The 86,380-nt window shown below is 65.4% G+C and carries 96 protein-coding genes, 1 tRNA gene and 1 pseudogene (1 of these 98 only partly in view); 25 read left to right on the forward strand and 73 right to left on the reverse strand.

Annotation, left to right across the window (positions count from 1 at the left end; translation table 11 throughout):
- From fliD to AC5RWX_RS04935, 3 genes are all read right to left on the reverse strand, one after another.
- Positions 1-250, reverse strand: the 5' portion of a protein-coding gene (gene fliD, locus AC5RWX_RS04925) for a flagellar filament capping protein FliD (protein WP_494097043.1). The gene continues 1,097 nt to the left of window position 1, outside the view; only the first 250 of its 1,347 coding nucleotides appear in the window; the start codon lies at positions 248-250; its stop codon lies off the left edge, out of view.
- A gap of 120 nt (positions 251-370) precedes the next feature.
- Positions 371-1,240 (reverse strand): flagellin N-terminal helical domain-containing protein, encoded by an 870-nt coding sequence (locus tag AC5RWX_RS04930; RefSeq protein ID WP_493942158.1) that lies wholly within the window; start codon positions 1,238-1,240, stop codon positions 371-373.
- Positions 1,241-1,396: 156 nt separating this feature from the next.
- On the reverse strand, positions 1,397-2,209 hold the full coding sequence (locus tag AC5RWX_RS04935; RefSeq protein WP_493942160.1) for a sigma-70 family RNA polymerase sigma factor: 813 nt from the start codon (positions 2,207-2,209) through the stop codon (positions 1,397-1,399).
- 246 nt (positions 2,210-2,455) lie between these two features.
- On the opposite strand from AC5RWX_RS04935, the gene AC5RWX_RS04940 reads away from it, so the two are divergent.
- From AC5RWX_RS04940 to fliW, 4 genes are read left to right on the forward strand one after another with little or no spacing between them, the layout of a single operon-like run.
- Positions 2,456-2,941: a flagellar protein FlgN gene (locus tag AC5RWX_RS04940; protein WP_493942157.1), complete on the forward strand. Its 486-nt coding sequence runs from the start codon at positions 2,456-2,458 to the stop codon at positions 2,939-2,941.
- A gap of 10 nt (positions 2,942-2,951) precedes the next feature.
- Positions 2,952-4,385: a flagellar hook-associated protein FlgK gene (gene flgK, locus AC5RWX_RS04945; protein ID WP_494097044.1), complete on the forward strand. Its 1,434-nt coding sequence runs from the start codon at positions 2,952-2,954 to the stop codon at positions 4,383-4,385.
- Between the two features lie 3 nt (positions 4,386-4,388).
- Positions 4,389-5,309, forward strand: a complete 921-nt coding sequence (locus AC5RWX_RS04950; RefSeq protein WP_493942155.1) for a flagellin N-terminal helical domain-containing protein — start codon at positions 4,389-4,391, stop codon at positions 5,307-5,309.
- Positions 5,306-5,689: a flagellar assembly protein FliW gene (fliW, locus tag AC5RWX_RS04955; RefSeq protein WP_493942154.1), complete on the forward strand. Its 384-nt coding sequence runs from the start codon at positions 5,306-5,308 to the stop codon at positions 5,687-5,689. Before AC5RWX_RS04950 ends, fliW begins: the two co-directional genes overlap by 4 nt.
- A gap of 191 nt (positions 5,690-5,880) precedes the next feature.
- Here the strand turns inward: fliW and AC5RWX_RS04960 are convergent, their stop codons facing one another.
- Complete coding sequence (locus tag AC5RWX_RS04960; protein WP_493942562.1) at positions 5,881-6,813, reverse strand: tRNA pseudouridine synthase A; 933 nt, start codon at positions 6,811-6,813, stop codon at positions 5,881-5,883.
- A 173-nt stretch (positions 6,814-6,986) separates the two neighbouring features.
- Between AC5RWX_RS04960 and AC5RWX_RS04965 the strand changes: the two genes are divergently transcribed.
- Both AC5RWX_RS04965 and AC5RWX_RS04970 read left to right on the forward strand, forming a co-directional pair.
- Positions 6,987-7,589 (forward strand): DUF2243 domain-containing protein, encoded by a 603-nt coding sequence (locus tag AC5RWX_RS04965; RefSeq protein WP_494097045.1) that lies wholly within the window; start codon positions 6,987-6,989, stop codon positions 7,587-7,589.
- Entirely contained in the window at positions 7,586-8,401 is an 816-nt protein-coding gene (locus tag AC5RWX_RS04970) for a cytochrome c oxidase assembly protein (protein WP_494097046.1), read from the forward strand. The genes AC5RWX_RS04965 and AC5RWX_RS04970 overlap by 4 nt, the downstream gene beginning before the upstream one ends.
- Positions 8,402-8,470: 69 nt before the next feature.
- Here the strand turns inward: AC5RWX_RS04970 and rplQ are convergent, their stop codons facing one another.
- From rplQ to rpsJ, 32 genes are all read right to left on the reverse strand, one after another.
- Positions 8,471-9,034: a 50S ribosomal protein L17 gene (rplQ, locus tag AC5RWX_RS04975; RefSeq protein WP_493941539.1), complete on the reverse strand. Its 564-nt coding sequence runs from the start codon at positions 9,032-9,034 to the stop codon at positions 8,471-8,473.
- A 65-nt stretch (positions 9,035-9,099) separates the two neighbouring features.
- On the reverse strand, positions 9,100-10,104 hold the full coding sequence (locus AC5RWX_RS04980) for a DNA-directed RNA polymerase subunit alpha (RefSeq protein ID WP_127511086.1): 1,005 nt from the start codon (positions 10,102-10,104) through the stop codon (positions 9,100-9,102).
- Positions 10,105-10,261: 157 nt separating this feature from the next.
- On the reverse strand, positions 10,262-10,663 hold the full coding sequence (rpsK, locus tag AC5RWX_RS04985; protein WP_005267760.1) for a 30S ribosomal protein S11: 402 nt from the start codon (positions 10,661-10,663) through the stop codon (positions 10,262-10,264).
- Between the two features lie 46 nt (positions 10,664-10,709).
- Positions 10,710-11,084, reverse strand: a complete 375-nt coding sequence (gene rpsM / locus AC5RWX_RS04990; RefSeq protein WP_127511084.1) for a 30S ribosomal protein S13 — start codon at positions 11,082-11,084, stop codon at positions 10,710-10,712.
- A 157-nt stretch (positions 11,085-11,241) separates the two neighbouring features.
- Positions 11,242-11,355: a 50S ribosomal protein L36 gene (gene rpmJ / locus AC5RWX_RS04995; RefSeq protein ID WP_005267758.1), complete on the reverse strand. Its 114-nt coding sequence runs from the start codon at positions 11,353-11,355 to the stop codon at positions 11,242-11,244.
- Between the two features lie 74 nt (positions 11,356-11,429).
- Positions 11,430-11,651: a translation initiation factor IF-1 gene (gene infA / locus AC5RWX_RS05000; RefSeq protein WP_005267757.1), complete on the reverse strand. Its 222-nt coding sequence runs from the start codon at positions 11,649-11,651 to the stop codon at positions 11,430-11,432.
- 276 nt (positions 11,652-11,927) lie between these two features.
- Positions 11,928-12,938: a P1 family peptidase gene (locus AC5RWX_RS05005; RefSeq protein WP_493941540.1), complete on the reverse strand. Its 1,011-nt coding sequence runs from the start codon at positions 12,936-12,938 to the stop codon at positions 11,928-11,930.
- A gap of 94 nt (positions 12,939-13,032) precedes the next feature.
- Positions 13,033-13,272 carry a hypothetical protein gene (locus AC5RWX_RS05010; RefSeq protein WP_493941541.1) on the reverse strand — a complete coding sequence of 80 codons (240 nt, stop codon included), beginning with the start codon at positions 13,270-13,272 and terminating at the stop codon, positions 13,033-13,035.
- Positions 13,273-13,332: 60 nt separating this feature from the next.
- Positions 13,333-14,178, reverse strand: a complete 846-nt coding sequence (locus tag AC5RWX_RS05015) for a metal-dependent hydrolase (protein ID WP_493941542.1) — start codon at positions 14,176-14,178, stop codon at positions 13,333-13,335.
- A 109-nt stretch (positions 14,179-14,287) separates the two neighbouring features.
- Positions 14,288-15,115 carry a type I methionyl aminopeptidase gene (gene map, locus AC5RWX_RS05020; protein WP_493941543.1) on the reverse strand — a complete coding sequence of 276 codons (828 nt, stop codon included), beginning with the start codon at positions 15,113-15,115 and terminating at the stop codon, positions 14,288-14,290.
- Between the two features lie 24 nt (positions 15,116-15,139).
- On the reverse strand, positions 15,140-15,715 hold the full coding sequence (locus tag AC5RWX_RS05025) for an adenylate kinase (RefSeq protein ID WP_493941544.1): 576 nt from the start codon (positions 15,713-15,715) through the stop codon (positions 15,140-15,142).
- Positions 15,712-17,025 (reverse strand): preprotein translocase subunit SecY, encoded by a 1,314-nt coding sequence (gene secY / locus AC5RWX_RS05030; RefSeq protein WP_493941545.1) that lies wholly within the window; start codon positions 17,023-17,025, stop codon positions 15,712-15,714. The genes AC5RWX_RS05025 and secY overlap by 4 nt, the downstream gene beginning before the upstream one ends.
- A gap of 196 nt (positions 17,026-17,221) precedes the next feature.
- A complete protein-coding gene (gene rplO / locus AC5RWX_RS05035) occupies positions 17,222-17,677 on the reverse strand; it encodes a 50S ribosomal protein L15 (protein WP_493941546.1) in 456 nt (151 codons plus the stop codon).
- Positions 17,678-17,679: 2 nt separating this feature from the next.
- Complete coding sequence (gene rpmD, locus AC5RWX_RS05040; protein ID WP_493941547.1) at positions 17,680-17,892, reverse strand: 50S ribosomal protein L30; 213 nt, start codon at positions 17,890-17,892, stop codon at positions 17,680-17,682.
- Positions 17,892-18,602: a 30S ribosomal protein S5 gene (gene rpsE / locus AC5RWX_RS05045; RefSeq protein WP_493941548.1), complete on the reverse strand. Its 711-nt coding sequence runs from the start codon at positions 18,600-18,602 to the stop codon at positions 17,892-17,894. The genes rpmD and rpsE overlap by 1 nt, the downstream gene beginning before the upstream one ends.
- Entirely contained in the window at positions 18,599-18,982 is a 384-nt protein-coding gene (rplR, locus tag AC5RWX_RS05050; protein WP_493941549.1) for a 50S ribosomal protein L18, read from the reverse strand. Before rplR ends, rpsE begins: the two co-directional genes overlap by 4 nt.
- A gap of 3 nt (positions 18,983-18,985) precedes the next feature.
- Positions 18,986-19,522, reverse strand: a complete 537-nt coding sequence (gene rplF, locus AC5RWX_RS05055) for a 50S ribosomal protein L6 (RefSeq protein WP_493941550.1) — start codon at positions 19,520-19,522, stop codon at positions 18,986-18,988.
- Positions 19,523-19,540: 18 nt separating this feature from the next.
- Positions 19,541-19,939, reverse strand: a complete 399-nt coding sequence (rpsH, locus tag AC5RWX_RS05060; RefSeq protein ID WP_364644270.1) for a 30S ribosomal protein S8 — start codon at positions 19,937-19,939, stop codon at positions 19,541-19,543.
- A gap of 83 nt (positions 19,940-20,022) precedes the next feature.
- Positions 20,023-20,592, reverse strand: a complete 570-nt coding sequence (gene rplE / locus AC5RWX_RS05065) for a 50S ribosomal protein L5 (RefSeq protein ID WP_493941551.1) — start codon at positions 20,590-20,592, stop codon at positions 20,023-20,025.
- Positions 20,592-20,957: a 50S ribosomal protein L24 gene (rplX, locus tag AC5RWX_RS05070; protein WP_136784915.1), complete on the reverse strand. Its 366-nt coding sequence runs from the start codon at positions 20,955-20,957 to the stop codon at positions 20,592-20,594. The genes rplE and rplX overlap by 1 nt, the downstream gene beginning before the upstream one ends.
- 3 nt (positions 20,958-20,960) lie before the next feature.
- Positions 20,961-21,329 (reverse strand): 50S ribosomal protein L14, encoded by a 369-nt coding sequence (rplN, locus tag AC5RWX_RS05075; protein ID WP_127511069.1) that lies wholly within the window; start codon positions 21,327-21,329, stop codon positions 20,961-20,963.
- 388 nt (positions 21,330-21,717) lie between these two features.
- Entirely contained in the window at positions 21,718-22,017 is a 300-nt protein-coding gene (rpsQ, locus tag AC5RWX_RS05080; RefSeq protein ID WP_127511068.1) for a 30S ribosomal protein S17, read from the reverse strand.
- A complete protein-coding gene (rpmC, locus tag AC5RWX_RS05085) occupies positions 22,014-22,361 on the reverse strand; it encodes a 50S ribosomal protein L29 (protein ID WP_493941552.1) in 348 nt (115 codons plus the stop codon). The genes rpsQ and rpmC overlap by 4 nt, the downstream gene beginning before the upstream one ends.
- 2 nt (positions 22,362-22,363) lie before the next feature.
- Entirely contained in the window at positions 22,364-22,780 is a 417-nt protein-coding gene (gene rplP / locus AC5RWX_RS05090; RefSeq protein WP_127511066.1) for a 50S ribosomal protein L16, read from the reverse strand.
- A complete protein-coding gene (gene rpsC / locus AC5RWX_RS05095; protein WP_136784917.1) occupies positions 22,781-23,611 on the reverse strand; it encodes a 30S ribosomal protein S3 in 831 nt (276 codons plus the stop codon).
- Complete coding sequence (rplV, locus tag AC5RWX_RS05100) at positions 23,612-23,977, reverse strand: 50S ribosomal protein L22 (protein ID WP_493941553.1); 366 nt, start codon at positions 23,975-23,977, stop codon at positions 23,612-23,614. It abuts the gene before it with no gap.
- A 38-nt stretch (positions 23,978-24,015) separates the two neighbouring features.
- Positions 24,016-24,297: a 30S ribosomal protein S19 gene (gene rpsS / locus AC5RWX_RS05105; protein WP_074701289.1), complete on the reverse strand. Its 282-nt coding sequence runs from the start codon at positions 24,295-24,297 to the stop codon at positions 24,016-24,018.
- Between the two features lie 12 nt (positions 24,298-24,309).
- Positions 24,310-25,149: a 50S ribosomal protein L2 gene (rplB, locus tag AC5RWX_RS05110; protein WP_493941554.1), complete on the reverse strand. Its 840-nt coding sequence runs from the start codon at positions 25,147-25,149 to the stop codon at positions 24,310-24,312.
- A gap of 30 nt (positions 25,150-25,179) precedes the next feature.
- On the reverse strand, positions 25,180-25,485 hold the full coding sequence (gene rplW, locus AC5RWX_RS05115; RefSeq protein WP_493941555.1) for a 50S ribosomal protein L23: 306 nt from the start codon (positions 25,483-25,485) through the stop codon (positions 25,180-25,182).
- Complete coding sequence (gene rplD, locus AC5RWX_RS05120) at positions 25,482-26,099, reverse strand: 50S ribosomal protein L4 (protein ID WP_493941556.1); 618 nt, start codon at positions 26,097-26,099, stop codon at positions 25,482-25,484. The genes rplW and rplD overlap by 4 nt, the downstream gene beginning before the upstream one ends.
- Before the next feature lie 4 nt (positions 26,100-26,103).
- On the reverse strand, positions 26,104-26,757 hold the full coding sequence (gene rplC / locus AC5RWX_RS05125; protein WP_493941557.1) for a 50S ribosomal protein L3: 654 nt from the start codon (positions 26,755-26,757) through the stop codon (positions 26,104-26,106).
- 16 nt (positions 26,758-26,773) lie between these two features.
- The gene (gene rpsJ / locus AC5RWX_RS05130) at positions 26,774-27,082 is read right to left on the reverse strand and encodes a 30S ribosomal protein S10 (RefSeq protein ID WP_003803825.1); all 309 of its coding nucleotides are present in this window, start codon (positions 27,080-27,082) and stop codon (positions 26,774-26,776) included.
- 522 nt (positions 27,083-27,604) lie between these two features.
- On the opposite strand from rpsJ, the gene AC5RWX_RS05135 reads away from it, so the two are divergent.
- Positions 27,605-29,134 carry a glycoside hydrolase family 1 protein gene (locus AC5RWX_RS05135; RefSeq protein ID WP_494097047.1) on the forward strand — a complete coding sequence of 510 codons (1,530 nt, stop codon included), beginning with the start codon at positions 27,605-27,607 and terminating at the stop codon, positions 29,132-29,134.
- 26 nt (positions 29,135-29,160) lie between these two features.
- Here AC5RWX_RS05135 and AC5RWX_RS05140 read toward each other — a convergent pair whose 3' ends face one another.
- Positions 29,161-29,295, reverse strand: a complete 135-nt coding sequence (locus AC5RWX_RS05140) for a hypothetical protein (RefSeq protein WP_493940537.1) — start codon at positions 29,293-29,295, stop codon at positions 29,161-29,163.
- Positions 29,296-29,413: 118 nt separating this feature from the next.
- Between AC5RWX_RS05140 and AC5RWX_RS05145 the strand changes: the two genes are divergently transcribed.
- Positions 29,414-29,794, forward strand: coding sequence for a VOC family protein (locus tag AC5RWX_RS05145; protein ID WP_493940538.1), 381 nt, complete (start codon positions 29,414-29,416; stop codon positions 29,792-29,794).
- A 143-nt stretch (positions 29,795-29,937) separates the two neighbouring features.
- Here AC5RWX_RS05145 and tuf read toward each other — a convergent pair whose 3' ends face one another.
- The 21 genes from tuf to rpoB form a co-directional block, all read right to left on the reverse strand.
- Positions 29,938-31,128, reverse strand: a complete 1,191-nt coding sequence (gene tuf / locus AC5RWX_RS05150; protein WP_493940539.1) for an elongation factor Tu — start codon at positions 31,126-31,128, stop codon at positions 29,938-29,940.
- A gap of 239 nt (positions 31,129-31,367) precedes the next feature.
- Positions 31,368-33,482, reverse strand: a complete 2,115-nt coding sequence (gene fusA / locus AC5RWX_RS05155; protein WP_493940540.1) for an elongation factor G — start codon at positions 33,480-33,482, stop codon at positions 31,368-31,370.
- Between the two features lie 64 nt (positions 33,483-33,546).
- On the reverse strand, positions 33,547-34,017 hold the full coding sequence (gene rpsG / locus AC5RWX_RS05160; protein WP_127511056.1) for a 30S ribosomal protein S7: 471 nt from the start codon (positions 34,015-34,017) through the stop codon (positions 33,547-33,549).
- 1 nt (position 34,018) lies between these two features.
- Positions 34,019-34,393 (reverse strand): 30S ribosomal protein S12, encoded by a 375-nt coding sequence (gene rpsL, locus AC5RWX_RS05165; RefSeq protein ID WP_127511055.1) that lies wholly within the window; start codon positions 34,391-34,393, stop codon positions 34,019-34,021.
- Between the two features lie 276 nt (positions 34,394-34,669).
- Positions 34,670-34,933 carry an SGNH hydrolase domain-containing protein gene (locus AC5RWX_RS05170; protein WP_493940541.1) on the reverse strand — a complete coding sequence of 88 codons (264 nt, stop codon included), beginning with the start codon at positions 34,931-34,933 and terminating at the stop codon, positions 34,670-34,672.
- Positions 34,934-35,042: 109 nt separating this feature from the next.
- Positions 35,043-36,161 carry an LPXTG cell wall anchor domain-containing protein gene (locus tag AC5RWX_RS05175; RefSeq protein WP_493940542.1) on the reverse strand — a complete coding sequence of 373 codons (1,119 nt, stop codon included), beginning with the start codon at positions 36,159-36,161 and terminating at the stop codon, positions 35,043-35,045.
- A 197-nt stretch (positions 36,162-36,358) separates the two neighbouring features.
- Positions 36,359-36,529: a hypothetical protein gene (locus AC5RWX_RS05180; protein WP_493940543.1), complete on the reverse strand. Its 171-nt coding sequence runs from the start codon at positions 36,527-36,529 to the stop codon at positions 36,359-36,361.
- Between the two features lies 1 nt (position 36,530).
- Positions 36,531-37,262 (reverse strand): class E sortase, encoded by a 732-nt coding sequence (locus AC5RWX_RS05185; protein ID WP_493940544.1) that lies wholly within the window; start codon positions 37,260-37,262, stop codon positions 36,531-36,533.
- Positions 37,263-37,346: 84 nt separating this feature from the next.
- A complete protein-coding gene (locus AC5RWX_RS05190; protein WP_493940545.1) occupies positions 37,347-38,138 on the reverse strand; it encodes an IclR family transcriptional regulator domain-containing protein in 792 nt (263 codons plus the stop codon).
- Positions 38,139-38,163: 25 nt separating this feature from the next.
- A complete protein-coding gene (locus AC5RWX_RS05195) occupies positions 38,164-38,808 on the reverse strand; it encodes a 3-oxoacid CoA-transferase subunit B (RefSeq protein WP_493940546.1) in 645 nt (214 codons plus the stop codon).
- Positions 38,808-39,494, reverse strand: a complete 687-nt coding sequence (locus tag AC5RWX_RS05200; RefSeq protein WP_127511051.1) for a 3-oxoacid CoA-transferase subunit A — start codon at positions 39,492-39,494, stop codon at positions 38,808-38,810. The genes AC5RWX_RS05195 and AC5RWX_RS05200 overlap by 1 nt, the downstream gene beginning before the upstream one ends.
- Before the next feature lie 15 nt (positions 39,495-39,509).
- Positions 39,510-40,721, reverse strand: coding sequence for a thiolase family protein (locus AC5RWX_RS05205; RefSeq protein ID WP_494097048.1), 1,212 nt, complete (start codon positions 40,719-40,721; stop codon positions 39,510-39,512).
- A gap of 215 nt (positions 40,722-40,936) precedes the next feature.
- Complete coding sequence (gene pcaC, locus AC5RWX_RS05210; protein ID WP_493940548.1) at positions 40,937-41,395, reverse strand: 4-carboxymuconolactone decarboxylase; 459 nt, start codon at positions 41,393-41,395, stop codon at positions 40,937-40,939.
- A gap of 14 nt (positions 41,396-41,409) precedes the next feature.
- Entirely contained in the window at positions 41,410-42,204 is a 795-nt protein-coding gene (locus AC5RWX_RS05215; RefSeq protein WP_493940549.1) for an alpha/beta fold hydrolase, read from the reverse strand.
- Positions 42,201-43,679 (reverse strand): lyase family protein, encoded by a 1,479-nt coding sequence (locus tag AC5RWX_RS05220; protein ID WP_493940550.1) that lies wholly within the window; start codon positions 43,677-43,679, stop codon positions 42,201-42,203. The genes AC5RWX_RS05215 and AC5RWX_RS05220 overlap by 4 nt, the downstream gene beginning before the upstream one ends.
- Before the next feature lie 6 nt (positions 43,680-43,685).
- Complete coding sequence (gene pcaG, locus AC5RWX_RS05225) at positions 43,686-44,258, reverse strand: protocatechuate 3,4-dioxygenase subunit alpha (protein ID WP_493940551.1); 573 nt, start codon at positions 44,256-44,258, stop codon at positions 43,686-43,688.
- Positions 44,258-45,103 carry a protocatechuate 3,4-dioxygenase subunit beta gene (gene pcaH, locus AC5RWX_RS05230; protein ID WP_493940552.1) on the reverse strand — a complete coding sequence of 282 codons (846 nt, stop codon included), beginning with the start codon at positions 45,101-45,103 and terminating at the stop codon, positions 44,258-44,260. The genes pcaG and pcaH overlap by 1 nt, the downstream gene beginning before the upstream one ends.
- Before the next feature lie 79 nt (positions 45,104-45,182).
- Entirely contained in the window at positions 45,183-46,370 is a 1,188-nt protein-coding gene (locus AC5RWX_RS05235) for a 4-hydroxybenzoate 3-monooxygenase (protein WP_493940553.1), read from the reverse strand.
- 177 nt (positions 46,371-46,547) lie between these two features.
- Positions 46,548-47,303 (reverse strand): IclR family transcriptional regulator, encoded by a 756-nt coding sequence (locus AC5RWX_RS05240; RefSeq protein WP_493940554.1) that lies wholly within the window; start codon positions 47,301-47,303, stop codon positions 46,548-46,550.
- A gap of 167 nt (positions 47,304-47,470) precedes the next feature.
- Positions 47,471-51,361 (reverse strand): DNA-directed RNA polymerase subunit beta', encoded by a 3,891-nt coding sequence (locus tag AC5RWX_RS05245; protein WP_493940555.1) that lies wholly within the window; start codon positions 51,359-51,361, stop codon positions 47,471-47,473.
- A 118-nt stretch (positions 51,362-51,479) separates the two neighbouring features.
- Entirely contained in the window at positions 51,480-54,998 is a 3,519-nt protein-coding gene (gene rpoB, locus AC5RWX_RS05250; protein WP_493940556.1) for a DNA-directed RNA polymerase subunit beta, read from the reverse strand.
- A 549-nt stretch (positions 54,999-55,547) separates the two neighbouring features.
- Here rpoB and AC5RWX_RS05255 point away from each other — a divergent pair.
- Positions 55,548-56,750 carry an acetyl-CoA C-acetyltransferase gene (locus AC5RWX_RS05255; protein ID WP_493940557.1) on the forward strand — a complete coding sequence of 401 codons (1,203 nt, stop codon included), beginning with the start codon at positions 55,548-55,550 and terminating at the stop codon, positions 56,748-56,750.
- A 65-nt stretch (positions 56,751-56,815) separates the two neighbouring features.
- Complete coding sequence (locus AC5RWX_RS05260; protein WP_493940558.1) at positions 56,816-57,313, forward strand: aminoacyl-tRNA deacylase; 498 nt, start codon at positions 56,816-56,818, stop codon at positions 57,311-57,313.
- Between the two features lie 81 nt (positions 57,314-57,394).
- Here AC5RWX_RS05260 and rplL read toward each other — a convergent pair whose 3' ends face one another.
- The 4 genes from rplL to AC5RWX_RS05280 all read right to left on the reverse strand — a co-directional run bounded on the left by rplL (position 57,395) and on the right by AC5RWX_RS05280 (position 60,779).
- A complete protein-coding gene (gene rplL / locus AC5RWX_RS05265; protein WP_493940559.1) occupies positions 57,395-57,775 on the reverse strand; it encodes a 50S ribosomal protein L7/L12 in 381 nt (126 codons plus the stop codon).
- Between the two features lie 69 nt (positions 57,776-57,844).
- Positions 57,845-58,429, reverse strand: a complete 585-nt coding sequence (gene rplJ / locus AC5RWX_RS05270) for a 50S ribosomal protein L10 (RefSeq protein ID WP_493940560.1) — start codon at positions 58,427-58,429, stop codon at positions 57,845-57,847.
- A 360-nt stretch (positions 58,430-58,789) separates the two neighbouring features.
- Positions 58,790-59,548 (reverse strand): FadR/GntR family transcriptional regulator, encoded by a 759-nt coding sequence (locus AC5RWX_RS05275; RefSeq protein WP_493940561.1) that lies wholly within the window; start codon positions 59,546-59,548, stop codon positions 58,790-58,792.
- A gap of 127 nt (positions 59,549-59,675) precedes the next feature.
- Entirely contained in the window at positions 59,676-60,779 is a 1,104-nt protein-coding gene (locus AC5RWX_RS05280) for a GNAT family N-acetyltransferase (RefSeq protein ID WP_493940562.1), read from the reverse strand.
- Positions 60,780-61,029: 250 nt separating this feature from the next.
- On the opposite strand from AC5RWX_RS05280, the gene AC5RWX_RS05285 reads away from it, so the two are divergent.
- The gene (locus AC5RWX_RS05285; RefSeq protein WP_493940563.1) at positions 61,030-61,476 is read left to right on the forward strand and encodes a universal stress protein; all 447 of its coding nucleotides are present in this window, start codon (positions 61,030-61,032) and stop codon (positions 61,474-61,476) included.
- Between the two features lie 113 nt (positions 61,477-61,589).
- On the opposite strand, the gene rplA is transcribed toward AC5RWX_RS05285, so the two are convergent.
- The 5 genes from rplA to AC5RWX_RS05310 all read right to left on the reverse strand — a co-directional run bounded on the left by rplA (position 61,590) and on the right by AC5RWX_RS05310 (position 64,453).
- The gene (rplA, locus tag AC5RWX_RS05290; RefSeq protein WP_493940564.1) at positions 61,590-62,297 is read right to left on the reverse strand and encodes a 50S ribosomal protein L1; all 708 of its coding nucleotides are present in this window, start codon (positions 62,295-62,297) and stop codon (positions 61,590-61,592) included.
- Between the two features lie 165 nt (positions 62,298-62,462).
- Positions 62,463-62,894 carry a 50S ribosomal protein L11 gene (gene rplK, locus AC5RWX_RS05295; RefSeq protein WP_493940565.1) on the reverse strand — a complete coding sequence of 144 codons (432 nt, stop codon included), beginning with the start codon at positions 62,892-62,894 and terminating at the stop codon, positions 62,463-62,465.
- Between the two features lie 127 nt (positions 62,895-63,021).
- Positions 63,022-63,903, reverse strand: coding sequence for a transcription termination/antitermination protein NusG (nusG, locus tag AC5RWX_RS05300; protein ID WP_493940566.1), 882 nt, complete (start codon positions 63,901-63,903; stop codon positions 63,022-63,024).
- Between the two features lie 93 nt (positions 63,904-63,996).
- Entirely contained in the window at positions 63,997-64,281 is a 285-nt protein-coding gene (gene secE, locus AC5RWX_RS05305) for a preprotein translocase subunit SecE (RefSeq protein WP_493940585.1), read from the reverse strand.
- 99 nt (positions 64,282-64,380) lie between these two features.
- A tRNA-Trp gene (locus AC5RWX_RS05310) sits at positions 64,381-64,453 on the reverse strand.
- Positions 64,454-64,830: 377 nt separating this feature from the next.
- Here AC5RWX_RS05310 and AC5RWX_RS05315 point away from each other — a divergent pair.
- A complete protein-coding gene (locus AC5RWX_RS05315) occupies positions 64,831-66,051 on the forward strand; it encodes a pyridoxal phosphate-dependent aminotransferase (RefSeq protein WP_493940567.1) in 1,221 nt (406 codons plus the stop codon).
- A gap of 88 nt (positions 66,052-66,139) precedes the next feature.
- On the opposite strand, the gene AC5RWX_RS05320 is transcribed toward AC5RWX_RS05315, so the two are convergent.
- The 3 genes from AC5RWX_RS05320 to AC5RWX_RS05330 all read right to left on the reverse strand — a co-directional run bounded on the left by AC5RWX_RS05320 (position 66,140) and on the right by AC5RWX_RS05330 (position 69,452).
- On the reverse strand, positions 66,140-66,562 hold the full coding sequence (locus tag AC5RWX_RS05320; protein ID WP_493940568.1) for a putative endonuclease domain-containing protein: 423 nt from the start codon (positions 66,560-66,562) through the stop codon (positions 66,140-66,142).
- Positions 66,563-67,440: 878 nt separating this feature from the next.
- A complete protein-coding gene (locus tag AC5RWX_RS05325; RefSeq protein WP_493940569.1) occupies positions 67,441-68,091 on the reverse strand; it encodes a LuxR C-terminal-related transcriptional regulator in 651 nt (216 codons plus the stop codon).
- Entirely contained in the window at positions 68,088-69,452 is a 1,365-nt protein-coding gene (locus tag AC5RWX_RS05330; RefSeq protein ID WP_493940570.1) for an ATP-binding protein, read from the reverse strand. The genes AC5RWX_RS05325 and AC5RWX_RS05330 overlap by 4 nt, the downstream gene beginning before the upstream one ends.
- A gap of 137 nt (positions 69,453-69,589) precedes the next feature.
- Between AC5RWX_RS05330 and AC5RWX_RS05335 the strand changes: the two genes are divergently transcribed.
- The 5 genes from AC5RWX_RS05335 to AC5RWX_RS05355 all read left to right on the forward strand — a co-directional run bounded on the left by AC5RWX_RS05335 (position 69,590) and on the right by AC5RWX_RS05355 (position 74,056).
- Positions 69,590-71,578: a PspC domain-containing protein gene (locus AC5RWX_RS05335; RefSeq protein ID WP_493940571.1), complete on the forward strand. Its 1,989-nt coding sequence runs from the start codon at positions 69,590-69,592 to the stop codon at positions 71,576-71,578.
- Complete coding sequence (locus tag AC5RWX_RS05340) at positions 71,575-71,793, forward strand: hypothetical protein (protein ID WP_493940572.1); 219 nt, start codon at positions 71,575-71,577, stop codon at positions 71,791-71,793. Before AC5RWX_RS05335 ends, AC5RWX_RS05340 begins: the two co-directional genes overlap by 4 nt.
- A 105-nt stretch (positions 71,794-71,898) precedes the next feature.
- Complete coding sequence (locus AC5RWX_RS05345; RefSeq protein WP_493940573.1) at positions 71,899-72,141, forward strand: PspC domain-containing protein; 243 nt, start codon at positions 71,899-71,901, stop codon at positions 72,139-72,141.
- A gap of 163 nt (positions 72,142-72,304) precedes the next feature.
- On the forward strand, positions 72,305-73,333 hold the full coding sequence (locus tag AC5RWX_RS05350) for a 6-phosphofructokinase (protein WP_493940574.1): 1,029 nt from the start codon (positions 72,305-72,307) through the stop codon (positions 73,331-73,333).
- 21 nt (positions 73,334-73,354) lie between these two features.
- Positions 73,355-74,056 (forward strand): GNAT family N-acetyltransferase, encoded by a 702-nt coding sequence (locus AC5RWX_RS05355; RefSeq protein WP_493940575.1) that lies wholly within the window; start codon positions 73,355-73,357, stop codon positions 74,054-74,056.
- A gap of 26 nt (positions 74,057-74,082) precedes the next feature.
- On the opposite strand, the gene ygfZ is transcribed toward AC5RWX_RS05355, so the two are convergent.
- The 3 genes from ygfZ to AC5RWX_RS05370 form a co-directional block, all read right to left on the reverse strand.
- The gene (gene ygfZ, locus AC5RWX_RS05360) at positions 74,083-75,165 is read right to left on the reverse strand and encodes a CAF17-like 4Fe-4S cluster assembly/insertion protein YgfZ (protein WP_493940576.1); all 1,083 of its coding nucleotides are present in this window, start codon (positions 75,163-75,165) and stop codon (positions 74,083-74,085) included.
- 101 nt (positions 75,166-75,266) lie between these two features.
- Positions 75,267-75,869, reverse strand: coding sequence for a nitrobindin family protein (locus AC5RWX_RS05365; protein WP_493940577.1), 603 nt, complete (start codon positions 75,867-75,869; stop codon positions 75,267-75,269).
- Between the two features lie 255 nt (positions 75,870-76,124).
- On the reverse strand, positions 76,125-76,868 hold the full coding sequence (locus AC5RWX_RS05370; RefSeq protein WP_493956535.1) for a hypothetical protein: 744 nt from the start codon (positions 76,866-76,868) through the stop codon (positions 76,125-76,127).
- Between the two features lie 161 nt (positions 76,869-77,029).
- On the opposite strand from AC5RWX_RS05370, the gene AC5RWX_RS05375 reads away from it, so the two are divergent.
- From AC5RWX_RS05375 to AC5RWX_RS05410, 8 genes and pseudogenes are all read left to right on the forward strand, one after another.
- Positions 77,030-77,734 (forward strand): winged helix-turn-helix transcriptional regulator, encoded by a 705-nt coding sequence (locus AC5RWX_RS05375; RefSeq protein ID WP_493940579.1) that lies wholly within the window; start codon positions 77,030-77,032, stop codon positions 77,732-77,734.
- A 76-nt stretch (positions 77,735-77,810) separates the two neighbouring features.
- Positions 77,811-78,791: a mycothiol synthase gene (gene mshD / locus AC5RWX_RS05380; RefSeq protein ID WP_493940580.1), complete on the forward strand. Its 981-nt coding sequence runs from the start codon at positions 77,811-77,813 to the stop codon at positions 78,789-78,791.
- 72 nt (positions 78,792-78,863) lie between these two features.
- The gene (locus AC5RWX_RS05385; RefSeq protein ID WP_493940581.1) at positions 78,864-81,086 is read left to right on the forward strand and encodes an RNA degradosome polyphosphate kinase; all 2,223 of its coding nucleotides are present in this window, start codon (positions 78,864-78,866) and stop codon (positions 81,084-81,086) included.
- Positions 81,086-82,045 (forward strand): NUDIX hydrolase, encoded by a 960-nt coding sequence (locus AC5RWX_RS05390; RefSeq protein ID WP_493940582.1) that lies wholly within the window; start codon positions 81,086-81,088, stop codon positions 82,043-82,045. The genes AC5RWX_RS05385 and AC5RWX_RS05390 overlap by 1 nt, the downstream gene beginning before the upstream one ends.
- Before the next feature lie 169 nt (positions 82,046-82,214).
- Complete coding sequence (locus AC5RWX_RS05395) at positions 82,215-82,976, forward strand: thymidylate synthase (RefSeq protein ID WP_241915276.1); 762 nt, start codon at positions 82,215-82,217, stop codon at positions 82,974-82,976.
- Positions 82,973-83,740 (forward strand): dihydrofolate reductase, encoded by a 768-nt coding sequence (locus AC5RWX_RS05400; RefSeq protein WP_493940583.1) that lies wholly within the window; start codon positions 82,973-82,975, stop codon positions 83,738-83,740. The genes AC5RWX_RS05395 and AC5RWX_RS05400 overlap by 4 nt, the downstream gene beginning before the upstream one ends.
- Positions 83,741-83,965: 225 nt before the next feature.
- On the forward strand, positions 83,966-85,111 hold the full coding sequence (asd, locus tag AC5RWX_RS05405; protein ID WP_493940584.1) for an aspartate-semialdehyde dehydrogenase: 1,146 nt from the start codon (positions 83,966-83,968) through the stop codon (positions 85,109-85,111).
- Positions 85,112-85,764: 653 nt separating this feature from the next.
- Positions 85,765-86,380 (forward strand): annotated as a pseudogene (locus AC5RWX_RS05410) (hypothetical protein); the annotation flags it as partial.

Genomic DNA, 86,380 nt, shown 5'->3' on the forward strand with positions numbered 1-86,380 from the left:
TCACGGAGATCTTGTCCGAGCTACTGGTCGCCGCGTAGATGTCGAGCGACTTGGGCCTAGCAGTCTCTCCGGCGACCTTGCCCAGATCGGCGATGCGCGTGTTGAGCGACTGGAGCGCGCTAACCAGCGTTTGGGTGCTGGAGACCTTGTTCTTGAGGAGGGACTGCGGACGCGCTTCCAGCTGCATGAGCTGGTTGATCATGGTCGCGGTATCCAAACCGCTGATCATTCCGCCAATCGAAAACGCCACGCCAGTTCCTCCCGAAGAGTTTGTTTACTAGAGCAAATGCTGACGCCCGGCAGCGAAGAGTGTGAGGTCCAATTCGTTCGCCTCGCTGCCGGGCCGCATTCAGCCGTTAGCTACCCGGTTTTAGCCGAGGAGCTGCAGCACACCCTGGTTGATCTGGTTGGCCTGCGCCAGCATCGCGGTGCCGGCCTGGGACATGATCTGGTTCTTGGTGAACTTAGCCATTTCCGAAGCCATGTCAGTGTCGCGGATACGCGACTCAGCAGCAGAGAGGTTCTCTGCTGCAATGTTGATGCTCTTGATCGCGGTCTCAAAACGGTTCTGGTTTGCACCCAGCTCCGAACGGCCCTTCGAAACCGCGGCGATCGCGGTGTCGATGTTCTCGATCGTGGTCTTCGCGTCAGCCGCAGTGGTCACCACGAAGCCGGCGGCAGCGGTGCCAACAGTGCCGTCCGCGAGGGTGGCAACACTGGTGAGGGCTGCGCCCAGGTCAACCATGTTCACGGAGATGCTGGAAGCAGCATCGCCTTCGGCACCGACCTGGAAGCTCATCGCAGCCGGAGCGGTGGCGCTGGCCTGGAACAGGTTGATGCCGCTGAAGTTGGTGGACTCAGAGATGCGGGACAGTTCCGCACCCAGCTGGTCGGCCTCGTTCTTGATGGCCGCGCGGGACTCGGTGTTGTTCGAGTCGTTCGCACCCTGGACAGCCAGATCGCGCATGCGCTGCAGGATCGAGTGAACCTCGGTCAGGGCGCCTTCAGCGGTCTGGATAACCGAGATGCCGTCCTGAGCGTTGCGGGCGGCAACGTTATTACCGTTGATCTGCGAACGCAGGCCCTCGGAAATGGACAGGCCAGCTGCGTCATCGGCAGCGCGGTTGATGCGCAGGCCGGTGGACAGCTTCTCCAGGGACTTGGAGATGTCGCTCTGCGTGCTGGATAGGTTGCGGTACGAATTCAGGGCCGCAACGTTGGTGTTAATGGCGAAAGCCATGATGAAACTCCTCCATGAGATGTTACAAATTCACCGACCCGTCCATGGGCTGGCAACTGTAGCTATCGGAGGAAGTTGCAGGTTGGTTAGGAGAATTCTGAAAATTTTCCGGATCTCCACGCGGCGCTGGCGCGCCCTAGTCGATCAACGACTGGTTTAAGAAACCGCGGCCCTTGGCTGCGTGGCGGCGAAGCGTGTAATCCCGCCGATGGTCTGATCGGCCAGCGCAGTCAGGTACGCCTTCCGGCGCGAGGGAGCGATCCGCGACTCGGGCACGTGGCCGGCGCCGTCGTCGTCGGAATAGTGAGTCTGCAGGCCATCCCGGAGGAGGCGGATAGCCTCGGAGCGCTGCTGGGAGACGGCTGAGTGGGTAGCGCCGAGCTCTTCGGCAATTTCCTTGACAGAGCGGTCCTCGAAGTAGATTTGCTCCACGATGTAGCGCATCTTCGGGGGAAGGTGGTGCACTGCGGCCTTCAGGAAGGCGAGTCGCTCCTCGGTGAGGAGTGAACCTTCGGGCGACGCTGTCTCCGAAACCAGGAATTCGGCGGTTGTGTCGTCCAGGGCGGAGACAGTGCGGGAGGCATCGTCCAGGGCGGCCTCCGCGGTCTCGCGGTCAACTCCGAGGGCGGCAGCAAGCTCGTCAACACTCGGATAGCGGCCAAGTTCGGCGGTCAGAGTTTCACGGACGGACAGGGTTTCCTTGATGCGCTTGCGCACGGAGCGCGGCGCCCAGTCGATAGCCCGCATCTCGTCCGCGAAGGCTCCGATGATGCGACGCCGGGCAAAAGCGCCAAAAGGAACCCCCAGGGTCGGATCGAAGGCATCAGCCGCGGTGATGAGGGCGACGGAGCCGGCAGAGGCCAGGTCATCGCGAGATAGATGAGTGGCTTTCGCACACACTTCAGAGACCAAATATCCGACGAGCGGGAGGTTTTCAACCACCAGCACATTACGGTCAGCACGATCCACTGACATGTCCCCCTCCGGGCCAAGCTACGTGGATGAATCATTCGGATAAAAACGCCGAGGGGTGCGGCCTCGGAAGAACGGTTCATCTCTAGGTGAAACCTATCATCAAACACTGCTAACGAACAGGGCTTCGGGGCCGATAGATAGGAATGTAGCCGTGCCGTTACTTTCAGTTCATTTAGTGGCGGCCTTTTGACGCGGAACGTGGGGGCGGATCCGCAGAATCAACCAGGGGAGGTGCCTGACATGGGAGCCCATGAACTGTCCGCCATGCTGTGGCACGAACGCGAACTTCTTGAACTTTTGGTCTTCAAGCTCGAAGAGGAGCAGTTGCTGCTGACCGCCGGCAAGTCCCGCTGGCTGCAGCATGCCACCCGCGAGGTGGAGCAGGTGCTGGAGCGGCTGCGCGACGCCGGCCTGGCCCGCACGGTGGAGGTGGCCTTGCTGGCCCGGGAGTGGGGCACGCCGGAAGGGGCGACGCTACGTGAGCTGACGGACCAGGCTCCGGCAGGTCCGTGGGGCGAAATCTTCCGCGGTCACTTGCAGGCATTGACCCAGCTGACCTTGCAGATCCGCGAACTGCGTGACGTTAACGAAAAGTTCCTGCGCGCCGCGGCCCGCTCCACCCAGGAAACGCTGGCCAATTTCAACCCTGACGCCGGCACCTACGACTCCCACGGGACGGCAGGGGTTTCCGGTAACCGTTCCCAGCTGTTCGACACAACGATCTGAGGTTTTCGCAGTGAGCACCTTCAGCGGCCTGAACACCGCGTACACCGGCCTGGTGGCTGCCCGCCAGGGTTTGAACGTCGTGGGCCAGAACATCTCCAACGCCAATACCGAGGGCTACACCCGCCAGCGGGTCAGCACGTCGTCGATCGGGGCGTTGGAACGCACTGGACTGTTGACCGGAGGGGTCCAAATCGGACAGGGCGTGTCGGTGGACGCGATCGCTCGGCTGGGCGACATGCATCTGGATACGCGAGTGCGGTTCTCCGCTGGCGTTGCCGGGTATTCTGCAGTCCGAGCCTCGGCTCTGTCCGACCTTGAGACTTCACTCCGCGAACCAGGCAAGAACGGCATCTCCGGCCAACTGCAGGAGTTCTGGGCCTCTTGGCAGGACCTGTCTAACCGACCCAGCGATCCTGCGGCCGGCGGCGTGGTGCTGGAAGAAGCCAACATTCTGGCCAACATGATCAAGCGCGGCTACCAGGAAGTGCGCGAGCAGTTCTCACGCGTCCGCACCAACGTGGACACTATGGCGGCTGAGGTCAACGGCGCTGCGTCGCAGGTGGCCAACCTGAACGAGAAAATCCGTTTTGCAGTTGCGAACGGCGGTTCAGCCAACGAGCTGATGGACCAGCGGAACCTCCTGACCGAACGCCTGGCTGCCCTGACCGGTGCGACGGTTCGCCAAGGCAGCGACGGACAGGTGGACGTGCTCATCGGCGGGAACGCTCTGGTGACCGGTTCCAGTGCTCAAAAGATTGCAGTGGCCATCGGATCCGATACCGACATCACGGGCACTAAAGGTGTAAGTATGGCATGGGATAGTCCGAGCCGTGCAGGCATGCCCGTCGTGCTAGGCGGGGGTGAAATCGCCGGTGCGCTGTCGATGCTGGACAAGGTACCCGGCGGCCCGCTGCGGCATGCTGCCGACGAGTACAACCGGTTTGCCGCCGAACTCGCGAAGGCCGTTAACGATCTCCACTCAACCGGCCTTACTGCCTCCGGTGCTGCTGGAGGAGATTTCTTCACGCATGACAAGGATGCCGCCGGACTTCCGATCAACGCCGCTTTGACACTGAGTGTACGTCCGACGACTGCCGCTGAGCTGGCCGTCGCGGCAACCGGCGCGGGTAACCTTGACGGTTCCATCGCGGACAAGATCTCCCAGGTCGGTATCGGAGCCGGGTCGCCGGACCGTACTTGGGAAGGGATAGTCACGAAGATCGGCGTAGCGGCCAAGACGGAACTGCAGCAGGCCAATCTGGCTGACATCGCTTCCCAATCTGCGAAATCGCTACAAATCTCCAATGCCTCTGTGGATCTGGATGAAGAGAACGTGAACTTGCTGTCCTACCAGCATGCCTACCAGGGCGCAGCTCGAGTTATGACGGCGATTGATGAAATGCTCGATACGTTAATCAACCGCACCGGATTGGTTGGGAGATAGTCCATGATTTCGCGAGTCACTAACCAAACACTGAGCAGCTTTGCCCAGCGCAACTTGCAGGACAACATGGCACGCATTGCCAAGCTGCAGGAACTGGCAGCGGGCGAGTCGCTAATCGCGCGCCCATCAGATGACCCAGTGGGCACCGCCGACTCAATGCGCACACGTGCCGATATGCGGGCCAATGAGCAGTACAAGCGCAACATTGATGATGCCAACGGTTGGCTCACGACGGTGGACTCAGCTCTGGGCACCGTTACGTCACTGCTGAACAAAGCCCGCGATCTCACCATCCAGGCGTCCAACAGCTCCCTTTCTCAGACGGCACGCGAGGCCGTTGGCCTCGAGCTCGCCAGCATCAAGGAGAGCCTCCGCGATGCGACAGAAACGAAGTACTTGGGCCGCAGCGTCTTCGCTGGGAACTCCAATGAAGCAATGGTCTTTACCGAGAGTGGCGGCAAATACACGCTGAAAGATCCAAACACAAATGGCGTAGAGCGCCGCATTGGAGCGGGAGACCGCCAGACGGTGCAGGTCGACGCCAGCGCTGCGGATGTCTTCGGTGAGGATGGAACCGACGCTGCTGGCAATCCGACCACTTCAATCTTCGCCCTATTGGACTCGATGATCGGAAAGCTCAACGGCACCGGCGACGTCAGCACGAACCTCAACGATATCGACGCCCGGCTTAACTCCGTGATCAATGCCCGCGCCGAAGTCGGCACCCGCCATGCCCAGATCCTGAAAGCCCAGGAGACGAACTTGGACGAAGCTGTTTCACTGGAAGCCCGCCGCTCCGGGATCGAGGATCCGGACCTCGGCAGGGTGGTCTTGGACCTGAAGATGCAGGAAGTGGCCTACCAGGCGGCCCTGCAGGTCACAGCGCGCGTGCTGCAGCCGACGCTGATGGACTTCCTGCGATGAGCGCCTCACTGACCTTCGTCGCTCCTCCCCCGGGCCTGGCTCCGCTGGTGGACTTCACCTTGGACGAGATCGATGGCGCGGCCGGCTTGTACGCCCTGCAGCCGGTGGCCGAACCGGCCAAGCGCCTGTTCCTACTGGACGCTGCGACCTACCTGAACCAGTACACCCCCGTTATTTCCGACGACGACCGGGCGGCCCTGGACCTGAATGCTTCTGAGGACGCCATGGTGCTGGTCGTCGCCAACCCGGGAGAGTCCGGCACGACCGTAAACTTGATGGCGCCGATCGTCATCAACGTACATACCGGCATCAGCTCGCAGGTCATTTTGGAAGGTCAGGACTGGCCGCTCCGCGCTGAATTGACGCCCAAGGCGGCCTAGCAAAACCTCGGCGATCAGCTGCCTATCCACGTAGTGGTGGGAGAAGTCAGACGTCTAAAACTCTTGTTTGAGCGCACCTGTTATGCGAGATTTATCCAGCATGGTCCAGCGGACCTGTAGGGGGATCCCGGGATGACACCGGTTGAAAGGCTTCCGGCGGCTCATGGGGGAACCGCCGGAAGCAATCACCCTCAGCCCTCGTCAGGGTCCGACCGCTTGGCCCTGGTTAGCTCGGCGCGGCGCAGCAGTTCGCCACCGTCCGGATAAAGCACTTCTTCCAGTACCAACGGATGCGGAGGAGCGAGCTTGCTCTTCGAATCGCGGACCTTCGCCAGCATCCGGTCCCGCAGCCACTCCGGCGGCTGCTCGCCGCTGCCGACCATCAGCGAAGCTCCGATCAGGGCACGGACCATGTTGTGGCAGAACGCGTCGGCCTGCACCGTCGCCAGCAGCACGCCGTCCCTCCCTCGGATGAATTCAAACTTCTGCAGCTCGCGGATGGTGGTGGCGCCTTCGCGCGGCTTGCAGAAGGCCAAAAAGTCGCCGATACCGAGGAGTCTGGCGGCGGCGTCGTTCAGCAGGTCGACGTCGAGCGCGTGTCTGTGCCAGAGCGTGGTGTTGCGTGAGAGCGGATCCCAGAGCTCGGCGTGGTCGGCGATGCGGTAGCTGTAGCGGCGCCATAAGGCCGAGAACCGGGCATCGAATCCTGCGGGGGCGAGAACGGCATTGTTGACTTCGATGGCGCCGGCGAGGTCCCGGTAGGGCACCGGTGCGCCGACGCGGCCGCCGAGCACCTTGGCCAACACGCCGCGCAGCCGGCGGACCAAGGCAAGTCCGGGGTCAATTTCCCGGCCGCGGGCCAGCCCCTGCCACTCCCCCGGCTCCAGATCGAAGTGCACCACCTGCCCTCGGGCATGTACCCCGGCGTCGGTACGGCCGGCAACGGTGAGCCGGACCGGCCTGCGGATCATTGTCTCGAGCGCTTCCTCGATTGCTCCCTGGACGGTGAGCCTGCCGGGTTGCACCGCCCATCCGCTGAACGGGCCGCCGTCGTACGCAACATCCATCCGGACGCGCAGCAGACCGCCGTCCTGTTCGGGGACGGCGGAGGTGTTCAGGTGCATGCGTTCCATGCTACCGGGACCCCTGCGCAGCATCCGGAAGCGGCCGGACGACCGGATGAGTTGCAGGCAGCGGCAACTTCAGCGCAGCCCGGACGGTCGACGCGCGGGGCCATTCGGTCTATGTTGCTGGGACAGTGCCGCTTCAAAACGGCACGGACGAGGTCGGAGGAGCGATGGCAGCAAATGCCGGAAGCGCCGGAAGCACAGGAAGCGCAACAACGACGGACCACAACCGCAGGATCGCTCTGCCCGGCATCATTCTGGGCATCGGGCTGGGCGGCTTCGTGGACGGGATCCTGCTGCACCAGATCCTGCAGTGGCACCACATGCTCACCAGCGCAGACACCGCAAACATCAACATCGGTTCATATCCCGCCACGACCGTCCACGGACTGCAGATGAACACGCTGTGGGACGGGTTGTTCCACACCGTGACCTGGCTGGCGGTGCTGATCGGATTGGGACTGCTGTATTCGCGCGTCACGTCCTCGCGCGGGCGGGTTTGGGCGTCGCGGACGCTCTGGGGCTGGATGCTGGTCGGCTGGGGTCTCTTCAACCTCGTGGAGGGAATCATCGACCACCACATCCTCGCCATCCACCATGTGATCAGCGGCGAGTACCAGACTCTGGCCGATATCCTTTTCCTGATCTTCGGGGCGTTGCTGGTTCTGGGCGGCTGGCTGCTGCAACGGTCCGGCCGGATGGTGGACCTCACCGGAGCCGGCGGTGACCACGGTACCGGGACCGGCGGCGGCCGAAACCGGACAGTGGAATGATTACTGCTCACGCCGGCCACGCCGGGCACGCGCACCAGTCATCAGCGTTCGACGACGTGCTGCCACTGGCTCTGGTTGCGACCGCGGCGTACCTGGCCTTGGCGTGGCTGCGCAGCCATGAGGACCGCGGCTGGAGCCGCTGGCGCACGGCGTCCTTCGTGACCGGCGCGCTGCTCCTGGCACTCGGACTCTCGCCGCAGCTGATTCCCTTGCCGTCCGGCGGGCTGCCGGCCCACATGGTCCAGCACCTGCTGATTGGCATGTATGCCCCGATCGGGCTGGTGCTCGGCGCGCCGGTGACATTGCTGCTGAGGTCGGTCCCGCCTCGCCACGGCAAGCGGATCGGAAAGGTCCTGCGCTCTGGACCCGTACATCTGGTGGCCAACCCAGTGACTGCGTTACTGCTCAGCCTCGGCGGCCTGTTCGTCCTGTATTTCACACCGCTGTACAGTTTGGCCGCGGAGAACCCCCTGCTGCACCACGCGGTCCATCTGCACTTCCTGGCCGCCGGGTGCCTCTTTGCCTGGGTGATCGCCGGGCCGGACCCGGCGCCGCGCAGGCCGTCCGTGCCGGCCCGGCTGGTGGTGCTCGGGGCGGCCATCGCCGGGCATGCGGTGCTGTCGCAGTTGTTGTACGGCGGGTGGTTCGTGCAGGTCCCGGCCCCGGCTGCCGAACTGCGGCTTGCCGGAGAGCTTATGTACTACGGCGGCGACGTAGCGGAGCTGCTGTTGGCCTTCGCGCTGGTATCGACCTGGCGGCCGCAACGGAAGAACCGCGTCCGCAGGCGAGGCACCGCCGTCGTCATCCAATGACGCCGGAGTACGCAAAAGCCCGCCGTCCCCCGAAGGGAACAGCGGGCTTCAGCCGGTGAAGGTGAAGAACTACTTCTTCTCTTCGGTGGCTTCCTCAGCGGACTCGGCCGACGGAGCGGACTCCGCGGAATCAGCCGACTCAGCGGAATCGCCGGACTGTGCAGACTCGGGCGACTCGGCGGACTCGGCCGAAGCGGTCTCTTCCTCGACCGGGGCCGGGGCAGCCTTGGCGGTTGCCTTCTCGGCTTCGTTGACCACGGCCTGCTTCGGCGATACGGGCTCCATCACCAGTTCGATGACGGCCATGGGGGCGTTGTCGCCCTTGCGGTTGCCGATCTTGGTGATGCGGGTGTAGCCACCGTCGCGGGCGGACATGACCGGGGCGATGTCGGTGAACAGCTCGTGCACGATGCCCTTGTTGCTGATCACGGCCAGCACGCGGCGACGCGAGGCCAGGTCTCCGCGCTTGGCGAAGGTGATCAGGCGCTCTGCGAACGGACGCAGACGCTTGGCCTTGGTGACCGTGGTGGTGATCCGCTTGTGCTCGAAGAGCGCAGCAGACAGGTTGGCGAGCATCAGGCGCTCGTGGGCAGGACCGCCTCCGAGGCGCGGACCCTTAGCGGGGGTAGGCATTATGTTTTCTCCTCAATGGTGCCGCTGTGCGCTCCCGAGCGCCAAGGCGGCAGAATTCTTGCGATTTAGAGTTCGTCCTCGAAGGTTTCGTCCTCGTCGATGGCTGCCGCGCGGGCAGCCAGATCGAACCCAGGAGGCGAATCCTTCAGCGACAGACCCAGTTCCACCAGCTTTGCCTTGACCTCGTCGATGGACTTGGCACCAAAGTTGCGGATGTCCATCAGGTCGGCCTCGGAGCGGGCAACGAGTTCACCCACGGAGTGGATGCCCTCACGCTTAAGGCAGTTGTAGGAACGGACGGTCAGCTCCAGGTCCTCGATCGGCAGGGCCATGTCGGCAGCCAGGGCGGCGTCCGTGGGGCTCGGGCCAATCTCGATGCCTTCGGCGGCGGTGTTCAGCTCGCGGGCCAGGCCGAACAGCTCAACCAGGGTGGTTCCGGCAGAGGCGACGGCGTCGCGCGGTGCAATGGAGTCCTTGGTTTCGACGTCGACGATCAGGCGGTCGAAGTCGGTGCGCTGCTCAACACGGGTTGCCTCAACCTTAAAGGTCACCTTCAGCACCGGCGAGTAGATGGAGTCAACCGGGATACGGCCGATCTCCTGGTCGCCGGACTTGTTCTGGGCTGCCGACACGTAGCCACGGCCGCGTTCGATGGTCAGTTCGAGTTCGAACTTGCCCTTCTCGTTCAGCGTGGCGATGTGCAGGTCCGGGTTGTGGAATTCCACGCCGGCCGGCGGAGCAATGTCCGCTGCGGTGACGACGCCGGGTCCCTGCTTGCGCAGGTAGGCAACCACAGGCTCGTCGTGCTCGGAGGAGACGGCCAGGTTCTTGATGTTCAGGATGATCTCGGTGACATCTTCCTTCACACCCGGCACCGTGGTGAACTCATGCAGCACACCGTCGATGCGGATGCTGGTTACGGCAGCACCCGGGATCGAGGACAGCAGGGTGCGGCGGAGCGAGTTTCCGAGGGTGTAGCCAAAGCCCGGCTCCAACGGTTCGATGACGAACCGGGACCGGTTATCGGCCACTACTTCTTCAGTAAGGGTGGGGCGCTGTGCAATGAGCACTTAGTTTCCTTTCAGCGAGCATCCGCTATATGACGCAGCACGAATTGGTGGAAATGGGCGGCTGGTCAGCCTCCAGCGTGGAACTTTCGGCCGCCGACAGGATCTCCCGCAGAAGTGGGAGAAAGCTGTGCGGCGGCCAAAAGTATCCTTGGGCTGATTAGACGCGGCGGCGCTTCGGCGGACGGCATCCGTTGTGGGCGCTGGGGGTGACGTCCTGGATGGAGCCAACCTCGAGGCCAGCGGCCTGCAGCGAACGGATGGCAGTCTCGCGTCCCGACCCCGGGCCCTTCACGAAGACGTCGACCTTCTTGAGGCCGTGCTCCTGGGCACGCTTGGCGGCCGATTCGGCGGCCATCTGCGCGGCGAACGGAGTGGACTTGCGGGAGCCCTTGAAGCCAACCTCGCCGGCCGAGGCCCACGAGATGACGGCACCGGTCGGGTCCGTGATGGACACGATGGTGTTGTTGAAGGTGCTCTTGATGTGCGCCTGTCCCAGCGCGATGTTCTTTTTGTCCTTGCGACGCGGCTTGCGGACCGCTCCACGAGTCTTGGGGGGCATTTCTTCTCCTACAAAGTTGGTTGGTAGCTAGCTGACCGGCTGGGAATCAGCGGGTCTTCTTCTTACCGGCGACGGTACGCTTCGGGCCCTTGCGGGTGCGGGCGTTGGTCTTGGTGCGCTGTCCGCGGACAGGCAGGCCGCGGCGGTGGCGGATGCCTTCGTAGCTGCCGATTTCAACCTTGCGGCGGATGTCGGCTGCAACTTCGCGGCGGAGGTCGCCTTCAACCTTGTAGTTGCCCTCGATGAAGTCACGCAGCTGAACGAGCTCAGCGTCGGTGAGGTCCTTGACGCGGGTGTCCGGGCTGATGCCGGTCTCCGCGATAACCTGCTCTGCACGGGTCTTACCCACGCCGTAGATGTAAGTCAGGGCGATAATTACCCGCTTTTCGCGGGGAATATCTACGCCAGCGAGACGAGCCATAGTGGCGGTTCTCCTTGTTGTATCCGGAGGTCTGAAGCAGCACATCCCCGTTGTTCGGGTCCCCGGCCTCCGTACCGGGGGTATGCAGGTTGCCCTGCTGCGCTGCCTATTTCGAGTTACGACGCGTGGGCGTGTGGCCCCTGCTGAAGCAGGAGTCTTAGCCCTGGCGCTGCTTGTGGCGCGGGTTCTCGCAGATCACGATGACGTTGCCCTTGCGACGAATCACCTGGCACTTGTCACAAATCCGCTTGACGCTCGGCTGGACCTTCATGGTTTTCCTTTGCGTTGTTAGCTGATGCTGTTGTAACTACTTACGTTCCCCGCAGTTGCCTGCGGCATAAGTCTTTACTTGTAGCGGTAGACGATACGGCCCCGTGAGAGGTCGTACGGGCTGAGTTCCACCACAACGCGGTCCTCGGGGAGGATCCTGATGTAGTGCTGACGCATCTTTCCTGAGATATGAGCCAGCACAACGTGCCCGTTGGTCAACTCAACGCGGAACATCGCATTGGGCAGAGCCTCCTGCACAGTGCCTTCAATCTCAATGACACCGTCTTTCTTAGCCATATCCTCCGCTAACGTCAGTAACCATCGCTCGCGCGGTGGCTAGTTTTTGGGTTTTGCTTGCCGCTACACCCCACAGACGCCGTACGAATCCAAACGGCTTTCGCGGGCGCCATGCACCCGAAGATGGGCATGAAAGTAGAGACAACCAACAGACAACTGTACTCCGGATGCGGGATTAAGTTAAATCCGGATAACGGTGGGGCAGCGCCACGGGATGCTCGGGGATGCTGCCGCATGCGCAGCCGTGCCCGGGCGCGGCGCCCCCGGCGCAATGCCTCAGTCCGGGTACTGGTACTTTTCCAGTACGACGCCGGAGCCCTCCACCCGTTCGGCGCTCACCACCGCGTCCCTAATGGCAGCGGTGACTGCGTCCGCGGCCAGCACGTGGAGTTCCGCCCGGGGATCCATCGGGCCCTCCTGGATGAACTGCTGCTGCCCGGTGGCCAGGGCGAAGACCACATCCCCGTCCATCAGCGTGTGCGAGGGGCTGAGCGCCCGGGCCAGACCGGCGTGCGCGGCAGACGCGGTCCGTTTCGCCTGGGCCGGGTCCAGCACCGCGTTGGTCGCCACCACGCAGAGGGTGGTGTTCAGCGGGGCCGACGCCCCGAGCCCCGGTCGAACCGCGGCGCCCTTCAACCCCGGTGGTCGACCAGGGCGCTCGGCGCCCGTGTGGAGACCCGCGGCCCGCTCGCCGGACGGACCGTGGAACGGCGACCCCGCGGCGTTCACCACCGCAAGCGCGCCCACCACCACGGCGTCGTTGGCGCCGCTCATCCGCAGCGAAGCTGTCCCCACTCCCCCCTTGTACTGCTGGAAGCCAATCGCTGCCCCGGCACCCGCGCCGACGTTGCCGCGCTGCACCGCGCCGAAGTCTTGCATCGCGCCGGCGGAGGCAGCGGCGTCGTACCCCATCTGCTCGTCTGGGCGTGCGGTGATATCCCCGCCCCGGCCCAGGTCGTAGATGGCTGCCGCCGGGACAATCGGCACCACGGCATTGGCCGTGCGGAAGCCGCGCCCCTGTTCCTCCAGCCAGCGCTGTGCCCCGTGCGCTGCGACCAGGCCGAACGCGCTGCCGCCGGTCAGCACCACCGCATCCACGGTCGGCACCAGAGTGGTGGGATCCAGCGCGTCGGTTTCGTGCGTGGCGGGCCCGCCGCCGCGCACGTCCACGGCGCCCACGGTGCCGGGCGGCGGCAGTACCACGGTGACGCCGGTGAGCCAGCCGTCACCGGTCTTCTGGACCTGGCCCACGCGGATGCCGGGCACATCGCTGATCGAAGAAGCCATGGCCTCATCCTCGCCCGACAGCTGCGCCGGAGCAAGGATCTGGCCTTTCAGTGTGTTGGTGGCGCGGCGCATCCCCTCGACCGCCCGGCGGCGTTCAGGACTTGTTCCGCCGGCGGCGCCGGAGCACCGCGGCGACGCCCACGCCAGCGCAAGAGGCAGTCAGCACGCCAATAACGGCTGCCAAGAGGATGCTCGGCCCCGCCTCATCCCCGGCGCCGGCGACGAGGGCGAAGCCGGCGTCCACCGCCGGGAGCAGAACGCTCCCGAAGAGCGCGGCCACAACCACCACCAGCACTACCGCTTTCCCGTCGACGCGTTTCGGCTTCCGGTTCATCCAGTCTCTCCTTTGGTCCTTGCCATGCGTTCGGTACTGCCGGCCCGAGGGCCGCTGCAGTCAGCCGGCACCGAACGCCACCATGCTCTGCTGGCCGACGTCGAGGCACGCCCCGGCCAGCAGGACCACTACGTAGGCGCTGACCGGGACCAGCAGCGCCCATTCGCGGAACGAGCCGGCATTGCCCAGCAGCGGCAGGGCGAAGTAGCCGTTCCGCCGCCAGATGGTGTTCAGCAGCGGGATGCGGCGCCATACCTTGGGCGGCTTGATGCGCAGCGGCCAGAGCAGGTTCACTCCCCCGGTGGTCAGCATGTCGCCCAGCACGTGCATCACCACGCCGATGCCCATGGCCAGTGGAAACCAGTTCTGTTGTTCCGGTGCATACAGCGCAATGAACGCGGCCACGGACAGGCCCACGGCCCACGGGATTTTCTGCAGCCCGTCGGGCAGGAACTTCAGCGCCTTGGCGGCGAAAGCCACCAGCAGCACGCACAACACGCCCGCGCCCGGATAGACCGTGCCGAACCATTCGGTCTCCACGGTCCACAGCCCGGCGACCCAGGCGATAGCCACGAAGGCGGCCAACCCGATCAGCGAGTGCGTGCCGCGGCGGTGCCCGCCGGCGACTGCGCCCACGCCGGCGCAGACCGCGTTGGAGAGCGGCGGCAGCGAGTGCGCGATGGTGGCGTTGTGGTGGTCAGCGTCCGGCACCAGCGCGGCACCGGCGGTCACCATTGCTCCGGTGATCAGGCCCAGCGGCCCCACCTCCAGCAGCCCCCAGCCCAAGGTGAGACTCTGCTCGCCCCAGCCCATCGGCGTCGTGATGGCATCGAGCGGGATGTGCACTTGGCTGGTCAGGGCGATCCAGGCGGCGGCGCCGGAGAGGGCGTGATGGGATCCCATCATGGTGCGGGACATCCTTTCGGGGGAATGCATTAAATGCCCGAAGGCCGGTCCGGCTGGACGATCGGTCCAGCGGGACCGGCCTCGGGGCGAAGAAGTCGGGCCGGGTGCGTCAGTCCAGCGGCACCGGGGTGACCCCCAGCGGCGCCAGCCGTGCCGCTCCCCCGTCTTCGGCCGTCAAGACCCAGATGCCGCCGTCGTGCACCGCCACGGTGTGCTCCCACTGGCAGGAGCGGGAACCGTCCGTGGTCACCACGGTCCAGTCGTCGTCCAACACTTTGGTCTCGATGTCGCCGCGGACCAGCATCGGTTCGATGGCCAGGCACAGCCCGGGGCGGATCTTCGCCCCGCGGTGGTTGCTCCGGTAGTTCAGCACATCCGGGGCCTGGTGCATCGCGGTGCCGATGCCGTGGCCCACGTAGTCCTCCAGGATGCCCAACGGTTTGCCCGGCACCGAGGAGACGTAGTCGTCGATGGCGTTGCCGATGTCGCCCACGCGGTGGCCGTTGGCCAGGGCGGCGATGCCCCGCCACATGGCTTCCTCGGTGACATCGGAGAGCCGCTGGTCTTCCGGATCGGCGGTGCCCACGATCACTCCTCGGGCGGAGTCGCCGTGCCAGCCGTCCACGCTGCAGCCGCCGTCGACGGAAATGATGTCTCCGTCCTGGAGCACCTTGCCGCCGGGTATTCCGTGGACCACTTCCTCATTGACGGAAACGCAGACCGTCGCCGGGAAGCCGTGGTAGCCCTTGAAATTGCTCTTCGCGCCGGCTTCGTCCAGCACCGCTTCGAAGGCCGCGTCCACGTCCGCCGTGGTGGCACCGGGGACGGCAGCGGCCACCGCGGCGTCAAGGGCGCGGCTGACCACCAGCCCGGCGGTGCGCATTTTGCGGATCTGGTCGTTGGTCTTGTATTCGATGCTGGGCTGGCGGAACGCCATGGGCTGTCTCTAACTCTCTCGGTGTCAGGCCGTGACGGCCTTGAGCGCCGTCATGATCCGCTCGGTGACCTCGTCGATGTCACCGATGCCGTCGACGGTGGCCACAATGCCGCGCTCCTCGTAACGGTTCACGACGACGGCGGTTTCCTCGTGGTACAGGGCCAGCCGGCGCCGGATCACTGTCTCGTTGTCGTCGCTGCGGCCTTCCTGCGCGGCGCGGCCGAGCAGGCGCTTGACCAGTTCGTCGTCGTCAGCGGTCAGCAGCAGGACGATGTCCAGCTGCGAGCCGGCCTCGGCCAGGATGTTGTCCAGTTCGTCCACCTGGCCGCTGGTGCGGGGGTAGCCGTCCAGCAGGAAGCCGTCGGCGGCGTCCGGCTGCTTCAACCGGTCGCGCACCATGTTGTTGGTGACGCTGTCCGGCACGAACTCGCCCTTGTCGATGTACTTCTTGGCTTCAATGCCGAGCGGCGTCTCTTCCTTGACGTTGGCGCGGAAGATGTCTCCAGTGGAGATCGCGACAACGCCGAGCCGGTCGGAAATGCGGGAGGCCTGGGTGCCCTTGCCGGATCCGGGCGGGCCGATAATGAGCATTTGTGTCATCGCAGAAGTCCTTCGTAGTGCCGTTGCTGTAGTTGTGCGTTGATTTGTTTGACGGTTTCCAGTCCCACACCAACCATGATGAGGATGGACACGCCGCCGAACGGGAAGTTCTGGTTGGCGTTGATGAGCACCAGCGCGATCAGCGGGATCAGCGAGATGATGCCCAGGTAGAGCGCACCCGGCAGCGTGATCCGGGCCAGCACGTACTGCAGGTACTCCGCCGTCGGGCGACCTGCCCGGATGCCGGGGATGAAGCCGCCGTACTTCTTCATGTTGTCCGCGACTTCCTCCGGGTTGAAGGTGATGGCCACGTAGAAGTAGGTGAAGAAGACGATCAGGGAGAAGTAGACCGCCATGTAGAACGGCGAGTCCCCGCTGACCAAGTACGTGTTGATCCAGTTGACCCACTCCGGCGGCGCGGTGGTGCCGTCGGTCGGCGTGTTGAACTGCGCGATCAGCGACGGCAGGTACAGCATCGACGACGCGAAGATCACCGGGATGACGCCGGCCATGTTGACCTTGATCGGAATGTAGGTGCTGGTGCCGCCGACGGTGCGCCGACCCACCATGCGCTTGGCATACTGCACCGGGATACGGCGCTGCGACTGTTCCACGAAGACCACCGCGGCCACAGTCAGCAGGCCGACCAACAGCACGCCGAGGAAGACGTTCACGCCCTGGGTGTTCCAGATCTCGCCCAGCGAGCTCGGGAAACCGGCGGCGATCGAGATGAAGATCAGCAAGGACATGCCGTTGCCGACACCCTTTTCGGTGATCAGCTCGCCCATCCACATGATCAGGCCGGTGCCGGCCGTCAGCGTCAGGATTATCAGGCTAATCACAATGAGGTTGTCTTCGGGGATGATCGGAACCGGGCAGTTGCCCAGCAAGGCACCGGACCGCGCCAGCGACACCAGCGTCGTGGCATTGAGCAGGCCCAGAGCGATGGTCAGGTAACGGGTGTACTGCGTCAGCTTGGACTGGCCCTGCGGGCCCTCCTGATGCAGTTCCTGGAACCGCGGGATGACCACGCGAAGCAGCTGCACGATAATGCTGGCGGTGATGTACGGCATGATGCCGAGGGCGAAGATGGACACCTGCAGCAGCGCGCCGCCGCTGAACAGATTGACGAACTGATACAGCCCGCCGCTGGTGTTGCCCAGCGCCAGACACTGCTGCACGTTGCCATAATCCACACCCGGTGCCGGGATGAATACGCCCACGCGGTAGACCGTCATGACCCCCAGCGTGAACAGCAACTTGCGCCGCAGGTCCGGCGTCCGGAATGCCCGGCCAATTGCGCTAAGCAAGCGTCCTCCAAAAAGTTTCTGATGCCGCTGCGCGGCAAGTCACAAGATCCGAGTCTATCGGCTCGGCCCGTTCGCATTAAACGGATTAAGAATACGTCGTGTGCCTTTAAAGCAGCTGAACTCGTGGCGACCGGTAAATACCGGCCACCACGAGTTCAGTTAGGGGCTGCTAAAAGACTGCACCCGGTACGGGCTGCTAGAGCGCCGTCACGGTGCCGCCAGCGGCGGCAATCTTCTCAGCGGCACTGGCGGAGAAGGCGTCAACCTTCACATCGACCTTGACGGTGATGTCGCCGGTGCCCAGGATCTTCACGGGCTGGTTCTTGCGAACCGCGCCCTTGGCCACCAGGGCCTCCACGGTCACGTCGCCGCCCTCGGGGAACAGCTCATTGAGCTTGTCCAGGTTCACAACCTGGAATTCCACCTTGAACGGGTTCTTGAAGCCGCGCAGCTTCGGCAGGCGCATGTGCAGCGGCAACTGGCCGCCGGCAAAGCCAGCCTTGACCTGGTAACGGGCCTTTGTACCCTTGGTACCGCGACCGGCGGTCTTGCCCTTGGAGCCTTCGCCACGACCAACGCGGGTCTTGGAGGTCTTGGCACCGGGGGCAGGACGCAGGTGGTGGACCTTGAGAGTCTTGTTCTCTTCTGCCATCTTTACTTCGCCTCCTCAACCTTCACCAGGTGAGAAACAGTGTTGACCATGCCGACGGTCACTGCATCGGCGCTGCGGACAACGGAGTGTCCGATGCGCTTCAGGCCCAGTGAACGCAGCGTGTCGCGCTGGTTCTGCTTGCCGCCAATGACGGACTTGATCTGCGTGATTTCCAACTGTGCATCCGACGGGGTCAGATTCTTGGGTGTGGTCATTACGCACCTGCCTTCTGCATGTTGCGCAGCAGGATCGCCGGAGCAACCTCCTCCAGGGGCAGGCCACGGCGGGCTGCCACGGAGCGGGGCTCCTCCAGGCGACGCAGCGCGTCGACGGTAGCGTGCACGATGTTGATCGCGTTGGCCGAACCCAGCGACTTGGAAAGCACGTCGTGGATTCCGGCGCACTCGAGTACGGCGCGGACCGGGCCGCCGGCGATCACACCGGTACCGGCAGCAGCCGGACGCAGCATGACAACGCCTGCAGCGGCTTCGCCCTGCACCTGGTGCGGAACGGTTCCGGCGATGATCGGCACGCGGAAGAAGGACTTCTTGGCCTCTTCCACGCCCTTGGCAATCGCTGCCGGAACTTCCTTGGCCTTGCCGTAGCCCACGCCGACCATGCCGTTGCCGTCGCCGACAACTACCAGAGCCGTGAAGCTAAAGCGCCGGCCGCCCTTGACGACCTTGGACACGCGGTTGATCGTGACGACGCGCTCGAGGAACTTGTCCTTCTCGGCATCGCGTGCATTGTCGCGGCCACGTCCGCGGCCACCACGGTCGCCGCCGCCGCCACCGCTACGTTCGCCACGACGTCCGCCGCGGCGGTCATCCTGGCCGGAAGCAGCGGTGGTCTCAGCGGATCCCGCGGCAGCGGTCTCAGTTGCTTCAGTCACCTGAGTTTCCTTTTCGTTGTTCTCAGCGGTCACAGTGCCAGCCCACCTTCACGTGCGCCGTCGGCAACCGCTGCAATGCGGCCGTGGTACCGGTTGCCGCCGCGGTCGAAGACCACAGCCTCAACACCGGCAGCCTTGGCACGCTCGGCCACGAGCTCGCCGACGCGCTTTGCCTTGGCGGACTTGTCGCCCTCGAGGGCCCGCAGATCGGCTTCCATGGTGGAAGCGGAAGCCACGGTGATGCCCTTGCTGTCGTCGACAACCTGGACAAAGATGTGGCGTGCGGAACGGTTGACCACCAGGCGCGGGCGGACCGCGGTACCGGTGATGCGCTTGCGGACGCGCAGGTGGCGGCGGCCGCGTGCTGCGGACTTGGACTTCGAGGTCCGCTTCTTATTAATGCTGATCGCCATGGTCTACTTACCAGCCTTTCCGACCTTGCGGCGGATTTGTTCGCCGGCGTAGCGCACGCCCTTGCCCTTGTACGGGTCAGGCTTGCGCAGCTTGCGGATGTTGGCAGCAACTTCGCCGACCTGCTGCTTGTTGATACCCGAGACGGAGAGCTTGGTAGCGCCCTCCACGGCGAAGGTGATGCCTTCGGGGGCATTCACGATCACCGGGTGGCTGAAGCCCAGGGCGAACTCGAGGTCCGAACCCTTGGCCTGCACGCGGTAACCGGTGCCGACGATCTCGAGGTCCTTCTTGTAGCCTTCGGTCACGCCAACGATCATGTTGTTGATCAGCGTGCGGGTCAGGCCATGCAGGGACCGGGATTCGCGCTCGTCGTTCGGGCGGGCAACGGTGAGGGTGTTCTCTTCGAGGGACACCGTGATGGGCGAAGCCAGAGTGTGGCTCAGCTCGCCCTTGGTGCCCTTGACGGAGACGACGTTGCCGTCGACCTTGACCTCAACGCCGGCGGGAACGGTGATGGGGAGACGTCCAATACGTGACATTTAATCTCTTCCTTTCCGTTACCAGACGTAAGCGAGGACTTCGCCGCCCACGCCCTTCTTGCCGGCCTGACGATCAGTCATCAGTCCGGAAGAGGTGGACAGGATTGCGATGCCCAGGCCACCGAGCACGTGCGGCAGGTTGGTGGACTTCGCGTAAACGCGCAGACCGGGCTTGGAGATGCGGCGGATGCCGGCGATGGAACGTTCGCGGTTCGGACCGAACTTGAGTTCCAGGGTCAGCTTCTTGCCGACCTCGGCCTCTTCTTCCTTCCAGCCGGCGATGTAGCCTTCGGCCTTCAGGATGTCGGCGACGCGAGCCTTGAGCTTGCTGTACGGCATCGACACCGTGTCATGGTAAGCCGAGTTGGCGTTGCGCAGACGCGTGAGCATGTCTGCGACAGGATCTGTCATAGTCATTGTGGGCTCTTGCCCTTCCTCGTAACGGTTTCCTCGCTCCGGACAGCACTGGGCACCGGGGCGGGACCTTTCACGTAGCTAGATTAATCTTCGGTCTTGAACGGGAAGCCCAGCGCCTTCAGCAGCGCGCGGCCCTCGTCATCGGTCTTGGCGGTGGTCACTACGGTGATGTCCATGCCGCGCACTCGGTCGATCTTGTCCTGATCGATCTCGTGGAACATCGACTGTTCGGTCAGACCGAAGGTGTAGTTGCCGTTGCCGTCGAACTGCTTGCCGTTGAGGCCGCGGAAGTCGCGGATACGGGGCAGAGCCAGCGAAACGAGGCGGTCCACGAATTCCCACATGCGGTCGCCGCGCAGCGTCGCGTGGGCGCCGATCGGCATGCCTTCGCGCAGCTTGAACTGTGCGATGGACTTGCGGGCCTTGGTGACCTGCGGCTTCTGACCGGTGATCTGGGTCAGGTCGCGCACGGCGCCGTCGATGAGCTTGGAGTCCTTGGCGGCATCTCCAACACCCATGTTGACAACGACCTTGACCAGGCGGGGAACCTGGTTCACGTTCTCGTAGTTGAACTCGTCCCGCAGAGCCTGCTTGATCTCGCCGGCGTAGCGAGTCTTCAGACGGGGGACGATCTTGGTGACAGTCTCAGTCATTAGAGGTCCTTCCCGGAGGCCTTGGACACGCGGATGCGCACAGTGCGCTCACGGCCATCACGCTCGACGGTTTCGGTGCGGTAGCCAACCCGGGTCGGCTTCTTGGTCTCGGGATCGACGATCGCCACGTTCGAGATGTGGATCGGTGCCTCAACGGTCTCGATGCCACCGGTCTTCGTGCCGCGTTCCGACTGTCCGGCCTTGGTGTGCTTGGTGACGCGGTTGACGCCTTCAACCAGCACACGGTTGGTCTCCGTGAACACCTTCAGGACCTTGCCCTGCTTACCGCGATCGCCGCCGCGCTCTGCCTTGGCACCGGTGATGACCTGAACCAGGTCACCCTTCTTGATCTTGTACTTAGCCATGGACTACAGCACCTCCGGAGCCAGCGAAATGATCTTCATGAACTTCTTGTCGCGAAGCTCACGGCCGACCGGACCGAAGATACGGGTACCGCGGGGATCGCCGTCGTTCTTGAGGATCACGGCTGCGTTCTCATCGAACTTGATGTAGGAACCGTCCGCACGGCGGCGTTCCTTCTTGGTGCGAACGATGACAGCCTTGACGATGTCACCCTTCTTGACGTTGCCGCCCGGAATTGCATCCTTGACGGTGGCAACAATGGTGTCGCCAATGCCTGCGTAGCGACGGCCGGATCCACCGAGAACGCGGATGGTCAAGATTTCCTTGGCACCCGTGTTGTCGGCGACCTTCAGTCGCGACTCCTGCTGAATCACTTATTACTCCTGTCGTCGCGCCGGTTCTCATAAGCTGAGCCTTGCGGAACGGATATGGGTAGCCCGCACCGTAACTCCCCCTGGCCACACGTAGGTGAGGTCCGAAGGCGGTTGCGGGAATTTGCCTATTCTGTCCATGCGGAAGGATGGATGGTCTTTCCAAACGGCACAGGCAAGATTACTAGTTTATGACCAAGACACCCCGGACGTGAAATCACGGCCAGGGGCTTGTACTTTTCAAAGGGCCCGCAGTTGCTTTTTCGGCAACCGCGCCCCTTCCAAACCCTTCCGCCTGCTCCGGCGAACCGGGATCCTTGTGCCGGAAGGGAAACTTAAAGGGTGCGGGGCCCGCCCGCTCGGCAGGCGGGCCCCGCGCAGGACGTAAGTCCTACTTGGCCTTTTCGATGATCTCGACCAGGCGCCACCGCTTGGTGGCGGACAGCGGCCGGGTCTCGGCGATCAGAACCAGGTCGCCGATGCCGGCGGAGTTCTGCTCGTCGTGGGCCTTGCGCTTCTCGGTCCGGCGAATCACCTTGCCGTACAGCGCGTGCTTCACGCGGTCCTCAACCTCGACCACGATGGTCTTGTCCATCTTGTCCGAGACGACGTAGCCGCGGGCGGTCTTACGGTAACCGCGAGCCTGAGTGGCTTCTTCCACAGTTGCATCCTTGTTCGTGTTTTCGCTCACTTGGCCTCATCCTCCGAAGCGGGGGCTGCGGTCTCGGCGGTGTCGGCGTCAGCAGCCTTTTCAGACTTCTTAGCCTTCTTGGCCTTCTTCTCCTCGGCCGGGGCAACAGCTGCCGCCTCGACCTCGGGGCGAATGCCCAGCTCGCGCTCGCGCAGCACGGTGTAGATGCGTGCGATGTCGCGCTTGACTGCCTTCAGGCGGCCATGGTTTTCCAGCTGACCGGTGGCGGACTGGAAACGGAGGTTGAACAGCTCCTCCTTGGCCTTGCGCAGCTCCTCTGCGAGACGGTCCTTATCGAAAGTCTCGAGCTGATCGGTTGCCAGTTCCTTTGAACCAACTGCCATTTCTATTCACCACCTTCGCGACGCACAATGCGTGCCTTCAACGGCAGCTTGTGGATCGCCAGGCGCAGTGCCTCGCGAGCTACCTCTTCATTGACACCGGAGAGTTCGAACAGAACCCGACCCGGCTTGACGTTTGCGACCCACCATTCCGGCGAACCCTTACCGGAACCCATGCGGGTTTCGGCAGGCTTCTTGGTCAGCGGGCGGTCCGGATAAATGTTGATCCAGACCTTGCCGCCACGCTTGATGTGGCGGGTCATCGCAATACGGGCCGCTTCAATCTGGCGGTTGGTGACGTATGCCGGCGTCAGAGCCTGGATACCCCACTCGCCGAAGCTGACTTCGGTGCCGCCGGTAGCAGCGCCGGAACGACCCGGGTGGTGCTGCTTACGGAACTTAACTCGACGTGGGATAAGCATTTAAGCTTCTCCTCCTTCTGCCGCCGGCGCTGCCTCAGCGGCAGGTGCCTCGGCCTTGGCTGCGCCCTCACCTGCGGCGGGAGCGCCAGGACGGTCATTACGACGACGGCGCTCGCCACCGGCGGGGCGGCCCGGACGGTCGCCACGGCCGCGCGAGGACGGAGCGGCGGCCTGCTGGGCAGCCAGTTCCTTCGCGGTCACGTCGCCCTTGTAGATCCAGACCTTGACGCCGATGCGGCCGAACGTGGTCTTGGCCTCGAAGAAGCCGTAGTCGATGTTCGCACGCAGGGTGTGCAGGGGCACACGGCCTTCGCGGTAGAACTCCGAACGGCTCATTTCAGCGCCGCCGAGGCGACCGGAGCACTGGACACGGATGCCCTTGGCGCCGGCGCGGGTGGCGGACTGCATGGCCTTCTTCATGGCGCGGCGGAAAGCCACGCGGGAGGTCAGCTGCTCGGCGATGCCCTGGGCAACCAGCTGTGCTTCGATCTCCGGGTTCTTGACCTCGAGGATGTTCAGCTGCACCTGCTTGCCGGTGAGCTTTTCCAGCTCGCCGCGGATGCGGTCTGCCTCGGCGCCGCGGCGGCCGATGACAATGCCGGGGCGGGCGGTGTGGATATCCACACGCACGCGGTCACGGGTACGCTCGATCTCAACCTTCGCGATGCCCGCGCGGTCCATGCCCGTGGACATCAGCTGGCGGATCTTCACGTCCTCGCGGACAAAGTCCTTGTAGCGCTGGCCGGCCTTGTTGCTGTCAGCGAACCAGTGGGAGACATGGTCGGTGGTGATACCGAGTCGGAATCCGTGCGGGTTTACTTTCTGTCCCACTTACTGGTCCTCCTCTTTCTCCGGGGTAGCGACAACAAGCGTGATGTGGCTGGTCCGCTTCTTGATGCGGTAGGCACGCCCCTGGGCGCGCGGCTGGAACCGCTTCATGGTGGGGCCTTCATCTACGAATGCTTCGCTGATGTACAGGTCGCTCTCGTCAAAGGCGACGCCGTCACGGTCCGCGATAACGCGGGCGTTGGCGACGGCTGACGCGAGTACCTTGCTGACCGGCGCCGAAGCTGCCTGCGGGGCAAACTTCAAGATTGCCAGAGCCTCATTCGCCTGCTTGCCACGAACAAGGTTGACGACGCGCCGGGCCTTCATAGGCGTCACGCGAATATGGCGCGCAATAGCCTTGGCTTCCATTGCTTTCCTTCTCTCGTCTTCTGCCGTAAGAGCAGCGCCTAGCGGCGCTTGCCCTTGCGGTCGTCCTTCACATGGCCGCGGAAAGTCCGCGTCGGGGCGAATTCGCCGAGCTTGTGCCCGACCATCGACTCAGTGACAAACACCGGGATGTGCTTGCGTCCGTCGTGTACGGCAATCGTGTGCCCGAGCATGTCGGGGACGATCATCGAACGGCGGGACCACGTCTTGATGACGTTCTTGGTGCCCTTTTCGTTCTCTGCAGCGACCTTCACGAAGAGGTGCTGATCGACGAAGGGGCCTTTCTTCAGGCTGCGTGGCATGTTCCCAGGCTCCTATCGCTTGTTCTTGCCAGTACGACGGCGACGCACAATCAGGCGGTCGCTTTCCTTGTTCGGGCGGCGGGTGCGGCCCTCGGGCTTGCCGTTCGGGTTGACCGGGTGACGGCCACCGGAGGTCTTGCCCTCGCCACCACCGTGCGGGTGGTCGATCGGGTTCATGGCCACACCGCGGACGGTCGGGCGGACGCCCTTCCAGCGCATACGGCCGGCCTTGCCCCAGCTGATGTTGGACTGCTCGGCGTTGCCAACCTCGCCGACGGTTGCGCGGCAGCGCACGTCAACGTTGCGGATTTCGCCGGAGGGCAGACGGAGCTGGCCGTACTTGCCTTCCTTGGCTACCAGCTGCACGGAGGCGCCGGCAGAGCGGGCCATCTTGGCACCGCCGCCCGGACGCAGCTCCACAGCGTGGATCACAGTACCAACGGGGATGTTGCGCAGCGGCAGGTTGTTGCCCGGCTTGATGTCGGCGCTGGCGCCGGCCTCAACGGTGTCTCCCTGCTTCAGCTTGGCCGGAGCCAGGATGTAGCGCTTGGTGCCATCAACGTAGTGCAGCAGAGCGATCCGCGCGGTGCGGTTCGGGTCATACTCGATGTGAGCGACCTTGGCGGGCACGCCGTCCTTGTCGTGGCGACGGAAGTCGATCAGACGGTACTGGCGCTTGTGTCCGCCGCCCTTGTGGCGGGTGGTGATCTTGCCGGAGTTGTTACGGCCGCCGGACTTGGTCAGCGGACGCAGCAACGACTTTTCCGGTGTCGACCGCGTGATTTCGGCAAAGTCGGCTACGCTCGAGCCGCGACGGCCCGGGGTAGTCGGCTTGTATTTACGGATTCCCATAGTTCAATTCCTCGTTAAAGTGGTCTCCGCTTAAGAAAGCGGACCGCCGAAGATGTCGATTGTGCCTTCCTTCAGGGTGACAATGGCGCGCTTGGTGTCCTTGCGCTGTCCCCATCCGAACTTGGTCCGCTTGCGCTTACCGGCACGGTTGATGGTGTTGATCGAGTCGACCTTGACGGAGAAAATCTTCTCCACGGCCAGCTTGATCTCGGTCTTGTTCGAGCGCGGGTCGACCAGGAAGGTGTACTTACCTTCGTCGATCAGGCCGTAGCTCTTTTCCGAAACGACGGGAGCAAGGATCACGTCGCGGGGATCTTTAGTGGTGGTCGCGCTCACTTGGCGTCCTCCTTGGCAGTTGCTTTAGCTGCGACGAACGCGTCGTAGGCGGCCTTGGTGAAGACCACGTCATCGGAAACCAGCACGTCGTAGGTGTTCAGCTGATCCACGTAAATGGTGTGAACATCCTCGATGTTGCGCAGGCTCAGGGCCGCAACATCGTTGGCGCGCTCGATGACTACGAGCAGGTTCTTGCGTTCGGTGATGGCGCGCAGGGCCTCGGTGGCGGCCTTGGTGGACGGCTTCTCGCCGGCAACCAGGGTCTCCAGGACGTGGATGCGGCCGTTGCGTGCCCGGTCGGACAGGGCGCCGCGCAGGGCAGCTGCCTTCATCTTCTTGGGGGTGCGCTGGCTGTAGTCGCGCGGGGTCGGGCCGTGCACCACGCCGCCGCCGGTCATGTGCGGAGCGCGGATCGAACCCTGACGGGCGCGGCCGGTGCCCTTCTGCTTGAACGGCTTGCGGCCGGCACCGGAAACCTCGGCGCGGGTCTTGGTCTTGTGGGTTCCCTGACGGGCAGCAGCGAGCTGTGCGACGACGACCTGGTGCAGCAGCGGCACGTTGGTCTGGACGTCGAAGATCTCTGCAGGCAGGTCAACCTTGAGCGTGTTAGCCATTGAACTAGGCTCCCTTCACAGCGGAACGGACGAGAACGACCGAGCCGCGGGCACCGGGAACGGCACCCTTGATCAAGAGCAACGAGTTCTCGGTATCCACGGCGTGAACGGTCAGGTTCAGCGTGGTCTGTTGGACGGCGCCCATGCGGCCGGCCATGCGCTGGCCGCGGAACACGCGGCCCGGAGTGGACGCGCCACCGATGGAACCGGGCTTGCGGTGGTTCTTGTGCGCGCCGTGCGAGGCGCTCACACCGGCGAAGCCGTGACGCTTCATGACACCGGCGAAGCCCTTGCCCTTGGTGGTTCCGACGACGTCGACCTTCTGGCCGGCTTCGAACAACTCCACGGAGAGTTCCTGGCCCAGCTCGTAAGAGTCGGCATCGGAGGTACGCAGCTCGACCACGTGGCGGCGCGGGGTAACCCCGGCCTTCTCGAAGTGGCCGGCCAGCGGCTTGGTCACCTTGCGCGGGTCGATCTGGCCGAAACCGATCTGAACGGCGGTGTAGCCGTCGACGTCCGCAGAGCGCAGCTGGGTGATGACGTTGGAGTCAGCCTTGACGACGGTGACCGGGATGAGCCGGTTGTCCTCGTCCCAGACCTGGGTCATGCCGAGCTTGGTGCCCAGCAGGCCTTTGACTTGGCGTGTAGTGGTAGACATATGAATCCGCACTCCCCTACAGCTTGATTTCGATGTTCACGTCCGCCGGCAGGTCGAGACGCATCAGCGAATCGACGGCCTTCGGCGTGGGATCGATAATGTCGATCAGCCGCTTGTGGGTGCGCATTTCAAAGTGCTCCCGGCTGTCCTTGTACTTGTGCGGCGACCGGATAACGCAGTAAACGTTCTTCTCGGTGGGCAGCGGCACGGGGCCCACTACCGTTGCGCCTGCACGCGTGACCGTCTCAACGATCTTCCGTGCTGAAACATCAATGACCTCATGGTCATATGACTTCAGACGGATGCGGATTTTCTGTCCCGCCATGGCGTCTCCGCTCTCTTTCTCAGTGCTGCTCTGTGGACTTTCTTCCTGTGCGCCCCGGTGGCCGTCTCCGGCGTGTCTGGCGCTCCTCCAGCAGACTGAATCCGGATGAATCCGGGTTCCTCACCCTGCTGAGGCTCCGACCCCCGCGGTCGGGCGTGTCGCGAACATTATGCGCACTCCGCCCGCTCAAAATGGAGGGTGGGTTATATTTGGGCTTTCCGGTCTGTGGAGCCTGACCCTGCCCCGGGCATTATCCCGGGCGGGACACAGCTTCGCACAAAGACATGCAAAAGCGCTTGAACAACTCGTCTAGTGTGGCAGACTTTGGCCTCGATTGCGAATCGAGGCCGCCGGCATCGCCGATGCCCGGGATGAGATCGCCCCGCCCTGGTGAGCAGGGCGGGCTATGGCGTGCTCCGGCAGGCGGTGCGATGCTGGTGCCTACCCGCTCCGGCGGAACCGGGCACTAAACGGCACCTGCGTTCTGGGCGGGACCAGTGTTTAAAGGGAGGATAAGCGCGAATGGCAGTGGGCAGCGAGCATCTGGCGGCGTTGATACCGTCAGACTTTACCCTGGGTGTGGCGACCGCGGCGTTCCAGATCGAGGGCGCCGTGGCCGAAGACGGGCGCGGACCGTCCGGCTGGGATGCCTTCACCCATGAACCGGGACGGATCGCCGGTGGCGCTACGGCGGATACCGCCTGCGACCACTACCATCGGATGCCGCAGGATGTGGCACTGCTGGCCGAGCTGGGCGTGGACTCGTACCGCTTTTCACTGTCCTGGCCGCGCATCCAGCCCGGCGGGCAGGGGCCGGTCAACCAGCGGGGCATCGACTTCTACGACCGTCTGCTGGATGAGTTGCTGGCGCGGGGCATTTCCCCGATGTGCACGCTCTATCACTGGGACACGCCGCTGCCGCTCGAGCATGCCGGCGGCTGGCTGAACCGGGACACCGCCTACCGGTTCGCTGATTTCGCCGCCATCGCCGCAGAAAGGTTCGGCGACCGGGTGGACCGCTGGGTCACCATTAATGAACCGACGACCGTCACCCTTAACGGTTACGGTCTGGGCGTCCACGCGCCGGGGCAGGCCGGGCTGTTCGATGCGCTGCCGGCGGCGCACCATCTCATCCTGGCGCACGGGCTCGGCCTCTCGGCGCTGCGGGCCGGCGGCATCGCGGGCGAGGCCGGCATCACCAACGTCTACTCCCCCGTGGTCGGCGCCAAGGACGGGCTGGCACACGATGTGCTGGTGGAACTGTTCGACGTGCTGCACAACAAAATGTTCTCCGATCCGGTGCTGCTGGGCCGCTACCCCGGCTTCAATCCGGTGCTCAAGCCCTTCCTGCAGTACCTGCGGGAGATCCCGGACGAGGACCTGGCCGTGATGAGCCAGCCGCTCGATTTCTACGGCTTGAACTATTATTTCCCCACCCGGATCGGCATCGGCCCTGGTCCGTCGACCGGCCCGGACTCGGTTCCGGACGGGCTGCCCGAGCCGCTTATGGAGCAGGGCGCGGAACTGCCGTTCCATCTGGCCGGTTGGCCCGGCTATGCGCGAACCGAGTTCGGCTGGCCGGTGGCGCCGGACTATCTGCCGGTGGCCTTGACCCAGATGGCGGAGCGCTATCCAGACCTGCCCCCGGTGTACATCACCGAGGGCGGTGCCAGCTTCAGGGATGTGGTGGTCCCAGATGCGCTCACGAACGAACCGTCCGTGGCGGACGTGCGGCGGGTGGACTACCTGGCCCAGCATCTTGAAGCTGCTCTGACCGCCACGGCACCCGGCGGTCCCGCCGCGGGCATCGACCTGCGCGGCTATTACGTCTGGACGTTGATGGACAACTTCGAATGGGCGGCCGGGTACAGCCAGCGATTCGGTCTGGTCTACGTGGACTTTGCCACCCAGCAGCGGATTCGCAAGTCCTCATTCCATTGGCTGCAAGACCTGGCCGCCCGCCGCCGTCGTGATACCGGCGTCCGCACCGCCGCCGCGCCGGCGCTCTCCGCGCCCGCGGAGAGCACACCCACGGCCAGCGCGCCCGCGTAAAGCGACCAGCCGTACACCTGATCTTGCTACTGTCTGCCGTTCGCGCGCCGGATGCGTCGGACGCGGTCCAGTTCATGGCGGAAGTACCGCCTGCCCCAGAAGACCGCCCCGACCACTGCGGCGATCAGGCCGATGATGATCCACACGATGAGCCATTCCATGGTTCCGATCCTAGCGTCCGGGCGGCAAATTTCGTGGTGTTCCACCAGATTCAAGGCCGGCGGTCAGGACTATTCTGGGAACTGTCCACCGCAGATGCTCCCAGGAGGCTGAAACGCCATGCTCAGCACCACCACCATGACGACGGTCCTGCCCGTGAAGGACATGGACCGGGCGCGCGCGTTCTACCAGGACTCCCTCGGCTTGAAGCCCGCGGGATCCAATGGAGACGATTCGATGATGTTTTCCAGCGGCGGATCCACCGCCCTAGAACTCATCGTCCGGCCCGAGGCAGATACTTCGGACCACACTTCGGTCAGTTTCGAAGTGTCCGATCTGGAATCCGAGATGTCCGAGCTGGCCGGCAAGGGCATCCACTTCGAGGATTACGACCTGCCCGGCCTGAAGACCGAGAACCATATCGCCGTCAGCGAGCACCAGCGCTGCGCGTGGTTCCCGGATTCGGAAGGCAACATTCTCTGCCTGCACCAGAACATCTGATCCGCACAGCGACTCCCCCCTGCGCGCGGTCAATCCGCGGCAAGCTGCACCGCCGTCGTGATTAAAAGAAGAACCCCCGCCATCGTCAGACGGCAGGGGTTCTCCTGATTCTGGCCGGAAACTCCGGTCAGCAGATCACAAAGTTACTTGGTGATCTTGGTGACGCGGCCCGAACCAACGGTGCGGCCGCCTTCACGGATAGCGAAGCCGAGGCCCTCTTCCATAGCGATCGGCTGGATGAGCTCAACGGTCATCTCAGTGTTGTCGCCCGGCATGACCATTTCGGTGCCTTCCGGCAGCGTGATAACGCCGGTCACGTCGGTGGTGCGGAAGTAGAACTGCGGACGGTAGTTCGAGTAGAACGGGTTGTGGCGGCCGCCTTCATCCTTGGACAGGATGTAGACGTTGGCCTCGAAGTCGGTGTGCGGGGTGATCGAACCCGGCTTCACGATAACCTGGCCGCGCTCCACGTCTTCGCGCTTGATACCGCGCAGCAGCAGACCACAGTTCTCGCCTGCCCATGCTTCGTCGAGCTGCTTGTGGAACATCTCGATACCGGTAACGGTGGTCTTCTGGACCGGGCGGATGCCGACGATCTCGACCTCGGAGTTGATGGCGAGGGTACCGCGCTCGGCGCGGCCGGTCACCACGGTGCCGCGGCCGGTGATGGTGAAGACGTCTTCAACCGGCATCAGGAACGGCTTGTCCTTGTCGCGGACCGGGTCCGGAATGTACTCGTCAACGGCGTCCATCAGGTCCTCAACGGACTTGACCCACTGGGCGTCGCCTTCCAGGGCCTTCAGGCCGGAAGTGCGGATGACCGGTGCGTTGTCGCCATCGAATTCCTGCGAGCTGAGCAGCTCACGGACTTCCATCTCGACCAGGTCGAGCAGTTCCTCGTCCTCAACCATGTCCGACTTGTTCAGGGCCACCAGCAGCGTCGGAACGCCAACCTGGCGGGCCAGCAGAACGTGCTCGCGGGTCTGGGCCATCGGGCCGTCAGTCGCGGCAACCACCAGGATTGCGCCGTCCATCTGGGCGGCACCGGTGATCATGTTCTTGATGTAGTCGGCGTGGCCGGGGGCGTCCACGTGTGCGTAGTGGCGCTTCTCGGTCTGGTACTCGACGTGCGAGATGTTGATGGTGATACCGCGCTGACGCTCTTCCGGGGCAGAGTCGATAGCTGCGAAGTCACGCTGCTCGTTGAGATCGGGGTACTTGTCAGCAAGCACCTTGGAAATGGCAGCGGTCAACGTGGTCTTACCGTGGTCAACGTGACCGATGGTGCCAATGTTGACGTGCGGCTTAGTCCGCTCGAACTTTGCCTTCGCCACGGGTTCCTCCTAGAACGTTTTGAGAAGAATTGCTCTCCGGACGCGATTGTCACGGCCGAAACTTGAACAAGTCTACTTCGGGCTTTTGTATTTGGTGAAATTACTGGTTCCGTCAGGTACCGGCAAAAGGATTGCGCGGTTCCCGCCGAGGGGTTGTGCCGGCGGCCGACTGTGTTGCGTGGCCGGCCGCCTGCACGGGGATGCCGGGTCCTTACGGATAAGGACCCGCCACCATGGTTTTACTCGCCGCGCGTCTTCTGGATGATCTCGTCGGCAACAGCCTTCGGGACCTCAGAGTAGCTTTCGAACTGCATCGAGTACACCGCACGGCCCTGCGTCTTGGAACGCAGGTCGCCGATGTAGCCGAACATCTCGGAAAGCGGAACGTTAGCGCGCACAACCTTCACGCCACTAGCGTCCTCCATGGACTGGATCTGTCCACGGCGGGAGTTCAGGTCGCCGATCACGTCGCCCATGTATTCCTCAGGGGTACGTACTTCGACGGCCATCAGCGGCTCGAGCAGGACCGGGTTGGCGCGGCGTGCGCCTTCCTTGAAGACCTGGGAACCAGCGATCTTGAAGGCCATTTCCGAAGAGTCGACGTCGTGGTATGCGCCGTCGAGCAGGATGGCCTTGACGCCGACCAGCGGGTAGCCGGCCAGCACACCGAGCTGCATGGCATCCTGGATGCCAGCGTCGACCGAGGGGATGTATTCGCGCGGAATACGGCCACCGGTGACCTTGTTCTCGAACTCGTAGAAGGTGCCGTCGGAGGTGTCCAGCGGTTCGAAGGAAACCTGAACCTTTGCGAACTGGCCGGATCCACCCGTCTGCTTCTTGTGGGTGAAGTCGACCTTTTCGACAGCCTTCTTGATGGTTTCACGGTAGGCAACCTGGGGCTTGCCCACGTTGGCCTCGACCTTGAATTCGCGGCGCATGCGGTCCACCAGGATGTCCAGGTGCAGCTCGCCCATGCCGCCGATTTCGGTCTGGCCGGTCTCTTCGTTCAGCGAAACGGTGAACGTCGGGTCCTCGGCGGAGAGCTTCTGGATCGCCGTGGAGAGCTTCTCCTGGTCGCCCTTGGTCTTCGGCTCGATGGCCACGAAGATCACCGGCTCCGGGAAGGACATGGACTCGAGCACGATGGGTGCGTCGACGGCCGACAGGGTGTCGCCGGTGGTGGTGTCCTTCAGGCCGATCACCGCGTAGATGTGGCCTGCGTGCACCTCTTCCACCGGGTTTTCCTTGTTGGCGTGCATCTGGAACAGCTTTCCGATGCGCTCCTTCTTGCCCTTGGTGGTGTTCAGCAACTGCGTGCCGGAAGTGGCCTTACCGGAGTAGACGCGGATGAACGTCAGCTGGCCGAAGAACGGGTGCGCAGCAACCTTGAACGCCAGAGCGGAGAACGGCTCGTCCTCGCTCGGCTTGCGGGTCAGCTCGATTTCCTCGTTCTTGGGATCGTGACCGATCATCGACGGGACGTCGACCGGCGACGGCAGGTAATCGATGACGGCGTCCAGCATCGGCTGCACGCCGCGGTTCTTGAACGCGGAACCACAGAAGACCGGGTAGATCTCCGAGTTGACGACCATCTTGCGGATGCCGGCCTTCAGCTCGTCGATCGAGATCTCTTCGCCTTCGAGGTACTTCTCCATGAGCTCGTCCGAGGACTCGGACACGGTCTCAACGAGCTGCGCGCGGTATTCCTCGGCCTTGGCCTGCAGGTCCGCGGGGATCTCCCGGGTCTCGTAGGCAGCACCCATGGTGACGTCGCCCTTGGCGTCGCCTTCCCATACCAGTGCCTTCATGGTCATCAGGTCGACGACGCCGATGAAGTCGTTCTCGGAGCCGATCGGCAGCTGCATGACCAGCGGCTTGGCGCCCAGGCGCTTGATGATGGTGTCTACCGTGAAGTAGAAGTCAGCACCGAGCTTGTCCATCTTGTTGACGAAGCAGATACGCGGAACTTCGTACTTGTCGGCCTGGCGCCACACAGTCTCCGACTGCGGCTCCACGCCTTCCTTACCATCGAAGACAGCAACGGCACCGTCGAGGACGCGCAGCGAACGCTCCACCTCCACAGTGAAGTCCACGTGGCCCGGGGTGTCGATGATGTTGATCTGGTTCTGGTTCCAGAAGCAAGTCACCGCGGCGGAGGTGATGGTGATGCCGCGTTCCTTTTCCTGTTCCATCCAGTCAGTGGTCGACGCACCGTCGTGAGTTTCGCCGAGCTTGTGGTTCACACCCGTGTAGAACAGGATGCGTTCGGTAGTGGTGGTCTTGCCGGCATCGATGTGGGCCATGATGCCGATATTGCGGACCTTCGTGAGGTCGGTTAGCACGTCCAGTGCCACAATGTCTCCCTTTGTAGGTGAGGGGTACGACGACGGCGGTTGGCGCCGTCGTCGTACCGGCTCTTTACCAGCGGTAGTGGGCGAAGGCCTTGTTGGACTCAGCCATCTTGTGGGTATCTTCGCGACGCTTCACAGCGGCACCGAGACCGTTCGACGCATCCAGAATCTCGTTCATCAGACGCTCGGTCATCGTCTTCTCGCGGCGGGCCTTCGAGTAGCCGACCAGCCAGCGCAGGGCCAGCGCCGTGGCGCGGCCCGGCTTGACCTCAACCGGAACCTGGTAGGTGGCGCCGCCGACGCGGCGGGACCGGACCTCCAGGGTCGGACGGACGTTGTCCATGGCCTTCTTCAGGGCGGCAACGGGATCGCCGCCGGACTTGGCCTTGACACCGTCGAGGGCACCGTAAACGATGCGCTCTGCGGTGGACTTCTTGCCGTCAACGAGAACCTTGTTGATCAGCTGGGTCACCAGCGGGGAACCGTGGACGGGATCTACAACTAGCGGCCGCTTGGGGGCCGGACCCTTGCGAGGCATATTACTTCTTCTCCATCTTCGCGCCGTAGCGGCTGCGAGCCTGCTTGCGGTTCTTGACGCCCTGGGTGTCAAGCGCGCCGCGAACGATCTTGTAGCGGACGCCGGGCAGGTCCTTCACACGGCCGCCGCGCACCAGCACGATGGAGTGTTCCTGCAGGTTGTGGCCTACACCGGGGATGTAAGCAGTTACTTCGATGCCGCCGGCGAGCTTGACGCGGGCTACCTTGCGGAGCGCAGAGTTCGGCTTCTTCGGGGTGGTGGTGTAAACGCGGGTGCAAACGCCGCGCTTCATCGGGCTGCCCTTCAGGGCAGGCGCCTTGGTCTTATTGACCTTGGGTGAGCGGCCCTTGCGGACCAGCTGGTTAATCGTAGGCACTTTCGTGTTCTCCGTTTTTCTTGGGCTTTGCCCCGCCTCACTTGCAGGGCCAGGCACTGTCGGTCGTCTTCGCACCCGCTGCCGAATTGAAGCGACCGTAGGCGTGCAAAAGTGTGGCATTCTCCGCGCAAGAACCCCGCGGACCGGAAACAGGCCCCGTCCCGGTTTGATTCGGAACGGCCTTCATCCACTGCCACACAAAACAATCGAAGAAAAGTCTATCAGAGAATCTCGCCGCCGGAGGACGGGCCCCGGAAAGAGCTGCCCGCACGGCGTTCAGTGCCCCATCGCCGGCAGCAGGCAGGCTTCCAGCGGCTCGGCCAGCGTCTTCATGTAGGTGCCGCTCAAGTGGTTCAAGTCCCGGTACACCAGGACGTTGCCGATCACCGCCGGGCAAGTCTCCCGGTCACAGAAGCGGGAGGACAGGTCAACGGCCGTGGTACGCGGGGCGAGCGCCGCTCCACCGTCTAATCGCTGTGCCTGATGGCGCTCCCCCGCCTGTGCGTGCTGCTGCTCCGCCGCCGCCGGCGCACCACGCACACGGAAAGCAGCACCAGCAGCGGCCAGAGCAGGTAGAACTGCTCCTCGACGGCGATGACCAGCAGGGCCGCGGGCAGGATGCGCCAGATGCGGGCCGCAGGCGGCTACCTCAGGCGCTTCGGCGCCGCCACTGGATGAGGGCCGAGCCGAGCACCAACAGTCCCGCTCCGCCGGCGGTCAGCCAGCCGGTGCCGACCGCACCCGTCTCTGCCAGGGCACTGGCGGGGACAGCCACCGGCAGCACGTCCGACGGTGCTTCTGGAACGGGCTTCCCGGCGGGAACAGGCTGCCCGGCGGGAACTTCGGTCGGGCGGACCGGGGTGGCGCCTGGTGCCGGTTCCTTGACCGGTTGCGCGGGCTCGTCAACGACCGGCCACCCGCCCACATCGCCGGGCCATTCACCGATTCCTTCGAACAGTTCGTACAACCAGAGGATGAGTTCCTCCCCGGCTGCCGGATCGGAGGCACTCATTTCGCGGATCATGGCGGCCAGCCCGTCAAGATCGCCCGCCAAAAGGTAGTCCAGCATCAGGTCCACGAGGTAGGTCATCCCCTCGGACTCGAGCACGAAGTCGATATTCTCCTCCACCCAGCGCATGACGGTCTCCTCATCGCTGGCGGCGATGTCATCCGGGATGTTGAAGTCGCTATGGGTTAGAGTGCGTCCGCCCACCACAATGGGCTCGACCAGAGCGGGTTTGGGCGCTGGAGGAGCAACGGGTGCGGGCGCAGCCTCCGGAACCGGCTCCGCTGCAGGAGCAGCCACTTCGGCGACGGATACCGGGGGCTTATTCTGCGTTGCCGGAGGCGGAGTGGACTGCCCGGCCACACCGCCGTCGGCACCCGCCGGTGCTTCACCACCCGTGCCGGACAACGCCGGGGCCTTGGCCCCTTCGGTTTCGCCCGGCGCCACGCCGGCGTCTTCCGCAGGGGGCACCTCGACCAGCACTTCGATCACGGCGTCCGCCAAAGCTTCTTCAGACTCGGCCGGAACCGGCGCGGGAGCGGGCATTTCTTCAGCCGGAGCGCTTGTGAGCGTGGGGGCGGCTTCAGAGGCGGCCGGCCCGACGACGTCAGACTCCGAGTCAGCCGCGGAGAAGATTTCTCCGCGAACGGGTGCCTGGGGATCGATTGGGTCCTGGCTGCCTGCGTGGGCGGGAACGGCCCCGAAGGCGAAGGCGGCGGCAACAGTGCCGGTGAGCAGCGCAGAGCGCAGTCGTGGTGTCACGTAGATTTCCTGTCCCCAACTCGGCTGTGCTGGCAGGGCGGATTACGCGCCGATCCGATCACTTCGGTGCCCTGACAGGCCCGGCATTTACCGGACCTGTCAGAAATATAAATGATCCAGGACACATCCCGTTAACCGACACGATGCAGTCCGCACGAAACGCACTTAGGCCCCGCTCCGCCCTGCCCTCCCCGGTGTTATCCCGGTTCCTGGCTGAGCGTGGCCTCGCCCTCCAGCAGACCGAGGGAACTGATCCACGGAAAGACGAACTCCAAGAGCACCAGGACGGCCGCCGCGAGGAGCATGAACGACAGCAGGATCCTTACGCCGAGCGGGCCGGGCAGGGTGCGGAAAATCCAGGAGTACATCTCAGGCTCCGCTCTGCGCGGCCACCAGGCGCGCGATTTCGCCCGGTGGTCCCGCGTCGGCGGGACGCCATGATTCCAGCGCGGCGTAGGCGATGTAACGCTCCTTGTCCCCGAACCTCGGATGACAGGTTGTCAGCGTCATCACCGGTCTGATTGGTTCGGCCCCGGGCTTTTCCGGTACGGGAAGCAGCACATCCGTCCGGTCTGGCGTCACGATGGTGTACTCCTCGAAGACGTAACTGAAGTAGCCGTCCGCGGTGCGCACATGAATTCGGTCTCCGGGCTGGAGCGTATCGATCTTGTCAAGGACCTTCCCGTAGGTCTGGCGATGGCCTGCCACCGCGAAGTTTCCCCTCTCGCCCGGCATCGCGGCGCCGGCGTACATGCCCAGTCCCAGCGAGTCGAGGATTTCGGGACCGACTCCCATGGAGACCGGCACGGAGAAGTCATCGCCGAAGCGCGGGATGTACACAATGCCAAACGTCTCCCCGTCTGCAGGCGGCTCGCCCGGCCGGGGCTCGCCGAAGTCATTGGCGGCGGACCGCTCTGCGGGATCCGCGAATTGCCGGGACATCGCCATGACCGCGCCCTGCTGTGCTGCCCGGGCGTCGAGGTTGGTCCACCAGAGCTGCCAAACGACGTAGAGGAGGACGATGCCGCCAATGGTCACGAGCAGTTCTCCCGCGACGCCGGAGGCGGACCGAAGCCGGCCCACGGCTTTGCGTGCTCCCATGTGCGCGGTCCTCCCTGAAGGAACTGGTAGGTGCGTGTTCGCCCACAGTCCGCAAGTGGCGGAGTGAGCGTCCTGGTGTGTGGCCTACTGCTGCGCGCGCAGGGCGTCGGTGATCTTGGCCGAGGCCGCCCGCAACTTGGGCAGGGCCTCAGCGAGCACCGCGTCCACATCACGGGTGCCGTCCGCCAGCGAAGCCTGCATCGACATGTTCAGCGCGGCGGCTACGGTGCCGTCCGGATGCAGGATCGGCACCGCCACCGAGCTCAGGCCGATCTCCAGCTCCTGGTCCACCAGGGACCAGCCTTGGCTGCGGACTTTGTCCAGCTCCGCCCGCAGTTCCACCGGGTCGGCGATGGTCCGGGGCGTCAGCTGCTCCAGCTTGGTGGAGGCCAGGCGCTCCTCCAGCTCCTCGGTCGGCAAGCCGGCCAGCAGCACCCGGCCCATGGACGTGGCGTAGGCGGGGAACCGTGTGCCCACCATGATCCCCACGGTCATGATCCGGCGGGTGTGGATGCGAGCGATGTAAACAATTTCGTCGCCGTCGAGAATCGAGGCGGAGGTGGATTCGTGCAGGTCGGCGGAAAGTTCCTCCAGCAATGGCTGCACCAGCTGGGGCAGACTCTGCCCGGCAAGGTAGGAATACCCCAGCTGGAGCACCAATGCGGTGAGCTCGAAGACGCGGCCGTCGGTGCGCACATACCCCAAATCCACCAGGGTGTGCAGGAACCGCCGCGCCGTGGCGCGGGTCAGGCCGGTCCGTTTGGAGACCTCGCTGAGCGTCATGGTGACGTTGTCGGCGTCGAACGCCCTGATCACGGTCAATCCGCGGGCCAGTGACTGGACGAACTGATCGCCAGGCGTTTTGGTCTCGGTCATGGTTCCTTCGAGCTGTACGTGGGTTTTACTCGGTGGGCGGAAGCAGCTTGATGTCCATCTTGGACTGCAGCTCTTCCAGCGTGGTACCGAATGTCTCGCGCACCCGGACACCTTCCGGCGTCAGCAGGAAGACCGCGTCATTAGTGTATACGCGGGTGACGCAGCCCACGCCCGTGAGCGGATAGCTGCACTCGGGCACCAGTTTGGGCGTGCCGTCCTTGGCGAACAGCGACATCATCACGTAGACGTCCTTGGCGCCGGTGGCCAGGTCCATCGCGCCGCCGACGGCGGGGATGGCATCCGGGGCGCCGGTGTGCCAGTTCGCCAAATCACCGGTGGCGGAGACCTGGAACGCGCCGAGCACGCAAACGTCCAGATGGCCGCCACGCATCATGGCGAAGGAGTCTGCATGGTGGAAGTAGGACGCCCCCGGCACTTCGGTGACCGGCACCTTGCCCGCATTGATCAGGTCCTGGTCGATCTGGTCGCCGTGCGCCTCCGGGCCCATCCCCAGCATGCCGTTCTCGGTGTGCAGCGTAATGTCCTGTTCGGCGGTCAGGTAGTTCGACACGGAGGTCGGCTGGCCGATGCCGAGGTTGACGAAGGAACCGGGCTGGATGTCCTTCGCGACCAGCCTGGCCAGGTCCTCGCGGCTGAGTTTCTCGCTCACTAGTGTGCCTCTCCTTCTGCGGCCTGCGGCGCAATTTCGACGACGGTGTCCACGTAGATGCCCGGGGTCACGATGACTTCGGGATCCAGCTGCCCGGTCTCCACGATGCCGGAGACCTGGACGATGCTTTTCTTGGCGGCGGCGGCCATGATCGGTCCGAAGTTCCGGGCGGTCTTGCGGTAGACCAGGTTGCCCTTCTTGTCCGAGGTCAGCGCCTTGATCAGTGCCACGTCGCCGTAGATCGGGGACTCGAGCACGTAGCCCTTGCCGTCGATCATGCGGGTTTCCTTGCCCTCGGCCAGCATGGTGCCGTAGCCGGTGGGCGTGAAGAAGCCGCCGATGCCGGCGCCGGCCGCCCGGATGCGCTCGGCGAGGTTGCCCTGCGGCACCAGTTCCAGTTCGATTTCACCGGCGCGGTAAGCGGTGTCGAAGTGCCAGGAATCCGACTGGCGCGGGAACGAGCAGATGATCTTCTTGACCCGGCGCTCTTTGATCAGCAGCGCCAAGCCGGCGTCGGCCTGGCCGGCGTTGTTGTTCACCACGGTTAGGTCCGTGGCACCGCAGTCCATCAGCGCGTCGATCAGTTCCATCGGCTGGCCGGCGTTGCCGAAGCCGCCGATCAAAACGGTGGCGCCGTCCTGGATACCGGCGACGGCATCCTGGGCAGTAGCAGCAAATTTTGCCATGCGGGGCTTACCTCCTTAGTTCTTGGTTGAGTTGACGTTTTCCAGCACGACGGCGAGGCCTTGGCCCACGCCGATGCAGATCGCGGCCACGCCCCAGCGCTCGCCCGACTCCTGCAGCCGGCGTGCCAGCGTGCCGAGGATGCGGATGCCCGAAGCGCCCAGCGGGTGGCCGATGGCCACGGCGCCGCCCCAGGCGTTCACGATGGCCGGATCGATGTCCCAGTTGTCGATGCAGGCCAGCGACTGGGCGGCAAAGGCTTCATTGAGCTCGACGGCGGCGACATCAGACCAACTGATGCCGGCCCGGCGGACGGCCTGGTTGGCGGCCTCGACCGGCGCGAAACCGAAGAACTGCGGCTCCAGCGCGGAGGCGCCGCGGCCGGCGATCCTGGCCAGCGGCTCGGTTCCCAGCAGCCCGGCGGCAGCCTCGCTGCCGAGCCACGCCGCGGACGCGCCGTCGTTCAGCGGCGAGGCGTTGCCGGCCGTGACCGTGCCGCCCTCGGGGCCGTCGGCAACCGGCCGGAAGACGGTCTTCAACCCGGCCAGCACGTCGACGGTGCTGGTGGGGCGGATGGATTCGTCGCGGGTCAGGTCGGTGCCCGGAACCTGCACCACCATCGAGTCGTATTTGCCCTCGTTCCAGGCGGCGTCGGCCAGGCGGTGCGAGGCAGCGGCAAACTCGTCCTGCCGCGCCCGGGTGACGCCGTGACGTTCGCGCAGCTGCTCGGTGGCCTCGCCCAGGGAGACGGTCCACTCCTGCGGCATCTTCTTGTTCACCAGCCGCCAGCCCAGCGTGGTGGACGCCATGGTCATGTTGCCCGCCGGGTAGGGCTTCTCGGTCTTCGGCAGCACCCACGGCGCACGGCTCATTGATTCGACGCCGCCGATCAGCACCAGGTCGCCTTCGCCGGCGTTGATCTGGCGGGAACCGATGATCGCGGCGTCCAGGCTGGAGCCGCACAGCCGGTTCACCGTGGTGCCCGGAATGGAGGTCGGCAGGCCGGCCAGCAGCGTGGCCATCCGCGCGACGTTGCGGTTCTCTTCGCCGGCGCCGTTGGCGTTGCCGAAGATCACCTCATCGATGCGCTCCGGGTCCAGGCCCGGCGCGCGGGCAACTTCCGCCTTGACCACTTCGGCAGCCAGGTCGTCGGGCCGGACGCCGGCCAGCCCGCCGCCGAACTTGCCGAACGGGGTGCGGACGGCGTCATACAAATATGCCTGGTTCATTCGAGGCTCCTTTGTGGCGCACTTCTGGCGTGCGCCGTGGGTTACAGCAAACGGCCCGGTCCAGCGCTGTGGCTGGACCGGACCGCTCCATAGACATGATGGGGATCCGCGCAGAAACCCCTCCGGGCCGGCGTCACCGGGCCCTAAACAGGCCCGGTGAACATTCGTTCTATCCCAGAAGTGTTCGCTTCACGAACGCATGTACGTTATATGAACTATATCGAGGCGCTGTGATCCTCGTCAAGGCTGGCGAAAACGCCCTTGGCCACCTTAAACGCCACGTTTGCGTCCGGCACGCCGCAGTAGATCGCCGACTGCAGCACCACTTCCTTGATCTCATCCCGGGTCATGCCGTTGGTCAGCGCCGCGCGGACGTGCATGGCGAATTCCTCCCAGTGGCCCTTGGCGATCATCGCGGTCAGCGTAATGGCGCTCCGCGTGGTGCGCGGCAGCCCCTCGCGGGTCCAGATGGTCCCCCAGGCGTAGCGGGTGATCAGTTCCTGGAAATCCTGGGTGAACTCGTCGATCGAACTGTTCGCGCGGTCCACGTGCGCATCGCCCAGGACCTGTCGGCGAACGGCCATGCCGTCGTCGTAGACCTCCTGCTGGGTCTTGGCAGGATCGAAGGTGCGGTTCTCGCTCACGGCGGGTACTCCTTGGCTAGTTTCAGTCATCGGTGCGGCTGGGTTCAGGCAGCCAGGAAGAAGTTGCGCAGCAGCGCCGCGGTTTCTTCGGGCGCTTCGGCGGGCGCCTGGTGGGCAGCGACATCGACGACGGCGGAGCTGCCCGTGCGCACTCCGGCGGCCACTGCTTTGGCGAACTCGGGCGGGCAGACTTCATCCGCACCGCCGGCAATGGCGATCACCGGGGTGCTGATCTCGCCGAGCCGTTCGCGGACGTCAAAGCCGGCCAAGGCCTCGCAGCAGTGCGCGTAGGCGAAGCGGTCGGCGTTCTGCAGTGTGTGCAGCAGCCGCGTGGTGCGTTCGGAATGCTTCTCGATGAAGCCCGGCGCGAACCAGCGCTGCGCTGAGCCGGCCACCATGGTGGGCGTACCGGCTTTGCGCACGGTCTCCGCGCGCTCCAGCCAGGCGGCCGGCTCGCCGATTTTGGCGGCGGAGCACACCACGCCGAGTCCGGCGAAGCGGTCCGGGTAGTCCAGGCCCAGCTGCAGTGCCAGTTCGCCGGCCATTGAGACGCCGGCGAAGTAGACCTTGGCTTCGGCGTGGATGTCGCCGGCCGCGGCCAGCTTGTCCAGCATGGCTACCACGCCCTCGGCGAGTTCGGCCATCGTGAACGGCTCGGTCGAGGCGGGGCTGGCCCCGTGGCCGGGCAGGTCCACCCCCACTACCTGGAAGTCCTGGAGGTACGGTACGGCATCGGTCCAGAGCGCCTTGGCTCCGGTGCCCAGGCCGGCGCCGGCCAACAGCACGGGCTTGCCTTTGCCCTCGGACAGCAAGGTGGGGGTGATGTCGGGAACGCTCACGAATGGCTCCATTCTGCATAGTGGGAAGTGATCCGGTCGATCAGTTCGCTGCTCTGGCCGATATAGCCAGCCGGATCCAGCAGTTCGGCCAGCGCCGCATCGCTCAATTCGTCGACGGGCACCGCCTCGCGCAGCAGCTGCGCCAATGCGCCCTGGTTGGCCAGCGATTGGTTGACCAGGCTCTGGACCTTGGTCTTGCCGGTGCCCGGGGATCCGCCGTCTAGCAACGGAGCCACGGTGGCCATGATCCGTTCGCTGACCACCAGGTCCCCGGTGAGGGCGAGGTTGCGGCGCATCCGTTCCGGACTGACCACCAGGCCCTCGGAAAGTTCGGCCAGCTTGGCGGCTGCCCCGCCGGCCAGCCGGAGCAGCTGGCGCAACGCCTGCCACTCCACGTGCCAGGAGCCGTCCGGCCGCTCGTCGATGGCGCCGGCGGCCGCGGCCTGGATCTGGGCCAGATGCCCGGGCCCGGCCAGTGCGGCGCTGCGGATCAGCACGGACAGCACCGGGTTCTGCTTCTGCGGCATCGCCGAGGAACCGCCACGGCCCTCGGCGGCCGGCTCGGAGACTTCGCCCAGCTCGGGCCGGCTGAGCAACAGCACGTCGTTGGCGACCTTCCCGGTGGCGGCCAGCACATCGGCCAGCGCCGCCGCCAGTTCGGTGACCGGCAGCCGGTTGGTTTGCCACGGCGCCACCGGGTCGGCCAGCCCCAGCCGGTCGGCGAGGCGGGCCGCCAAGGCCAGCGCACCGCCGTCGTCATTCGGAGCTACGGCGTGTGCCGCGGTGCTGGCGGAAGCTTCGCCGTGCGCCGCGGTCTGGCCCACACGCTGGGCGGGCCGGCGGGCCAGGTCGGTCAGCGCGGCCATGGTGCCGGCCGCCCCGCCCCACTGAAGCGGCAGGCTGCCGGCCACCTGCTCCAGCCGGACACCGGCCTGGGCCACACCGGAGAGCCAGTTCGCGGCCTTGAGCCCGAACGTGGAGGGCAGCGAATGCTGGGTCAGCGTCCGGGCCACCGTGATGGTGCCGCGGTGTTCGTCCGCCTGCCGTGCCAGCGCTGCGGCGGCGGACTTTAGGTCGGTGACAATGCCGGCCAGCGCGCGGCGCGCCATCAGCATCATCGCGCTGTCCAGGATGTCCTGGCTGGTGGCACCCTTGTGGATCGCCGAGGCGGCGGCCGGATCGTGCTTCTTGGTTTCCGCGCGCAGGTCGGCAAGCAGCGGGATGACCGGGTTGCCCCCGCCTTGGGCTCGCTCTGCCAGCGCCGCCGCGTCGTAGAGGTCGGCCCGCGAGGCCTGCTCGACGGCCGGAACGGCGTCCGCGGGCACCAGGCCGGCGTCGGCCAGCACGCGCGTCCATTCGAGCTCCACGTCGAGCATGGCTTGGATGAATTGGTAGTCGCTGGTTAAACGGGATGCTGCTGTCCCGGCCGAAGCCGGAGACAGCAGCCCGAAATCAGCGTGGTCCGCTAAATTCATGGATCCCTAGATCCCCGGGTAGCTCAGGAAGACGGTTTCGTCTTCACCCTGCAGCCGGATGTCGAAGCGCAGGTCGCCGTTCGGCTCGCGTTCGGCGATCAGGGTCTTCCGCCGCTCTTCCGGCAGCGAGGACAGCAGCGGGTCATTTGCCAGCGCCTCGGTGTCCTCCGGCAGGTAGATCCGGGTAAACAGCCGGTTCAGCAGGCCGCGGGCAAAGACCACCAGGGAGATGAACGGTGCCTTGCCCTGCTCGGTGGCGCCCGGGTTGACCGTGGTGAAGGTGTAGTGGCCAACGTTGTCCACGGCCACCCGGCCGAAGCCGGTGAAGGTGTGGTCGTCGCGGACCAGCGAGCCGGTTTCCCGGGAGATCTGTCCGTGTTCGTCGGCCTGCCAGATCTCCAGCATGGAGTCCGGGATCGGGCTGCCGTTGCCGTCCGTCACCACGCCGTGCAGCCGGATGGATCCGGGGTGCGCGCGGTGGACCAGCTGGCTGTCCTTCTCGTAAGGCAGCGCGAAGCCGTAGAACGGACCGATGGTCTGGCCCGGGGTGGCTACCAGTTTGGTGGTGGATTCGTTCATCAGTGCTCCTCGCCTTCTTCCATCCAGGTGCGGTTGCTGCCGGAGAGGACGATGTCCCAGCGGTAGCCGGTGTTCCATTCATGGCTGGTCACCGAATGGTCGTACGTGGCGACCAGGCGGTCGCGCGCATCCTGGTCGGTGATCGCCTGGTAGATCGGATCCAGCGGGAACAGCGGATCGCCCGGGAAGTACATCTGGGTGATCATCCGCTGGGTGAAGTCGGTGCCGAACAGCGAGAAGTGGATATGCGCCGGACGCCAGGCGTTGTGGTGGTTCTTCCACGGGTACGGGGCCGGCTTGATGGTGGTGAACTTGTATTCGCCGTTAGGGCCGGTGATGCAGCGGCCCACGCCGGTGAAGTTCGGGTCGATCGGCGCCGGGTGCTGGTCGCGCTTGTGCACGTAGCGGCCGGCCGCGTTGGCCTGCCAGATTTCCACCAGCTGGTTGCGCACCGGGCGGCCGTCGCCGTCGAGCACGCGGCCCTGCACAACAATCCGCTCGCCGAGCGGTTCGCCGTTGTGCTGGATGGTCAGGTCCGACTCCAGGATGTGCACGTCCCGCTCGCCGAAGGCCGGGCTCCACAGCTCGATGGTCTCCGGATCCGCGTGGTGCAGGTCCTTGGTGGGGTGGCGCAGCAGCGAGGAACGGTAGGGCGCAAAGTCGATGCGCGGCTGCGTTTCCTGCGCTTCGCCGGCTTCCACGCCCTTGCGGTAGGCCTCGTGGATGTCGGTGATTTCCTGGCTGATCTGGTCCTGCGAATCCGCGGTGGCGGCAGGATCCAGCAGGTGGCTGTCGTCAAACGTCTCGGCGTCGAAAGCCTCGTCCTGAGCAGTAGCGTCGCTCATCGAGAACTCCTTTCTGTTTTACGGGTCTAGCAGTTCGGGGTTTACGGGCCTGCCTTGGGTTCACGCGGCAGGCGGTGGGTTACTTGTGCGGCCAGCCGGTGTAGGACTCGGCCAGGTACTGCTGGCCGAAGCGGGATCCGGTCACGGTGGCCAGTTCGCCCAGGGCACGCTTGGCTTCGAACGGCGAGGCGTCCTTGCGGGTGTGCAGCATGCTGGTCATCCAGTAGGAGAAGTTCTGCGCCTTCCAGACCCGCTGCAGTGCCAGGTCCGAGTAGCCCTCCAGCAGCGCGTCGCTGCCGGTGGTGTAGAACGAATCGATGGCTTCGAACAGCACCTTGACGTCGGCGAAGGCCAGGTTCAGTCCCTTGGCGCCGGTCGGCGGCACGGTGTGTCCGGCGTCGCCGGCCAGGAACATGCGTCCATGCGACAGCGGTTCGCGGACGAAGGACCGGAAAGCCAGCACGGTCTTGTCGAAAATCGGGCCCTGCTTCAGCTCGAAGCCGTCGGGTCCGTCCACCCGCTTCTGCAGTTCGGCCCAGATCCGGTCCTCGCTCCAGTCGTCCACGTTCTCGGTCGGGTCGCACTGGAAGTACATCCGCTGGACGGTCTCGCTGCGCTGGGAGATCAGCGCGAAGCCGTGCGGGGAGTTGGCGTAGATGAGTTCGGGCGCGCTCTTCGGGGCCTCGGTCAGGATGCCGAACCACGCGAACGGGTACTCGATCTTGTAGTCCTGCTCCCCCTTCACCGCGCGGCGGCAGAAACTGCGGGAGCCGTCGGCACCGACCAGGATGTCGCAGTGCACCTCGAAAGCGGTGCCGTCCTTGTCGGTGAAGCGGAACTTGGGCGTCGTGGTCTCCAGGTCAAGCACCTCGGTGACCTCGGCCTCGTAACGCACGTCGCCGCCGTCGCGCTTGCGGGCCGCGGCCAGGTCGACGAAGACCTCGTTCTGCGCGTACAGCGTCACCGTGGCGTCCACCAGGTCCTTGAAGTCCAGCGGGTGCGATTCGCCGTTGAAGCGCAGGTCGATGCCCTCATGCTCGTCGCCCTCGGTGAGCACCCGGCCGTCAACGCCGGTGTCGGTGAGCATCTTGACCGAGCCCGCCTCCAGGATGCCGGCACGGTGCGTGTTGCGGATGGTCTCGTGATCGCGCGATTCCACCACAATGTTGTCAATGCCCTGCTTGGCCAGCAGGTGGCTGAGCATCAGGCCGGCCGGTCCGCCGCCGACGATGCCGACCTTGGTCTTGATGATGTGCGCCTGCGCCATAAGTAAGTCTCCTGAAGCCGTAGTGGTCACGTCTTGATCCAGTGTGACCCGGCCGACAAGCCTAATGCGCCCGCGTTCTCATTGAATGAGAATTACGACGTCGGTGCTGCGGTCCGCCAAGTGGTGCGTCCCCCAGTGCGGGGCCCCCTCGGTACCATCCGGCGCTCCCCGGTCTTATCAGGGCAGCGCCACTCCCATCGCGCGGGAGATGCCGCGCGCCGCGGTCATCAGCGCCGGGACCACGGCGTTGAAGTTCTCGAAGCCCAGTGGCACCACAACGCCGAGGGCTGCCACCGGCCAGCCGGCGGGCCCCGCCACCGGGACGGCCACGCCGGTGGTGTCCACATCTATGCGCCCGTCGAACGTGGCATAGCCACGCTTGCGGATGTCAGCCAGGTGCCGGCGCAGGTCGAAGGAGACCGAGTCCCCGGAGGTGACGGCTTCCGGGTGGCGGGAGAGATAGGCCTCCTGGACGTGGTTCGGCGAATTGGCCAGCAGCACCATGCCCATCGAGGTGCGGTGGACCGGCATGCGGCCGGCGATCTGCGCCTGGTTGACCACCGAGCCACGGCTGGAGAGCCGCTCGATCACCAGGACTTCGTCATCGCGCAGCACCGCCAGCTGGGTGTGCTGGCGCACCACCGACTGAATGTCCTCCATGAACGGCATCGCAGCCTGCCGCAGGTCCACGGCCGGCGAACTCCGGTTGGCTAGTTCCCACAGCCGGAGGCCCAACCGGATCTCGCCGGTGCCTTCCTTGGTCAGCAGCCCGTGCCTCGAGAGCTCGTCCACCAGCCGGTAGGTCGTTGCCAGCGGCACATCCGCGCGGCGGGACAAGGTGGCGACGTTCATTGCCGGCTTGTCCGGCTCAAACGCCGACAGGATGCGCACCAGCCGGTCCAGCATCGAGTCTCCGGACGGGGAATTGGCCATGCTCCTAGGTTCTCACGCCGGACGCGAGGGTACGCGGGCGGGTGGGACATCCACGCCGGCTGGTTGTCTCACCCGCTGCTTAAACGCAACCGCCTCCCGCTGCCCCGGTATCGGGGAGCAGGAGGCGGTTCAGTGCTTCACGCCAGGGCGCGGGAGCGCCCTTCTCGCTAGCGGTAGTCGTTGCCCAGATCGTAGTCATCCAGCGGGATGGCGTGGAACTCGGGCGTCATCGAACCGTCGCCGCCGGCGTAGTCGAAGTCGCCGAAGGCGCTGGGGCCGGTGAAGAGGTTGGCCTTGGCTTCCTCCGTCGGCTCCACCGTCACCTGGGTGTACCGGTCCAGGCCGGTGCCGGCCGGGATCAGTTTACCGATGATGACGTTCTCCTTCAGGCCGAGCAGCGGGTCGGACTTGCCTTCCATGGCCGCCTGCGTCAGGACGCGGGTGGTCTCCTGGAAGGACGCGGCCGACAGCCACGACTCGGTGGCGAGCGACGCCTTGGTGATGCCCATCATCTCGTCACGGCCGTTGGCAGGCTGCTTGCCCTCGGAAACCGCCTTGCGGTTTTCCGCCTGGAAGCGGCTGCGTTCGGCCAGTTCGCCCGGCAGCAAGTCGGTTTCGCCCGACTCGATGACGGTGATGCGGCGCAGCATCTGCCGCACGATGACTTCCACGTGCTTGTCGTGGATGCCAACGCCCTGGCTGCGGTACACGCTCTGGACCTCGTCCACCAGGAACTTCTGGGCCTGGCGCGGGCCGAGGATACGCAGCACCTGCTTGGGGTCCTTGGCACCGGTGACCAGTTGCTGGCCGACCTCCACGTGCTGGCCGTCTTCGACCAGCAGACGAGCACGGCGCAGCACCGGGTAGGCGATCTCTTCCGAACCGTCATCGGGGGTGACGATGACGCGCATCTGGCGCTCGCCGTCCTCGATGGACACACGTCCGGCCACTTCGGCCATCGGCGCGACGCCCTTCGGCGTACGGGCCTCGAAGAGCTCCTGGATACGGGGCAGACCCTGGGTGATATCTTCCGCGGAGGCTACACCACCGGTGTGGAAGGTACGCATGGTCAGCTGCGTGCCGGGCTCACCGATGGACTGTGCGGCGATGATGCCGACAGCCTCGCCGATGTCCACGGTCTTGCCGGTGGCCAGCGAACGGCCGTAGCAGAACGCACAGGTGCCGACGGCGGACTCACAGGTGAGCACGGAGCGCACCTTGATCTCGGTGATGCCGGCGTCGATCAGTTCCTGGATCAGCACATCGCCGACGTCGGAGCCTGCCGCGGCCACCACGGTGCCCTCGGAGTTCACCACATCGGTGGCCAGCGTACGGGCGTAGGCGGAGTTTTCCACCTCTTCGTGCCGGCGCAGTTCACCGTTGTGGTCGGGCTCGGCAATGACCGTGGTCAGACCGCGCTCGGTGCCACAATCCAGTTCGCGGACGATCACGTCCTGCGACACGTCCACCAGACGACGGGTCAGGTAACCCGAGTTGGCGGTACGCAGCGCGGTATCGGCCAGACCCTTACGGGCACCGTGCGTAGCGATGAAGTACTCCAGCACCGACAGGCCCTCCCGGTAGGAGGACTTGATCGGGCGAGGGATAATTTCGCCCTTCGGGTTGGCCACCAGACCACGGATACCGGCGATCTGGCGAACCTGCAGCCAGTTACCACGGGCACCGGAGGACACCATGCGGTTGATGGTGTTCTCCTTGGTCAGGTTCTTCCGCATCGCGTCGGCAACCTCGTTGGTCGCCTTGTTCCAGATGTCGATCAGTTCCTGGCGCCGTTCGTCGTCGGCAATCAGGCCCTTGCTGTACTGGGACTCGACGCGTGCCGCCTGGGCTTCGTAACCCTCCATGATGGCGGCCTTCTCGGCCGGAGCGGCGATGTCGGAAATTGCCACGGTGACACCGGAGCGGGTTGCCCAGTAGAAACCGGCATCCTTGAGGTTGTCCAGCGTTGCCGCGGTGATGACCTTCGGGTAGCGCTCGGCCAGATCGTTCACGATCGCCGAGAGCTGGCCCTTGTCCGCCACACGCTCAACCCAGGGGTAATCCTCGGGCAGGGTGTTGTTGAAGACGACCTGGCCGAGCGAGGTTTCGATCAGCGCTTCCTGTCCCTCTTCCCAACCTTCCGGTGCCGGCTGGTCCACGCTCGGCACGAAGCCGGGCACGCGGATCTTGACGACGGCGTTCAGGTGCAGCTCGCCGGCATCGTGGGCCATGATGGCCTCGGCCGGGCTGGAGAAGACACGGCCTTCGCCTTCTGCGCCTTCGCGCTTGGTGGTCAGGTGGTGCAGACCGATGATCATGTCCTGCGAGGGCAGGGTCACCGGACGGCCGTCCGACGGCTTGAGGATGTTGTTCGAGGAGAGCATCAGGATGCGCGCCTCGGCCTGCGCCTCGGGGCTCAGCGGCAGGTGCACAGCCATCTGGTCGCCGTCGAAGTCGGCGTTGAAGGCTGCACAAACCAGCGGGTGCAGCTGCAGTGCCTTGCCTTCCACCAGCTGCGGCTCGAACGCCTGGATGCCCAAGCGGTGCAGGGTTGGTGCACGGTTGAGCAGCACCGGGTGTTCGGTGATGATCTCTTCCAGCACGTCCCAGACCTGCGGGCGGAAACGCTCGACCATACGCTTGGCGCTCTTGATGTTCTGCGCGTGGTTGAGGTCAACCAGGCGCTTCATCACGAACGGCTTGAAGAGCTCCAGCGCCATCTGCTTGGGCAGGCCACACTGGTGCAGCTTCAGCTGCGGACCGACCACAATCACGGAACGGCCGGAGTAGTCGACGCGCTTGCCCAGCAGGTTCTGGCGGAAGCGGCCCTGCTTGCCCTTGAGCATGTCGGAGAGCGACTTCAGCGGACGGTTGCCCGGCCCGGTGACCGGACGGCCGCGGCGGCCGTTGTCGAACAGCGAGTCCACAGCTTCCTGCAGCATGCGCTTTTCGTTGTTGACGATGATCTCCGGCGCACCCAGATCCAGCAGCCGCTTCAGGCGGTTGTTGCGGTTGATCACGCGGCGGTACAGGTCGTTCAGGTCGGAGGTCGCAAAGCGGCCACCGTCCAGCTGCACCATCGGGCGAAGCTCCGGCGGGATCACCGGAACGGCGTCCAGCACCATGCCCAGCGGCGAGTTGGTGGTGGTCAGGAAAGCGTTGACCACCTTGAGCCGCTTCAGGGCGCGGGTCTTGCGCTGGCCCTTGCCGTTCTTGATGATGTCGCGCAGGGACTCGGCCTCGGCGGCCATGTCGAAGTTCTCAAGACGGTTCTTGATCGCCTCGGCACCCATGGCGCCTTCGAAGTACAGGCCGTAGCGGTCGCGCAGCTCGCGGTACAGGCCTTCGTCGCCTTCAAGGTCGGCGACCTTGAGGTTCTTGAAGCGGTCCCAGACCATGTCGAGGCGCTCGATCTCGGCGTCGGCACGCTTGCGCACGTTGGCCATTTGGCGGTCGGCGGAGTCGCGGGCCTTCTTCTTCTCGGCGGCCTTGGCGCCTTCGCCTTCCAGGCGGGCCAGTTCGTCCTCGAGGTCCTTGGCGATGGCCGCGATGTCGGAATCGCGGGTATCGGCCAGTTGCTTCTTCTCCAGGTCGTGCTCGGCCTGCAGGTTCGGCAGTTCCTCGTGGCGGCGCTGGTCGTCCACGCTGGTGATCATGTAGGCGGCGAAGTAGATGACCTTCTCCAGGTCCTTCGGCGCCAGGTCGAGCAGGTAGCCCAGGCGGGACGGGACACCCTTGAAGTACCAGATGTGCGTGACCGGGGCGGCCAGCTCAATGTGGCCCATCCGCTCACGGCGGACCTTGGCCCGGGTGACCTCGACGCCACAGCGCTCACAGATGATGCCCTTGAAGCGCACGCGCTTGTACTTGCCGCAGTAGCATTCCCAGTCGCGGGACGGGCCGAAGATCTTCTCGCAGAAGAGTCCGTCCTTCTCGGGCTTCAGGGTGCGGTAGTTGATAGTTTCCGGCTTCTTGACCTCGCCGTAGCTCCAGTCGCGGATGTCGTCCGCGGTGGCAAGGCCGATGCGCATGAGGCCGAAGGAGGATTCGCTGGACATATGGTCCCTGTTCTCTCTTGTTCTCTAAATCTGAAAGTCTGTCGGGTTACGGAAAGAGGGGATGGGCGGCTGGCCGGCCGAAGGGCGCGGGGCACCTTCCGCCGGCCGGCCGGCCCGGCTAGACCTCTTCGACGGAACTCGGCTCGGCCCGCGACAGGTCGATGCCCAGCTCTTCCGCGGCCCGGAAGACTTCTTCATCCGAGTCACGCATTTCGATCGCGGTGCCGTCGGTGGAGAGAACCTCCACGTTCAGGCAGAGCGACTGCATTTCCTTGATCAGCACCTTGAAGGATTCGGGAACGCCCGGCTCCGGGATGTTCTCGCCCTTGACGATCGCCTCGTAGACCTTGACGCGGCCGTGGATGTCGTCGGACTTGATGGTGAGCAGTTCCTGCAGGGTGTACGCGGCGCCGTAGGCCTCCAGGGCCCACACTTCCATTTCGCCGAAGCGCTGGCCGCCGAACTGCGCCTTACCGCCCAGCGGCTGCTGGGTGATCATCGAGTACGGGCCGGTGGAGCGCGCGTGGATCTTGTCGTCCACCAGGTGGTGCAGCTTCAGGATGTACATGTAGCCCACGGACACCGGATCCGGGAACGGCTGGCCGGAGCGGCCGTCGAACAGACGCGCCTTGCCGGACGAACCGATCAGGCGGTCGCCGTCGCGGGTCGGAGTCGTCGAATCCAGCAGCCCGGTGATTTCGAACTCGCTGGCGCCGTCGAACACCGGGGTGGCCACCGTGGTGGGTCCGGTCTGGCGCGGCAGGTTCGGCAGGTTCTTGGCCCAGTCCGGATTGCCTTCGATGTTCCAGCCCTGCTTGGCAGCCCAGCCGAGGTGGATTTCCAGCACCTGGCCGACGTTCATACGGCCGGGAACACCCAGCGGGTTCAGCACAACGTCAACCGGCGTGCCGTCTTCCAGGAACGGCATGTCCTCGATCGGCAGGATCTTGGAGATGACGCCCTTGTTGCCGTGACGGCCGGCGAGCTTATCGCCGTCGGTGATCTTGCGCTTCTGCGCCACGTACACGCGCACCAGCTGGTTGACGCCCGGGGGCAGCTCGTCGTCGTTGTCGCGATCGAAGATGCGCACGCCGATCACGGTGCCGGACTCGCCGTGCGGAACCTTCAGCGAGGTGTCGCGCACTTCGCGCGACTTCTCACCGAAGATCGCGCGCAGCAGGCGCTCTTCCGGAGTCAGCTCGGTCTCGCCCTTCGGGGTCACGCGACCCACCAGGATGTCGCCGGCGTCCACCTCGGCACCGATGTGGATGATGCCGCGCTCGTCCAGCTGGGAGAGCACTTCCTCGGACACGTTCGGGATGTCGCGGGTGATTTCCTCGGCACCGAGCTTGGTGTCGCGGGCATCAACCTCATGCTCCTCGATGTGGATGGAGGTCAGCACGTCGTCGGAGACCACACGCTGGGAGAGGATGATCGCATCCTCGTAGTTGTGGCCTTCCCAGGACATGAACGCCACCAGCAGGTTCTTGCCCAGCGCCAGTTCACCCTGATCGGTGGACGGGCCGTCGGCAATGATGCTGCCGGCTTCCAGCCGCTGGCCCTCGGAGACGAGGACGCGCTGGTTGTAGGCGTTGCCCTGGTTGGAGCGGGCGAACTTCATGATCGGGTACCGGGTCTCGGTGCCGTCGTCGTTCAGCGCCGTGACCAGGTCGGCGGAAACCTCGGTGACCACGCCGGGCTTGGCAGCAACCACGGAGTCCCCGGCGTCAACGGCCGCGTAGCGCTCCATGCCGGTGCCCACCAGCGGGGCTTCCGAACGCAGCAGCGGCACAGCCTGGCGCTGCATGTTGGCGCCCATCAGTGCACGGTTGGCGTCGTCATGCTCCAGGAACGGAATCAGTGCGGTTGCCACGGACACCATCTGGCGCGGGGAAACGTCCATGTAGTCGACTTCGTCGGCCGGCACGAGTACCGGCTCGCCGCCGCCGCCGCGCTCACGGCTGAGGACCAGGTCTTCTTCGAAGTGAAGGTCCTCGGTGAGCGGAGCGTTTGCCTGGGCAATCACGCACTCGATCTCGTCGTCGGCGGTCAGGTAGTCCACCTGGTCGGTGACCTGTCCGTTGACAACCTTGCGGTACGGAGTCTCGATGAAACCGAAGGCGTTGATGCGGCCGTAGGAGGCCAGCGAGCCGATCAGGCCGATGTTCGGGCCTTCTGGAGTCTCGATCGGGCACATGCGGCCGTAGTGCGAGGGGTGCACGTCACGGACTTCCATGCCGGCGCGGTCGCGGGACAGGCCGCCCGGGCCCAGTGCGGACAGGCGGCGCTTGTGCGTCAGGCCGGCCAGCGGGTTGTTCTGGTCCATGAACTGGGACAGCTGCGACGTGCCGAAGAACTCCTTGATCGCAGCCACCACGGGGCGGATGTTGATCAGAGTCTGCGGGGTGATCGCCTCCACGTCCTGGGTGGTCATGCGTTCGCGGACCACGCGCTCCATGCGGGAGAGGCCGGTGCGGACCTGGTTCTCGATCAGCTCGCCGACCGCGCGGATGCGGCGGTTGCCGAAGTGGTCGATGTCGTCGATCTCGACGCGGAGGTCGACGTCGGCGCCGTCGCGCTTGCCCGGAATGGTGGCTTCGCCGGCGTGCAGGGCGACCAGGAACTTGATCATGGCGACGATGTCGTCATTGTTCAGGACCGAGGCGTCCGGATCGGTCAGCGGCTTGTCGATGCCCAGCTTGCGGTTGATCTTGTAGCGGCCAACCTTGGCCAGGTCGTAGCGCTTCGGGTTGAAGTACAGGTTGTCCAGCAGCGACTGGGCAGCCTCGACCGTCGGCGGCTCGCCCGGACGCAGCTTGCGGTAGATGTCCAGGAGGGCTTCCTCCTGGGTCTGGGTGGCGTCCTTCTCCAGCGTGGCGCGGATCGAGTCGTACTCGCCGAAGGTCTCCAGGATCTGGCCTTCGGTCCAGCCCAGCGCCTTCAGCAGCACGGTCACGGACTGCTTGCGCTTGCGGTCAAGGCGCACGCCGACCTGGTCGCGCTTGTCGATTTCCAGCTCGAACCAGGCGCCACGGGACGGGATGATCTTCGCGGTGAAGATGTCCTTGTCGCTGGTCTTGTCGGCGGTCTTCTCGAAGTAGGCGCCCGGCGAGCGGACCAGCTGGGAGACGACGACGCGCTCGGTGCCGTTGATGACGAAGGTGCCCTTGTCGGTCATCAGCGGGAAGTCGCCCATGAACACGGTCTGCTGCTTGATCTCGCCCGTGTTGTTGTTCATGAACTCGGCCTTGACGTACAGCGGCGCGGAGTAAGTGGCGTCGCGGTCCTTGCACTCGGCCATGGTGTACTTCGGATCGGCGAACTCCGGCTCGGAGAAGCTCAGGGACATGGTGCCCTGGAAGTCCTCGATCGGGGAGATTTCTTCGAAGATGTCTGAGAGGCCGGAGGTGGTGGCCACGCCCTGGCGGCCTTCTTCTTGGGCCTTGGCTACGCGCGCCTTCCAGCGCTCGTTGCCGACCAGCCAGTCGAAGCTGTCGGTCTGAAGGGCGAGCAGATTGGGAACGTCAAGAGGTTCGTGAATCTTGGCGAATGAGAGCCGCCGGGTTGCTCCGTCGTTCGACGAGGCGTCCAGCAGGCTGTTAGCGGTATCGGTATTAGAGGTGCTCGAGGCGACCAAGAGGGATCCTTCCACAGACCTTCAGGCTTGTCCTGCGCTTCCGCACTGCCGGCACCCCTGGTGAGGTCCGGACACAACCTGGATCCGCTATATGATCCTTGCCCACCGCAGGATCTGCAGTTAAATGCAGATAGGGCGTGGCGAAGCCCACCGCTATATGAAGGCCGAAGGTTTTGAGGGAAGACGCAAATACTAAGTGTACGGGACGGCGTCTCGGATTGTCCAGCATGCAGGGCAGGACGAGTTATCCACTCCCCCGTCATCGGGATCCGAGCGGCACGCTTTGGCCAAAGCGCCACGCGGTGCGAGATGCAAACCACAGCTAAGGGCAGTGCAAACGCAGGGCGAAAGGCGTCTTCGCGGTTGTCTTCCCCGGGACAACGCCACCAGCATATACCCGGTTGCCGGGATTTTCCGGCCTTCACTTCAGGCGAGTTCCCCGGTGCGGGTAATCTGTGAAGCAGATCATACCCAGCGCAGCAACCGCCAGTCGCAGTTTCCCGGCCCGTTCACGGCCTGGCCGGCGACGCAGAGAGAGGCACGTACACCATGGCCCAGAACATCAGCAGTCGCGACGACGTCGTCATCCTGGCCGGCGCGCGGACGCCCAACGGACGACTGAACGGCCAGTTGGCATCCTTCACCGCCGTCGAGCTTGGGGGCAAAGCCATCGCTGCCGCACTGGAGCGGGCCGGCGTCGCGGCAGCACAGGTGGACGCGGTCATCATGGGGCACGTCATCCAGGCCGGTGCCGGGCAGAACCCTGCGCGTCAGGCCTCCATTGCCGCAGGCTTGGGCTGGAATGTGCCCACCGTAACGATCAATAAGGTGTGCCTGTCCGGGCTGGCTGCCATCACCGATGCCGCCCGGTTGATCCGCTCCGGCGAGGCCCAGGTGGTGGTGGCCGGCGGGCAGGAGTCCATGACCAACGGCCCGCACCTGCTCCCGGGCTCCCGTCAGGGCTGGACCTACGGCAGCATGACCGCACTGGATGCCACGGCCCACGACGGCCTCACCGACGCCTTCGACCACGAGTCCATGGGCGCCTCCACCGAACGCCGGAACGGCGAGCTGGGCATTGGCCGCGAATCGCAGGATGAAGTGGCCGCTGCTTCCCACCAGCGGGCCGCGGCCGCCGCGGAAAACGGCGTATTCGACGACGAGATCGTCGTGGTCAAGGTGCCGCAGCGCAAGGGCGCCGATCTGGTGGTGGACCGCGACGAGGGCGTACGCCCGCAGACCACCGTGGAGAGCTTGGCCCCGCTGCGCCCCGCGTTTGCCAAGGACGGCACCATCACGGCCGGGAATTCGTCCCCGCTCTCCGACGGCGCCGCCGCCGTGGTGGTGGCTACCCGCGGTTTCGCGGAGGACAACGGGCTGGACTGGTTGGCCGTTGTCGGCCGGTCCGGGCAGGTGGCCGGGCCGGACACCTCGTTGCAGTCCCAGCCCTCCAACGCTATCTCGCAGGCCCTGGAACGGGCCGGCTGGAGCACCGCGGAGTTGGACTTCATCGAAATCAACGAAGCCTTCGGCGCTGTGGCTGTGCAGTCGCTACAGGACCTGAACTACCCGCTGGAGAAGTGCAATATCCACGGCGGCGCCATCGCCTTGGGCCATCCGATCGGCGCATCCGGTGCCCGGCTCGCGCTGACGGCCGCGCTTGAGCTGCGCCGGCGCGGAACCGGAAAGGCTGCGGTCTCGTTGTGCGGCGGCGGCGGCCAGGGCGAAGCGCTGCTGCTCTACCGCGACTAGGTTCCCGCGCTGCGCTTTCGGGACAGCCAGGGAATACCGGCAGGGCGCCTGGACTTGAACCGGACATGAGCAATGAATCCGGTGTCCCTGCCCTGCCGGCCGGCCTGCAACGTTTCCTGGCCGGCGCCGAAGCGCACTCGCTGCAGGTGGAAGTGGCCGAGCGGTCCGGCGCCCGCAGCCTGGCCGAGGCAGCCGAGCTGCTGGGCATCGTTGAAGCGGACATCGTCAAGACCCTGGTGGTCAAACACAAGGACGGCTCATTCCTGTTCGCCCTGATCCCCGGGGACCGACAGATCTCCTGGCCCAAACTCCGTTCGCTGCTGGGAGTCAACAAGCTCTCGCTGCCGCACGCCGACGTCGCCTTTGAGGCAACCGGCTACCGGCGCGGCACCATCACCCCGCTGGGCAGCAGCACGACCTGGCCGGTTTACGCCGACCAGTCCATCCGCGGCCGCCGGATTTCGCTGGGTGCCGGCGAGCATGGCTACTCCGCCTTTGTCGACGCCGATGCGCTCACCTCGGCGCTGGGCGCCACCGTCGCGGACATCTCCGACCCGGCCTGACCCGTCGTCGTCGTGCTTTCAGAAAAGACAAAGCCCCGCCGCCCTGTGAGGGCAGCGGGGCTTTGCAGCAGCTGAAGAAGCTTACTTGAGGGTGACGGTAGCGCCGGCAGCCTCGAGAACTTCCTTGGCCTTGTCGGCAGCTTCCTTGGTGGCGCCTTCGAGGACGGCCTTCGGAGCGCTGTCAACCAGGTCCTTGGCTTCCTTCAGACCCAGCGAGGTCAGGGCGCGAACTTCCTTGATCACTGCGATCTTCTTGTCGCCGGCAGCTTCGAGGACGACGTCGAATTCGGTCTGCTCCTCAGCAGCAGCTTCGCCAGCGCCGCCACCGGCGGGGCCTGCAACGGCAACAGCGGCAGCGGTGACCTCGAAGGTCTCCTCGAACAGCTTGACGAACTCGGAGAGCTCGATGATGGTCAGTTCCTTGAAAGCTTCAATGAGCTCTTCGTTGGTGAGCTTCGCCATGGTTGGCGTCCTTCCTGATAGGTGATGCGGCTGGTGTGTCCGCACCAAGAGTGGGGTGGGTGAAGAGTCTTACTGCTCTTCGGCAGCAGCCTCGGCCGGGGCCTCGGTTGCTTCGGCAGCGGGAGCTTCAGCTTCGGCAGCTTCGGCCGGAGCTTCGGCAGCGGCGCCACCGTTCTCCTCCTGCTTGATGCGCAGCGCATCGATGGTGCGGGCCAGCGCGGACATCGGAGCCTTGAGGACTCCGGCGACGCGTGCCAGCTGGTGCTCGCGGGACTCGAGAGCGGCCAGCGCAGCAACAGCGGAAGCGTCCAGGGCCTTGCCCTCGAAGATACCGGTCTTGATGATGAGCTGCGGGTTGGACTTTGCGAAATCCGTCAGGGACTTGGCGGCTGCAACGGCGTCACCCTTGATGAAAGCGATAGCAGTAGGTCCGGCAAGCTGGCCTTCGAACGCGTCGATGCCGGCTTCCTTGGCTGCAATGCCAGTCAGGGTGTTCTTTACGACCGAGAACTTGGTGTCCTGGCCCAGAGAAACACGCAGCTCCTTGAGCTGTGCAACGGTAAGCCCGCGGTATTCGGTTAGGACTGCAGCGCTGGATTCCTTGAAATCGGTGGTGATTTCTTCAACGGCTGCCACCTTTGTTGGCGTTGCCATAACCCTCCTTCCGGGGAATAGTGCCGGTGGTTCGGGTCGCATGCATAAAAAACGCCCCATGCAGATGCACGGGGCTTCGTTCCCTCACTGGCAGTCCAGTGGCGGGGCAATGCTTCGTTCACCTGCGCAGGCCGTCCCGGCACGGGACTTTCGGTTGAAAACATGGAGGATTTCAACGACCGACGGTCTTTGGTTCTTCAAGATTACGGGATGCTGCGGCCGGACTCCAAATCGGCGCCCGGCGCCGGTGCCGCCTGACCACAGCATGAACTGCTGCCTGGCCCGCTGCGGCCCGGCCTGGCACGGCGTCGGCGTGGCCTGGCCGCCGCATTCACTGCTGGACGCTCCGCAGCCGGCCGATCAGACGACGGCGGCCTTCCGCGCTTCCGCGGCCAGCCCCGTTTCGTCCGCTAACGCCGCCTGCCCGGCTACCCCGCCGTCGAGATCATCCTGCACCTGGCCCACATGGTCCTCCATGGCCCGGCGGGCAGCGCGCTGGTCTCCGCTTGCGACGGCGGCCAGCACCTTGCGGTGCATGGCCAGCGTGCGGGCGCGGACAGTTGGTGCGGCAAATGCCTGCCGCCGCGCGGCGGCCAGCACGCGGCCCATCGGCACGAAGACCGCTGGAAACAGCACATTGCCGGAGGCTTTGAGGATCACCGCGTGAAACAACCGGTCGGCCTCCACAAACGCATCCGCGTCACCGGCCGCATCCGCTGTGGCCATTGATTCCAGCTCCCGGTTCAGCTGTTCCACGTCATGGTCGGTACGGCGGACGGCAGCGAGCTCGGCTGCTCCGGCTTCGACCAGCCGCCGCACTTCCAGCAACTGCCGCGACGCCATGGAATCGCCGGCGCTGGCAGCGGCAGCCCGGACAATGGCCTCGACGGAGGTCCACTGGTCCGGCGGGGTAATAAAGGTGCCGCGGCCACGCTGCACGCTGATCACGTTGATCGCCCGCAGCATGGTGAGGGCTTCCCGAACGGTGAGCCGGCTGACTTGGGACTCTGCGGCGATGTCGGCTTCGGGCGGCAGGGCGTCGCCCGGGGCCAACCGGCCGGCGACGATTTCCTCCAGCAGCTTCTCCGCCACCGTATCCACCAGTGTCCTGTGTTCCATGGGCACGCTCCCGTCACTCCCGGCGCGGATGCCGGTGCGCAGTCATCGTAACTGCGCCCCGGGGTTACCGAGAGGTAGCATTACGTCGCGCCACACGGGGCACTGTCATGTCACAGACGGCCCGGACCTACGGGGCTGCGTGCAGCTCCTTCTGCCAGGCGGCTTCGTAGCCAACCGGAACGAAGCCAAGGGCCGTGTTAATGTCCAGCATGTGGCTGTTCTCCGCCGCGTTCCAGGTATAGAGCCGACGGCCTTGCGGCCATGCTTCAGCGATGCGCTGCAGGTTCCGGGCCTTGACCCACAGGCCCAACTGGTGGCCGCGGTGGGCACGCAGCACCAAGGTGTCCTCTTGGTACACGACCTCGGGTTGCTCCGGAAACCACTCAAGGACGGTATGCCCCACCAGGTCACCGGTGGGGACGTGCTGGGCTGCCACCACCAGGCTCCGGCCGTTCATGCGTTTCAGGTGCTCTTCGTTGTGTCGCACCCGGGCCGAGTCCCAGGCTTCTTCCTCGTAGTCGAGCTCGCCGAGCGGAACGTCGGTGCTCATCCGCTGGCGGAGGGCTGCATAGTAGTCCAGGTAGTCCGGCGGGCAGTTGTCTGCCCACTCCACCAGCCGGTAACCGTCGCCGGCGCTGGCCGCGGCCGCCTCCACCTGGTCGGCGAGCCGTCCGGATGGGGCGGGTAGCGGCAGCCTGCTGCACCGCTCCACCTGCTCCAGCCGGTAGCCGCTGGCCCTGGCGAAGCGGACGGCCGGCGCTGCCGCGGGAAGTGAGCCGACGCCCGTTTCGGCCTGGACGACGCCCGGACCCTCCAGCGCGAAACCGGCAGGGTGTTCGCTCCAGGCCTGCAGGGTGGTCCGCCCGCGGCTGCCGGCAAGCGCTTCGGCTTCGGCCAGCAGCCGCCGGCCGATCCCCCGTCGGCGGTACTGCGGGTGCACGGCCATAAAAACGTAGCCGTTCTGTTCATTGTCCTGCAGCGACAGTTCCAGCAGGGCACGGCCGACGTGCCGGTCACCGTCCCTGGCCGCCCAGAGATGAGTGACCGCGTAGTCGTTAGCCCGGGAACCCTCCAGCCGGGCCGCCGGGCTGACCCAGAAGTCGTTGTTCCCCCATGTCAGGCCGCTGACCAGATTGGCCAACTCCGAGGACGCGGTGAAGTCCGCGCCGGCTGAGCCTTCCAGCGACTCGGGGATCGGCAATGGCGCGATGGTGATCGTTGTGGTGGGCATGCCTGCTCCTCGACGGCGCACGAGTGATTGAGCCTGACCAATCAACTTACGGCATGCCGCCCGGCCTCCACCAGAGCAGGCGGTAACGCCGCTGGCCCGGCTGACCGAGACCACGCGGATCATGGCCACACAGGCACGGGATGGAAGGGTCCGGTGGTCCGGCGTAGGCTGTCCCATCACAGGTCCGGCCGGAGGCTGGATGGGAGCCTGCACCGGAACAACACAGCGGATACATGGATCGGAGACAGTCATGGCCAGCGACAGCGCTACCGGCACAGTCGTCGTAGGAGTCGACGGTTCCGAAGCCTCTCTCGAGGCCCTGCGCGAGGCCCAACGCCTGGCCGAGCCGCTCGGCGTCGAGCTTGAAGCCATCGCCGTCTGGGAGTTTCCGCAGATGTACGACGGCTATACGGTGATGGGAATCGATGGGTTTAAAGAGCGGGCCGGTCAGATTCTGCAGGAATCCGTGGACAAGGCTCTCGGCCCGGACAATAACGCCCGAACACGCCTGGTGCGCGGCTCCGCCCGGCAGGCACTGATCGAAGCCAGCAAAGGTGCCCGGATGCTGGTGGTCGGTCGCCGCGGGCACGGACGCTTCGGCGGCTTGCTGATCGGCTCGGTCAGCTCGGCCTGTGTAGCTCACGCCCACTGCCCGGTCATGGTCGTACATGTTCCGGAATCCGACAAGACGCACTGAAGCTCTCCGATGCACCGGTTGCCGAAGCCGGCACCGGTGGCTTAAAACGGCAATGGCCGCAGCTCGATGCTGCGGCCATTGCCGTTTTGACGCCGTTGCCGGCAAAGTCCTGACTAGGCCTCCACAGACACTTTGGTCACGTTCGGGTCCACGGCGATGCCGGGGCCGAAGGTGGTGGCGACGGTGGCCTTCGAGATGTAGCGGCCCTTGGAAGCGGACGGCTTCAGGCGCAGCACCTCTTCCAGAGCGGCGGCGTAGTTCTCCACCAGCTTGTTGGCGTCGAAGGACACCTTGCCGATGATGAAGTGGAGGTTGGCGTGCTTGTCGACGCGGAAGTCGATCTTGCCGCCCTTGATGTCGTTGACAGCCTTGGCCACATCCGGGGTCACCGTGCCGGTCTTCGGGTTCGGCATCAGGTTACGCGGGCCGAGGACCTTGCCCAGGCGGCCGACCTTGCCCATCAGTTCCGGCGTCGCCACGGCGGCGTCGAAGTCGGTCCAGCCGCCCTGGATCTTTTCGATCAGGTCGTCGGAGCCAACGAAGTCGGCGCCGGCGGCGATTGCGGCCTCAGCCTTGTCGCCGGTGGCGAAGACCAGCACGCGGGCGGTCTTGCCGGTGCCGTGCGGCAGGTTGACCGTGCCGCGGACCATCTGGTCAGCCTTACGCGGGTCAACGCTGAGGCGGAAAGCCACCTCAACGGTCGCGTCGAACTTCGACGGGTTGGTCTCCTTGGCCAGGGTGATTGCCTCGATCGGGGCGTAAACCTTGTCCGCCTCGATCTTGGCTACAGCTGCCTCATATGCTTTGCTGCGCTTTGCCATCTGCTTTTTCTCCTTGTGCAGTTGTGGTCTGCGGACCGCGCGCGGCCCTGCCACAACGACGGCGGTGTTCCCACCTTTGGCGAGCCATGTCGCCGTCGTTTTGTGAATTGTCTTGGTGAAGGCCTTGCTGGACGTTTGTCCTGGCGGCCTCCGGGTTGAGGGTGTTTAGCCCTCCACCTCGATGCCCATGGAGCGGGCGGTGCCGGCGATGATCTTGGCAGCAGCCTTGATGTCGTTGGCGTTGAGGTCTTCCATCTTGGTGCTGGCGATCTCGTCGACCTGCGCCTGGGTCAGCTTGGCAACCTTGTTGGTGTGCGGGGTAGCCGAACCCTTCTGCACGCCTGCGGCCTTCTTGATCAGCTCGGCGGCCGGCGGGGTCTTGGTGATGAAGGTGAAGGAGCGGTCTTCGTAGACCGTGATTTCAACCGGGATCACGTTTCCGCGCTGGGATTCCGTGGCAGCGTTGTACGCCTTGCAGAATTCCATGATGTTGACACCGTGCTGACCAAGTGCCGGACCGATTGGCGGTGCCGGGTTGGCGGCGCCTGCCTGGATCTGCAGCTTGATGAGGCCGGTGACCTTTTTCTTGGGGGCCATATCGGGTCCTTCTCTCACATTACGTACCGCGGCACAGGAGCGTGCCTGCGGTGGTTGGCCGCCATGGCGTGGCGGCCGCCCGCGCGGGTCCGGACAAAGCGGGTCCGTATCCGCACGAAGTCTTTGGTTACTGGATCTTGGTGACCTGGCTGAACGAGAGCGTTACCGGGGTTTCGCGCTCGAAGATGGTCACCAGCACCACCAGCTGCTGGGATTCCGGCTTGATCTCGGAGATCGTTGCCGGCAGGGTTTCGAACGGCCCGTCGTTGACGGTAACCGACTCGCCGACCTCGAAGTTGACGGTGATCGGCGTGCTTGAGGCTGCGGCCTTGCCAGCTGCCTTGCCACCGGCTTCCGCCTTGGTGCCCGTGATGGTGTGCTCCAGCATGGAAGCAACCTCCTTCAGGCTCAGCGGCACCGGGTTGTGGGCGTTGCCCACGAAGCCGGTCACGCCCGGCGTGTGGCGGACGGCGCCCCAGGAGGCGTCGGTCAGGTCCATCCGGACCAGCACGTAGCCGGGAATGCGCACGCGCTTGACCAGCTTGCGCGTGGTGTTCTTGATTTCCACGACCTCTTCCATGGGGACCTGGATTTCGTAGATGAAATCCTCCATGTTCAAGGTCTGGATACGCGTTTCCAGGTTGACCTTCACGCGGTTTTCGTAGCCGGCGTAGGAGTGGATGACGTACCAGTCACCGGGCTGGCGGCGCAGCTTGGCGCGGAACGCTTCCAGCGCTTCCTCTTCGGTCTGCTCGACCTCTTCTGCTGCCTCTTCGGCAGCGGCGGCTTCTGTCATGCCTGCCTCGGCAGCGGCTTCGGCTGCCTCGTCGAGAACCGGAGCGTCCTCGGCGGCCTGGTCAAGCTCGCTGGCCAGATCGGTACCGGCAGTTTCTGCGTCTTCAACGCCAGAAGCCGACACCTCGTCGGTGTCGGTCTCGGTAACCTGCTCGTCTGCTTCCAGCTCCACGTTCTCTTCGGAGTTCTGGGCTTCGAGTTCCTGGTCGGACACTTGGCTTCCTGCTTTCTTCTTCAGCTCACTTGGCTCGCGCCGGCTTTCCGCCGTCGTCGTCATCCATCCGTACGGCTGCCGCATACGCGGGCGTTACTGTTCGGGTATGCCGTCTCCGAAGACGAAGAACGCGGCCTGGCCGAAAACCAGATCCAGCACCGTAACGAGCAGCATCATGATGGCCACGAAAGCGATCACCACCAGCGTGTAGTTCACCAGTTCCCTGCGGGTCGGCGTGACGACCTTTTTGAGTTCTGCGATGGTCTGGCGGACAAACAAAATGATCCGGGCGAAGAAACCGCGCTTGTCGGTCTTTCGTCCGGTGGGGCGTCCCTTAGGACTATTGGCAGCCGTATCGGTCAACCTGGCCTCACTCATTCTGTCCGGTGTCCGGCCCCGGACGGCCTCGGCCGGCCTGAACCACTGCTTCGTGCTGGGATGCTGAACTGCTGCAGTCATATCTGCGACGGTTCTGCGCAGGGCAGACAGGACTCGAACCTGCAACCTGCGGTTTTGGAGACCGCTGCGCTACCAATTGCGCCACTACCCTATGGAGCCGAATATCGCCTGATGGTCCCGCCTGGCGGGCATGGAACATCATGGCGTTTTCAACACCGGAGATCTAGTTTACGCCAGCGATGCGCCGACGTCGAACCGGACCCCGTTCGCCACCCGTAAAGGCGACTGATCCATTATGCAACATTTCCGGCTGCCCCTTGACCACCCGCAGGCCCCCGGGGGCTCCCCGCGGCTTCTGGTGGCTTCCGGAAGCTCCGGGCAGCGGCGGCTTACCGGGGGCACACGGAGGCTCCAGGGCAGCGAAGGCTGGCATCCTCCCGGCCGCGGCGCTTGGTCATACAGGACACGGCCGACGGCCTGCACCTAGACTATGGAGCAGTCCTACTCGCTACTGAAGACGGGAATCCCATGCCTGCCAACGCCCGCGTCTCCCGGCGCATCGCGTCCATCGCCGAATCCGCCACCCTCGCCGTCGACGCCAAGGCCAAGGCGCTGAAGGCAGCCGGACGCCCGGTGATCGGCTTCGGGGCGGGCGAGCCGGATTTCCCCACCCCCGAGTACATCGTGGAGGCCGCCATCGAAGCCGCCCGGCAGCCGCGTTTCCACCGGTACTCCCCCGCCGGCGGGCTGCCGGAACTGAAGCAAGCGATTGCAGAGAAGACGCTGCGCGACTCCGGCTACCAGGTGGACCCGTCCCAGGTGCTGGTGACCAACGGCGGCAAGCAGGCCGTCTACGAATCGTTCGCCACCTTGCTGGATCCGGGCGACGAAGTCCTGGTTCCCACACCGTTCTGGACCACCTACCCGGAGGCCATCCGGCTGGCCGGCGGCGTGCCGGTGGAAGTTTTCGCCGGACCGGAGCAGGGCTACCTGGTAACCATCGACCAACTCGAAGCGGCGCTGACCGAAAACACCAAGGTGCTGCTGTTTGTCTCCCCGTCGAACCCGACCGGCGCCGTCTACGCGCCGGAACAGGTGGCAGAGATCGGCCGCTGGGCTGCCGCCAAGGGCCTGTGGGTGATCACCGACGAGATCTACGAGCACCTCACTTACGACGGCATGCCGTTCACCTCCATCGCCACCGCCGCGCCGGAACTGGGCGACAAGGTGGTCATCCTGAACGGCGTCGCCAAGACCTACGCAATGACCGGCTGGCGCGTGGGCTGGATGATCGGCCCGAACGACGTGGTCAAGGCCGCCACCAACATGCAGTCGCACGCCACCTCCAACGTGGCGAATGTGTCCCAGATGGCCGCGCTGGCCGCCGTTTCCGGACCCCTGACCGCGGTAGACGAGATGAAGGTCGCCTTCGACCGGCGCCGCAAGGCGATGGTCGACGGCCTGAACGCCATCGACGGCGTGGAATGCCCGACGCCGAAGGGCGCGTTCTACGCCTACGCCGATGTCCGCGGGCTGCTGGGCAAGGAATTTTCGACGGCGGACGGCACCATCCGTCCGGCGACCTCCGCCGAGCTGGCCGCCCTGATCCTCGATCAGGTCGAGGTCGCCGTCGTTCCCGGCGAGGCGTTTGGGCCCTCCGGCTTCGTGCGTCTGTCCTACGCCCTCGGCGACGACGATCTCGCCACCGGTGTCGGCCGGCTGCAGGAGTTCCTGGCCACGGCCAAGTAGTCCTTTGGCGGTCAGGGGCTCCCGGTCCCGAGGCTGGGAGCCGTGCCGGGCAGCCCCCGACCGCCCAGCCTCTTGGTCCGGTGCTTCACTATCCCGCCCGTGCAACTCCCGCAGCACGGGAGGCGAAGTACCGGCCGACCGGCCGCAAGACGGACTCCGGATCATCGAGGATGTCCCTGGCAGGTAGTACTAACAGATCGCGGCCGAGCAACGTCAGTTCGTTCCAGCGGCGTCGGTCCTCGATGAATGACGCCTCGTCGGAGTGATAGGCCTTGCCGTCGATTTCCAGCAGCAAGCGGTCCTCAACTTCCAGATCGATCCTGCCGACACCTTCGATCCGTCGCTGACAAACCACGTTGTAGCCAGACGAACGCAGTACGTGGCGGGCAAGCGTTTCCGGAATTGACATGGATGCCAGGTCCAAGGCATCCATAACCTCGTCGGCCCGCTTGCTTCCCCGGCCACGACTGAGCCGGCGAACGTCCTCAACCGTTACCTTTCCTTGGACCACGGCAGACTCCACGACGACAAGCGCTTCTCGTTGTGGGAGGCAACTTAGGACCTGCCGGAGGCAAAGTTCCATCGGAACGACTGAGCCATGTGATTCCCGCGTCCGATGCACTCTGCCGAACCGCGGCTTGGCAACGGTGCGCGGAGCACTCAGATGGAGCCCGCGGTAAGGCGTGTGCACCCACAAGCCGTGAAACGCCGCAGCGCTGAAACATCCGACGGAGGCACCGATCGCTTTGGCTTGTGCGAATTCGGCGACCACATCGGGAACAGCGTAAAGACCAAAACGGATCCGGTGGACGGTCCCCGCGTCCACGGCTTCCTTTAATCTTCGCGCCGACACACCTGCGTCCAGCAGCCGGCCCCAACGTGCAATTCCGCCTTGCTCGCGCAGAGCCATCAGCGGATCCATGGCACTAGCCTGCTAGGCGGCGCGTCGTTGCGGCGGCACCCGCCGGAAAGTGTGGATAACTACTGGATCGACTGCTGGATCATCCGCTGGCTCAGTGCAGAGGGACGACGGCGCGCTGTGACATGTACGGGATACGCCACGTTGCTTGCCCAACAGACCGGCTCTTTCCGCATCTGCGGATCACATAGACGCTTTACCATGCAAGTGCGGCAGCGTTGTGCTGGCCGCCAGGGCAATCTGGCGTATAACGTACATGGCCCCGATGGGACGACTGGGAGCTCAGGGCGGAGCAGCAATGAGGGAGCACACGCTTAGCAGGCCCGAGGTCCGCGGACCCCACCGTGAGCGCTCCGGCGTGGAGCAGACCCACGGGTCGTTCGCCCCGTTAGGGCACGGCAGACGCGCGGCCTGCGGTAGACGCGCTCCCGCAGAGGCTCGCCCCGGCAGGAGCGCCCCGCCCAGCAGCCTTACAAGATCCGGCGGTCGACGGCCCAGCGGGTCAGCTCGTGCCGGGAGGAGAGCTGGAGCTTGCGGAGCACGGACGAGACGTGGGTTTCGACGGTCTTGATGGAAATGAACAGCTCCTTGGCCACTTCCTTGTACTGGTAGCCGCGGGCAATCAGCCGCATGACTTCCAGCTCGCGGGCGGAGAGCTTGTCCAGTTCGTCGTCGACGTTGGCCACCGCTGCCGTGCCGAAGGCGTCCAGCACGAATCCGGCCAGTCGCGGCGAGAAGGCAGCGTCTCCGCCGGCCACGCGCTGGACGGCGTCGGAAATCTCCGCCCCGGAGACGGTCTTGGTGACGTAACCACGGGCGCCGGCCCGGATAACCGTGACCACGTCTTCGGCTGAATCGGAAACGCTCAAGGCCAGGAACTTGGTCTCGCCGAGCAGGGCCGCGCAGCCCGCGACTACCTCGGCGCCGCCGCCGCCGCGACCGCCGGGCAAGTGCACGTCCAGCAGCACTACGGCGGGCCGCTGCTCATGGATGGCCGCAATCGCCTCCTCCACAGTCGCCGCCTCGGCGACAACCTCGATCCGCTCGTCCAGATCGGCCTTGAGGCCGGAGCGGAAGATGGCGTGGTCGTCCACAACGACCACGCGGATGGGTTCGGTCACGATGCGGTTCCTTCCTGAGGATGGTCCAAGCTGAGGTGTACTTCGGTGCCGCTGCCGGTGTTGCGGATTTGGGCCTGGCCGCCGTGGCGTTCCATCCGGCCAATCAACGATTCGCGCACGCCCATCCGGTCCGGGGGCACGGACGCCAGTTCGAACCCGGGACCGCGGTCGCGGACAAAGACTTCGCTGCGTCCCGGTGTGCACTCAACATAGACAGAGATGCCGCCGCCCGCATGTTTGGCCGCATTCTGCACCGCTTCCCGGGTGGCGTGCACGAGGACCTCATGCCGGTCGGTCATCTCGGCATCACCGACGGCCACCACTTCCACCGGATGCCCGTAAGCATCCTCGATTTCCGCGGCCACTGCCTTCACCCGGTCCACCAGCTTGCCTTCTTCCTGGCGCTTGTCCCGGTACAGCCATTCCCGCAGTTCGCGCTCCTGTGCGCGTGCCAATCGGGTGACGTCCTGCTCAGATCCGGCACGGTTCTGGATCAGCGCGAGCGTCTGGAGCACTGAATCATGCAGGTGCGCGGCGATTTCGGCCCGTTCGGTTTCCCGGATGCGGCCGGAACGTTCGGTCTCCAGATCGCGCCAGTACTTCAGCACCCACGGCGCCAGAACCAGCAGGACCCCTGCCAGCACGGCCAGCGAAGCAAACAACGTGGGCCACATGGCCTCCCAGGTGATCGACCCGGACACCATGGTGACGATGCCGGCTACCACCAGGACAAGTCCGGCCAGTAACCGCACGGCACCCTGCGCGCCGGTGGCACCCGCGCGGTCCATCAATCCACTGCGGCGGGAATCGTCCAGCTGCATCCAGGCGATCACCGCCCCGGCCGCAATGGCGAGGACGGGAAGCCACGTTCCCCACGGCAGGTTGATGCCGGCGAGCTGTGCGACGACGGCGCCGCCCGCCAGTACAAGGGCTGCGCCGATCAGAATTTCCTTGCCGCCGCGCTGCAGCAGCCGCGGCGCGCCGGCGCCTTCGGCGTTCCCCGCGGGTGGTCCGGGTTGCGGGAGCGGCCAGCCGTTGGGCCCCGCTTTGTTGCCGTCCCGGCCGGTGCTGTCCCGGTCGGTGCCGTTCCGGCCGGCGCCGGGTGCGCCGAATCCCCGGGCAAAGTTTTCCGCGATATCGCGCGGGTTGAAGGCGCGGTCGGCGGCCATGGCTTGATCGGCGGTGGTTGGCACCAGCAGCCAGAGCCAAACGTAGAGCAGCACCCCCGCACCGCCGGCGAGCGCCAGGGCCGCCATGCCCACCCGGACGATTCCAACCGAGACGTTCAGGTGCCGGGCCAGGCCCGCGCACACGCCCGCGATGATGCGGTCCTCGGTCGATCGGATGAGTGGTTCTCGCATGGGTTAATCCAAGCATGCGCCGCAGCCCCCGACCTACCATCGGGCGGGAATTCAGGGGAACCCCGGCCGGGCGGTCAGGGAAGGGTCAGGGTGGCACCCCATAGAGGAAGGGTGCCGCCAGTTGGAATGATCTAACTATGACCTCACACGCACCGACCCCGAATGACGGCACCGACCGTACAGGCGAACCGGACCAGCAGCCGGCCGCACCCGAAACCACTCCCGAACCCGCCCCGGCGTCCACATCCGGCGAGCCGGAGTTCGTCGAAGCAGGGGCCGCACAGCCGGCGACCACGGAAGCCGACACTGCCGAGTACAACGCTGCCGAGCCCGACGCTGCCGAGCCCGACGCCACCGAAGCAGACACTGCGGGGCCCGCCTCTGCTCCGGCTGCTGCTACGCACGCCGACGACGCTGCACGCTACGAGGACACTGAGCCTGTGGAGACACCGCGGCCCGACGACGCTTCCCGCGACGACCGTGGGACGAACCCCACCGAACCGCTTGCCTCGGAAACCTACCCCACCACGCCGATTGCCTCGGAAACCTACCCCACCACGCCGATTGGCCCCAGCCACACCGGAGGGCCGGCCGGCTCCGGCCACACCGGCGGATCGGGCTTTGACGGCGGCAACGGGGGCTTTCCGCCGCTTCCGCCGTCGGGCGCTGCCGGCGCTTTCCCTCCCCCGCCGCCCGGTGCGCCGGTTCCGCCGCCGAGCAACCCGTTTTTCAGCTGGTTTCGCAACCTTGGCATCCCCCGCGGGCAGGACCGCTGGATCGGCGGGGTCGCCTCAGGCATCGGGCACCGGATCGGGTTGGACCCGATCCTGGTCCGCGGGTTGTTCATCCTGCTGGCCGTCTTCGGCATCGGCGTGCTGCTGTATGGCATCGCGTGGGCGCTGCTGCCCGAGCCGGACGGCCGCATCCATGCCGAAGAAGCAGGACGCAGCAGCTGGACGGCCGGCATGACCGGCGCGGTCATCTTCACCGTGCTGGGCGTGTTCAGCCGGCCCTTCGGCTGGTTCACCAACGATTGGGGCTGGGGCTTCGGTGGCTTCGTCTGGGCGGCTATCTGGGTGGGTGCGGTGGCGTGCTTTGTCTACTGGCTTGCCACCCGCAACAGGGACGGTGCTCCCGCCGGTACAGCGCAGCACGGAACCGGGGCGTTTCCGCCCGCACCCTCTGCCTCCGGGCCAGGTACCTCCGCTTTCACCAGCGCAGCCGGCACCACCGCCTCGACCGCGTCGGCCCCGGGCAGCCACTCCGGCCCGTCCCACTCCCCCGGCTCCAGCTTCGGTTCGGGCTCCAGCTACGGTTCGACGCCGGCCGCCGGCACCGGATACGGCGCCGGCACCGGATATGGCCACGGAACCGCGGGCGGGTACCAGGGCCCACCACGGCCGACGTACCCGCAGCCGCGCCCGTACCCGCAGCCTGCACCGTTGCCGCCGAAGCGCGCACCCCGAGGCCCCTCGGGCGCAGCCATCGCGCTGACCTTGGGCGCCGCCATGCTGGCCGCCGGCACCGTGCTGGGACTGAACGCACTGGAATTCGTTGAGCTAGGCCTGAACGTTGTCCCCGTCGCGATTGCCTCCGCGCTGATCGTGATCGGTATCGGCGTCGTCGTCACCGGTGCCATGGGCCGCACCTCCGGAATCCTCGGGTTCCTGGCCGCCGTAGGACTGGTGCTGTCGCTGGTTTTCTCCGCCGGAATGCAGTGGACCGCGTCCAACTTCGCCATTGCCTCCAACCGCACTTGGACCTCGACCGCGGCCCCGGCCGCTGGCGACGGCTACAGCGTGGTGGCCGGCAATGGCACCGTGGACCTGCGCGGTCTGGCCGGCTCGAGCGTCGGCGGCCCCGCCGTCGTCCCGGTCAACGCCGTCGCCGCGTCCGTCACCGTCATCATTCCTGACGACGTGCCGGTCAAGGTCGAAACACAGATGGCGCTGGGCAACGTCGAATACGCCACCCCCGCGGACAGCGGACGGCAGTCCGGCGTCTGGCAGCCCGGAACCTACATCATCAACGACGACGGCGGCGCGCCGCAGATCTTCCTGTCCGTCAGGGGCGCGGTCAGTAGCGTCGACATCCTGACCGTTAGCGAACTGGAGCAGAACCGATGAGCACTGAACTGAATCACGACGACGACCGCCGGCCCCGCGTGGGCACCATCATCTGGGGACTGATCGCCGTGGCCGTCGGCTTGCTGGTGCTGGCCGGATCCTGGTGGAACATCAGCTTCAACTGGGCCTACGTGATGATTGCCCTGCTGATCGGCTCCGGCCTCGCCCTGGTGGTGGCCGGCGTGCTGAGCGCCACCCGCAACCGCGGCAGGTAGCCCAGGCCTGCGGCTACCCCAGGCTGCCGCTTCCGGCCGCTGGCCGGCGGCCGGCCCAAAGGCAGCCGCCGTGACAACAGCTCCCAAACACGAAAGCATGGTTCCATGGAAACTTTTTACCGAGTGCTCCGCTCCAGCCCCATCCGCCGCGGCCCCGACCGCTGGGTAGCCGGCATTTGCGCCGGGATCGCTGCAAAGTTCGGCTGGGACGTGACCTGGGTGCGAATCGCCACGCTGCTGGTCTTCCTGTTCCCCGGCATCGGCATCGGCACCTACCTGGTGCTCTGGCTCTTGCTGCCGAAATACGATGGCAGCATCGCGCTGGAGAACCTGCTGCGCAGGTTCTGATTTGGCCGGGCAGTGGCAGCCACGCACCGGGAGCCTCCGCGGAAGCGGGGGCTCCCGGGCGTTAAGCACTGCTCCTTGTGACTGTGGAGAGGTTCCTACGTAGAATCGAGGCGGGCTCAATGGGGTGCTCGCAGACCGGCAAAGGCACCGAGAAGGAGTACCCATGAGAATTGGCATCATGACCAGCGGCGGCGATTGTCCCGGCCTGAACGCGGTGATCCGCGGCATTGTGCTCAAGGGGATCACCGTTCACGGCCATGAGTTCATCGGCTTCCGCGACGGGTGGCGCGGCGTGGTGGAGGGCGACTACATGGAGTTGCCGCGGCACCAGGTGCGCGGTATTTCCAAGCAGGGCGGCACGATCCTGGGCACGTCGCGCACCAACCCCTATGACGGCCCCAACGGCGGCCCGGAAAACATCCAGCGGACGTTGGACAAGCTGGGCGTCGATGCGGTGATCGTGATCGGCGGCGAGGGCACTTTGGCCGGTGCCAAGCGGCTCACCGACGCCGGGCTGAAGATTGTCGGCGTGCCCAAGACCATCGACAACGATTTGGAAGCCACCGACTACACCTTCGGGTTCGACACAGCCGTACAGATCGCCACGGAGGCGATCGACCGGCTGCGCACCACGGGGGAATCACACCACCGCTGCATGATCGCAGAGGTGATGGGCCGAAACGTCGGCTGGATCGCGCTGCACGCGGGCATGGCCACCGGCGCGCATGCCATTCTGATTCCGGAGCAGGGCGTCACCATGGACCAGGTCTCCGAGTGGGTGCTGCACGCGCAGAAACGCGGCCGGGCCCCGTTGGTCGTAGTGGCAGAAGGCTGGGTTCCGGACGGCGAGCTGGGCCCGCACGCCGAGCGCGGACTGGACCGCTTCGGCCGGCCCCGGCTGGGCGGCATCGGCGAACGGCTGGCCCCGGAGCTTGAGGCGCGCACCGGCATCGAAACCCGGGCCACTACCCTCGGTCACATCCAGCGCGGCGGGGTTCCCTCCGGCTACGACCGCGTGCTGGCCACCCGCTTGGGCATGGCGGCGGTGGATTCTGTGGTGGAGGAACGCTGGGGCACCATGGTGGCGCTGCAAGGCACGGACATCGCGCACGTGGGTTTCGAGGCCGCACTGAACAACTTAAAAACGGTTCCGCAGCACCGTTACGACGAGGCAAGGGTTCTCTTCGGCTGAGCCTTCAGTAATCTGGCCGGTATGCGATTGGACGCAGGAACAGCCGACATTGTGCTGCTGGCGTGGGCACGTTTGCTGGGATTTGCCGACGACGCCTTCGCCTCCGGCGCGGGCCGGCTGACCAGGATCAACAACGACGCCGGTGCGCTCACCTTCGTGCGCCTGTTCGACAAATCCGCGCTGGTCGGGCCGGAATGGGCGGTTGAAGCGGCCGCCACCTATTCGGACGACGAGCTGACCGAGTACCAGACGCTGATGCAGCTGAGCCGGGAGCATGGCGGCCACGGATTGGGCAAAGCGGTGTTGTCGTACGCCGACGATCTGCCGGTAGTGCAGCCCGAACGGGAGGTCACCGTGTCCACCGCGGGCAGCGACGTCGCCCGGCTGGAGGGCATGTGCCCGCCGGATGACAACCACGAAGTGGAGTTGGCCGGGATGGACAAGTCCTTCGTGCTGCTTGACGGGAGCACGCCGATGGCTGGCGCCGGTTACAAGGAGTGGCAGCAGATCCTGGCCAACGTGAGTGTGCTGACGGCGCCCGCCTACCGGCGCCGCGGCGCGGGTGCGTTGATCGCGGCGATCGCCGGCCACGAGGCGCTCTCCTCCGGGCTCATCCCGCAGTGGCGCTCGCATGAGGCGAACGAGGCCTCCCGGGCGCTGGCCGCGAGCTTGGGCTTCTGGGACGCCGGCACACAGACATCGGTGGTCCTGCCGAAGGGTTAAGACCCGAAAAGCGAAGACTCAGATAATCAGCGCGGCGCGCGCAGGAACCCGGTCTGCCGGCCGACCACCTGTCCGGCGTCGGTGGTGACAATAACTTCCTGCGCGGCGTCATAGCTCTCGCCGTCGTCCACCACGGTCAGCTGGGCCTGCGGATCGGTCGAGCGCTTCACCACGGCCAAGGCAATCGGCCCCATTTCATAGTGCTGCGCCGCCGAGGTGATGGCGCCGACGCGCTTGTCGCCGAGCAGCACGTCGCTGCCCGGGGCAGGCAGCGTGTGCTGCGAGCCGTCCAGCTGCAGGAACACCAGCCGGCGCGGAGGGTGGCCCAGGTTGTGCACGCGGGCGATGGTTTCCTGGCCCTTGTAGCAGCCCTTGGCCAAGTGCACGGCAGTGCGGAGCAGGTCCAGCTCGTGTGGAATGGTCTTCTCGTCGGTCTCCGCGCCGAACCGCGGGCGCCAGGCCGCGATCCGCAGCGCCTCGGCCGCCCAGACACCGGCCAGCTGCAGGCCGGAGACGGCGGCTTCGAGGTCGGCGGCCGGCAGCAGATATTCGTACCAGGTCCGTTCCAGGCCGGGGTGCTGGGGTTCATCGATCCCGGTGTAGGCATAGCCGCCGGCGCCGATCTGCGGCCACGGGTCCTGCCAGACGGTCCTGCCGTCGAACGCCGGCACCGGCTCGACCGAGCCGACCACCGCCCAGTCGGCGGAAACATCGGCGACGTCCACGCGCATCATGAACTTCATTGACTCCAGCCACGCAGCCAACGGCGCGGCCTCGAAGGATTCGACGATCAGCCAGGTGCGTTCGCCGTCGTCCACAATGCGGGCATCGTATTCAATCCGGCCCTGCACGGTGAGCAGCAGCGCCTCGCTGGACTGGCCCGGCTGCAGGTTCAGCAACAGCTGCGAGGAGAGGGTATTCAGCCAGCTCAGCCGGTCCTCGCCGGCCACGGTGACCACGCCGCGGTGGGACAGGTCTACCACTGCTTCACCACGGGCCAGCGCACGCTGTTCGCGCAGTGGGTCGGAATAGTGGGCGGCAACGCCGGCGTCGGTCCCGGAGGCTTCGACGGCGCCGGGCTGCAGGAGCAAGGGGCTGCGGTAGGTCATATTGGCATCAACTCCTGACGGCGGTGCCGAATTCCCGAGGGGCCGCACCGCGGGCGGTGCCGTCCCTGCCAAGAGGGAGGCGCGGTGGCGTCCGGACTAATTTAGGGGCGCTTGCTGAGGATCGCCGAGGCGTGCGGGGCCAGCTCGTTGCCCTTGGCGGCGGCCACGTCCCAGCGCCAATACAGGTCATTGTTGACCAAGCCGAAGATCCGGGTGGCCGCGCTGTAGTCCTTGGACTGCGAACCGCGCATCACCATGTCCGTGCTCAGCTGCACGCGCGGGCCCTTGATCTGCCCGTAGTACAGCTCGGAGATCCCGCCGGGATGCACGATGGTGGCCGTGATGTCGAAGCCGCCGTCGGCGTTGCGCAGCTCTTCGACCTCGTCCGCTGACTTCAACGCCGGCACAATCTCCGCCGGGACCAAGCCCGGACCGACGTCGGCGTCGTTGAGTTTGCGGTCCAGCGCCCAGAAGCCGGTTTCCACCGACAACGGCCGCAACCGGTTGCCGTCCTCATCGGTGAGCCAGCTTTCGGCGGTGTACTGCAGGTAGGGCAGGCCGTTTTGCGAGAACGTGGCCCGCTGGACGAAGTGTTCGTCCTCCTCCTCGCCCGCACCCAGCCGGCCAGCGCCTTCCCAGGTGCCGAGCAGCCATGACAGCGGCACCAGTTCCGGGGTCAGCTCCGTGGGGAGTTCAATCGGCATGATGAAGCGACGGGCCGCTTACTTCTGGCCCTTGAAGAGGCGGACAACCACCAGCGAGGCGACAGCCGCGATGGACAGGCCGGCGAGAACCAGTAGGGAAAGGAAGGCGATTTCAAGACCGAGATACGACATGGCTCCATAGTAACGGCCCGGACGAAAGGATGCCTGCTTGCGACGTAACCACCCGCTGTGACCTCGATCAAACCCGCGTACATCACGTCACCCCGCGCCGCATGTTCCCGGGTCGCGCCCAGATCAGCGCAGCAGCATCCGTTCCAGGAAATAGACCAACGAACCGGCGGCCATGACCGGTGCCGCACCGGCCGCCAGCATCGCCGGCACACGGGTGGGGCCGCCATCGGCCAGGATCAGCCGCCTGAAGCACACCATGATGATGCCGACGACGGCGCCCACCACCGCTGCGGGAAGCATCGGCACGCTGGAGAACAGCGGGGCGGCCAGAGTCCCGGCCAACGTGGCCAGCACCACGCCCAGCGGCGCCACAATGCGGTCCGGCCAGGGCAGCAGGCAGGCGCCGATGGCCAGCAGCACGCTGATGCCCGTCACCAGCATCATGCCGGTGTTGGCGGTGTTGGCCGCCAGCCTTTCGGCCGCCACCCAGCCGGCGCCCAGCGAGGTCAGCACCAGGCCGGTGCTGGTGCCGAAGGTGGATTCGAGCCGGTGCGGCTGCCCGGTGCCGCGGATTAACTGGATCAGGAAGACGGCCATCACGCCGAGGGCAATCACCACCGCCGTCCACAGCAGCGGCATGCCGGCGGGCGCCACAGAGGCGAGCACCGCCGTCGCAATTCCTGCCAAGGAGATGACCACGGCCAAGGTCTTTTTGGCCGGCACATCCAGCAGCACCGGCCAGCTGACGCCGATCACCACAGCGGCAACACACACCACAGCAGTCAGCACGGGAAGGGACAAGTAGGAGGCACCGATGACAGCGCACAGTACGGCGGCCGCGGCTACGGCGACGATCCACGTTTTCACGCTAGTCATACTGCCCTATGACGCAGGGGCGGTGCGAGAACCCGCGGCTCCACGGGCTGCGGGCGCTATACTTGTGCCACCGTCCGGCAGGATTCCCCTGCTGAGTGAGGACCTTCCGGGCCCAGCCCGATGGTGTGCGCCGCAACCCCCTTGGAGGAACCATGCCGCACATTCTGCTGTTGACCAACAGCCCCGGCTCGTCGGTTGGCGTGCTGCCGGCCCTGGAGCTGCTGAACCACAAGGTCCACATCCTGCCGGCCGAACCCACGGCGCTGCTGGAAACCGATCCGGCCGACGTGGTCATGGTGGACGCCCGCAAGGACCTGGTCGGCGCGCGCTCGCTCACCCAGCTGCTGAAGGCGACCGGACTGGGCGCACCGCTGGTGCTGGTGCTCACCGAGGGCGGGATGGCCGCCGTCAGCGCCAATTGGCTGGCCGACGACGTGGTCCTGGACACCGCCGGCCCGGCCGAAGTAGAGGCGCGGCTGCGTCTGGTGATCGCCCGGGCGCACGCCGGCGACGAGCAAACCAGCACCGAGATCCACGCCTCCGGGGTGGTGGTCGACGAGGCCAGTTATACGGCGCGCGTGGGCGGGCAACCGCTGAACCTGACCTACAAGGAATTTGAACTGCTCAAGTACCTGGCCCAGCATCCCGGCCGGGTCTTCACCCGGGACCAGTTGCTGCATGAGGTCTGGGGGTACGACTACTACGGCGGCACCCGCACGGTGGACGTGCACGTGCGGCGCCTGCGCGCGAAGCTGGGCTCTGACCATGAGCAGTTGATCGGCACCGTCCGCAACGTCGGCTACCGCTTCACCCTGGTGCGCGCTGCGGAAGAAGCACCCGCCGACGTCACCGGCTGACCCAGCTTGGGGCGCTTTCGTCATGCGGCGGGCCGCGTTTCTCCGCCGTCGCTGCCTGCTCGGATAGTCTGTGCTCATGACTGCATCGGATTCCGACCTGTGGCCCGTGCTGACCATCAAGGGCGCCCCTGACACCGAGACCCTCGCGGACATCAAGGCGCTCGCCGCCGCTGCCGAAGAATCCGACGGGAACCCGCCGCTCTCCGAGCAGACCTGGGTGAACCTGCGCACCGCGGACTGGGCCGACCTGCTGGTGCTGGCCACCTACGCCGGCGAAGAGCGCTCCGATCCCGCCACCGCGAGCGCGCTGGCGGGCGTCGCCGTCGTCAGCCTGGCCACCGCTGCCGGCGCCGACAGCGTCCTGGAACTGGTGGTGCACCCGTCCTACCGCTGCGAAGGTGTGGGCCTGCGGTTGGCCGAAGCCGTGCAGCAGCACACCGAACTGCCCGACGTGAGGGCGTGGTCGCACGGCGGGCACGAGGCCGCGGGACGGCTCGCCGCGCGCTTCGGCTTCGCGCCGGTGCGCGAGCTGTGGCGGATGCGGCTGACCCATCCTGCGGGAATGCCCGACGCCGAACTGCCGGCCGGCGTCGTCATCCGCGCCTTCGTGCCCGGCCAGGATGAGGAAGCCTGGCTTGCCGCGAACGCCGCCGCCTTCGCCGACCATCCGGAACAAGGTGCCATGACCCTGTCCGATTTGCGGGCCCGGATGGCCGAGGACTGGTTCGATCCGGCAGGATTCCTGCTGGCCGTGCGCCAGGACAGCGGCGAGTTGCTTGGTTTTCACTGGACCAAAGTCCATCCGCGGACCGGCAGCCACCCGTCCATCGGCGAAGTGTACGTCGTCGGGGTGACGCCGCAGGCGCAGGGCACCGGGCTGGGCAAGGCGCTGACCATCGCCGGCATCAAGCACCTGCAGGACGCCGGCGAACAGGCGATCATGCTCTACGTGGACGCGGACAACGAGCCCGCGGTGGGGCTGTACCGCAAGCTCGGCTTCACCCGCTGGGATGCGGACGTGATGTATGCGCCACAGGCTCAGGCTGGCGCGGAATAGTCGCTAACCTTAGAGGTACCCGGGCGCCCCTGTGCGAGGCAGCCCGGCCCGCCGACGCAAGCAGGAGAAAGCATGGTCACCGAACCTGAAGCCGCAGCCATTCCCCGCTTAGGGTCTTCCGAAATGGTGCCTGCCCGCGCCACCCAGGACCGCATCGACATTCCGGAGTTCGCCCCCTCGCTGGCACCCGACGGGGACTTCACCCTGGAACGGTTCCTGGACCGGGAAATCAGCTGGCTGGACTTCAATGCACGCGTCCTCGAGTTGGCCGAGGATGAGGACCTCTACCTGCTGGAGCGGTTGAACTTCCTGTCCATCTTTGCCTCCAACCTCGACGAGTTCTTCATGGTCCGGGTGGCCGGCCTAAAGCGCCGGATCGCCACCGGCCTGGCCGTGCCTTCCGCCGCCGGGCTCTCCCCCAGCGAGCAACTGGAACAGATCAAAATCGCGGCGCACAAGCTGCAGCATCGGCACGCCCGGGTCTTTGCCGAGCAGATTAGGCCGGCCTTGGCCTACGAGCACATCCACATTGTGCGCTGGGATGAGCTGGACGAAGCCGCCCGCACCGAGCTGTCCGTGATGTTCCGGGAGCGGGTGTTCCCGATCCTGACCCCGCTGGCGGTGGATCCGGCCCATCCGTTCCCGTACATCTCCGGGCTCTCCTTGAACCTGGCCGTGATAGTGCGCAACCCGGTCAGCGAGAAGGAACTCTTTGCCCGGCTCAAGGTTCCGGACCAGCTGCCGCGGCTGATCTCGGTCGACGGACCCCGCGCCGGCTCGGTGCCCGGCCGCACCGCGCGGTTCATCCCGCTGGAAGACGTCATCGCCCAGCACCTGGACCTGCTCTTCCAGGGCATGGAAGTGCTGGAGCACCACACGTTCCGGGTCACCCGCAACGAGGACTTGGAAGTCGAAGAGGACGACGCCGAGAACCTGCTCCAGGCGCTGGAAAAGGAACTGCTGCGCCGCCGCTTCGGACCGCCCGTGCGGCTGGAAGTGGCCACGGACATCAACCCGAGCGTGCGCGAGCTGCTGGTGCGCGAACTCGGCGTCGAAGAATCCGAAGTGTACGCGCTGCCGGCGCCGCTGGACCTCCGCGGACTGGAAGCCATCTACGGGATTGACCGGCCGGACATGAAGTACCCCAAGCAGCTGGCCCACACCAGCCGCCACCTGAACGAGAGCGAAACCTCCAAGGCCGCGAACGTGTTTGCTGCCATGCGCCGGCGCGACATCCTGCTGCACCATCCCTACGACTCGTTCTCCACCTCGGTGCAGGCCTTTTTGGAGCAGGCAGCGGCAGACCCCAAGGTGCAGGCGATCAAGCAGACCCTGTACCGGACCTCGGGCGATTCACCGATCGTGGATGCGTTGATCGACGCCGCCGAAGCCGGCAAGCAGGTGCTGGCCTTGGTGGAGATCAAGGCCAGGTTCGACGAGCAGGCCAACATCGACTGGGCCCGGAAGCTGGAGCAGGCCGGCGTCCACGTGGTCTACGGCATCGTGGGCCTGAAGACCCACTGCAAGCTCTCGCTGGTGGTGCGCCAGGAGGGCGACGGGCTGCGGCGCTACTGCCACATCGGCACCGGCAATTACCATCCGCGCACCGCCCGGTACTACGAGGATCTGGGCCTGCTGACGGCTAATTACCAAGTGGGCGAAGACCTCTCCAAGCTGTTCAACCAGCTGTCCGGCTACGCTCCGAAGTCCACCTTCAAGCGGCTGCTGGTGGCGCCGCGGTCGGTACGGTCGGGACTGATCGACCGGATTGAAAAGGAAATTGCCAACAGCAGGGCCGGTCTGGCCGCCCGCGTGGCGATCAAGGTGAATTCGATGGTGGACGAGGCGATCATCGATTCGCTCTACCGTGCCTCGCAGGCCGGCGTGAAGGTGGATGTGATTGTCCGCGGCATTTGCGCCGTCCGCCCGGGCGTGCCGGGGCTCAGCGAGAACATCCGCGTCCGCTCCGTGCTGGGCAGGTTTTTGGAGCACTCCCGGGTGTTCGGCTTCGCCAACGGCGGCGACCCGGTCGTCTACATCGGCTCCGCGGACATGATGCACCGCAACCTGGACCGCCGGGTGGAGGCCCTGGTGCAGCTGAACTCGCGTGAGGACATTTACGATCTGCTCGCCCTGTTGGACCGGTACATGGACCCCGGCACCGCCAGTTGGCACCTGGACAGCGACGGCTACTGGACCCGTCACCACAAGGATGACGACGGCAACCCGCTCTCGGATATCCAGTCCTGGCTGCTCGCCTCCCGGTCCCGCCAGCGCACCCTGACCCGCCGCTGATGACGCAGAACAAGACCGACGACGCCGGCGCTCCCCCGGGCGTCAAAGTCACTGCTGCGGGGGCTCTGTGTTGGCGCGTCCGCCAGGGGCGGCTTGAAGTGCTGCTGATCCACCGGCCACGCTACGACGACTGGTCCTGGCCTAAGGGCAAATTGGACAGCGGCGAAACCACTCCAGAGTGCGCCGTCCGCGAGGTCGACGAGGAAATAGGCGTGCAGATCCGGCTGGGCATTCCGTTACCCACGATCTACTACCGGGTGAACAGCGGGCTCAAGCAGGTGCTGTACTGGGCGGCCAAGTTGGACAAGCAGGAACCCGTTCCCGATGGCAGCGAAGTTGACCGCGTGCTCTGGTGCCAGCCGGCCAAGGCGCGCGAACTGCTGACCAACCCCTCCGACGTCGAACCACTGGACGCACTGGAGGCCGCACACCAGCGGGGCGAGCTCGACACCTACCCGTTCGTCGTCGTCCGCCATGCCAAGGCCAAACCGCGCTCAGCGTGGTCCCAGGCCGAGGGCGAGCGTCCGCTGGTGGCCACCGGGCGGCGGCAGGCGCTGGCCGTGTGCCGGATGCTGTCCGCTTGGAGACCGAAGCGAATTGTTTCCAGCCCCTGGCTGCGCTGCGTGCAGACCGTCACCCCGTACGTGTTGCACACCCAGACCAAGCTGCGGACCGTTGAGGCCATCACCGAACACAACAATGAGCGGAACCCGAAGAAGGCCCGGGCCGCGCTGTTCCAGTTGCTGGAGAAGGGCAAGCCGACCGCCGTCTGCACCCACCGGCCCGTGCTGCCGAACCTGTTCAAAGTACTGGCCGACCGGATGGACCCCCTGCTCGCCGCGAAACTGCCCACCGAGGACCCCTACCTGCGGCCCGGTGCAGTGCTGGTCTGCCACATCTCCAGAAAGCAGAACGGAAAGATCGTTGCCATGGAGATCCTCGACGCCTACGACGACTAGCCGCACCTGATGGCTGCCCCAACAACCCTGAGGCGCCCCAGCCCTGAGCCGCCGCACTGGAGGCGCCGCAAGGCTTGATGCCCGCCGGCAGTCGCCAAAGCACCCCTCAACTACACTGGACGCTGTGAACGCGATTCCCACCCCGTATGAAGACCTGCTGCGCGACGTGATGGCCAACGGCACGGCCAAATCGGACCGCACCGGCACCGGCACGCGCAGCGTCTTCGGCCGCCAGATCCGCTATGACCTGGCCCAGGGCTTCCCGCTGATCACCACCAAGCGTGTACATTTCAAGTCCGTGGCGCTGGAGCTGCTCTGGTTCCTGCGCGGTGACTCCAACGCAAAATGGCTGCAGGAACGCGGCGTCAAAATCTGGAATGAATGGGCCGACGCCGACGGCGAGCTCGGTCCGGTCTACGGGGTGCAGTGGCGCTCCTGGCCGACGCCCGACGGCGGGCACATCGACCAGATCGCCAACCTGGTCGAAGACCTGAAGAACAATCCCGACTCGCGCCGACACATCGTCTCGGCGTGGAATGTGGCGGAGATCAAGAACATGGCGCTGCCGCCGTGCCACGCGTTCTTCCAGTTCTACGTGGCGGACGGCAAGCTCTCCTGCCAGCTGTACCAGCGCAGCGCGGACATGTTCCTGGGCGTGCCGTTCAACATCGCCTCCTACGCACTGCTCACCCTGATGCTGGCGCAGCAGGTGGGCCTGGAGCCTGGCGAATTCATTTGGACCGGCGGTGACGTGCACGTCTACGACGACCACGTGGACCAGGTCCGCGAGCAGCTTTCGCGCGAACCCTACCCGTACCCCACGCTCAACATCCTGCGAAAGCCGGAGAGCATTTTCGACTACTCGCTGGAGGACTTCGACGTGGCGAACTATCAGCATCACCCGGCCATCAAGGCACCGGTGGCCGTATGAGCGCCGACAACATCCCCGGTCTCGCTGACGCGAGCCCGGCTGACGCGGGCGCCGTTGCAGGTGCCGCTGACGGCGCAGCCATCGTCGTCTCCGCCGGCGCAGCCGACGCCACCGCCTCCGGCTCGACCTACGCCGTCGACCGCCCGCGCCCCTATCCAGACAGCGTCGCCGAGGCAGTGTCCGCCGCAGCCGTCACCGGCGACGGGCAGCCGCAACGGCTGGCGGCACCGGTGGTCGGCATGATCTGGGCGCAGACCACCAACGGCGTGATCGGCCGCGACGGCGGCATGCCCTGGCACCTGCCCGAGGACCTGGCGCACTTCAAGCGGACCACCCTCAACCATCCCGTGGTGATGGGCCGCAAGACCTGGGAGTCCTTCCCGGACAAATACCGGCCGCTGCCGGGACGCACCAACATTGTGATCAGCCGCCGGCCGGAAATGCGCGACCAGCTTGTTGCCGAGGGTGCGGTGGTGGTCGAATCCGTGGAGGAGGCGATGGCCGCGGCCGCAGCCAGTCCGGGCAGCGACGAAATCTGGATCCTTGGCGGCGGCGAGATCTTCAACCTCACCACACAGCATTCCAACGCGGCGTCGGTCACTGTTATTGACACTGAGACCGACGGCGACACTTACGCCCCGCAACTGGGCCCGGAATGGAAGTTCGACGGCGTCTCCCCCACCGAAGGCTGGAGCACCGCGGCCAACGGCACCCGCTACCGCATCTCGCTCTGGGTCCGCGGGGAGGACAGCAGCACGCAGTAGCACCACGCGGAGATTCTGGTCGGCCTAGGGGTGCATGCGGACGGTCAACCGCAGGGCGGCGGGGGGCCGTGCGTCAGCGCGACCGGACGGCACTCAGGCCGGGTCGAGGCATCCAACCCGAGCACCGCCGTCGTACGCGTACCCTTGATATGCCGCCGGAGTGATGCCGCCAGAGTCGCGTAACTCACCAGCACCCGAATTGACCCTGCCCGTAAACTAGGTGATATGACTTCCCCGGTAGCCAATTCCTCTGCACAGTCCGTCGGCCTGATCGGTTGGCGCGGCATGGTCGGTTCCGTCCTCATGCAGCGCATGCAGGATGAAGGCGACTTCGACCTGATCAACCCCGTCTTTTTCTCCACGTCGAACGCCGGCGGCGACGCCCCTGCGTTCGCTGAAGGCGCGGGCAAACTGCAGGACGCGTACGACATCGAGACGCTCGCCAAACTGCCGATTATCGTCACCGCGCAGGGCGGGGATTACACCTCCGAGGTCTACCCGAAGCTGCGCGACGCCGGCTGGGACGGACTCTGGATTGATGCCGCTTCCACGCTGCGGATGCAGGACAGCTCCATCATTGTGCTGGACCCGGTGAACCGTGACGTGATCGACGCCGGTCTGGCGCGCGGCGTCAAGGAATTCATCGGCGGCAACTGCACCGTGTCCTGCATGCTCATGGGTTTGGGCGGGCTGTTCAAGAACGGCCTGGTGGAGTGGGGAACCTCCATGACCTACCAGGCAGCCTCCGGCGGCGGCGCCCGGCACATGCGCGAACTGCTGAACCAGTTCGGTTCGCTCAACGCTGCCGTGACCGCCGAACTGGCCGACCCTGCCTCTGCCATTCTGGAAATCGACCGCAAGGTCCTGGCCCTGCAGCGCAATCCTGAGCTGGATTCCTCCCAGTTCGGCGTGCCGCTGGCCGGTTCCGTGATCCCGTGGATCGACAAGGATCTGGGCAACGGACAGTCCAAGGAAGAGTGGAAGGCGCCTGCCGAGACGAACAAGATCCTGGGCCTCAGTGATGACAAGCGCATCCCGTTCGACGGTCTGTGCGTGCGCATCGGCGCCATGCGATCCCACTCGCAGGCGCTCACCCTGAAACTCACCGAAGACCTCCCGGTGGCCGAAATCGAGCGCATCATCGACGCCGACAACGAGTGGTCCCGCGTGGTGCCGAACACCAAGGAAGCCACCATGGAGCAACTCACCCCGGTGGCGGCCAGCGGCACCCTTGAGATCCCGGTCGGCCGCATCCGCAAGCTGGAAATGGGCCCCGAGTACATCAGCGCCTTCACGGTCGGCGACCAGCTCCTGTGGGGCGCCGCGGAGCCGCTGCGCCGCATGCTGCGCATCGCCACCGGCAACCTGTAAGCCAGGCGCCCCTGTAGGGCAGCCGGCACAGCTGGTGAATCACGGCTTGTGGAGCCCGTCCCTTCGCGGGGCGGGCTCCTCTTGTTGAGTCCTCTTGTTGAGTCCTCGGCGAGGTCTTGGGCGAGGTCCTCGGTCCGCCGTCAGCCGCTTCCCAAGCGCGACGGCGGTCCATCGCCGACATCTCCGCTCCCACCTTCCCCTCTTGCTTGGACCATCGGCGGCCGTGAAAGCTCCCCCGCCGGCTTGCCTCCTCCTCGCAGGCCTGCTTCCTCTGATACCAACGCGTCTTGCCCTCCACAGGGTCCTCTCTCGGCCTCCACAGACGACACTTGCCCTCCATAGGCCGTCTCATCCCCTGCAGGGAGTCTCCTTCCCCACAGACGTGTCTTGTCCTGCACAAGTCGGAGCCTTCCCCGCTGGCGACACGTACCTTCCACAGGGCCGGCTCCGTCCCCCAGGGACGTCTCCTCCTCCACAAGGAGGCTCCTCTCTGCAGACGCGTCTTGCCTGCACAAGACCGACTCCAGCCCCGCAAGACGCCTTCCTCCCCGCACAGACGCGTCTTGTCCTCCACAGGACCGTCCCGGGCGGTGTTTGTGCACATACGTCGAACGCTCGTTCTAGTCCGAACTTGCGCTGCATAGCGTTGAAATATGGCAGCGGAACCCTGGGACGAGGCACAGGAGCCGGAAGAACACTCCGGCTCCTCCGCCGTGCCAGACGGTGCTGCCGCACCTAGTGACGCGGATGCAGCTCCGGACACTAGCGCTCGCTCCGACAGCGGCTCAAGCACAAGCGTCACTCCAGTGGAAGAAGCCGCCGTAGATGCTGGCGCCCATGCTGTCACACCGGAAGACAGTACTCCATCGGTTTCTGCTTGCCGGGAGTTGTGGGAGGAGGATTGGCGGGAGCTGGAGCCGGCGGAGCTGGCCGGGCTGCTCGCCGGCACCGACCCCGGCAGCCTCGATGACTGGTCCGTGCTCGAATACCTCAAGGCCGTGCGTAAGCACGAGGCATGGACCCAGTCCCGCCGCACCCGCGCCCTCCACCGGATGGCCGTGCTCCGGCCCGCCACCGGGACCGACGCCGGCGCACCGGACGGGATCAGCCGGCACGCCGCCCAGGAGCTCGCCCCCGTCCTCGCGGTGCCCGGCAAGCAGGCCGCCGCGGAACTGGCCGACGCGCACCAGATCGGCACCCACCTGCCCGCCACCCTCGCCGCCCTCGACGACGGCGCGATCGACCTGCCCCGCGCCGCCGCGATCGCCC

This window comes from Arthrobacter sp. SPT-J7, assembly GCF_059089965.1.

What these genes read in the sequence shown, in the direction of transcription:
- AC5RWX_RS05365 (WP_493940577.1), bottom strand. Translation starts at nt 75,869, where the DNA reads ATGCCGATTGAACTCCCCACGGAGCTGACCCCGGAACTGGTGCCGCTG.
- AC5RWX_RS05340 (WP_493940572.1), top strand. Translation starts at nt 71,575, where the DNA reads ATGAGCACTGAACTGAATCACGACGACGACCGCCGGCCCCGCGTGGGC.
- fliW (WP_493942154.1), top strand. Translation starts at nt 5,306, where the DNA reads ATGAGCGCCTCACTGACCTTCGTCGCTCCTCCCCCGGGCCTGGCTCCG.
- secE (WP_493940585.1), bottom strand. Translation starts at nt 64,281, where the DNA reads ATGAGTGAGGCCAGGTTGACCGATACGGCTGCCAATAGTCCTAAGGGA.
- AC5RWX_RS04960 (WP_493942562.1), bottom strand. Translation starts at nt 6,813, where the DNA reads ATGCACCTGAACACCTCCGCCGTCCCCGAACAGGACGGCGGTCTGCTG.
- AC5RWX_RS05190 (WP_493940545.1), bottom strand. Translation starts at nt 38,138, where the DNA reads ATGACCGAGACCAAAACGCCTGGCGATCAGTTCGTCCAGTCACTGGCC.
- rplK (WP_493940565.1), bottom strand. Translation starts at nt 62,894, where the DNA reads ATGGCCCCCAAGAAAAAGGTCACCGGCCTCATCAAGCTGCAGATCCAG.
- rplL (WP_493940559.1), bottom strand. Translation starts at nt 57,775, where the DNA reads ATGGCGAAGCTCACCAACGAAGAGCTCATTGAAGCTTTCAAGGAACTG.
- AC5RWX_RS05400 (WP_493940583.1), top strand. Translation starts at nt 82,973, where the DNA reads ATGAGCGCCGACAACATCCCCGGTCTCGCTGACGCGAGCCCGGCTGAC.
- rpmJ (WP_005267758.1), bottom strand. Translation starts at nt 11,355, where the DNA reads ATGAAGGTCCAGCCGAGCGTCAAGCGGATTTGTGACAAGTGCCAGGTG.
- rplJ (WP_493940560.1), bottom strand. Translation starts at nt 58,429, where the DNA reads ATGGCAACGCCAACAAAGGTGGCAGCCGTTGAAGAAATCACCACCGAT.
- rplC (WP_493941557.1), bottom strand. Translation starts at nt 26,757, where the DNA reads ATGTCTACCACTACACGCCAAGTCAAAGGCCTGCTGGGCACCAAGCTC.
- AC5RWX_RS05135 (WP_494097047.1), top strand. Translation starts at nt 27,605, where the DNA reads ATGGCAGTGGGCAGCGAGCATCTGGCGGCGTTGATACCGTCAGACTTT.
- rplV (WP_493941553.1), bottom strand. Translation starts at nt 23,977, where the DNA reads ATGGAAGCCAAGGCTATTGCGCGCCATATTCGCGTGACGCCTATGAAG.
- AC5RWX_RS05335 (WP_493940571.1), top strand. Translation starts at nt 69,590, where the DNA reads ATGACCTCACACGCACCGACCCCGAATGACGGCACCGACCGTACAGGC.
- rpmD (WP_493941547.1), bottom strand. Translation starts at nt 17,892, where the DNA reads ATGACCACACCCAAGAATCTGACCCCGTCGGATGCACAGTTGGAAATC.
- AC5RWX_RS04930 (WP_493942158.1), bottom strand. Translation starts at nt 1,240, where the DNA reads ATGGCTTTCGCCATTAACACCAACGTTGCGGCCCTGAATTCGTACCGC.
- map (WP_493941543.1), bottom strand. Translation starts at nt 15,115, where the DNA reads ATGGCGTTCCGCCAGCCCAGCATCGAATACAAGACCAACGACCAGATC.
- AC5RWX_RS05330 (WP_493940570.1), bottom strand. Translation starts at nt 69,452, where the DNA reads ATGCGAGAACCACTCATCCGATCGACCGAGGACCGCATCATCGCGGGC.
- rplD (WP_493941556.1), bottom strand. Translation starts at nt 26,099, where the DNA reads ATGGCTAACACGCTCAAGGTTGACCTGCCTGCAGAGATCTTCGACGTC.
- AC5RWX_RS05355 (WP_493940575.1), top strand. Translation starts at nt 73,355, where the DNA reads ATGCGATTGGACGCAGGAACAGCCGACATTGTGCTGCTGGCGTGGGCA.
- AC5RWX_RS05010 (WP_493941541.1), bottom strand. Translation starts at nt 13,272, where the DNA reads ATGAACCGGAAGCCGAAACGCGTCGACGGGAAAGCGGTAGTGCTGGTG.
- AC5RWX_RS05240 (WP_493940554.1), bottom strand. Translation starts at nt 47,303, where the DNA reads ATGGCCAATTCCCCGTCCGGAGACTCGATGCTGGACCGGCTGGTGCGC.
- AC5RWX_RS05345 (WP_493940573.1), top strand. Translation starts at nt 71,899, where the DNA reads ATGGAAACTTTTTACCGAGTGCTCCGCTCCAGCCCCATCCGCCGCGGC.
- AC5RWX_RS04950 (WP_493942155.1), top strand. Translation starts at nt 4,389, where the DNA reads ATGATTTCGCGAGTCACTAACCAAACACTGAGCAGCTTTGCCCAGCGC.
- AC5RWX_RS04940 (WP_493942157.1), top strand. Translation starts at nt 2,456, where the DNA reads ATGGGAGCCCATGAACTGTCCGCCATGCTGTGGCACGAACGCGAACTT.
- AC5RWX_RS05145 (WP_493940538.1), top strand. Translation starts at nt 29,414, where the DNA reads ATGCTCAGCACCACCACCATGACGACGGTCCTGCCCGTGAAGGACATG.
- AC5RWX_RS05315 (WP_493940567.1), top strand. Translation starts at nt 64,831, where the DNA reads ATGCCTGCCAACGCCCGCGTCTCCCGGCGCATCGCGTCCATCGCCGAA.
- AC5RWX_RS05205 (WP_494097048.1), bottom strand. Translation starts at nt 40,721, where the DNA reads ATGAACCAGGCATATTTGTATGACGCCGTCCGCACCCCGTTCGGCAAG.
- rpsM (WP_127511084.1), bottom strand. Translation starts at nt 11,084, where the DNA reads ATGGCTCGTCTCGCTGGCGTAGATATTCCCCGCGAAAAGCGGGTAATT.
- rplB (WP_493941554.1), bottom strand. Translation starts at nt 25,149, where the DNA reads ATGGGAATCCGTAAATACAAGCCGACTACCCCGGGCCGTCGCGGCTCG.
- AC5RWX_RS05390 (WP_493940582.1), top strand. Translation starts at nt 81,086, where the DNA reads ATGACGCAGAACAAGACCGACGACGCCGGCGCTCCCCCGGGCGTCAAA.
- AC5RWX_RS05180 (WP_493940543.1), bottom strand. Translation starts at nt 36,529, where the DNA reads ATGTACTCCTGGATTTTCCGCACCCTGCCCGGCCCGCTCGGCGTAAGG.
- AC5RWX_RS05260 (WP_493940558.1), top strand. Translation starts at nt 56,816, where the DNA reads ATGAGCAATGAATCCGGTGTCCCTGCCCTGCCGGCCGGCCTGCAACGT.
- mshD (WP_493940580.1), top strand. Translation starts at nt 77,811, where the DNA reads ATGACTGCATCGGATTCCGACCTGTGGCCCGTGCTGACCATCAAGGGC.
- AC5RWX_RS05185 (WP_493940544.1), bottom strand. Translation starts at nt 37,262, where the DNA reads ATGGGAGCACGCAAAGCCGTGGGCCGGCTTCGGTCCGCCTCCGGCGTC.
- rpsK (WP_005267760.1), bottom strand. Translation starts at nt 10,663, where the DNA reads ATGCCCCCCAAGACTCGTGGAGCGGTCCGCAAGCCGCGTCGCAAGGAC.
- rpsS (WP_074701289.1), bottom strand. Translation starts at nt 24,297, where the DNA reads ATGCCACGCAGCCTGAAGAAAGGCCCCTTCGTCGATCAGCACCTCTTC.
- ygfZ (WP_493940576.1), bottom strand. Translation starts at nt 75,165, where the DNA reads ATGACCTACCGCAGCCCCTTGCTCCTGCAGCCCGGCGCCGTCGAAGCC.
- AC5RWX_RS05395 (WP_241915276.1), top strand. Translation starts at nt 82,215, where the DNA reads ATGGCCAACGGCACGGCCAAATCGGACCGCACCGGCACCGGCACGCGC.
- rplE (WP_493941551.1), bottom strand. Translation starts at nt 20,592, where the DNA reads ATGACTGAGACTGTCACCAAGATCGTCCCCCGTCTGAAGACTCGCTAC.
- rplR (WP_493941549.1), bottom strand. Translation starts at nt 18,982, where the DNA reads ATGGCGATCAGCATTAATAAGAAGCGGACCTCGAAGTCCAAGTCCGCA.
- rplA (WP_493940564.1), bottom strand. Translation starts at nt 62,297, where the DNA reads ATGGCAAAGCGCAGCAAAGCATATGAGGCAGCTGTAGCCAAGATCGAG.
- AC5RWX_RS05200 (WP_127511051.1), bottom strand. Translation starts at nt 39,494, where the DNA reads ATGGCAAAATTTGCTGCTACTGCCCAGGATGCCGTCGCCGGTATCCAG.
- AC5RWX_RS05025 (WP_493941544.1), bottom strand. Translation starts at nt 15,715, where the DNA reads ATGACACAAATGCTCATTATCGGCCCGCCCGGATCCGGCAAGGGCACC.
- rplQ (WP_493941539.1), bottom strand. Translation starts at nt 9,034, where the DNA reads ATGCCTACCCCCGCTAAGGGTCCGCGCCTCGGAGGCGGTCCTGCCCAC.
- infA (WP_005267757.1), bottom strand. Translation starts at nt 11,651, where the DNA reads ATGGCTAAGAAAGACGGTGTCATTGAGATTGAAGGCACTGTGCAGGAG.
- AC5RWX_RS05385 (WP_493940581.1), top strand. Translation starts at nt 78,864, where the DNA reads ATGGTCACCGAACCTGAAGCCGCAGCCATTCCCCGCTTAGGGTCTTCC.
- rpsG (WP_127511056.1), bottom strand. Translation starts at nt 34,017, where the DNA reads ATGCCTCGCAAGGGTCCGGCCCCCAAGCGGCCGCTAGTTGTAGATCCC.
- AC5RWX_RS05245 (WP_493940555.1), bottom strand. Translation starts at nt 51,361, where the DNA reads ATGTCCAGCGAATCCTCCTTCGGCCTCATGCGCATCGGCCTTGCCACC.
- AC5RWX_RS05285 (WP_493940563.1), top strand. Translation starts at nt 61,030, where the DNA reads ATGGCCAGCGACAGCGCTACCGGCACAGTCGTCGTAGGAGTCGACGGT.
- rplX (WP_136784915.1), bottom strand. Translation starts at nt 20,957, where the DNA reads ATGGCTAAGTACAAGATCAAGAAGGGTGACCTGGTTCAGGTCATCACC.
- AC5RWX_RS05140 (WP_493940537.1), bottom strand. Translation starts at nt 29,295, where the DNA reads ATGGAATGGCTCATCGTGTGGATCATCATCGGCCTGATCGCCGCAGTG.
- rpsH (WP_364644270.1), bottom strand. Translation starts at nt 19,939, where the DNA reads ATGACTATGACAGATCCTGTCGCAGACATGCTCACGCGTCTGCGCAAC.
- AC5RWX_RS05375 (WP_493940579.1), top strand. Translation starts at nt 77,030, where the DNA reads ATGCCGCACATTCTGCTGTTGACCAACAGCCCCGGCTCGTCGGTTGGC.
- AC5RWX_RS05280 (WP_493940562.1), bottom strand. Translation starts at nt 60,779, where the DNA reads ATGCCCACCACAACGATCACCATCGCGCCATTGCCGATCCCCGAGTCG.
- AC5RWX_RS05235 (WP_493940553.1), bottom strand. Translation starts at nt 46,370, where the DNA reads ATGGCGCAGGCGCACATCATCAAGACCAAGGTCGGCATCGTCGGCGGC.
- AC5RWX_RS05350 (WP_493940574.1), top strand. Translation starts at nt 72,305, where the DNA reads ATGAGAATTGGCATCATGACCAGCGGCGGCGATTGTCCCGGCCTGAAC.
- AC5RWX_RS05275 (WP_493940561.1), bottom strand. Translation starts at nt 59,548, where the DNA reads ATGGAACACAGGACACTGGTGGATACGGTGGCGGAGAAGCTGCTGGAG.
- AC5RWX_RS05005 (WP_493941540.1), bottom strand. Translation starts at nt 12,938, where the DNA reads ATGGCTTCTTCGATCAGCGATGTGCCCGGCATCCGCGTGGGCCAGGTC.
- rplF (WP_493941550.1), bottom strand. Translation starts at nt 19,522, where the DNA reads ATGTCACGTATTGGACGTCTCCCCATCACCGTTCCCGCCGGCGTTGAG.
- pcaH (WP_493940552.1), bottom strand. Translation starts at nt 45,103, where the DNA reads ATGAGCGACGCTACTGCTCAGGACGAGGCTTTCGACGCCGAGACGTTT.
- AC5RWX_RS05255 (WP_493940557.1), top strand. Translation starts at nt 55,548, where the DNA reads ATGGCCCAGAACATCAGCAGTCGCGACGACGTCGTCATCCTGGCCGGC.
- asd (WP_493940584.1), top strand. Translation starts at nt 83,966, where the DNA reads ATGACTTCCCCGGTAGCCAATTCCTCTGCACAGTCCGTCGGCCTGATC.
- AC5RWX_RS04970 (WP_494097046.1), top strand. Translation starts at nt 7,586, where the DNA reads ATGATTACTGCTCACGCCGGCCACGCCGGGCACGCGCACCAGTCATCA.
- rpmC (WP_493941552.1), bottom strand. Translation starts at nt 22,361, where the DNA reads ATGGCAGTTGGTTCAAAGGAACTGGCAACCGATCAGCTCGAGACTTTC.
- rplP (WP_127511066.1), bottom strand. Translation starts at nt 22,780, where the DNA reads ATGCTTATCCCACGTCGAGTTAAGTTCCGTAAGCAGCACCACCCGGGT.
- pcaG (WP_493940551.1), bottom strand. Translation starts at nt 44,258, where the DNA reads ATGAACGAATCCACCACCAAACTGGTAGCCACCCCGGGCCAGACCATC.
- rplO (WP_493941546.1), bottom strand. Translation starts at nt 17,677, where the DNA reads ATGGCAGAAGAGAACAAGACTCTCAAGGTCCACCACCTGCGTCCTGCC.
- rpsJ (WP_003803825.1), bottom strand. Translation starts at nt 27,082, where the DNA reads ATGGCGGGACAGAAAATCCGCATCCGTCTGAAGTCATATGACCATGAG.
- AC5RWX_RS05220 (WP_493940550.1), bottom strand. Translation starts at nt 43,679, where the DNA reads ATGAATTTAGCGGACCACGCTGATTTCGGGCTGCTGTCTCCGGCTTCG.
- AC5RWX_RS04965 (WP_494097045.1), top strand. Translation starts at nt 6,987, where the DNA reads ATGGCAGCAAATGCCGGAAGCGCCGGAAGCACAGGAAGCGCAACAACG.
- pcaC (WP_493940548.1), bottom strand. Translation starts at nt 41,395, where the DNA reads ATGACTGAAACTAGCCAAGGAGTACCCGCCGTGAGCGAGAACCGCACC.
- AC5RWX_RS05015 (WP_493941542.1), bottom strand. Translation starts at nt 14,178, where the DNA reads ATGATGGGATCCCATCACGCCCTCTCCGGCGCCGCCGCCTGGATCGCC.